Here is a 113,590-nt window from a genome sequence, read left to right as displayed (position 1 = left end):
GTAATCCGGTCATGGTCTCTACCGCTTCTCTTACGTTCTGCTGAAGCATACGGGAAACTTCATGAATCGGTGTTTCGTACAGGACGATGATGCGCAGGTCAATGGCTGCTTCCAGCTGGCCGACCTCAACGCTCACGCCTTTCTGTACGTTTTTACCGCTGAGTCGCTTCGCCCAGCCCTCTGACAAACCTCCAGACATTGCGGCAATTCCGGGCGTTTCCATTGCAGCCATTCCGGCAATTTTCGCAACCACGTCATCGGCAATCCGGATGTTTCCGCTCTCCAGTTGAAGTTGTTCTGCCATGCCACATCCTCCTTCACTTCGTTACTCGTATTTTAAATCCTTTCCACCCCAAAAAGCAAATTAAACTCAAAAAGATGCGTTTACAACCTACCACCATTTGGTTATATTGAAATATGAAAATAATCTCATAAGCGATTTACATGCAATTCAAAACAAAATAATTTATAACCGAGGTGTTTGTTGTGAGAAACCGGATTTCATCCATTTTGCTGATTGTGTTCTTTGCACTCAGTGCCATCGCCCACTTCTTGAAATGGGATTCGATTCTACAGTTCGTGATATCAGCCATTTCGGTTATTTTTGTGGCCGGTTTTTTAGGCAAAGCCACCGAAAATGTTGCCCACTACGCCGGACAGCGGCTGGGTGGATTCTTGAATGCGACCTTCGGCAATGCCGCCGAATTGATTATTGCCATTTTCCTCGTTAAAGAGGGGCTGTTCGACATGGTCAAAGCAAGTCTGACAGGATCCATCATCGGAAATCTGCTGTTAGTGCTTGGGTTAAGTATTTTTGCCGGGGGACTCAAATTCAAAATTCAGAATTATAATGTTTCACTCGCAGGTCTGAATGGATCCCTGATGATTGTTGCCATCATTGCGCTGTTTATTCCCGCAGTCTTTCTCAATACACATTCCATTACACAGAAAGACACCAATACACTTAGTCTCATCGTAGCCGGATTGCTCATTCTCGCGTATATTGCCTGGTTATTATTCTCCATGGTGACGCATAAGAACTACCTTGCAGACGTCACTGAGGATCGCGATGAAGAGCTGCCGCATGAACATGCTCCGGCATGGTCCAAGAAAAAGTCTATTCTCTACTTGGTGCTCGCAACGGTCATGGTTGCCTTTGTCAGTGAATGGCTGGTCGGCACGCTTGAAGTCTTCACTTCGGAATTTGGACTTAGCGAACTGTTTGTCGGTGCATTCCTGGTGGCCATCATTGGTAATGCGGCCGAACACAGTGCAGCCATCATGCTTGCCATGAAAAATAAAATTGGAGCCGCCGTCGAGATTGCGGTCGGCAGCAGTTTGCAGATCGCGCTCTTCGTAGCTCCTGTACTGATTTTTGTCAGCTACTTCACAGGCAGAACCATGGATATTGTATTTACAACCATTGAACTGGTCGCCATCGGCGTATCCGTATTTATTGCCAAGTCCATTACCCAAGATGGTTCAACCAATTGGTACGAAGGCCTACTCCTGCTCGTGGTATATATCATACTCGGCGTATCCTTCTTCCTGGTGTAACCAGGCCCTCACCAAGCTATATAAGTTGAACTAAAGAATATTTACACTGGACACTCCGATGACAAGAACAACCTTCCGATCGCTGTTATCCCCAGATTTTTTTGATTCCTTTTATAAAGGGTTAAATCCGGGGATAGCGTATGCTTCCGATGAAGCTTTCTTTCAGAAAGCTTTTAGGCGAACGCTCCGCTTCTTCAGGTTATTTCTGTCCTCTCCGTTTTGTGTAAATGTTTAGTTTAATTTATACAACACAAGAGGCAGCCCAATGTACATTTGGAGCTGTCTCTTTGCTTGTATACGCCTTCTGGCTGGCTTGTATCCCCATCCCGTTCAGACGCACAAAAAAAGCATGCATAGACGCCTGCATGCCTTCTATTCTGACCCGCGCATTTGCAGGCTATTGCTCATTCTTCTTGTTCAAGGCTTCATATAGAATTGCCAAATTCCGCTCAAGCGCGCTAACCAGCTGCTTACCTGCACCTTCTGGAAGGAGCCCTGCACGAACAGCAAAATCCACTTCCTTGGAGAACCCATACATCTGTGTATCCAATACTTCCTCATAGAGAGGGCAGTAGCGGGTAGCCAGATTCTCCATCTGTACTTCAATAAGCTTCTGTATTTTATCTGCATCTTCTTGAAGAAGACTGATCGCTTTCAAATTCAGCTGGTCCTGCAGATCAGATGAAGTCATGCATTTTTCCCCCCTATGTCCCAAAAATCGCGTAAAGACGTTCTACCTCTAATATTAGACGAAATGAAGAGCTAATACAAGAACCTGACCAAAATAAGAACGCAAAGTTAAGCCTGCTGTTGAAGCTTAATCCTCCTGTTCCAGTCCCGTCCAGATGAGTATTCAGATCATTCCATGCCAAAAAACACCCCTGCCAAAAAAGGCAAAGGTGCTTCTTGAGAGCTATTACTCAGATGCGATGCTTACATTCAGTCCATGCTTGGCAAATACTTCTGACATGGCTGCTTTTGCTTCAACTGCATCTGGACCATGAACATGCAGTTCATAGCTGTGCGTGCTGATCAGCGTTGTAAACAATCCGAGAATACTTTTTACATCGATATACTTGTTCTCCGAATGAAGCACGATTGAAGAAGTAAACTTGCCTGCTGTTTGGGCAATTTCCACTACAGCCGCGTTATTACTCGACATAGGAATCCCTCCGTCTTTTTACGATTGGTATCATCTATTAATTACCACTACATGATACCGTGAATCCGCTTTCCTAGCAACAGCAAAATCCTGTTCCTATTTCAAACGGTCCGGATTCAGGCATTCCAGCTCAGGAATCACAAAAATACCGTCTTTACGAATCAGCACATCGTCAAAATAAATCTCCCCGCCGCCATAATCCGGACGCTGGATCAACACCAGATCCCAGTGGATGGACGAGCGGTTGCCATTGTCTGTTTCTTCGTAAGCCTGACCTGGTGTAAAGTGCAAGCTGCCTGCAATTTTTTCATCGAACAGAATATCTTTCATCGGATGCAGAATATGCGGGTTAAATCCAATTGCGAACTCACCGATATGACGAGCACCCTCATCCGAATTCAGGATTTCATTCAAACGCTCCGTATCGTTGCTTGTCGCTTCAATGATTTTCCCATTCTCGAATGTGAACTTGATATTTTCAAATGTCACTCCGTTATACAACGTTGGTGTGTTATAACTGATCGTTCCGTTCACGGAATCACGTACAGGGGCGCTGTACACTTCACCATCCGGAATATTTTTTTGCCCGGAACATTTCTCTGCACCGATATCTTTAATGGAGAAGCTCAGATCTGTTTCCGGCCCGGTGATGCGAACTTTATCTGTACGCTTCATCAGGTTAGCGAGCGAGTCCTGCGCTTTGTCCATTTTGGCGTAATCCAGGTTACATACGTCGAAGTAGAAATCTTCAAACGCTTCTGTACTCGTATTGGCGAGTTGCGCCATACTTGCGTTAGGGTAACGAAGTACAACCCATTTCGTATGTTTGACACGTTGTTCACTATGTACCGGGTGGGAGTACAATGAATTGTACATTTTCATGTTTTCTTCCGGCACATCGGACAGATCATTCACATTTTCTCCCGCACGAATACCGATATAACAATCCATCTGTTTCATCCGGTTCAGATCAATCTCTGCCCACGTTTTCATCATTTCTTCTGTGGCATTTTTCAGCATCGCACGCTGTACAGTCTTATCGGTCAACTGTACAAAGACGTTACCACCTTTTTTGCCTACCTCTTCAATAATGGCGTTAATCAGATCACGTTCTGATCCAATCATCTCAACCAATACATTTTCACCAGGCTGCACATCTACAGAATAGCCCACCAGGCTTGCTGCAAGCTTTTGAATTCTTGGGTCTTTCATCTTGGTAAAATCCTCCTGTCTTCTGCCATGCTTGAATTGAACAACGGTAAATTACGATACTATTGTAGCACGCGAACAGTCATCCCGTCAGCAGGCAGTCCCTCACTTCGTTTATTGATATGACTTGAAGTTTACATCGGTGACAAGGGCTTCTTTGTTATTTTTACGGTTGTTGTCCGTGTAACTCACCTGACTTTCAGAGGATAAGCGAAGAGGCAGACTGCTCTTCCGATCTACGGTGAGATGATATACCGTCTGTACGTTCGCTTGTTTCATCATCTGTTGCATCGTTATTTCACCCTGTTTCCAAACTTGGTCCAGATCCTTCTCAAGCTTCTCTTTACGTGCGCCTTTCACCGTAGAAGCCTTATGCATATATTCTGCCCGAATGGCGTTCATTTCGTCGTTTAGCTGGGCTACAGCCCATGTTTTGGCGTCTTCCGGTGCAAGTTCAATACGTAATGTTCTGGTTCGACGACCGGCCCCATATTCGGATTGAATAGTTTTGTTCATCTTGTCTATCTTCTCCATCTGGGCAATTGGATTGAAGCGGGAAAGAGAACCACGAAGCGGCTCATGCTGCGCTGATAATGCCATCCACTGCCCTTGTTTCCGCTCGAAAGAGGCGCTAAACCCACTGGGCTGTCCATTATTTTTTACGGCAGTCGTATGAATGCCTGTGCCCACAGCAGTTACTTCACCAGGTAATCGGGTCTGAAGAGTCAGACGATCATGATTCTCCAGCTTTCCTTCGAATTTGAACTGATTCTCGAACAATCCACTGTTCTCCCGTCGAAGTCCTGCTTCTCCTTCAAAACTTAATGTTTCTTTTCCCGCTATCCCCGATAAAGCCAAGGAAAAAACCTCTTCGGGCGTTCGATCTCGCTGGATGAATCCACAACCCGGGACACCAATCATCAAGATGCCCACTAATAACCATAACGTACGTACCGAATGGCGGTTAAGCATGTCTATCTTCACCCTTCCATGAACTTTCTCCATAGATTGCCCCGCCCGTATATGCTTATACTTCCTTCTATACACAACTTGATCACGAATACATAAAAAAAAGAGAACGACTCCGCAAATGGAATTGTTCTCTCTTAACGCGTTATATCCTGTTCCTCTACAACAATTCTGTTCCGACCACCATTCTTCGCGCTGTACAGGGCCATATCAGCCCGGTAAAACAAAGACTCTACACTAACCTTCTCATCCATCCAATTCCACTCTGCGATGCCACTGGATACCGTAACGAGCGGTCTGGTCTCTTCTGCAACTCTCTTTCGAATCACTTCCGCATAATCCAGCGCCTGACGTACACTCACCTGCGGCATATAGATTGCGAGTTCTTCTCCCCCCCATCTGGCGCATATATCCTCCGTACGAACCGAACTTGTGACGATCTCACTCACTTGTTTCAGTACTTGATCACCAGTCTGGTGTCCAAAGGTATCATTCACCTGTTTGAACTGATCAATATCCACCACAATGAGGGAGCCACAGAATTCATGAGCCTGTCGCTCGTGAATGACACTATCCAGATAATGCCTCACGTACAGACCTGTCAACATATCCAGATTAGCCAAGCGCCGAACCTCGGCGTGTAACGTGGCATTTGACAGCGCTAGCCCGATATGGATGGACAACATCTGTAAGAGCCGATAATTGTCATATGAAAAATAATGCTCTCGACTGTGTCCCAGCAAAATGGCTCCCTTCACTTCACCATTAACTCTAATCGGTGAAGCAATCAGTGACATAGATCCCGTATCTTCCATGAAAAAGGAGGATACTTTATCATATTGCGCATAATTGGTTATAATAAGCGGTTCCTCTGTTCGATACACCAAGCCTGCAATACCGTAGTCCACAGAAAAAGATTGGTGAAATACATCCTTCACATTGGATGACATGACTTCGAAGTCGTTTGTACTATCATTGAGTTGAAGAATGCAACATGTTTCAGCCTGAAATATTTCCTTCAACTCCTGCTCGGATAATTGATAAATCTCCGAAAGGTGCAGGCTCTTGTTTAAACGCTGTGTAAGATCATTGATTAGACGAAGTTCCTGAATCAACATATTGGATTGTTCGTGCAACTTGGCGTTCTCAAAGGCCGTGCCTGCAGTGTCCACCATCATCGTAATCAATTGCAAGTCCGATTCTTCCATGATCTCTTCATTCATTTCAATATGGAACACACCGTATATGCCTTGTTTTCCTTTCAGCGGAATACCTACATCTACAATGCGGTCTTCTCCATCATCGGAACGAGCAACGATCAGTTTGCCTGCCATAAATGAACGTACACAGATATCTTCTCCCCGCTCGTGGACAAGCAACGGTTTAATCCGTGGATTATAGTTGCTCTGATCCTGAGACATATAGAGTTTGATATAGGTGGCCGGGTACAGGTAGTCCATACTGTCAAATACCTCATCCAATATGGCCTCGACATCCATTTTGTCATGCATTCGCTGAACAATCTGAAAGAGGATAGACCTCCGGTGTTCCTCACGCGCTGTTTGTTCATGAGCATGTAACAGGTCCGTCATAAATATGTATTCAAATCTTCGGTAAAAGCAGGTGCGGTAATGCAATGCCTCAGATCGAACCACAGCTTCAGACGTTTCATATCGATTGGATTCATAGATCACAGCAGTGAATACGGCAAACATATCCTTGTTCGTTCTGGAGAATAAGGGGTGTGTTATCAGGAGATATTCTCCACGGTCGCTAGTCCCTCTGAGAGACAGGGCCTGTCTCTTATCCAAACATTCCAATACAAGCCTGCGTGCATCCAACCCTGGATCAGCCTCATGATCACGATCGTACCCTACACAATCGCCTTCCGTGTTCCATACGCTGTAATAGGCGGATCCCTTGTCCAGGCCTGAATCTGCTTTGGAGTTCCAGTCACTGTATGCCTGCTCTAGCAAGCTGCCCAAATATGAAAAATCAAAAGGTGTGATATCCATTTTTTGCATCCACAACACATGCTCTTCATGAGAACGAGGAGCGGAAACAGATGCGGAATCGCCCGAACTTCGTGAATTCAAGCTGGCAGGTAAACTTCTTAGATGTTCTAACATGTCAGGCGCTCCTTTGCACCGTTTTTGCATCCACCAGGATGCATTAATCTGCAGACGTTATCGCAAACCTGCAAATTCGTCACGATAACCTTATTACATAAAGATGATTTAAAGTTAAGATACAATCTATTTTACTCTGTTTAAAGCTTTTTTGCATCCATATTTCAGAAAATTGTCCCATTATTTTAGGCCCAATGACCTATCGACAAATTTAGACGTTTTTTTGCTTTTATTCTACGCTTGACTTTGGTTCTCTTAAACTGTAATATAAATTGTTGATGAAGACTACTAATGGGTCTTTAAATTTGGGCATTACCGGTTGTGTCACCCTCATTCTTTTTGTTGCTTTCAGGACAGCGGCTGAACTTTCCTGATCGTTCTATGCGAGGCCAAGCCCGCATCAACAAATTGGAGCGCAAACAGAGCCCTAATATGAACTTTAACTAAAAAGGAGCTACTTTAAACATGGCACGTTACACTGGTCCTAAATTTAAATTGAGCCGTCGCCTCGGCATTTCCCTTAGCGGAACAGGCAAAGAATTGAAACGTCCTTTCCCTCCAGGTCAGCACGGAGCTAACCAACGCAGAAAAATGAGCAACTACGGTATGCAATTGCAAGAAAAACAAAAATTGCGCCACATGTACGGTTTGGGCGAGAAACAATTCCGCACACTGTTCTCTAAAGCTCAAAAAATGCAAGGTATTGCCGGTGAGAACTTCATGTTCTTGCTTGAGTGCCGCCTTGACAACCTCGTTTACCGCCTTGGGTTTGCTAACTCCCGCGCTGGAGCGCGTCAGTTGGTAGCACACGGTCACGTAACTGTAAACGGCAAAAAAGTCGATATCGCTTCTTACCAAGTAAGCACTGGCGATGTAATCGGCTTGCGTGAGAAGAGCCGCGCTCTTTCTTCCGTTAAAGAAGCTTTGGAAGGCCGTTCGCATCTTCCAGCTTACGTTGAATACAACGAAGCAGCTGTAGAAGGTAAATTCATCCGCTTGCCTGAGCGTGCTGAATTGTCCCAAGACATCGATGAAAAACAAATCGTCGAGTTCTACAACCGTTAATCGTTGCAATCACATTAAAGTTTCAATCCAAACAGCTGTCGAGATTTTCTCGACAGCTGTTTTTCTATGCTTTTTTCTATTTATCTTCATTAAAAGACCTTAATTAACGATATAAAATATAGACTCCCTTTAGGAGAAGCACACATCCATACAATCATCACAAGAGTTACATCAAGGGGGATTACACATGAATTTTTTTCGCAATCGCAAGCTCGCTGTTAAGCTGGGACTTTTACTCGGGATCGTATTGCTCTGCTGTATTGGAGCCCTGATTGCATTTAACACCAAATCGATTTACGACAAAAGCCTGCAATACGGGGAAACCGTTGCGGGACAAGCAGCGAATCGTGCTACGAACGAGTTCATGACAGACATGAACCAGGTCAAAAACACATTGGACACTATGAGTATCACGTTATTGGATGCCGCTAAGAACGGCTCACTCAATCGCGAGGAAGTCGTTAGGCTCCTTGAACAGTATCTGAAAAAGGATGAGAAAGTTTTTGGCTTTTATACGGGCTGGGAACCGAATGCCTTTGATGGAAACGATGCGAGTCACGTCAATAAAAATGATTATGATGATGCTACGGGTCGATTTGTTCCATACGCCATACGGGACGGCAACTCTTTGCATTTTGAGCCGCTCACGACCTATGAGGGAAACAGTGAAACCAGTACATATTATCAGCTGCCCAAGAAAACCAAATCCATCTATTGGTCAGAGCCTGTTACCTATACGGTTGGCGGGAAAGAAACACTACTCGTTTCGATTGTCCTCCCTCTCTTGGATGAAAACAACACTTTTCTCGGTATTGTTGGGGCCGACTTTACCATTGATCGTTTTCAGCAAAATATAGCATCACTCAATCCGGATCAAGGTTATGCCATGCTGATTACTAGTGAAGGACAGATCGCTGCGCACGGCTCCAAACCGGAACTGGCTAATGCAGACGCCGTCATTCCACCTGATATGAAGACGGTCATTCAGCGTATACAGTCCGGCGAGTCTCAGTTTTATGCCACTGATCCCGAAGTAGGGGAAGAGCTGTTTATTGCTGAACCTGCCAGGTTACAAGGAACAGATTCGAACTGGTATCTTGTATCAGCACTGCCAAAGAGCCACATTCTTCAACCCTTCTATGACAGCTTGAACTGGTCCATACTGATTGCCGCACTGGCTGTACTTCTGCTTGCAGGTGTGGTTACCTACACCATCATCTCCATTGTTAGACAATTAAATCAAGTTAATATCGTCGCTGGGCAGCTGGCTGGCGGAGACTTGACACAAAAGTTACCTGTCCGATCCAAAGATGAATTTGGCGTCATGGCAGGTCATATGAATCAGATGATGGATACCCTGCGACATACCATATCGGTTATATCCGAACATGCTCTATCTGTAGGCTCAACTTCTCAACAGTTGACCGCAGGTGCCGAAGAAACAGGTAAAGCCGCCGAACTGATTTCCTTAACAGGAGTCGAACTTGCAGATAAAGCAGGTAAACAGGTGCAGGAGCTGCAAGAGTCCTCCCGTTCCATGAATGAAATATCTGTCGGGATCGGAAGAATAGCAAAGGCCGCCTCCGATGTATCCGATTCATCGCGAACGGTGGCCGAACGAACAACCGTCGGAAGTGGTAAGATTCAGTCCGCCATGCGCATGGTCGATAGTGCCACTTCATCTGTGCAGACATCGATGACCGCACTGGAGAATTTCCGCCAACGTTCCGAAGAGATTGGCCATATTACAGGCATGATCACGGAAGTTAGCCGTCAAACCAACCTACTCGCACTTAATGCTTCCATTGAAGCATCACGAGCAGGGGAACACGGACGCGGGTTTGGCGTTGTTGCTTCCGAGATTCGTAATCTGGCTGAACAATCCAGAGTATCAGCAGCGCAGATTGCAGCGTTAATTCATAGCGTTCAGCAAGAGGTCCTTTCTCTCGTTGAAAATATGGAACATGGAAATTCCGAAGTTATTCATATTGCGGACGTGATTAATGAGAGTGGTGAGCTCTTCCTCTCCATCTCATCACAGATTTCAGATGTTAATGTGCAGATCGAGCATGTCTCAGCCATTGCACAGCAGATGTCAGCTGGATCACAGCAGATTGATGCCACGTTGGAACAACTCAAAACCATCGGTCATGAAACAGCAGATCATGCAACTCGTGTTGCTTCTGCCTCTGAAGAACAACTCGCATCCATGGAAGAGATTACGGCGGCATCTGCCTCTCTGGCTAATCTTACCCAGGAACTCTTAGAACTGATTCAACGTTTCAAAACCTGATGTAAAAGACCTCCAATACGACACATCATTCAGGCCACCCTATGCACCTCAGCATGGAGGTGGCCTGCTTATATTTTGGCTTACAACTCATGAAATGTGCTTCAATATCGCATGATATATAGCATAATGCATGGCAGAATGGCAAATTTCGACCATTACTTGTATTTCTCAGGCATGCAAACCCGCCTTTTTATGCTATAATAAGTGCTGTTAAAAGGAGGAAGACACTGAATGGTTGATGTTAATAAGAAAAAGCCCGATGAACAGCCTGTACGCAAGCGCAGCTTTGCCCGCAGACTGGGAAGTTTCGTCAAATGGATGGTTGTCCTTGGATTTATGGGGGTACTATTTGTAGGCGGTGCTTTGATGGGATACGTCAGTTCCATTGTGAAAGACGAGCCTGTCCGTTCAAGGGCCCTGATTGAACAAAAAGTCAGCGAAAACTCCATCACAGGCTTTGCTTACTTTGCCGACGGCAGTCCGATCGGTCAATTACGTACGGAAGAAGACAGGCGTCCGGTCACTACGGACCAGATCCCACAAAAGGTTATTGATGCAGTCATTGCGATTGAAGACAATCATTTTTACGAACATAAAGGTGTAGACATGAGCGGAACACTACGTGCCGTGAAGCAAAAAGTGCTGAAAGAATCAGTACAAACCGGCGGTAGTACACTGACTCAGCAATTGGCGCGTCGTGTATTTTTGAATCTGGATCGCACGGAAGATCGAAAAGTGAAAGAAATCTTGCTCTCACTTCGACTCGAACGTTTCCTGACCAAAGACGAGATCATGACAGCCTATCTGAACAAAGTTCCTTTTGGTAATGGTTCCAGCGGATACAACGTTTATGGAATCAAAGCGGCCGCCAAAGGATTGTTTAATATTAACGATCTAGAAAAAATCAACATTGCTCAAGCTGCTTATCTTGCTGGATTGCCACAACTCCCCTCCTCTTACTCCGCTTTTAACGGTAAAGGTGATTTTGTAGAGGAAAATTTTGACCGCGCAATCAATCGTCAGCAGCTGGTATTACGTCGTATGCTTGAACTGGGCAAGATCAATCAGTCCGAGTATGACGAAGCTCTTGCTTTTGATATCAAAAGTTCACTCGCTCCGAAGACCATCAAGGCTTACAATACTTATCCATATCTTATGATGGAAACGGAACGACAAGCTGCACAGATTTTGATGAAACAATTAAATTCCGACACAGCTGAATCTACAGACAAAGGTACGGATGCCGACACACCTCAGAAGGAAAGCAGTGCATTATTAGAGGAAGCTCAGACGCAACTGCGGACAGGTGGATATCGCATCTACACGACCATCAACAAAAGTATCTATAAAACGATGCGTACCATTGCGGAAGATGACAGCAACTTCTCTGCAGATGATCCTGTCAAAGGAAAAGAACAAACTGCTGCCATGCTGATTAATCACAAAACAGGTGCTATTCTCGGCATGATTGAAGGACGGGATTTCCAGGATGAACAGATGAACTACGCAACGCAGATGATACGTCAGCCAGGTTCAACGATGAAACCAATAGCCGCTTATCTTCCTGCGTTAGATGAAGGTCTTGTTCAGCCAGCTTCAATTATTGATGACTCACCGATCATTTTGAAAAGCGGTCCGAGCGGGTACCACATTGCAAAGAACGCTAACAACCGGTACCAAGGACTTGTTACGGCCCGCAGAGCACTGAATTACTCACTTAATATACCGGCTTTGAAATTGTTCAATGAAGAAGTCGGGATCGACAAAGCGTGGGCTTTCGCCAAGAAATTAGGAATCACCACGATTCAAAAGGAAGACTATCAGGCTCAGACTGGTGTTCTCGGAGGTCTCCAATACGGCGTAACCGTTGAAGAGCTGACCAGTGCCTATGGTGCCATCGCCAATAATGGTGTATATAATGATTCCTACATGATTAGCAAAATTGTAGATTCCAAAGGCAACATCGTCTACAAACACGATACGGAACCAGTTCAGGCCTTCTCGGAGCAGACAGCATACCTGATGACCGATATGCTGCGGACTGTTATTACAGAGGGAACGGCAGATAAAGTACGTGAAAATTACAAATACTCGAAGAGTGTACCTATTGTAGGTAAAACGGGTTCCACTCAAAACTATGCAGATGTCTGGTTTGAAGGCTATACACCTGATGTCACACTTGGCGTATGGGTTGGATACAAACAGCCGGTGAATACGCTGGAAAGCAAATCACAGCGGAAACGTGCGCAGCAACTGTGGTCGAAAATCCTGAATGAAGTGATCGATACGCAAAAAGATCTGTTCGTCACGGATTCGTTCAAAAAACCATCTGGGATCGAAACGCGTACAGTATCTGCTTACAGCGGTAAGTTGCCAACATCCATGACTGACAAATTTGTTACAGATATTTTCAACAGCAAGTTTGTTCCGAAGGATAGCGATGATGGTGTCGCCAAAGCCAAATACATTACTTACAATGGTGTAAACTATATTCCGCGTGACGGAACCCCTTCGGACATGTTGAAGGAAAAAACAGTAATTAAACGTAAAAAACCAATCTCGGATCTCATCAAAGAATTGCAAAATGCATTCTCACGTATGAGTCGACATGAGTCTCTTGCTTATTATCTTCCTGAAGATGCTGATGCAGACATGCCGACACAGATTGATCCAAGAACAGATAACGGCAAAACTCCTGATGCACCAGGTAACGTACGAATCTCAACCTCGGGTGATAGAGCTGTCATTACATTTAACGCTACACCTGAAAACGATGTGGTAGGTTATCGTTTGTACCGTTCTGTAAACGGTGGAGGATTCCAGAACCAGGGTCAGGTTGTGCTGACTGGTGAATCCAGATCATTCTCTGCGTATGCAGCGCAAGGCGGCAACTTTGCCTTCTATGTAACCGCAGTGGATGTTGCTGGCAGGGAGTCTGCTCCTAGTGCTACAGTAAATAGTGCTGGAAGTGCACCTCCTCCTGTGGAAGAAGAGATTAATGAGCCAATTGAAGTTCCAGGCACAGTCATTACGCCGGGAGAAACGCAGACCGATAATGCAACAACGACAGCCCCAGGCACACCTGGTCAAGTCAGCGTATCTGCCCTCGCTCAAGGGCTGCGCATTCAATGGGCGTCTACTCAAAACGCAGATAGTTATACTGTATTTTACAGTGAAACAGGCTCGGCCTACACCAAAATTGGTACGACAGCGGGCAATACCATGGATTATGGCGTACCCGCATCGACCAGTGGATGGTTCAAGGTATCTGCCAGCAACAGTGCGGGTGAATCAGAACCTTCCGCGGCTGTACATTTTCAGCCCTGATTTAGGCAAAGTTACCTCAAAAAAGCCTCATCCTCAGATCATATCTGAGGGTGAGGCTTTTTATTTGTACTTGCATCAACTAAAAAAGCCTGCTTTATGCCACTGGCATAAAGCAGGCTTTTACAATTACAACCCATTCTTATTGGTAGAGCCACCGGATTGGGATTCGTAGAGTATCAACGTTAGTCTTCAATGGTGGATAGATCCCCTGCCGGAAGATCTAGCTCCCAGGCTTTCAGCACACGGCGCATGATTTTGCCAGAACGTGTCTTAGGCAGTTTATCCTTGAACTCGATCTCACGCGGAGCAGCATGGGCAGACAAGCCCTCTTTGACAAAACGATAAATCTCTTCTTTCAGCTCCGGTGTCGCCTCATATCCTTCACGAAGCGCCACAAAGGCCTTGATGATCTCCCCACGTGTCACATCCGGCTTACCAATTACACCCGCCTCTGCCACCGCAGGATGCTCTACGAGCTTGCTCTCCACCTCAAAGGGGCCGATGCGCTCTCCTGACGAATTAATCACATCATCAATCCGTCCCTGGAACCAGAAGTATCCTTCTTCATCCATATAAGCAGAGTCACCGGATACATACCAGCCCGTAAGCCTGAAATACTCCTCGTATTTTGCAGGGTTATTCCAGATCTTGGCCATCATGGATGGCCAAGGTGCCCGTATGGCCAGATTCCCCATACTGTACGGCGGCAATTCCTGTCCGCGATCATCAATAATGGCTGCTTGGATGCCAGGCAACGGACGTCCCATGGAGCCAGGCTTGATCGGCATTCCGGGATAGTTACAGATCAGCTGTGCACCTGTTTCCGTCATCCACCATGTATCATGAATTCGCTGACCATAGGCTTTCCATCCCCAACGAACAACCTCCGGATTGAGCGGTTCACCGACAGACATGACATGACGCAGACTGCTCAGATCAAACTGGGCGATGGTCTCTTCTCCAGCTCCCATCAGCATACGGAAGGCCGTTGGTGCACTGTACCAGATCGTGACTTTATTCTTCTGGATGGTGTTGTACCAATCTTGAGGACTGAAACGACCGCCACGTATTACATTGGTCACTCCGTTGAGCCATGGAGCAAAGATACCGTAAGAAGTCCCTGTGACCCAACCCGGGTCTGCCGTGCACCAGTACACATCATCCTCACGCAAATCCAGAACAACCTTACCTGTATAATAGTGCTGAATCATGGCATTTTGAACATGGTACACCCCTTTGGGTTTACCTGTAGAGCCTGAGGTATAATGAATAAGCAAACCATCCTCACGATTCAACCACTCCACTTCCATCTCATCCGAAGCGACAGACATCTCTGCATCAAAATCGATGAGTCCTTCTTCAGTCTGCGCGCCACCACCCACAATAAATATATGTTTGAGTTCGGGCAACTCGGAACGTTTGATGCGTTTCAGTAATTCCGGCGTTGTGACGAGCGCTACTGCTCCGCTATCCTCCAGCCGATCCTTCACTGCCGTTTCCATAAATGCTTCGAACAACGGGCCCGCGATGGCTCCAGCTTTCAATATTCCCAGCAGACTAAAATACAGTTCAGGACTTCGAGGCATAAAAATAAATACCCGCTCTCCTTTGACTATGCCATATTTGCGGAGAACGTTCCCGAACCGACTCGACTGTTCACTCAGATCAGCAAAAGTATAGGCCTCTTCGCGTGAAGCATCGCTATACAATAAAGCGGTTTTGCCGCCCCTTCCTTCCAGTACATGACGATCAATAGCTTCATGCGCCATGTTTACTTTTCCGCTGGCGTGCCACGTAAAGTGCCTTTCCACCGATTCCCAATCGAACCGGCTTCTCGCCTCCGTGTAATCGCCCAGATTAGATTCAGACACAACCGTTTGCAGCATCTCACCATGTGCTTGACTCATGCTTGCCAGCCTCCTTCAACTCGACATTTCGATTCCCGTTAGGGGTCAATTCTCATTGCCTTTGTGTTGACTGAACTTCCAGTTAGCGCTTACATTAGTAGAGAGAACTTCTCATCATGTACTTGCTCGGCCAAACAGATGTTAACCATACTGTATTGAATTGTGAACATTTTTTGTCTACGCAATTATAGCAAATCTTTTCAATTGTCGTCTATGGCTTTTCAATTTTTTGGATTTTTGCTATAGCGTTCTTTTTGAAGAACCTCTATAAGTAGGGAGAGAGAGGAGCATGAACCATGGAACATATCAAAGAACATCATATGCGTTCCATCTTCAAGTCCGGCCATCGGATTACTGTTGAAGGCCCCGTGCAGGCCGAGGAGATAAACCGTCTTGCCTTCCATTCGGATCTGGATGCCTTCCGGCGCCCAACGGAGCAGCAGGAAGCTCTGGCCGAGATCGCTGCATTGCCTGAAGGTCGAATTATCATTGCACACGAAAATGAAACGATTATCGGTTATGTAACCTTTCACTATGCGGATGATTGTGAACGCTGGTCCGAGGGCAATATGACTGATCTGATAGAGCTTGGGGCAATCGAGGTTGCGGACGACTATCGCTCGCTTGGCATTGGACGTGAGATGTTGCTTACTGCTTTGGAAGATAAATACATGGAGAACTATATTATTTTCACCACAGAATATTATTGGCATTGGGATCTGAAGGGCAGCGGACTGAATGTATGGGATTATCGCAAGATGATGGAGAAGCTGATGCAAACGATCGACATGACTTGGTATGCAACAGACGACCCCGAAATCTGTTCACACCCTGCGAACTGTTTGATGGTGCGTATCGGAAGTCAGGTGCCCATCACATCGGAAGAACAGTTTGATCGTGTACGCTTTCGCCATCGGTTCATGTACTAATGCGATGATCTGCTCAAAAAACGATATACATAACAAAAACCGCCTCTCGCAGCGCTGCTCCATGCTTCATGGAACATCTAATCGATAAGCGGTTTTTCTTGATGCGCCTTTACATATTTTCTAACATATGCTCCACAATACGATGCGAACGCTGGGAAGATTCCACGGTAAATTCAGCAAAGTTGACATGCGCCGAGCCATCCGCTTTATCTGACATTCCACGCAGGACAACAAATGGTACACGATTCATGTAACAAACCTGAGCGACTGCTGCCCCTTCCATTTCGGCACATGCACCGTCCATTTCGGTATATAACATGTTAACGGTATCTTTATTCGCAATAAACTGGTCTCCCGACAATACTTTACCAATCAAATAATGGGCCCCCAGCGCTTTACATGCCTCTTCAGCCAGTGTAATAAGCGAAGCCTCGGCAGGGAATGCAGATGTCTCCTGGTAAGGAATAACCCCGCGTTTGAACCCCAGTGGCGTTACATCCATGTCGTGCTGAACACATACGGATGATATAACCATATCTCCAATATTCAGCTCCGGGTTAACCGCACCCGCAACACCTGTGAAGATAATGCGATTCACCTGAAAACGATCAATCAAAATCTGTGTCGTAACCGCTGCATTTACTTTACCTACGCCGGATTTGCACACGACAATTTGCTTGCCCAGCCATTCGCCTGCAACGTATGTAATCCCGGTCTGTTTGACCGTCTCAAGCTGTTTCATACCTGCAAGCAAAAGCGCTACTTCCTCATCCATCGCTCCGATAATGCCAATCGTTTCACGCATCTTCTGATACCTCCTGTTTTCACTTTCAACCTCATTCAGCACAAAAGCTCCGTCTCCGGAGCTTTCGCATATCCACTATGTAGAGAGAGAGGTTTCTCTCTTTCCTGTATATAATCCCGATTACACTACATCTGCATGACTTACAGACAGACGAAGAATCGTTTCATGCGGCAAAATAACCCGTGGATTCTCCACATTTTCCTTCTTCATCAGCTTGGTCAGCAAACGCATCGCAACTGCGCCAAGATCGTACATTGGCTGTGCCACTGTCGTCAACTGAGGACGCACCATGGAAGCCATACGGATGTTATCCACACTAATAATGGAGAAGTCATCCGGTACTTTCAGGCCGTCATCCTGAATGCTGTGAATGGCACCAATAGCCATTTCATCTGTTGCAGCAAAGATAGCTGATGGTTTTTTCTTAAGTCCAAGGAAATATTTCATCGCTTCAACACCGGATTCATACCGATAGTTACCGATTCGAACAAGATCCTCCTGGTATTCAATCCCGGCTGCTTCCAGTGCTTTTTTGTATCCTTGGAAACGGGCATATCCATTCGCAGGATCTTGCAGTGTACCACTGATCATCGCAATTTCCTTGTGTCCATGACGAATCAGGGTGTTTACCGCATCAAACGCAGCTGCTTCATGGTCAATATCCACGGATGGGAATGTACCCTTCTCATCACTCGTTGCACAAAGTACGATTGGCACAGCGGCAGACTGGAACGCCTGAATGTGTTCGTCTGTTACTGTTCCGCCCATGAAGAGCAATCCGTCCACTTGTTTTTCGAGCAACGTGTTAATAACACGAATTTCTTTTTCTTTCTTCTTATCTGCATTACACAAAATAATGTTGTAGTGATACATATTCGCAATATCTTCAATTCCGCGGGCAATCTCCGCGAAGGTTGAGTTCGAAATATCCGGAATAACGACCCCGACCGTGGTTGTCTTCTTGCTTGCCAGACCTCTGGCTACCGCATTCGGACGATATCCCAATCGTTCGATGGCTTCATATACTTTTTTCCGCGTTTGCGGTTTGACATTAGGGTTATTATTAACTACCCGTGATACCGTTGCCATAGACACTCCAGCTTCACGTGCCACATCATAAATGGTTACCGTCACAGTACTTCTCTCCATTACCAGTAAATTTTCATACCATTTTCATTAAGATTTATATTACGACAAATTTTTGCATTAATCAATTAAAATAGGCTTTAGGACTCACTCAAAACATTCGTAAGTGTAGCTCTAGTAATATCTGAATGGGAAGTATGCCATACAGGAATTCCCTTTTTAATCAGGATCGCCTGTGGAGATTCATGCTTAACACCCAGTTTCTCTGCTGCTTCATTCGATACCGGGCGATCTTCCACAACATAGATGATACCGTATTTCACATTTTCATTGGCATGGTTATGCAAATAATCGTTCATCTCCTGATAAGCGTTCGAGCTGATCGGACAGCGCGTACTGTGCTTAAACAGAAGCAAGGGTTGATCCTCGGTAGCCTCTACTGCGGAGTTTAGCTGTTCAATACTTGTCATTTTAGTCATGTCAGCCATTAGATATACATCCCCCTTTACCAGGAATACCGCTATGTTGAGCGTTTTCACTCTTCGATATCTTAACAAAAAGTGCGCGAAAAAGCCAATTTTCATGAAAACAAACATTTTGCACGTCAAAATTAGACAGCATTCGAGAAGTACTCCTGCCACACAAATCCGGATAATTGACTTAACCTGCGCTCCGTGGTCTCTATCCAAACTGTATCTCCAGACTTCGTTGCGTAACCCATGATGTCCAGCAACAGATTGATACGTTCCTCTACCGCTTGCTGCATCCGATATTGCATCTCCCGATCGGTCGCATCCGGCCAGGCCAGCAGTTGCTCATGAAACAGGTCTGCCAATTCATTACGTTCGCCAAAAGATACGTCCTGCTTCACGGGCTGTTCACCCAATGTACTAATGCATTCTGTTAAGTCCGGCTTGACCGGAGGAAGCACTTCGTATGATACACAGTCTGTACACGCAAATACGGGTACGTTTCGAATCTCCACTTTTTTGGCGTATACCACGGTTCTTAATTCCAACTCCATTACATGTCCACATCTGCACGACTTGCGCACACCCTCACCTCATTCGTTCTATACTCTATATAAGTACCATTCGACCTATTTCGGCTCAAATCCTGCTGCAAAAGAAAGGTTGCACAAATTACCACTCCCTCCAGATGAAGGTTGTCGAATGCAGGTGATTACTGACTTGTAATCGCTTCCTCCACACTGCATATGCACAACCATGAAGTCCCTTGTAGAATCTGTTACAATTAGAGACGCGACATACCTAATTACAGCAAAAGGAGAGATGAACATGAGATTAACCGGTAAAAAAGTCATCGCTCTGGTCGATGAAGAATTCGAGGATTTGGAATTATGGTACCCTGTGCATCGTGTTCGTGAAGAAGGTGCAGAAGTGCATCTTGCTGGAGAGAAAAAAGGAAAAACCTATATCGGCAAATACGGTGTGCCTGCTGAAGCTGAATATAGTTTCGATGAACTGGACAGTTCAGAGTACGATGGCATTCTTGTACCAGGCGGCTGGGCGCCAGATAAGCTGCGTCGTTATCCCAAAGTTCTGGAACTCGTGAAGGAAATGAATGCAGACCGGAAACCGATTGGACAGATCTGTCATGCAGGATGGGTACTAATCTCTGCCAAAATTCTGGACGGAGTTACGGTAACCTCTACACCAGGCATTCGGGATGACATGGAAAATGCAGGTGCGATCTGGAAAGATGAAGCGGTTGTTGTTGATGGACATATCATCTCGGCACGTCGTCCACCGGACCTTCCACCTTACGGCAAGGCATTCTGTGATGCCCTCGCTGACAAGTGAAAATAACCCCACTGTGCTCTAACACGCAGTGGGGTTATTTTATATAACAAGCATTCCAACAAATAATTATCACAAATGTAAATATATTAACTTAAAGGTATTTATATCCATTTGTCCCAATTACGATGCATTCGAACCACTTTGTTCATCCGGGCTTCCTGTGGAGTCATTAAAGACTTGCAATCGCTCCTCAATATCTCCGCTGGTCCGCAGGGCGAAGCACTTTCGAGCTTCTTCTTTGGCGTCCGATGCTGTTGTGTTCAGCACTCGGTGCTTCACACGCAACAGGGATTGCGGAGACATACTCAAGTGGCGAATACCAAGCTCCAGCCAAAGCGGAATGGCACGCTCGTCCCCTGCCATCTCTCCGCATACACTAACATCAATTCCTGCCGTATGCGCCGCATCCGCTGTGGCACGAAGCATCCGCAGAACAGCCGGATGATAAGGATGATACATATGAGCGATCTGCTCATTCATTCGATCTACTGCCAGTACATATTGAACCAGATCGTTCGTTCCTATACTGAAGAAATCCGCCTCCTCCGCCAGCAGATCAGCAATCATCACCGCTGCAGGAACTTCAATCATGATCCCCACCTGAATATGAGGGTCGTATGATAATCCCCGCTCGTCCAGATCGGACATCGCCTCACGAAGAATCTCATTGGCTTGTTGAAGCTCTTCCACCGAAGAGATCATCGGGTACATGATTTTCACATTGCCCGCAGCGCTGGCACGCAGAATGGCTGTAAGCTGTGTTTTGAACAGGTCCTTACGGTCCAGACTAATTCGTATTGCACGGTAACCCAGAAACGGATTGTCTTCTTCCGGCAATTCGAAGTAATCCAGTTGCTTGTCACCACCGATATCCAGTGTACGAATGACAACGGATTGTCCTGCCGTCTTCTCTGCCACAAGGCGGTACACCTCATACTGCTCCTGCTCACCCGGGAATGTAGCCCGATCCATATATAGAAACTCTGTCCGGAACAAGCCTACGCCCTTGGCTCCATGTTTCAAAGCCAGATCCAGTTCCTTCACCGAACTGATATTGGAAGCGAGGTGTAATATAGCCCCGTCTTTGGTTACAGCATCCACCGTAGCAAGCACCTGAAGTTGTTCTTTTTTCTTCAGCTGTTTGCTGCGAAGCATGGTATACCGTTCAATTGTCTTGCGATCCGGGTCGGTAAATACCAAGCCATTATCACCATCCACCACAAGCATATCACCAGTCTCAACCGGCATGCCAAGACTCGCTTCCAAACCGGAAACGAGAGGAATGCCAAGCGCACGAGCCATTATTGCAGAATGTGATGTCTTCCCGCCAATCAAGGTTACAATGCCCAGGACATGACTGGGATTCAGATGTGCTAATTGAGATGGCGATAGTTCTTTGGCAACAAGTACATACGGCTGTGTATCCGAAGGGAGTGTAATCTCCGGTGCACCAAGCAGATGCTTGAGCAGACGATTACCTACATCCTTGATGTCAATGGCCCGCTCCTTCATATACTCGTCTTCCAGCAAGTCAAACATCGTGACAAAATGGTCTATGGCTTCTTTGACTGCCACTTCTGCTGCCTTGTACTGACGCTCGATAATGCCGCGAATTTCGTTCATGAATACTGGATCCTCGAGGATGGCCAGATGTGCATCAAAAATACTGGACTCCTCCGGCCCCACGACTTCCTTGAACTCATTCTTGATATATTCAATCTCATCCTTAGATGTCCGTATGCCCTCATACAGCCGTTCGAACTCTTGGGCGAGATCTACCGAATCCATCTTCTGATCCGGCAGATCCCATTCCCAACTGGGCAGGACAAATGCTTTGCCGATGGCTATGCCTGCAGCTCCGTTGATGCCTTGTATCTTCATTCTACCCCTCCAACGTTCCTGTCATAGAGCACCACGGACATGACGGATGCCTGACCTTTCTTCACTTGCTTAAATGGAGCAAAACTCCATGATTTTACTCGATCGGGATTCGTAATGACCATTGGGGTTGTCAGTGACGCCGCTTGCTCGCGAAGTACCGCAAGATCAAACTTGATCAACAACTGCCCTGGCTCCACCGTATCGCCCTCCTGAACAAAAGCTTCAAAATGGCCTTTCAACTGAGAGGTATCGATGCCGATATGCAGTAACACCTCAAGCCCCTCCCGAGTGGAAATCCCCAAGGCATGCATGGTCGGATACAAGTGCATAATCGTTCCATACACCGGTGATACCAGCTCTCCGTGTTCTGGAACAAAGGCTACTCCATCCCCAACAAGCTTGGCTGCAAAAATCTGATCCGGCACCTCTTCAATGGGTAACATTTTTCCCTGAACGGGAGCACAGAACAGAACCTGTTGCAGATCTCTTTCCAATAGTTTCGCGATTTCTTCCCGAATCAATTCCGAATAGGTACCGAATACCACCTGTACGTTACCGCCACCCAGCTTGATTAATCCAGCGGACCCCATACTCTTCATGGCACCTGTGTCGATCAGGCGGTCATCATGCACGGTCAGGCGAAGACGTGTAATACATGCCTCAACCTGTACAATATTACTCTTCCCACCCAATGCTTCGAGGATTAGAGGTGCCTGATAAGGAATGTTGCCTACCCAATCTTCCAGCATGGAGCCCTCTTCACGTCCTGGTGTTGGAATCTTGAACGTACGAATCGCCCATCGGAACAAGAAGTAATAAACCAGCCCATATAGTATGCCAATCGGAATGAGCTTCCAAGCATTCTCCGATAGATGGAAATTGAGTATGTAATCAATAATACCTGCGGAGTACGAAAATCCATGCCGGATATCGAGCCAGTAACTGATCCACATCGCAACACCGGACATGACTGCATGCACGATGAACAGATAAGGTGCGGCGAACAAAAAAGCAAACTCAATCTGTTCGGAAACCCCGGTTAGAAAACAAACGAGTGCCGATGTCAGAAAAGTTTTCTTGATTTTCGGTTTCAGATCTTCCCTGGCTTCCTGAATTATAGCAAAGGCTATTGCCGGAATGGCAAACATCATGATGGGAAACAAACCCGCCATAAAGAATCCTGCGGTGGGGTCTCCTGCAAAAAATCGGGGCAAATCCCCTTGTACAATGTTACCATCAGGTGTTTCGAATGTTCCTAACTGGAACCAAAATACATTGTTAAGCAGATGATGAAGTCCAAAAGCGACCAGCACCCTGTATAACACCCCGTAGATGAACAATCCAAAACCGCCGAGACTGTATTCCCATGTGGCAATGGCGTTCAATCCATGCTGTAAAATTGGAGCGAGCCATAACATAAAGCAGGAGAACAATGCCGAACAGAGTCCGACGATGAGCAAAACAAACCTTGAACCTCCGAAAAATTGTAAAATTTCGGGCAGTTTAATGCTTTTAAACCGATTATGCATCCCACCGGCAAGCGCGCCGAGTATGATTCCGATTAAGGAAGCGGGCTGAATGGTGCCGTCACCAAAGTTCCGAGTCACCTGATCATATATCACGATACCAGCCAAAGCAGCAAGTCCCGCTTGTCCGGCCTGGTTGGAGAGTCCCAGTGCTACACCGACAGCGAACAAATACGGCAAAAAATAAAAAATGCCGTGTCCGGCCACGGTAGACACTTCACCGACAACACTTAATCCCCAGGCGTCCCAAGGCAGACTGCCAACACTGAGCAAAATTGCGGCGGCGGGCAGGACCATTGTAGGCAGCATTACCGCTCGTCCGAGCTGCTGCAAGGATCCGAGCCAATTCATGGCGACCTCTCCTTTCTATCCTAGATGGTAAGCTTTGCGCAACGTTTTGTCAAAGCAAAACAGTAACCCATTGGTCATTTTATATAGCAAAAATAGAACAGAAAAAATCCCGTCAACTTCAAAGTTAACGGGATCTATCCTGCAATCATTCAATTGGGTCGGATCAGGATATTAACCGATCCGAGATGAGCAGGCCTCTCAGCCACGTCCAGCGCCGCGCAGAACGATGGAATCCTCTACCTTGATACAACGATTCGTTACAGCTGTCATGCCGTTCTCCGCCGCAATCTGAACCGCCTCATCACTATGGATGCCAAGTTGAAGCCACAGGACATTGGCTTTGATGGCAGCAGCGTCACGAGCTACATCCGCACAGAACTCATCGCGACGAAACACATTGACGATGTCTACTGGCTCCGGAATATCCGCAAGCGTAGCATATACCGTCTCTCCAAGAATTTCACCTTGTACCTGTGGGTTAACCGGGATAATGCGATAGCCTCTGCTCTGCATGGCTTCGGCCACCATATAGGAAGTGCGATCTGATTTGTCTGACAAGCCGACGACTGCGATGTTGCCTGCTTTGCGCAAAAGTTGTCCAATTTCTTCACGAGTAGGGTTGTTAAATTCCATGTTCAAGCACCATCCTTTTCTGATTAGAGTGCGTGTTCAAAAGACTGATTCTCAGCTATTTACTCTTTTACCCATTGAACCGAGGCGCCAAGCGCCTGCAAATGATCGAAATATTGCGGATAAGACTTGGCTACATGGTGTGCATCCCGAATACGAAGCGGCTCCTTGGAACGCAGACCGACAACAGTGAGCGCCATAATTACGCGATGATCGAAGTGAGCGTTAATCTCAACGCCGCCTTCAACACCTTCCGGACGTCCGTGTACGATAATCTCAGCTTGACTCTCTTCAACGTTCGCTCCTGCCTTCCGCAGTTCGTTCAAGTAATCGGTGATTCGGTCACATTCCTTGTAACGCAGGTTCTCTACATTATAGAACCGAGAAGTGCCTTCCGCAAACACAGCTGCGGCTACCATAGCCAAAACGGCGTCCGTTGCGGCATCCCCGTCGAATTCGATTGCTTTCAGTCTGCCATTTCCTTGAACGTGTACGACATCGTTCTCATGTGTCAATGGCACTTCCATCATACGCAGCACGTCAACAATGGCACGTTCACCCTGTTTGCTCTGCTCCATCAGGCGCAGAATTTTCACATCAGACTGTGTAACCGCTGCTGCTGCAAGAACCGCTGCTGATCCAGGGTAATCCCCTTGTACGGTATAAGTCGTTGGCTGGTATGCCTGTCCACCTGGTACACGGAAGGACATGTAATCATCACTTGCATGGATAACGATGCCTGCTTGCTCCAGCACTTCCAGCGTCTGTCCGATAACGACCTTGGACTTCAGGTCATTCAGCACTTCAATGGTGCTGTCTTCTGCAAGCAAAGGCGTAACAAACAGCAATGCGCTCAGATACTGAGAGCTGACGGAGCCGGATACACGGATGTGTCCACCCTTGGCATTGCCACCTTTGATTGTAATCGGCAGGCGTCCTTGTTCATGCTGTACTTCTACACCCAGTTGGCCAAGCGCATCGATCAAGTCATCATGCGGACGTTTGCCCAGGGAATCCGGGTACGTATTTACAAATGTAACGTCTGGACAGAGCGCTGTAACTCCCATGAGGAAACGAAGTACAGCACCCGCATTCCCCACATTCAACTCACGCACATCACGGGGATGACTGCCGAAGCCCTTGATCACAATCTTGCTGTCGTCTTCTTCAAGTTCAGCCCCAAGATCACGGATACATCTGCGCATGGCGTCACTGTCTTCACTGTGTGCCGGGAAATGAATGGTACTTGTGCCTTCTGCCAGCGCAGCAGCCAGCAAATAGCGGGTAGTGTAGTTTTTGGAGGACAGAGCCCCGATTTCCCCGTTCAGAGTGGGGGTTGGTTTAACAATAACGTCCATGGATGAAATTCTCCTTCATTGATTATATTGTCGCCAAATTGACATTCCGTGTATCGCTTGGGTATCATTATAGGCGTTAAGTCCATACAGAAAAGAGGACCTGAATATGACACAAATAGCTGAAATTGAAACGTCTGAGCTGCGCCGCCGTTTACAGGCGGGAGAGAAGCTGCAGATGATAGACGTCCGCGAGGACGATGAAGTGGCGCAAGGCATGATCGAAGGAGCCAAGCATATCCCGCTTGGACAGATTCCGGACCGATTGTCTGAGATTGAGAAATCAGGCGAGATCGTAATCATCTGTCGTAGCGGTTACCGCAGTGAGCGTGCCTGCGAATATCTGCAGCAACTGGGATACGAAGGCTGTACAAACATGGTCGGCGGTATGCTTCAGTGGCAACAGGAAGACTAGAGTAATGTGAAGCGGATCGAAGTCATAGGTAACTTTAGACCTCTAACCTACTCTGCTCCTAGAAACGGACGGGCCAATATGGCCCGTTTTGTTATATCTGCCACCATCTATCAACTATCAACTTCGATGATAACAAGCTTAGACGCGGTAATGCGCTAAAATTAAACGAGTCACTTCAGCAGCGGATAACTCGGTTGTATCCACCGTATAATGTGCAAACCGGTATGCGTCTTTCCGCTCTTCCATTATCGTCTTGATGCGTTCCTCCGCATTTCCTGCAAGAAGCGGACGATTGTCGCAGCCACTAACACGCTCCACAATCACTGCCGGATCAGCAGTCAGAGCAACAACCCAACCATTTTCCAACATCACGTCACAATTATCCGAACGCAGCACCACGCCACCTCCGGTCGCTATGACCTGTGACTTTTTCTCCAGTACCGAACACAGCACGCGGCTCTCGGCATCACGGAAATACGTCTCTCCCTTGCTGGTGAACAGTTCCGGAATCGCACATCCTTCTTCTTTTTCCACCGCGGCGTCCACATCAATCAATCGGTAACCAAGCTCGCGTGCAAGCATGTCAGCGACGGTTGATTTGCCGGTTCCCATCATGCCGATGAGAATAATATTGTTAGACTTGCTCAAGGTGTACACTCCTTTAATTCAAGCAATTCGTGAGCACTTTTGTCCTATCATAACACAGCCCTGCGGACTGGGAAAGACCAAAAGAGGCCTGGCGTTAACCGGCAATCACCGGAACGCCAAACCTCTTTTAAGCCTCTTAGCAGGCCAAATCTGCCACTTTAAGACGCTCAACCCAAATCTCATCGATTCGTATAGGTGGTACTACTCCATCCAGTTGTGGTGGAAGCTGCCTTCTTTGTCCACACGTTTGAACGTGTGAGCACCGAAGTAGTCACGTTGTGCTTGCAGCAAGTTTGCTGGCAAACGCTCTGTACGGTAGCTGTCGTAGTAAGACAATGCACTGGAGAAACCAGGTACGGGAACACCTTGTTTTACAGCAGCCGCTACAACTTCACGCCATGCGCCTTGATATGACTCAACGATGTTTTGGAAGTAAGGATCCAAGAGCAAGTTTTTCAAAGCTGCATCTTTATCATAAGCTTCCTTGATGTTTTGCAGGAACTGCGAACGGATGATACATCCACCGCGGAAGATCATGGCAATGTTGCCGTATTTCAGATCCCAGCCATACTCATCGGAAGCTGCACGCATTTGTGCAAATCCTTGTGCATAGGATACGATTTTACTTGCAAACAATGCTTTACGCACGCTCTCGATGAACGCTTTTTTGTCGCCAGAGAATGCTTCAGTTGCTGGTCCACTCAGGATTTTGCTAGCTGCTACACGCTCGTCCTTCATGGCAGACAGGAAACGGGAGAATACGGATTCTGTTATCATGGACAATGGAACACCGAGATCCAGCGCACTTTGGCTTGTCCATTTACCAGTTCCTTTTTGTCCTGCCGCGTCCAGAATAACGTCAACCATTGGTTTGCCGGTTTCTGGATCATATTTGGAGAAGATATCTGCTGTGATTTCGATCAGATAACTATCCAGCTCTCCTTGATTCCATTCCGTAAAGATCGCATGAAGCTCTTCAACGGAAACGTTCAATACGGATTTGAGCAAGTGGTACGCTTCACCGATCAACTGCATATCTCCGTACTCAATACCGTTATGCACCATTTTCACATAGTGTCCGGCACCATCAGGTCCAATATATGTACAACATGGATCGTCACCGACATGGGCTGAGATCGCCGTCAGGATCGGTTCAACCAGTTTATAAGCACTTTCCTGTCCACCAGGCATGATGGAAGGGCCTTTCAGTGCGCCTTCTTCACCACCGGATACACCTGTACCGATGAAGCGGATGCCTTTGTCTTCCAACTCTTTACTGCGACGTTGCGTGTCAGGGAAGTATGCGTTCCCTCCATCAATGATGATATCACCCTCATCCAGGTGAGGAAGCAGTTGTTCAATGGTAGCGTCGGTCGCTTTGCCGGCTTGTACCATGATCAAAATTTTGCGCGGGGATTCCAGGGATGCTACGAACTCTTCAATGGAGAATGAACCTGTCAGGTTTTTACCTTCAGCTTCTTTCAGAAGATCATTGGTTTTCTCGGGGGAACGGTTATATACCGATACTGAGAAACCTTTGCTTTCAATGTTAAGGGCCAAATTTTTGCCCATGACAGCTAGGCCAATCACGCCAATTTGTTGTTTTGTCATCTGGTCCTCCATCCTTTGCTCCAATTAATTTTATTGAAATAAATTCTCAACAATACTCCCATTTTAACGGTTTTATGTATAGAAGTGAACCCCGTGACACAGGTACGCAACGAGAAAACACCCCAATCTGCTGAGGTGTTCATCGTATTTTCATAAATACAGTGGGGATCACTCTGTCTCATACCAAAGTAATCCAATATTGTACATCTGATGGTATAATCATACCTATTGAACCTGGACTCAAGAAGGAGGAACATAACACATGGCGTGGGAACAGCTTTCAAAGCAAGAACAATTTTTAATGGATATTCGCAGAACCTTTTTGCTGGGGTCTTATATCAATGAATGGGGTATGCCAGAGCTCAGAACCGTTCTTTCGAAGCCGAACCGAGGCATTTATATCGAAATTTATTATTTCCCTCCCACCGCGCATGCAGACATCGCCCGATTCGCAACAGTCGGATTGTCTCAGGCATGTCGTCCATCAGGAGAGAAGGTCGCGTCGGAATGGATGCTCGCGCTGCAATCCAATCTCGGTGGTGAGAGTGTGGAGCGTGTGAACTCCTATATGGCCGATCTAATCTCCCATCACATCGAAAATGTACCGGATTCAACGGTTCCGCGTGTGATGACACCAAGCGAATTAGCACCCTCCCGTTGGACCGTAACCGCCTTTCTCCTCGATGAATTGCGAGGCGAAAGCGAATCCCTGGAACAGATATACGTTGGCCATGAAACGATTCCGTTACTATGGGCCATCCCCATCACCTCATATGAAGCCAATCTCTTGTTATCCGCAGGATTGGATGAATTCGATGCCTTCATTGAAAGCTCGGAACACTCTATCATTGACCCTTGTCGTCCCTAATGCCCTCTACATACAAATAAAACCCTGGCTTGCGCCAGGGTTTTGATATGAGTTGATGTTTTTTTCGAGAACAGTTTTCATTCACCTTACAGCGTTAACCGTTCCTCAACCTTCCAACATTAATAGATGTCCGGACAGTTGTTTTAAGACTTCACGGCAAGCATTTGCTTTGTCTACATTATCCGTCTGTATGGCAGTGTGGAGACGCTCCAATTCATCGTCCACTTCCATGCGCAACAACATGAGCCTTTCCTCGCCCTCGCGCGAGAGGAACATTTCTTCCATCTCTTCCGCCGTCGGCGCAGGTTCTTTTTGAAAGATTACACGTTGCTTGAACCCAGAAACCTCCACGAGGCGAATCACTTCACCGAATAAAATGTTCTCCACCGTCATCTGCTGATCCTTAAACCGCTTCACAACTGCATGCCCGCGTGTATCTCCAATCAGCTTCTCCAGCCATTCTGCAAGCTTTGCGTCCTTAATGATGTAATCCCCAGTCATCTTATAGTTCCCCGTGCGTGTCTGTTGAAAGCGGAGCTTTACCAGCTTGCGGCCGGTCCGGACTGACAGTATAAAAAAGGATTCGTCCTCGCTCCAATATAGTGAATATCCCTCACGAATAAGGTCTCTGATCAAATTTTGGATATGCCGACGGTTGAACCGCAGCTCCAGATTGCAATATTCAACTTCATAACTCTTATTCACGGCACTCCCTCCATCTGTACCGGATCTGCTCCGGCCCTCGTCTTCAATCGCTTCTACTCAATCGGCTTACCCTATTTTATACTTCATTTTATGTAAGGGTACTTGGTTATTTGACTATTTTTCACCGAAAGGACGGCAGCACTACAGCTTTCCGCAAGCGCACAGGGGCAAGCCCCCGATTTTCATGTTATAACAGACATCAAAAAGGGAGCTCCACAACCATGAAGGTTGACGGAACTCCCTTTTTTTCTATTTTATTTGGCTGGAGCGGTGCGAAACGGATTGCGGGATAGTACAAAATGTACTACGGCAAGTCCTGCCATGACGACGGCACTGCCAATGAATGGTGCCGGATGGCTAACGTGGTCCCACAACAATCCGGAAACAATAGGACCTACAACCATGCCCGATCCCTGCAAAGTGAGGAAAAATCCCCAGATCGCTCCCCGCTCCCCTTTGGGAATCAGTGTGGCTACAAACGCATTCCAGGCGGGCAGAATCATGGCATAACTGACGCCCACCAACATAACAACACCAAAGACTACCGGAATGGATGTTATGGAGGAAAATGCGAACAGACTTGCTGACGCCATCAAAAAACCAACGTTCAGGAACGGTTTCGTACCAAACCTGTCTACCATTTTACCTACAGGCAGTAAGGCAATAACGGTGATTCCACCACCTGCAATCAACAACAAACTATACAGGTTCGGTGAGATATGCAGGTCTGTGCGTGTATATAGCGTGATGACTGGACTGAGCAATCCGATGACAAATGACTGCATAAACAAGGCAGGATACACCAGTGGATTGACATTAAGTGTACTGCGTACCCGTTGCAGTGTGCCCTTTACACTCTTTTGCAGTCGGATGAACGGTGTGAGCAAATTCGGTTTGGCTGGATATTTCAGATCTTTATTCTTCACCGCTTGCTCAGCATGCTCTCCTTCGACAATGACACGTCCAGGAAGAATCATGGCTACCAGAATAACGAGAATGGCACAGCCCATCAACACCAGAAATATGGTGCGATAATCATGATGCGTACGCTCCAGCAACCAGTTCATGCCCACCGGCCCAAGACCTGTACCGCCCAGAGCAGCCATCTCCAGCGCACCCATTGCTGTACCATTCTTGTTCTGTGGGCCTGACATCGCAGTCACCCCTGTCATGGCGCAAGGCCAGAGCGGTGATGTGCCGATGCCGAGAATCAGACAGGCCATGGCCAGTCCAACGGCACTTTTGAGAAAAAGGATCATAATAACAGCGATTAAGGTGCAGATTAGTGCTGTGACCATCGTTGCGCGGAACCCGATCCGTTCTGCAGCCCAGCCGGAAGGCGCCCGGAACAGATTATCTCCCAGATATTGAAGAGCAAATGCCACACCAATGACACCTGCGGACAGACCCAGAATATTGTCCATATACACGGGCAGAACAGCTACCAACAGGGCTCCTTTGATAATTTCAACCAGAAAAAGTGTCAACCACATCGCGATAAAAAATGGTGATCGCAAAATTTTGGCTGGTTTTGTATCAGTTTGCATTCTTTTTCCCCTTTCGGCGTTCATTTACCTATTCCCTATCTTTAGTGTAACCGTGGGGAATGTGCCCAAATCTCGGCAATTTAAAAATTTGTCGATTATACCTGTTGCATTCGGGTCTTAATTTGCTATACTCATCTTTGTTTACCAATTTTATTAGGAAGGGTTGTGACAGCAATAATGAATCACCACCGTACGCCGCTGTTTACCGCTTTAAAAAATCATGCGGCACTCAATCCGGTACAGTTTCATATTCCGGGCCATAAAAAAGGATTGGGAGCGGATACCGAATTCCGTGAATTTATTGGCGATAATGCCTTCTCCATAGATTTGATTAACATCGCACCGCTGGATGACCTGCATCAGCCAACCGGAGTCATTCAGGAAGCACAGATTTTGGCAGCAGATGCCTTCGGAGCCGATTATACCTATTTTAGTGTACAAGGCACAAGCAGTGCCATTATGACCATGATTCTGTCTGTATGCTCACCGGGTGACAAAATTATTGTGCCCCGTAATGTGCATAAATCGGTTCTGTCCGCCATTATTTTCTCAGGCGCCAAACCCGTATTTGTTTCTCCTTCACAAGATGCCAATCTGGGTATTGACCATGGAGTGACCACACAGTCTATCCGCCGTGCACTTGAGCGTCATCCGGATGCCAAGGCATTGCTTGTCATTAACCCGACCTATTACGGTGTGGTTACCGATCTGAAAGAGATAGTTGAGCTGGCACACAGCTACCAAGTCCCTGTGCTTGTTGATGAAGCACATGGCGTACTCATTCATTTCCATGAGGATCTGCCGTTGTCTGCGATGGCAGCAGGTGCCGATATGGCTGCAACCAGTGTTCACAAGCTTGGTGGCTCCATGACACAGAGTTCCGTACTCAACCTGAACACGAAGAATGGATTCGTGAATCCACAGCGTGTACAGACGATCCTGAGTCTGCTCACCTCAACATCAACTTCATACATTTTGCTTGCTTCGCTCGACACATCCAGACGTAACCTGGCACTCCACGGTCGTGAGATTGCACAGAAGGCGATTGAACTAGCCGAGTTTGCCAGACGTTCGATTAACGATATGGATGGACTGTATTGCTTCGGTAAAGAGCTGCTGGGTACGGAAGCGACCTTCAATTACGATCCAACCAAAGTTACGGTCCATGTTCGCCATCTGGGTATTACAGGGTATGAGACCGAGAACTGGCTGCGTGAGCATTACAACATCGAGGTCGAACTTAGTGATATGTACAATATTCTGTGTCTCATCACGCCAGGAGATACGGACGACAGCGTGGATATCTTGCTGAACGCCCTGCAGGATCTCTCCCGTACCTATTATCAAGTGAACCCGGCTCATGAACTGGTGGTCAAAGTTCCGGATATTCCACAGTTGATGTTGACGCCACGTGATGCATTCTATGGTGATACCGAAGTGATTCCGTTTAAGGAATCCGCAGGACGTATTATCTCGGAATTCATCTATGTCTATCCGCCAGGAATTCCGATCCTGTTACCGGGTGAAGTTATCACCCAAGAGAACATCGACTACATCATCGACCATGTCGAAGTTGGATTGCCTGTCAAAGGACCCGAAGATCGCAGCGTAACCAACGTTAAAGTGATCGTGGAAGCCGACGCCATTTTCTAAAACACCCCCTAGCGCTGAGCAGGGATAAACTTGAAGGGCCAAGCCTTACGCTTGGTCTTTTTTTTATTTTGTCGGACAATTCATTTTATCGGACAAGTGAGTTTGCATTTTCCCGTCTATTTAGTCGTTCAATCAAGTCATAAACAGCTCGTCCACCTCTTTAAAAGCAAACAAAAGGCCCCCCTGAAATCAAGGAGCCTTCATGTTATGTTCCAAAAGAATGACTATTCTTGTGATGCAACGAGTTCGTTGTAAGCCGCTTCAACGCGGTTCCACTCTTCTTCGTCTTCAATATTGTAGAGCACCATTTCCTCGTCTTCTTCTTCCATACGCAGGATGATGCCGTCAGCTTCAGGATTGTTACGTTCCAGCAGGAGCGCATAAACATGCTTCTCCACGTCAAACGTCTCCACCAAAACCATCTCCACGTCTTGGCCGTTCTCGTCTGTTAATGTGAGAAGGACTTCTTCATGCTCGTGGTCGTGGTCGTGGTCTTGCCCGCATCCGCAGCCATCGCCGTGTTCATGTGTGTGATCGCTCATTGAAATACCTCGCTTTATAAATAGAAATTGTGTAACCTTGCATATCGTAACATGTTCAATGACCCAGGTCAATTTAACTCACAGGGTTATTTCCGCTTCAATCGTTCAGCGCTGTAATGATTTTCTCCGCTACCAGGACGTAGCTGCTGTTTGCATTTTCTTTAATATGAAAGCCGACTTGATACTTGCCGGCACGACTGAAATCGTACGTAAAATCGTAAGTGCGGAACCAGAAATTATCCTTCTGCGTTGTAAGCTCCTGTGACTGGATATCCTTCACCTGACCGCTTGGATTGGTAATCGTTACTTTCACCGCAGCTACATCTGCGGTCAGACTGTCCACTTGGGAAAATACATTGAATTTCAGCTTCCCTACGTTAACGTTGCCAAATACAGTGTCTCCCTTGAAGAGAAAAATATGTACATTCGGTTTGATCACCGTTACTCTCTTGTTCCTGCTATCCCATTTGACGACGCCTCCGGCTTCCCTTACAGGTACATAGGTCGTTCCATCAATGAGATAACCTCCATCAGCTGCTTCCTTGCCGTTAATGAGAACACGAATCTTCTCGTTCACCGAATCTGCAAACAATAAAGACCCGCCGAGCAAGGAGAATACCGTGACACAAAGCAATACTCGTTTCCATTTCATCCCGTCAATATTCCCTCCCCTGCTGCTAGCTGTTGTACATTTATACTGTACATTCATCCACAAAGTTGCGCTGTTTTTCATCATTTTTCATTTTTTATCCAGAATTTTTTCCACCCCTTGGAATGCACAAATAGAGGCTCTCCTCATTAAAGGATGCCTCTGTTCTATTCATGTTATAACTACGGAATTAGACGAAGGGTTATGATGAAGTATGGCGGGTCAGGATACAGGGAACACCCTTGCCTATAGCCCCTTCGATTCGCATCCGCGCAGCGTAATCCATGCCTCGTGTACATGGTGTTTTACATCTCTCGCATACATCGGAAGTGACCAACTTCATGGATACACGGATTTTGTCACTCTTTAATGCGGGAGCTTTCTTTCCCTTTGCTTTTGCCATCCCGGATTCCCCATTTCCCCAAGTGCTTACTGATGTAATGCATCATATGGGGATTCGCCCGGTTGTGTGTCTATTTAAAATACGTATTTAAATAATAAAAATATGACAAGGAGGATGCCCCCCAGAATGAGCCAGTTGCTGATTTCAAACCAAATGCTCTTGCCTCCGGACAGGTATTTCTGTTCATTCTCCTGATGACGCTGACGGTGTGTATCCGTCTCGGAGCCATGGGGTGGTTTGCTAAAATCCATCATAGGTACATTCCCCTTTCAGCAGTTTTGTATAATCTTAATACCATTATAACCCATAATTGAGTATGAATTTGATTTTTTCTGTATAAAAGAGCTTTTTCATGCAATTGGTTCTATTGGATCGCAGATAATTCTTCTTCTATGACCCATTTGTGGTTTTTTATCAAATCTCCCCCTGTTGTCGGGGTGTAATCAACCATATATACCGTTGTTTGTTCAGCAGACTCAATTGTGGCCTTGGCACCCTTCATTCCTTTCATGTGATCAGCGCTTAACAGCACCTCAGAACCTACCTTATACGATTGATCGGTATGGTCCTTTATTTCCTCATGAATAACCCATTTATGATTCTGCACGGGATCTCCGCCTGTGGTTGGGGTATACGTCACTGCATATACCGTAGTCTCATAAGCTCCAATAATCTTTGCTGTTGCCCCCTTCATGCCCGACATGTGATCGGCACTCATCATTGCCTGGCTTCCTACTGGAAAGGTGGGATTGCTTTTCTCACGCAATCCTTCCGGCAGCTCTCCAGATTCAGAATGGTGCATCTCACCTGCGGTGGCTGTATGACTGTCATCGTTACTCTCTATAGTCTGCTGAGTCTCCTTGCCACATCCACCCAAAATCAAACTGCTTACGATCAAGATAGTTGATATGTTCATTAAGTACTTTTTCATGTGTCCGCACTCCTTTAATTGTATTTATACCCTTTATTATACCCCCTATAGGTATATCGCAATCATAATTATTGTTTTTTCCGGATAAGGCGCATCTTACAACGGAGCAAAATAAATCAAAAAAGCCTCCGATTTCTCGGAGGCTTCTTATCAAGAACAATTCATTTCAGTGATTACACCTTACGCCAGTTCCACGTTTACATTCACGTTCCCTTTGATTCCTTTGGAATATGGGCAGTAGTCATGAGCAAGTTTCACAAATTTCTGTGCTGTCTCCTCATCCAGACCGAGAATTTTAACTTCCAAATCGACTTGAAGTTTCACGCCGTTATCCTCAGAGTCCGTCACCAACATCACGGTTGCAGCAACAGTACTTCTTTCAATTTCAACTTTGTGTTTTTTCAATTGAAACTCCAGTGCGGAGTTAAAACAAGCGCTATACCCTGCTGCAAACAACTGCTCCGGATTGGTAGCTGTCGTCACTTGTCCTCCCAGTTCAGGTGGTGCAGCAACATCCAACATAAACACGTTATCTGGAGATTGTACGATTCCTTGACGTCCACCTGTATTGATGACTGTTGTTTCATATAATGTTTTCATTTGTAAAACTCCTTTAGTTGAATGGATTTATGTTGACTAAAATTCGACTTCTCTTGTGTCGCTAACAATTACATTGTACACAATTTAATTGTGTATGTAAATAGATGATGTAAAAAAATAATACAGTTTAATGCTGCGTTTAAATGAATAGCGATGATGAGGATTATAATTGTAGTCATCAGATAACCTAAGTTGAACTTAAGGAGGAATAACACGTTTGGAGAATAATTCATTTCTAACCCCGGACAAGCCCAAACATAAATCCAGGGCTCTCTATGAGGTGCTAGCTGTATCAACCAAACTCGGCCTGACTTCATTTGGAGGACCGATCGCTCATCTTGGTTACTTTCATGAAAAATATGTTCGCCGTAGAAAATGGATGGATGAACGTAGCTATGCAGATTTAGTTGCGCTATGTCAATTTTTGCCCGGACCTGCCAGCAGTCAAGTCGGGATTGGAATTGGCATTATCCGCGGCGGATTGCTGGGGGGACTGATGGCTTGGCTTGGTTTTACACTTCCATCTGTCATTGCGTTAGTCTTGTTCGCTTTCCTTCTGCAAGGATTTGATATCAGCAGCACTGGCTGGATTCACGGTCTGAAAATTGTTGCTGTAGCTATTGTCGCTCAGGCGGTATGGGGTATGGGGCAAAAACTAACTCCTGACCGCTATAGGGCAACCATTGCTATCTTTACTGCAGTGGCGACTCTTGTGTGGCAGACTGCATTCACTCCAATCCTTTTTATTGCGATAGCAGGCGTTATAGGTATGATCCTTTTTAGTAGAATGACCGAGTTTAAAACAGTAGACTTGTCTGTCCCTGTGAATCGTAACTTGGCAATCGTCTGTTTGGCTACGTTCTTTGGAATTCTGATCCTTCTCCCGTTACTCACTCCCTTTGATCGTTCGGGGTGGCTGTTATTCTTTGATAGCTTCTACCGTTCAGGATCACTCGTATTTGGCGGAGGGCACGTTGTGCTTCCGTTACTGGAACGTGAATTCGTTCCTGCAGGGATGATCAACAAGTCCGACTTTCTGGCGGGATATGGAGCAGCACAAGCTGTACCCGGACCATTGTTCACCTTTGCCGGTTATTTAGGAGCGATGATGCGTGGGGTTTCAGGAGCTTTGGTTGCAACGATCGCTATCTTTTTGCCAGCTTTCCTTCTGATCGTAGGCGCATTGCCCTTCTGGAGTGCTTTATGTAAAAGCTCAAAAACCCAAGGAGCATTACGCGGAATTAATGCAGCTGTTGTAGGTATTTTGCTGGCGTCGTTGTACGATCCACTCTGGACAACTGCGATCCTGACGCCTGTTGATTTTGCACTGGTATGCATGTTGTTTCTAATGCTCGTTTTTTGGAAAGCACCACCCTGGATCGTTGTCCTTGCAGGTGCAGCATGCGGTACAATGATGAACCTTCTCTAAATAAAAAAGGTACCCCAACACTGCACTTCTTTTTCAAAGCGTCCGTGTTTAGGTACCCTATTACTGCCAGTAAGTTATTGACCGATCCATGCAGATCATCTTTTTTTCTCTTTGTCATTCCAATTCAAGTTTCTCAAATCCGAGCTGGCCTAGCTTGTCTACACTCTTTCTTCAAATCAGGCTCCTTGTTCGTCTTCCGACTGCTCCCCAGTTTGATTAGTTACTCCAGATATCCACTTTCATCTGTGCACATTTGAAATACTTGGCCTCAGCCTTGCTTGTGGTGAGTTTCAACAGACATTGCAATTCTCCATGTTGGAACAAACCACCACTCAGGTCAGCAGCAACACCTCCATACTGATCATCCGCACCAAGCCATACGGAAGGTCTTTCGAACCCCGCCGAGAACTGTAACCCGGTGCAGAGCAGCACAGTGAGATTCTTACGGTTCTGCGCTTCATCTCCTGCTACGCCATGTGTGGTGAAAAAAACCATGTTTTGCTTAAAATCCGTGTACGTTCCATCTGCTTTATAGGCACGGACCATCCCATACTTCTGATTCACGTTTTGAAAAAAGGTGATACCGGCCTTGCTATCCTTCGATTTAATGCCAACCTGAACCGATATTCCAATATTGCCGTTGAATTGTAGCGCTTCCAAAGTGACTGCAATTGCTGTTACTTTGGAGCTGTCAATTAGATGTTTCATTTTCAACTCTGCCGTCGCTCCTGCTGTGGTCGGTGTTGTAACGGTTATGGTCCCTCTGTCGGGTAAAGGCTCAAACGTAGGGGTGCCCACAACCTCCACCCAATCCGGTAACGTTCCGTATAGAAAATCGGCCACAAGCTGCTTGTGGACCTTTCCAAAGGGCACAATCTGACCCGCTGCATCACGTATAATCATCTCTACACCCCCACCGAATAAGCTACACCGATATTATGATCGGTATTGTAATACACGTACACTACCCCGTCCATAACGGACACCATCAAGGATTGCATATTGGTCGTTTCCCAATTCAATGTAGGAAAATATATATCTGTAGGTTTGTCCAGCAATTGACGGAAGTCTGCGCTGATCTTGGCAATGGCAGGCCGAGCTACAGTCGTAACTCCACCGGAAGCATAGGCCGATAACATACCCAGCCACCACATGCTCCCTTTGTACATAAATACACCTGCATTGGGTCTCGAAATGTTTTCTTCCGCTGATAAAGTCGCATCATTACCACCCATTAATGGTCTTGGATCAGCTAACCAACTACGTCCGTCATGAGAATACCATATACATTTACGTCCAAAATCCCCACCGCCCATCACCGAGAAACCGATCCATTTGCCGCCATTTCTGAAACACGAGAAGTAACCGGTATGACCATCACCTGGGAAACCGGGAGGTTTGTCCAGAATCAAACCCACTCTTGTCCAGTTAATCATGTCTACAGAGGTTGCAAGTGCCGTTGATTGATTGATCCCCAGTCCGTTTTGTTGATAATACATAAAGAACAATTTTTCTTCATCGTTCCAGATCACAAATGGCGTTTCGGTCGAATTGCCAACTACGGTATCAAGATACACTTGTCCGTGTTTGGTCCATGGTCCTGTCGGGCTGTTCGAGTAGGCTAGTCCAATTCCTCCGATGTGATTATGGTTGGTAGAATACGTAGCATAATAATCTGCTTTTGCATCAGGGATAAGCCCCTTTACCTTGATCGCCCGAAACCAATAGATCGATTGAAGACCCGCCATTGCAGCGGTATATATAGGATTGTCCATTTTTTTATCAAATTGAGGCGTGTACATCCGTCTGGATTCTTCATCGCAATAATCATATGGCGCAATGGCCCTGTTGGCCTTTATCGCTGCGCCCAGTGCTGCCTGAGCAATATTTTCAGTCATAGACATGGGAGCTCAACTCCTTCGTGAACGGGATATTACCCGTTACCAGTCGCGAATATAAAACATCCGAAGCGTTCATTAATAGGATTGAAAAATCAACAACATTAGCCTCATTCGCAGCCGGCTCCTGAGTAATACGAATGATAGGACGAATTCTAGCATTATATGAATACGCTTTCATTTTGTTCATTCCTTTAGTTCCTTTACCTTTGTAATCAGCCACTGTGCCTTTCATTGGTACGCTCGGATAATGTTGATCCTTCATATTAATCCCTCCTATTGTTTTCTCCCGATAAGTATATTCATGAAGTTACTTTTATGTTAAAGCATTATGCCCATCTTGCAGCCTATTATTCTAAGTCTGATTTTTCATATAACCAATGGTTTGCTTATGTTCACAAGACGAAACAGGCTAACCCATAAGAATAGGCTAACCTGTTTGGATGAAGAAACTGCAAAACTAACTACTTATTCCTCCGCAAAAAGTGGAGATAGGGGATTCGCTAATTTTTTATCGAATTTCTCTTTGCCTTGGTTATCCAATACATAGTACTGGTAAAAGTCATTCGTGAATCCAATAGACTCCTCCATTTTCAGCATAAAAGCTTCAAATGCCGCATTGCTCAGATGATCCTCATTCCAGAAATAGTGAAGCATTAATCGATTCTGGTTATAGGGATGTTTAATAACATATGCACCAGCGGCGAGCGGTTGATTCATCGTATTTTTCCAAGGAAAACCCGTCTGTTTTGTCCGATCCATAATGTTGAGTTTTAAAGCCTGGACCAATCCGTTAGTCTTGGCGTTACCAATGACAATAAGGTTGCTGTTACCGATCTCTTTTTTCATCTTTTGCTTCAGTTCCTTGCGATCCCTTACAACGTCGTACCTTATACCGCTCATATCAAGAAATCCGGTCAACTGATCAACCATATTTTCCTGCTGTTTGGCTGCCAGCTTACTCCCCTCATCACTGAGCACAATGATTAATTTCTCGCCTTGAAGGACTTTATCCATCAATCGATTCATTACTTCATAAGGCAGATTAGGGATCATACCCATGACAGCCTGATACTGCGCTTGAAAGATATCATGCACATATGCGGCTGTCTCTTCCTGTGATAATTGGTATTCAGGCTTTAAGACAAAATCAGGCTGATATAGGGCCATTTGCATTTCGGTACGTACTTCCTTACCAAGCACATCTTCAATGGTTTGAAGAAGCCCCTCAATCGTCGCATTTTGGTACACGTATCGTTTGAAATATTCTTTCATAAAGTGATCAAACTTCTCTTCACCGACGGAACGGTAAAGCTGGTATATCGCTTGTCGCCCTTTTTGATAGTAGAGCAGATTGGCCAAGTCCCCTACTTCATCATTTGTTGATGCAATGGTCATATCTACGGGGCTAGTATCAAACTGTATGGATCTAAAACCATTTAGCTTATCTCCCTGTTTCTCGGCAAAATACACCATGGAGAAATCGGCAAAGCCTTCATCCAGGAAGGATTCTGTCTCCGAATTATTACCGATCAGTGCATGGAACCATTGATGTGCTATTTCATGAACAAATGTTGTATCTTCTTCGGGAACCGCGCTGTCATGAATCTGTCCCATCTGAATCAGCCTCGCATATTCTACGGCAACGCCTTGTACATACGTTTCGACAATTCGGAACTCAGGATAGGGATACTTGCCGTATTTCTCACTATAGAAATCAATGACCTTAAATGCCTGATTAATGTACCGGTCAACGATCTCTTTCTTGGATGGATCATCGTTGAAATAATAGTATTCCACCGTCAGACCGTTACGGGTAGCGCGCTCCACTTGAAGATTAGGACTGGCAAAGAAAACAAACTCTCTCGTATTCTCGGCTGCAGCAGACACAATCTTACGTCCATGTTCTGTACTGTCTTGAGTGGTGATAGAGCCAGGCATGGCTACCTGATACTCCTCAGGCACATTAAATTGGACTTCAAAGTCCGACGAGGTGTAATAATCGCTCTCGAATATTCGACTATACGGTGCCTTATTCCACTGCTGCTTGACCTCATCATATACAGACATTACCGGGAACCAGTGTGCACCATTAATTATATCCTTGTAATAGGAAACCCGCTGTGAGCCATAAGGTATCTTCAGATGGAATTCTAGTTGGAAAGCTACAGATTCGCCTGGTTTAACGGGTTCTTTCAACTGTACAGTCAGCGCTTGATTTTCCTTATGGAAGTCCAGTGACTGGCTATTTGCTGTTACAGCCTGAATATCAATGCCACCCAGAAAGTCCTCCGCTGTCTTCTCCGGATGATCTTCACTAATCTGTTCATTGTTCTGTTGGAACATGCTCGCCTGTGTAGACTTGGAGAGGTTCGCATCAGCATATGTATGCAGGACCAGTTGCTGGAGTGTATCCTTGCTTGTGTTGCGATACGTTACCTTCTCGCTCCCCTGGATCGTCATGTCTTTCTCATTCAGCCGAGCCTGGATCTGGTATTGAATCGGGGACTGCTCTAGGGAGTCTTTGTGTGTGTTAGGCATGTTCGTAGATACAGGTGTCGGGACTGCTTGCGCGGCTGCAACCCCCATGTTGGCAAGTGGGCTTGCTGCCAGTATGAAGGCCAGTGCACCCGCGATTCCTACTTTGGCTAACTCTGATGTAAATGGGTTTGAATAATTCATAAGTTCTCTCCTCTTTGTCGTGTCTGTTGACCTCAGAACCAAGTATAGAAGAGGAACCTTACGTTGAATTTATGTTTTATTTAAGTTTTGTTTAAAAAAGAGGAAGAGAGGATGAAAGAATCGGGAACTGATTCATATTTGTATGTAAAAAAAGAAAAGAAGCCTTACATCGTAAGGCTTCTCGTGTATGATCTGTAGTGGGCTCGAACCACTGACCCCGACCCTGTCAAATAAGTGAGCTCTTGATATCCTTACTCTCTCTGTATAGATGACCGAGTAATTCTTTTATTCCACCCTTGATTTCAACCAATATTTTATCTTTGCTAATGTAGACCACCTCTAGCAATGTGCTTAACATCATTTTCTTCTTTTCTGTAGATGCATTTGTAAATATCTCCCCCCAAACTGGGAGATCATCTTTTAGAGTCTCCATCTCTGATATCTCCATTTTTTTGGAGGATAACAATTGCTCTATTCCCTTAATATCTTCAGAAGTTTTCAGAATTTCGTTTTCTTTTTTCTCGATAAGAGCATTGAGCATTTCTGGCTTGAATGCACTCTTACCCATTATAGCTTTTGGAACCTCAGCGTTTAATACCACAAGCTCCTCATAGTGCTCTTCCAGTAAATTTTGCATTGTTTTAATTCTTTCCTCTTCTTGATTAAAAACTTTCTTTTTTATCAATTCAATTTCCGATTGAACATCTATTGTTCTGAGTTCACTTAAGTATACCTCCACGCTTTCTAAGACTTGTCTCTCTACCTTCTTTGAAGAAAATGTTGCCTGTCCGTTACAATCCGTCTTTCCTTGCAATTTTCCACTACAACGGTAACTTTTATTCTGATTGTATCTGACTATTTCTCCATTAGCTGCTTTGTATTTATTTACAAATGTAGTCGTGGTCAATCTAGAATTACAACAACCGCATCTAGCTATTCCAGTTAAAAGTAAACTTCCTTTAGTGCTCATGGGAATGGAATTATCATTTCTTTTTGGATTCTTAGGGTTCTTTTTATCCCTTATATCCTGTACACTATTCCAATCCTCTTCTGAAACTATCATTAATTCAGGGATTGGTTTTGAAAATATATCGTCTCCTTTTTCTTTTCTGTATCTCATTACTCCTTTGTAAATTGGATTCTTAAGTATAACGTTTACAGTAGGAGCACCCCATTGTTTTGCTTTTCTTGTCGGAACATTTTTTTCGTTTAGAAGTTTAGCTATTCTTAATTGTCCGTAACCTTCTTTAAGCACTAGTCGGAATATTTCTTGTACGATCTTTGACTCTTCTTCGTGCTTGCACAGTTTTTGCAGTGCTTTTCCTTTTTTATTTACATTACCGGAATCAACACTTTTATACCCGTAGGGAATACCTCCTCCCCTGAAAATACCATCTTCGACCATCTGTATATGTTTTTCATTGACTCGTTCAGAGGTCTTCCTACTTTCATCGCTTGACTGCCAAAATCTTAAGTAGTTGACCATCCGATCGGTGTATGCTTCAATTTTTTGCTGACCTTCTATTACAGACCACATTTCTACCCCTTTGTTTACAAACCACTCAAGTACAAAGGGAGTCTCATCATCTTTTCTTCCAAGCCTATCAAACATAAATACCAACAAGACATCGAATAAACCATTCTCTGCATCCTCTTTAGCCTTTTGGATAACATCACGCTTCGAGGCAGGTACTTTAAAACCTGATACCCCTTTTTCGGTATATTCCTTAACTAGCTTCCATCCCTCTTGTTTCTCTACCATCTTCCTGCATGCTCGTTGTTGCATTGGAATATCGTTCCCGTCCATCTGACCTTTTGTGGACACTCGATATAGTGCCGCAACACGCTTTATTTGTCCCATTCCATCAACCACCATATCTTTTTTCTGTATTATTTTTATCGATGACCGTAACTACTTTAACTGCTTAATTTAATCCAAATTATACCATTAAGTATATTTATTATCAACAAAAACCACCTACATATATTATCAGAGGTGGCCATAATGTTATATAAAAAAACAACTCCTCTTGAGATATAATTCTCAAAAGAAGTTGCCCTTTTTTTCATATAGGACGAGTGGGGATCGAACCCACGACCCTTACCCTGTCAAGATAATGCTCTCCCGCTGAGCTATCGCCCTGTAATAAATAGGATGTATCCATCACGATCATAATGCTATCTTTAGCTGAGCTAACAGATCATGATATATAATTATTTCCCAATCAAGTAACAGTATCATATCAAGTAACCGTGTTCATTGTCAATGATTTATTTGGTTATAATTCACCCAAAATGGTGCACAATAAAGGAAGATTACCATATCTACAACGAGGTGAATTCTCTATGAGAAACTTAACAAAACGGTCAAAATCCAATACACATACATTTACCAAATGCTTCTTTTTTTTCGTTGGGCTTATGATTGTCATGACAACCGTCACCGGTTGCGGCTTGGAACGGGATGAACATACGGTTCAATTCCAACAGTTAAAACAACCCAATGAAAATGTTGAATCTCTGCCCGTCTGGCTGGACGTATACTCCAAATCGGTAGTTCAAGATGTATATTCTCCGCGAGGAAGCAGTGAAGTTTTGCCGTGAAGATTAACAGGTTAGTTACTCCTCTTCATCCCACTTGCGTGAGTATGCTTTCTTGGTAACGTAATACAACAGAGCAATCATTCCCGCCGACATTAACAATGTAATGACCATGATGCCTGCCATGCCCATCACTACCCCCTCCTCTCCCAATATGTTCCAGACTTCACTATACAGGAAAAACATTTTTTTGTATAATTCAGTCTGATATGTCGCGCAAGAGCAGAAAGAAGGAATGGAATTGGCAGCTGAGATTAGTTATGTATCGACAGAAGAACAACTGAAGCAAGCCCTGGAAATTCGCCATCACGTTTTTGTGATCGAGCAACAGGTGCCTGCCGAGATTGAGATTGATCAATATGATGTCATCAGTCCAGATGTGCATCATGTATTGTTAAGCACGGATGGACAAGCTGTAGCCACAGGACGTCTGATCTATTACAGCAAGGATACGGCCAAAATGCAGCGGATCGCGGTGCTTGAATCTCATCGTTCATTCGGTTATGGACGCGTGCTTCTGCTCGCGATGGAGGAGCTGGCACGTGAACTTGGCTTATCCTATTCTGTACTGGATGCGCAATGTCAGGCACAGAAATTCTATGAAAAACTGGGCTATGAAGTGATTTCGGAAGAACCTTTTTATGATGCAGATATTCTGCATGTTCGTATGAAAAAGAGTCTGTAAAACTTCGGCATTGGCATGTCTGATCAGCATATGATGCATACTTCCCATGAATTCGGATAGGCTAATCAGGTAAGCAGATTCCTATCTCGTCATATAAGGAGAGTGTGACATCATGGATCAAACAACACGCGAGAGTTTCACAGCCGTACAGAAAAATGGCGACGGTGACCTGACAGCATTTCAGACTTCAGCAGGACGTGTACTGGATTATCAGCAGGCACTTGCAGAAGTAAAGGCTGGCGCTATTGCCGGTGTGAATGTATTTAAAGGCAAGGATGGCGAAATGTACATTCGCGGCGATGCCGACGGTGACCCAACCAACAACCTGGACCAACTTCCCCATTTCTAAAATAGATGCACACGTCGTATGTGCACAGTAAGCGCCGATCCGGATATCCGGGTTGGCGTTTTCTTATTAGAATTAGTAGTCCGTAAAATATTTTACGGAGTCCCCGGAAGGTTGGCTTTTGCGAATCGGCTGTTGTACCTGTTCCCATGCCTGCAAAATCTGTATCCCTTCGAGCGTAGACCGATTCTCCCACGCGATGTGCCCTGTGCGTTCAAGCTCCAGCAATGACTCATGAATGTAAGCTCTGCTTCGTCCCGTCTTGGTCTCCAGTTCATCCATACGCGGCAGCCTGCGCTGTTGTCCTGCATAGTTCACCATAATACGTAAAATCTTGCGTTCAAAGTCGTTCAGCATACTTTACCTCCCCATTCAGGTCCTTAACAGGACGCCATGCCAGAATACCTTGCTCCAGAAAGGTTCGGGGTGAGCCTTCTTTTCCCACTGATGCTCTAATCATCCCGCCACGTACACTGTTAATTCGAATCTGTCGCTGCGTAATCTGCCCTGCACGATCCATGTAGACAAGCTCCACCATCTGGCCAATATATTTCCCTAGCATAATCATCCCTCCGATAAGAACGTTTGTTTGTATTTCATATTATATGCGAACATAAGTTCTTTGTTCAATAGTAAAAAAAGGATTTTGTAAAATAAAAAAACCAGACTTCCACCTTAACGATCAAGGGAGTCTGGTTCCTCTAATAATGCTGCTCATATAACTACGTGACTTGTAATGACCCAGTTCAGTAACGGATCAGTGTCGATCCGATTCCGAAAATTGTACTTTCTTTAATTGCTGTGTAGACGGATTAAAATCGACATTCACATAAACTGCGAATTGCTTGCCGTCTTTGGCACGAACCCATAGCTTGAACTGTTCCCGTGACTGATCCGCTGTTAGAGAGGTACGACCGATATGCTTATAGTCCAAAATATCCACATTGTACTTTGTCTGTGTTTCTTTGACCGCAATAATTCCCCACTTCGCATAATCGGGGATGGCGGAGCCAGTGCCTGATGTAATTCCGGCTAAACTCAGGACTACCGACATGACGGTAACGATGAGCATTCTCATTTCACTCACTCCTTGGGACAATATGTTTCTGTTATATTGCCCGTCCGGGTTTCATTTTACACGAATAAACGAAAGATCCAGGCCAGTGGCCTTAGGGAAAAAGGAACCACATGAACAAGCCGGTCAAACGAATCAGTAGGCTCCGTCCGGAAACTCATTCCACAGTCACCCGAGAAAACGTGTTGTTGTGTCTTCGGCTCCTCAGGACGATCCAACCCGTATTTCTTTTCAAGTAACTCCCGCGTATCTGCATCCACTTGAACCTCGTTCGTAACGTCTTGTGCTGTGGCAGGCTCGCTGCTTGTGTACATCAGAATTATTAGAAACATCACGATCCCAACTATTTGTATCCAACGCTTGTTCATCTTTTACTCCTTTAATGAATTCATGACTCTCTTCTCTATATAACGCAAAGACTCGTTCGAATGTCTGATTATACATAAAAATCGCCGTATTGGAAATAACAGAAGAGAGAAGAGTTGAGGCCTACGTTATGCGTTGCTAAAGTCCCATTTGGTTGGTTTTTTGTTTAAAAAATCCAAATTACGTGTAATAGGCCATGATTGAGTAATTTCACAATTACGCAACCGCACACGATCTGCAATACCAATTTGAGGAGGTTACACCCCAATGTTCAAACGCTTGGATGAAATCCTAATTGAGATTCCAAATGTCGAGAAGCCAGATCCGAACGCAGCAGCAGCCATACAAGAGTTGCTAGGCGGCAAATTCGGAGAAATGTCAACGTTGAACAACTACCTCTATCAATCGTTTAATTTTCGATCCAAGGAAAAACTAAAGCCCTTCTACGACCTGGTCATGAGTATCACGGCCGAAGAATTGGGACATGTTGAGCTTGTGTCTCATGGCATTAACAAGTGCCTCAGAGGCTCAACCGAGTACAAAGAACCCGATGATACGCCGCTAGGTTCCGTGAAAGATGCTCGTCTGTCTTATCACTATCTGGCAGGTGCACAAGGCGCAATGCCTTTCGACTCTATGGGTAATCCATGGACGGGAGCAAATGTCTTCAACAGCGGTAACCTGGTCGAGGATCTACTGCATAACTTCTTCCTTGAATGTGGTGCTCGTACCCATAAGATGAAAGTATATGAGATGACAGATCACCCGGCAGCCCGGGAAGTGGTTGGTTTCCTGCTGGTACGTGGCGGCGTGCATGTCGTTGCATATGCAAAAGCCCTTGAGATTGCAACTGGCGTAAATGTGACCAAGCTGGTCCCTATTCCTTCACTAAACAACAAGGCCTTCAACGAGGCTCGTAAATATGAAGAAAAAGGAGTACACACCAAGCTGTACACCTATAGTGATAAAGACTTCAATGCGATCGGCCAGATCTGGAAAGGCACTCACCCCGAAGATGGACAACCTCTTGAAGTCATCCAAGGGATACCTGAAGGATTCCCGATTCCGGAAGCTCCTGCGGTGGAAGAAGAATTCGCCCCAGGCATTTCGCAAGAAGACTTTAAGGAAATTGCTCGCCGTCTGAAGATGGCGGGAAATATTGCGGATTAAGGAACCATTTGTTTAACAGGTCCTTTCCCTATATATAAATTTGTTAACTCTATAGTTAAGTGAAGCCCTCGAACCCCGCTGCTGAATGCAGAGAGGATTTGAGGGCTTTGTTATAATAAATGTATGATACATTTTTATGGTGTAAAATAAGTATGTTGTATGCACGTCATTATCTGAGAATTTAGCTGTAAAAGTAAACCTGCTCTCTGCTCACATCGTTAAACTTGGTTAAACTCCAACACCGATTCCTCACGCTGACTCATGACTTCAATTAACATGTTGGCACCCAAACGAAAACCTTGTGCAAACGCTGCTTCCGTATGCATGCCCTCACATCTGCCACACAAGTCAAATAACTGTTCAAGCTCAAGAAATTCGTCCTCGCTCAATCGATTCTTCCATTGCTCTGTCAGAGCTGCAATCTGCCGCCCTAACGCTTGGTACTCAGGATGTGTCGGCATCATCATCTCATCCGGTCGAAGTCGTCCATTATATAATGCTTCTACTATCGAATTCATGTGCATCCTCCTGTATATCAATTCGCACCTCACTTGAATGAACGTTCTGCACATGATAGGATATTTATGCAGTCGCTCATTCAACAAGTGATTGTGGGTTAGGAAGCAGCGTGTTCTTCGTGGGACTTACGCTGCTTCCTTTTTTCATTTTTGGAGTTCGTCGTAAATCTTCTCAATCCCTTTGCGAACGATGTCTGATCGATTCGTATTCAGCTTCTCAGCCGAAATATCGAGCTTATTCATAATTTCCTCGTCGACACGTATCTCAATCGTTCTGCTTTTGGGTTTGTCAGATTTAGGCCGCCCCATCTTTTTGGTTGACATTGCTTCACCTCTCTTTTTGTCACAACAGATTCATAGATAAATCTATAGTCAGTAATCCGTTTGAATGATAAAAAACAAACAACCTTGAAAGGCTAGGCACTCAAGGTTGTTAGAGTACTATTATTGAGTAACAATTTAAAATTCAGGAGATGAGCAAACAAGTGGAAAAGAAATTGCTGTTTTAGCATTTTTATCACTACATATTCAATATTTTTATCTCGAAAACCGTTTTACTTGTCCATTGGTTTTCCATATCTCACTAAGACATGCCAAAGTAATTTTAATTCTTGTAGAACTTCTTTGTAGGTTCCTCTATCGCTCCAATGACTTGGGTTTCGTTTCAAGTCCGTAGCAGCATACCCAATCATATTTGCATCAATAAAATCACTTTTTGCAATTCTTTTGGCCAGCGAAGGCATCGAAGGACCACGAAAATCCATAGGAACCTCATCAATCAAAAGGGTAAAGCCCATGTGCCAGTGGAGATCAATGGAATACTTTAAACATATCTGCTCCAAGATTCGTCCGGTATGGGTGCCTTTAAATGATGGGTCGGCAACAAGCATCTTGACATCTTTTTCAAGGGAAATATCACCATGAACCTGAGCTTCGATATAATAGTCCAGATTTCGGTTGGGCTCTTGGTTTGATGGATTTTGGAACGGTTTCTCAAGATTAACGAGCATATGGCCGATCAACTTTTGAACGGTTAGATTTCTTTCACCAATGGCAAAATTACTATAAAATACATCCCTCAAGAGAGCAGCCAAAATGAGGTCGAATTCCTCATACGTTCCCTTTTCCTCAGGTTCTTGGTGAGAATCCAAATATGTATACGTGCAACGATGAGAGACCTCAGCGGATAAAATAAAATAACATGATCCAAAACGCGGAGCAGGTCCGTCGGGATGTAACATGACATTGAGTGCCCCATACTTGGGTCGTTCGCTATTGGTTGGGCCATTTATTTGGTACGCTCCGCCAAACATTTTATTCTCCCAAACGTCACGTTCACCACCTGAAAATGCGGATACACTTCCATTCGATAAGAAAGTCTCAAACTGACTTTTATAAACTCCCTGCTCAAGTAGTGCTACAGCAACGCTTTTCATGGTCGGATCTAATCGATCTGGGTGAAAGTGTAGTGCAATACTTGCATGAGATTTAAGTTTGATGATAGCATGTTCAAATGTCTTCAGCTCGATTTTGGACATACGAAGGATTTCCCTAATGGTTTGCTCCGCCTCATTTTTGCGGCTTCTTGCATAATTGGTTACATGCTCTTGGGCTAATTGCTGAGACCTTGATAACTCCATGGGCGGAAGAGTCCTTTCTCTTTTTATAAAATCATAATGACGGTTTCCTTGTTTTTTATATCAATTGTAACCTAATTATAGTTTTGGATCTTCAATCTATTTTTCTGGGGGTTAGCTCATCCTGTTTTGCATTCCACCAATTTGATTGCTCATAATATGTTGTTTTTGCCCAATATTCAGGAGACTCATGAAAAATCAGGTCGTCTTCTGATGTAAAATCATTGCCTTCCCAAAAGGAATTAATCCGGAGAAAGGCTTCCTTCTCTGAAATATCAAATAAGCCAATTAACTCTTGTACAATCTCCAAACAGTATATTTCCGAACTCAAACAAGTCGGGAAAAGAAGTTGATATTTCAACATGTTTATCACTCCATATTCAATATTTCAGTCCTTCTTAGAAAGTTAATTACCTATTGCTATGTATCCAAATTTCCATCTCCGATTACCTCTCGTTGATGTACCTTCATCTTTTCCAAAAGCTCAAAGATAACCCCATCCAACCCCTCTAGTATTTCATCAGGTGTAGGGGACTCCAATATCCTTACTAGATCCGTCTGTAGCATACTGAGATGAAATACAGGCAATCGATCAATTAGTCCGACCAAAATGAAATATTCCCACTGTGGATCTCGGGTTCGCAATACATCCTGAATATGAGGAATTATTTCCTTCCCCAATCTCAATAATAGATCCTCTACCGGCTTAGAGATTGGCCAATTCCCGTCTTGTAACCACTCCATCAGCTCTGGGATGATAATTTTTAATTCGACATCACTGAAATCACTTAACTTACGCACCGCTTCATAATCAGACTTATCGCGGGGAAGGCACTCCCTAATATTCATTTAAACTTCCTTCCTCAATCTCAATGTTCAAAATCATAACCTCCCTCTTGTTACTCCTCTCGCTCTACATCCTCTACTTTGATATCAATCTCATCTTGATTCTCCGTCGTTGACATCGCATCTCTTATACGAATCGTCCACGTTCCTGCATCATGATCAAATTGTACATCTTCAATCACAGGAACACGTGCCTTTGCTCCATCTGGTGAGTATAGTCCACCCCGAATTGCGTCCGCCTCACTTAGATGAGCACCATCTGGCGTATTTGGACAAGATACCGCTATCTTATCTGCTCTGGCCTGCCCGGGATAAGGCTCATTTTCCGGTCTTCCATCCGTCCAGACTTCAACATAGGAGGCGATCTGCGGATCAGGCGCATTGGAAAACCATTTTGCGGGATAATATCGACTTTCTTCTCCATCCAAACCATGATCTTGATATGCAGGATCAACCACAAGAACGGAATCGTCTTTACGATCAACCACATAACCAGTGAATCCATCTTCACTTGGTGCCTTCGCTTGAGCCTGCACGGAGCTGCACTCAATATGTCCTGAACATCCCGTAAGGCATACAATTAGAATAGAGAGCAATATAAGGATTCGACGAAGATTGATCATATGTAATCCCCCTTTTAACAACACCTCTTCCTAAATTTAACGTTCCATATCAGTTTATTGTTGCATTCACTTCCTCATATCCCTTTTATACACATACCTTCCCCAGATCACCAATGATGCGCATAACAAGACAGCACAGTAGGCCCATACAAATAACATGGCGAGTCCTAACCCGATGTTGGCATCCAGGCGCTCATCAAAGATCTCTGTGAATAGCGAAAAACCAAGCGGCACAGCGCCAACTATGAAAAGTCCAATGGACCATGCACCCCAGCGTCGGAAACCGGACCCCGCACGAGTACTGGAAAGTTTGCGAATCCCTTGAATCAGAAGCCACCAAATCATGATAAATAATAGACAGGTTATAAGAATTTTCAACATATCGTTCATCTGCATCTCGTTCGCCTCCTACGCTATAAATAATGATGAGTATATCAGCCAAGTAAAGTTTGAGACTTGCTGATCATTACCCGTTTCCATGTAACCTGATCACAGCTGATCACAGGCAGACACAATTCAGCACCCCAGACCTACATCCTATTCACATCACAGAAAAAAATGCCATCGTCCTGACTCCTTCCAAGTCATGAACGATGGCATTACATCTCATATTAACATTGTTAAATCTACATCGAACAGGTTACGCGCCAAACTGCGCATAGTGAAGGCGGCTGTACACCCCACCTGCTGCGAGTAATTCTTCATGACGTCCTTGCTCCGTAATGCCTTGTTCGGCTACTACAATAATGCGGTCTGCATTTTTAATCGTTGCCAGCCTGTGAGCGATGACCAGTGTAGTCCGGCCTTCGGACAGCTCAGCCAGCGATTGCTGAATGGCTGCTTCCGTTTCTGTATCCAGGGCGGATGTGGCTTCGTCCAGAATTAGAATCGGTGGGTTTTTCAGGAACATGCGGGCAATGGACAAACGCTGTTTCTGTCCACCGGACAACTTCACGCCGCGTTCACCAATCAACGTATCCAACCCTTCCGGCATCGATTGAATCAAAGACTCCATCTGTGCTCGTCTGGCAGCCATCCAGATTTCTTCTTCGGATGCATCCAGCTTGCCGTAGGCAATGTTCTCCCGGATGGTTCCATCGAAGAGGAATACGTCCTGTTGTACAATTCCGATATGACTACGCAAGGAATCCAGCGTCATATTCTGAATCTCCTGCCCATCAATCGTGATGCGACCTTCCAGCACATCATAGAATCGCGGCAGCAGACTGCACAACGTTGTTTTACCCGCCCCGGATGGACCGACAAGAGCGACCGTTTCGCCAGCTTGCACGCTCAGATCGATACCTTTGAGCACAGGCTCCTGATCCGAATAACCAAAGGTCACTTGCTCATAACGAATATCTCCACGTAAATGGGATACTGATACAGCCCCTGGACGATCTTCCACATCCGGTTCCATATCAAGCAGCTCCGTATAACGTTTGAAGCCTGCAATCCCCTTCGGATACGTCTCAATAACCGAGTTGATCTTCTGAATGGGTGTCAGGAACACATTGGACAACATGATAAATGCAATGAACTGACCGTAAGTCATGCTGCCGTTAATGACAAACCATGTTCCGCATACCAGAACAAAGAGGGATACCAGCTTCATCAGCATATAACTGACAGAGGAGTTCCAGGCCATGATTTTGTATGCAATCAGCTTCGTTTGACGGAAACGACCGTTGTTCACAGCAAATTGTGCTTTTTCATGCTCTTCATTAGCAAAAGCCTGAACAACACGGATACCTGTAATATTGTTCTCTACACGAGCGTTGAAGTCGGCAATATCTCCGAACATTCGGCTGAATGCCTTGGACATCTTGCTGCCAAAGTAGAGCGAGAGATAAATAATCAGTGGCACGATGATAAAGGTTAACACCGCCAAATTTCCGTTAATGCTCATCATGATGCTGAATGCACCGATCAGCGTCATGACCGCAATAAATACATCCTCTGGACCATGATGGGCAATCTCACCGATATCCATCAGATCGTTAGTCATTCGGGACACGAGGTGTCCTGTTTTGGTATTATCGAAGAAACGGAACGATAACTTCTGCACATGATTAAACAGACTTTTACGCATATCCGTCTCGATGTTAATCCCCAGCTTGTGTCCCCAATAGGTAACTACGAAGTTCAGGAACGAATTCAGCAAGTAGATGCCGAGCAATGCCAGACACGCCCATAGAATCCAGTCCCAGCGTCCGCCTGGCAGCAGATCATCAACTACCCGGTTGACTGCCAGTGGAAAAGCGAGTTCCAGCAGCGCGACCAGAATCGCACAGCTGAAGTCAAGAATGAAGAGTTTTTTGTAAGGCCTGTAATAGGCAAAGAAACGGCGAAGCATGGACTCAAGTCCTCCTTATGCAATCACACAACAATGATTACGTTCTATTTCGTCTTGCTTAAGAGATACAGGAAGTATGGCGCACCAATAATGGCAACCAGGATACCCGCAGGAATCTCAGAAGGCTGCAGGATGACACGACCCAAGGTATCTGCAACCAGTACGAGCAATGAACCGATCAAGGCCGATGCAGGTAACAGGAATTGATGTTTTGGACCCACCAGACGACGCGCCAAATGCGGCCCGATCAGCCCCACAAAACCGATTCCCCCACTCACAGATACACATGAGCCGGCAAGCCCTACAGCAGCGGCAAGCAAGATAAGTCGCTCACGCTCAACCGGAGTCCCGAGTCCGCTGGCAGTCTGGTCACCCAGATTCAGCACATTCAATACACGTGCCTTATACAGAACAAGCGGTACAAGAATGATAAGAAACGGTAGCAGAGCCGTTACAAACTTCCAGTTCGAACCCCAGATGCTGCCTGCCATCCAGGTTGCTACAAATTGATACTTTTCCGGACTAAGCCGTAAGGTAAGCACGATCATGGCAGAACTGATTCCCGCCGCTACCCCGATTCCCGTAAGCAACATACGCGTAGGCAGGATGCCTTCTCCTTTTTTGTAAGAGAGAACGTAGATCAGAAATGCAGCAAAACCGGAACCGATCAGGGCCAGAATAGGCAAAAGAAATACCGGCGCTGCTGTCGTTGTCGGGAAAAAGGAAACAAATAACATAACGACCAGACCCGCACCTGCATTAATCCCGAGGATCCCCGGATCGGCCAGCGCATTCCGAGATACCCCCTGCAAAATACTACCTGATAACGCAAGTCCTGCTCCGACCAGCACCGAAATCACAATACGTGGCAAACGGAATTCAAACAGGATCAATTCCTGTTTCGCCGTGCCTCCACCAAACAGGGTACGCATCACTTCAAGCGGCGACAGCTTGGTAAAACCCGTATTCATGCTCACTATAAAAGCCGTAATAATTAATAGGGCAAGTACAATGAGAACAATCGTACTTTTGGTTCTCTTCTTGCGCTCTGCTCCAACTATTGTTGAGGATTCCATCTTTACAGAGTCCTCCTTTCTTTTCGTGCCAGATATAGGAAGAATGGTACCCCGATGAGGGCAACCAATGCGCCAATTGGTGTCTCGTACGGCGGGTTAATCATACGTGCAGCCAGATCCGCAAATACGAGCAGCAAACTACCCATCACAGCGGAACATGGAATAATCCAGCGATAATCGACCCCAACCAGCTTCCGCGTAAGATGGGGAATAATGAGTCCGACAAAACCAACCGCCCCCACCACCGACACAGCCGTACCCGCAAGAATCAGTACAACAATCAGACCTATGAGCTTGATCAGCCCCGTACGTTGCCCCAAGCCCACCGCAATATCTTCTCCGAGACTAAGCAGAGTAATCGAACGGGAGATGAGAAGACCTGCGATTAGTGCCGCGAGTACCCATGGGAACATGATTTCAAGTTGAGACCATTTCGTTCCGGCTACACCACCGGCTGTCCAAAATGCCAGATCTTGTCCAATTCTGAAATACAATGCAATTCCTTCACTGAGTGCCGACAACATCGCTGATACTGCTGCACCTGCAAGCACAAGGCGTAGTGGTGTTAGTCCCGATTTGGAAGCTGCACCAAAACCATACACCAACAGGACACCAAGCCCTGCCCCAAGGAAGGAATACATAATGATGTACATAAATGGCAAGCCTGGGAAGAAAGCAAAACAAACTGCAAGCGCAAATCCAGCTCCCGCATTTAGCCCAAGCAGACCTGAATCGGCCAGCGGATTACGAGTCATGCCCTGCATGATTGCACCAGCCACAGCGAAACATGCACCCACCATGGCTCCTCCAAGAATACGTGGTAACCTAATCTCCCATATGATCTGGTGAGGGGTCAACTCCGGATTGAAATCAAAGATGGCCTTCCAGACTACACTAAGCTTAATATCAGCAGCGCCAAAAGAAATGGACAACGCCATACCCAGAGCGAGTAGCAAAATTCCCCCTGTAAGAATAAGTGTGGCTGCCCACGGACGAGTGTGAATCTTCGCTGTGGGTGAATCCGGATTATGTTTTTCTGGTGAAGCTTGTGAACTCATACGCGCCCACCCTCGTTATGAGTGGAGCTCTTCAAACCTATGTACATAACAATCACCTCTCTATAAATACCAAACTTTAATGATATTGATTCTCATTCCCATAGACCATTGTAAGTGAATCTATAGGCTCTGGCAATGGACAAATAGGACATGTTTAATGCATATATGAAGATTTGCACACAATTTTACACGCAAAAAGGCCATGCAGGAGCCAAAAAGCTCGAACACAGCCTTGTCATTACATATGTAGAACATATAAAAAAACAAACTCGTTTAACGGGCTGGTACCTTAATTAAGGAGGCCAGGACATCCGGAGCATCGGTAATGATTCCTTGCACACCCATATCCATCATGGCCTGCATCTCGGCAGGATCATTCACTGTAAATGGATAGGTAACAATGCCATGGGCCAGTGCAGCGGCAACATCTTGTTGTGTGACTGCCAGCTTGTAGGGATGAAGGCCGGAAGCTTCGAGTTTGGCTGCATAATCATAGGGACGGTACAACTTTTCCATATATAGAAGTGCAGTACGGATCTCCGGGGCAAGACGTTTACATCTCACGAGCGAAGCATGATTGAAACTGGACAGCACGACCTGTTGCTCCAGATTCCAGTCCCGGATCGCCTGTATAACCTTCTCTTCCATCCCCTTATAACTCACAATACCATTTTTCAATTCCAGATTAAGCAGTGTTCCTTTCCCCTGTACGAGCTTGAATAACTCCTCCAGCGAAGGAATACGCTCCCCGGCAAAATCGGCATGGAACCAGGATCCGGCATCCCGGGTGCGCAATTGATCGTAAGTTGTATCCTTAACCCAGCCTTCTGCGCCGCCAGTTCGGCTTAACGTCTCATCATGAATCAGTACCAGTCTGCCATCACTCGTCATCTGCACATCGGTTTCAATCCCTGTTGCTCCAAGCTCCAGACTCCGTTCAAAAGCACTCATCGTGTTCTCCGGGCATACGGCAGATGCACCGCGGTGGGCAATAATCTCCATGTTCCTCATTCCAGCGCCTCCTGTGTTCAAGCTTCACTCTATGATCATCACTATAAACACAGTTTGTTAGACCTGTATTAACGGAGCGTATAATGGGTTGCCTGCTTCGCTAACACTAGCGGCTAAGTTGATTATCTAACGGGCTGGGGATTCACTCATTTTTGCGAACTCAATCTGAAAATCGACATAACATAGTATGAACGATGGAAGCACCGAACTCCGCTATAAGGAGGTTGACTATTGAATCCCTCAAAGAAAAAATCGATACCTACGCGTGCTCACACATCCCAGTTACAGTCGGCTTCCAGGCTTTCCAGATCATCTGTCCATATCAAAAACAAATCCGGCAAGACGGCTAATCAGCGTTCTTTTAACTCCACTTCATCAAGCACACTGGATCAGCTGGCTATTGTTGCAGCAATACTATCCTTGATTGCAGCTGCCATCGGGCTATATATCGCCTGGAAATCGTTAAGTGTTCCGGATCAAACTGCTGTGGTAGTGTAGACTGCTTGTTGCGCAGCTATTGGCTCAGGAGGCTTTCTCCTGCTTCTGAAATTATTCAGGGGCAGGTTTTTGCTTTTTCAATCATTCAATATATCTGGAAATGTCAAAAAACCGTTCCCCTGAAACGCCGGCATATACCGGCGTCTCTATGGAAAGGTCATTTTTATTCGGGCGCTGCCTCTGCAACGTCATTCCCGTCCCGGGATACTGACCGGATTACAGAATGAATGTGCGTGAGATAATAACCAACAGAATGAACAATACAAGAATTGCACCTGTCGATGTCCATGCTCCACCACCGAAGCCTCCGCAATACCCGTAACCTGTACCTTTGAGTTCGCTCATCAGTGACACTCCCCTCTTCATCAAAGTACACTATAGACTATGTCCGATAGCGCAACTTGCTTGGGCAGATCGAAAATTCTCCCGAGGAATGATTGGGTACAGGCATTCTTCTTATGCACTCATTTCCCGTTAAGTTGTGACCACTTCTGAGTCAACTCTGCAGGAATATAGGATGACATTTGCTTGATCAGTTCAGCCGGATCCGATTCCAGACTCCACAGACTGAGATGCGAGGTGTTAGAGAATCCCTCCTGTACACTATGTTCTACCATCTTCATCAGTGGTCCATAATATCCGTTGACATTCAATAAGCCAACAGGCTTACGATGAATGCCGATCTGTGCCCAGCACAGTACCTCGAATAGTTCTTCAAATGTACCCATACCTCCGGGAAGCGCAATGAAGCCATCGGATAATTCAGCCATCGTAGCCTTGCGTTCATGCATGGTTCCCACTTCAATCAGTTGTGTGAGCCCTCCATGAACAACCTCACCCCGGAATAATCCCGTAGGCATAACCCCGATTACTTCTCCCCCTTGCTCAAGAGCAGCATCGGCTACTGCACCCATCAGACCCATGCAAGAACCACCATAAACCAGCGCATACCCACTATCGGCAATCTGTTTGCCAAGTTGAACAGCCTTCTCTGTATAATCGGGGTGATTTCCCGGATTGGAGCCTGCAAAAACAGCTATACGTTTCAATGGATTTCACTCCTTATCATGATCTATCTTAATAGTATATAACATGAATGTTATGGGTATGTACAACAGGTTAACAGAACCCATGGACAAAAAAATACCCGACCGTTTGCAGCCGGCCGGGCTCCCATATCAATACACATCAATTTAGAAGGGGTTGTTACTACCTAATATACAGACCAAACATTAAATCCGTATGATTTTTGCATGAAATGAGTATTAAATCTTCGTATATCTAACGTATGCCACGGCGTGAACGTACGACAAACATATGCTTGTCTTTACGAAGAACCCGACCATCTGCAAGTTCAACCTGATCCTCGTCATGACGCAGAATCGTCGTGCATAACGCTACAATTTTGGCCCGGCGCCAGATCATAACCTGTGACTTGAAATAGATTGCATTTTCGAACTGTATTGCCTTTTTCATCACATATCCAACCTTGTGCACTTCAGAACGTGCTTTCTTTAAGGGAAGACTCTCTTCGGGAAGAGGTCTGATCATTGCGATATTGTCAAACGACACCTTAATCCGTTTCGGTCCGATCCGCACACATTCCGCTTCTTCATCCCACTCCACCAGCGTTCCCTTCAATGGCTCCCGTATGCCTGTTGCACGATATACCGCTACTTTTCGTCCTATCCAATGTCGCAATGTTCTCACCTCCATCTGTCTAGTTTTCAGGTATCTTCCAATCGATCGGTTCAATACCTTTGGAGGTCAAGAATTCATTGGCTTTGGAAAAGGGACGACTGCCGAGGAATCCGCGATGCGCGGCCAGCGGACTGGGATGTGTAGACTCCAGTACCAGGTGTTTGTCCCTGTTAATAAATGCACCTTTCTTCTGGGCATGACTTCCCCACAGCATAAAGACCATTGGCTCTGAACGTTCATTCAGCGCGCGAATGACAGCATCCGTAAACGTCTGCCAGCCCAATGTCTGATGCGAGTTCGGCTGACTTTCACGGACCGTGAGAACAGCATTTAACAACAGAACTCCCTGCTGAGCCCAGTGGACTAGAGATCCATGATTCGGAATTGGGAGGCCGAGATCCGCCTGTAGCTCCTTATATATATTTTTCAGAGAAGGAGGTACGCGTACCCCCGGTCTAACCGAAAAGCTTAATCCGTGAGCCTGACCCGCTCCGTGATAAGGGTCCTGGCCAATAATAACAGCCTTAACCTGATGATATGGCGTCAGCTTCAGTGCGGAGAACAAGTCTTCTTTCGGCGGAAAGACCGTCTGCGTCTTGTACTCGGCGGCGAGGGTATAACGAATTTTGTTAAAATATTCGGCTTCCGTCTCTTCCTGTAGCACCTTGTCCCAATCGTTTCCAAACATATGTATAGGCTCCTTTCCCCTGATGAATGCAATTACGTGCAGCCCAACTACCGGGCTCTTCCTTCTGAGAGCCGCATGTCATGCAACTCATAGACTATCCACCATTTTAACATAACCGGGGACAGCAGACCAGAATCGTGCATCAGGGTATAAGTTCACCTCAAATTAAACCTTGTTCTTGCTACGTTCAGTATAGTCATCCAAAAAAGTCACCTCGTTGTTGCATGATGACTTTTTTGGATGACTTGATGACGTTATACTTGAACGGGCACCTCTTCGACTTCTTTTACAAGCACACGACTGATTCTCCGTAATCCTTCCTGAAGGACAGAACGCGGACAAGCCAGATTCAACCGAATACAGCCCTCGCCATTCGCTACAAACATGTGACCATCTTCGAGCAATACACCCGCTTGCTCCGCGAAGAATAACGGTAAACTTACATTTTGGGGAGCATAGGCCGAGATATCAATCCAGGCCAGATATGTGGCTTCCGGGATGTGAAAGACAGCCTGTGGCAGATGCTGCTTCACATACTCTTCCACGCAGGTGAAATTGGCGTCGAGATAACTTTTTAACTGTTTCAGCCATTCATCACCCGTTTCGTAAGCCGCTTGCGTAGCAGCAATGCTCAGTGGGTTTTTGAAACCATAATGGCGTGCCTGCCAGATGTCTCGAAGTGCCTTATTCGTAATGATGACGTTGGAGAACATCAGACCAGCCATGTTAAATGTTTTGCTCGGAGACATGCATGTAATGATTCGATCCGTATCCGGGAACAGCTTCGCAAGTGGCGTATGTCTTTTGCCAGTCCGCAGCAGATCACAGTGAATTTCATCCGAAATAATCCATACATTGTTCCTCAGACAGATCTCACCCACACGTTGTAACTCTTCCGTTGTCCAGACGCGTCCAGACGGATTATGCGGGTTGCAGAAAATACACACTCTCACCTTCTCATCCTTAGCCTTGGCTTCAAAATCCTCAAAATCAATCGAGTAACGCCCCTGCTCATTAAGCATATCTGAACATACCAGTTCAAGATCATTATGCTCCGCAGCTGACTTGAAGAAACCATAAGACGGGGTAACAATCAGTACTTTCTCATCCGATTGACAGATATATTCCACCAGTTCATACAAAGCGGGGATGATTCCGTTCGAGGTCTCCAGATGCTCCTTCGGGAAGGACCAATCATAGTACCTTTTCATCCAATTCGAGACAGCTTCATAGTATGCCGGATCAAACACCTGGGAGTAACCCATAATTCTGCGGTCCAAACGTTCCTTCACTGCATCCAGAATCTTGGGAGGTGTGGCGAACTCCATATCTGCAATCCACATGCGAATGAATTCTTCGTCCTTAAATGGAAATGTCATATCTTCTGAAGCGTTAAAAATATATTGACGGAAACCATCCGTATTCATGGCATTTGTACCTGTGCGATCTATAATCTCATCAAAGTCATATTTCATAGCTTCTGCTCCTCTGTCTGCTCTACTTTTCATTGTCGGTTCGTGTCGTATGAGATCTATTATTCCATGACGTAGAAATTGCATCAAATACAATACAATCTATCCTGACGAAACAAATAAAGTTTATTGTTTCCTCAGAATAGGTTTTTCGTCGAGAAAGTGATATATTTCTCATGTAACATCATTTTTATGAATGACTTTCATCATTTTCACGTACTCTCAAGAAACATTGCATAAGGAGAACCGGTTATGAACAATATCAATCAGGAAGTTGGCAAGAAAATACGAAACTTTCGGAAGTGGCGGGGACTGACCATCCAACAGCTGGCGGATCAGATCTTTAAGAGCAAGGGCACCCTGTCCAAATATGAGAGCGGAGATATTACACTTGATCTGGTCACATTACATCATATTGCGAACGCGCTCAACATTCAGGTGGAGCAGCTCTTGTACCAAGAGCCAAGACACGCTTCTCCCTTGATGAATGCGGTCCCGTCCAGCTTTTTCAAGAACTCCACCCGTTTCTATTCCTACTTCTATGACGGGCGTAACAACAGTCTCATTCGGTGCGTCATTGACATGATGGCTCAATCGGATGCCAACCGTTATCGCACCGTGATGTATATGAATGTGAAGGATTTTGAGAACTATCAAGAATGCGAGAATATGTACTGGGGCCACACCGAGCATTATGATACACTCACCACGCTGATTTTGAAAAATCAGGCCACGCCGCTGGAGAATCTATATATTAATATTCTGGCATCTTTTCAGGAATCGGAGAAAAAGTGGGGACTGATGGCTGGTGTCTCCTTCAGACCTTTCATGCCGATCGCGCTCAAAATGTTATTCTCCAGAACCCCGCTGCCCGAGAATCAGGAGTTGTATAATGAATTGAAAATCTCAAAGGAAGATCTGCGGACTTTAAAAATATACAACATGCTTGCTGTCACTTGAACAATGCAGCGTGTCACCCATTCTCATATGGGAGGGGATAGTCGCACTTCATTGCTACCCGTTAAAAAAGCACTTCTATAAGCTGTTGGAACCAGCTCATAAAAGTGCCTTTCGCATTTGACGTTAATTGAATCGAAAATCAGCGAGACTGACGTTTAGTTTTTAATTAAATCCAGCGTTTCGTCAAACATTTGCTTCTGTTCCTCGATCTTGTTCTCATTCCCGATTACGCAGCGCTGTTGCTGTTCAAGGATGTCTGACAAGAGCCCTGCAAAACCGATAATGTCGCTTTCCTTCGTGCTTAATACTTCGTCCCGCTCCTGTTGCAGATCCGCTTCAGTCACATTCGACAGATAACACTCCAGAGAGAATGCTCCTTCGCCATAAGGGGTTCTCGGCGTATCCAGATCCTGGATCGCACCAATAATATAACGTGTCATCTCCCGCTCGTCTGCCCGGAAATCGGTTAAATATTGCGGTATCTCTTCATATACTTTGTACGTTTTAGCGAGGTTCGGATCACGATACGATGCAACGTAGCTGTCTCCGTTCCGTCTGAAGCCTGACATACAACCATAAGCTCCGCCTTTGGCCCGGATATTGGTCCATAAGTAATCCAAAGACAGGATGCCCTGCAAGACCCGTAGTGAACCGGTGTATTGATATCCTTTGTCGATGTAATTGCCCGTTTGCACCACGTACTGCACCTCTGACGGGGAACGGAATCCTTCCTTATGAGTAGCAGGTAGGAACGTAAACTCTTCCTTGCCAACCTCATGTGTGAACAGCCTCGCTTTCAGATCGGATACCTGTTGCTCCAGTCCTTCATATCCCTGCTCATCGGCAGTGTAACTAACAAGCAAGTTCTCTGGTCTGAAAATATACCCCGTCAACTCTTGCAGCTTGGAAGATAACTCTTCTTTCCTAGCCTCAAAGTTCGCCTGAAGATCCTCAAGCCATTGGTAAAAGGCGATACCACTTACAGCTTCTCTGAAATCCGCAACCGCTGAATGTTTGGACGAAGACCGTCCAATTCCCGCAGAGTGTCCACTGTTGATCAGATTACGTTGCAGATTACCTTTCATCTGAGAGATGATCTCATATAACCGCTTCGAATTATCGAATCGGGATGTGAACACAATTTCCTGGATCATGTCAAAGGCAAATCCAAGCTTGTCATATAACACTTTTGCGTTGAACTCATAGGTGGCTTTGAATTCATTGTGCTTATGGGCGTTGGCATACGATCCAATCCCGCTATGAATACCGCCCGAATGGATATGAATCTCATTGGACAATTCATTGAAGGAGTAGTTTTGAGTATCCACGTAACCCAGTACATTCTTGAGCAAACCTGCATACGGCAAGAGATGACGTGGCACTTCTTTGATATCAAACAGCAGTCTCAGATAACCAATTCCATTGGTGTAAAGGTTATGATGGAGAATAGTTGTGCCGTCGACCTGGTTCACCGTTTGATGCAACGTAGAGGCCTTCGGTTCAATATCTTCAATCGATAACGTCGGAATGACCTGCTGCTGCTCTTTGGTTGAAGGTGTATTCTGATATTCGGCGAGTGCTTCCGTTTTCTGAATCAGTGTCTGAACTTCTTCCTCGCTAAGTCCGGCCTGAATGGTTTTCAGCCGTGCTTTCAACGCCTCCTCCTTACGTGAGTTCAGCCCCTTATCCGGGGTAAGCGCCACAAAAGAAGTATGTGTGTTTTGCAATAAATACTTCTCAATCAGTTGTTCGAAGTAACCTTCGTTCATTTTTGTCCGCAGCTCAGCAAATACGTCATTAGCCTCCAGATGGGTGAAAGGTGCCTCATCATCGTACAACCAGCTTTGCAAGGAAGAGAATCCGTAGATCAGACCCTTCGGCATTCTGCCATAGTCCGCTTCCCTGTGATTGAACTCATAGGAGTTAATACCAGCAAGGAGCGCCTTAGGATCGAAGCCTTCTTTCACCACACGCTCAAGCACTTCTTGGACAGTTCCCAGGAAATCCTCTTTGCTCGACAGATTGCTCTTCTTCAGTCCCACCGTGAACACAGGCTGATACAGGCTGTCATCATACGAACCGTAGACGTCCTTCGCAATTCCTTTATCCAGCAACGCCTGTTTCAATACCGCTCCCGGAGCGTTCAGCAAGGCGTATAACAAAATCTGGAACGAAATGTTCAGTTCCTTGTCCAGACTTGTGCCAATCACCGCATTATAGGTCAAGAAGCTGTTATCCACTTCGGATTCCGTACTTCCCGCAGAGTAAGTCTTAACTGTGTCTACCCGTTCTGCAAAGGGAGGTTGAAGTTGAATGGCGGAATCAATCTCGATTCGATCATATGCACTCAGATAGTTCTCATCAAGCCATTGCAACTTCTCTTCCATATCCATATCCCCGTAGAGATAGATGTAACTGTTGGAAGGATGATAGTATCTCGTGTGGAAATCCAGCAGCCCCTGATAGGTCAGATCCAGGATCGCTTCCGGGAAACCGCCAGACTCGGAGGAATATGTAGTATCCGGGAAAAGGGAGTTCAACACTTCTCTGCGCACCATTCGTTCCGGTGAAGAAAAGGCACCCTTCATCTCGTTATATACAACTCCGTTGTAGGTTAACTCATCGTCCGCAGAGGCCAGATTATAGTTCCAGCCTTCCTGCAAAAATATCTTTTCATTCTCATAAATATTCGTATTCAATACCGCGTCCAGATATATATCCATCAGATTATGGAAGTCATGATCATTACGACTCGCGATCGGATAGATCGTCTTATCGGGATACGTCATGGCGTTTAGGAATGTATTCAAAGAACCTTTCAGCAACTCAACAAAAGAATCCTTGGCCGGAAATTTCTTGGACCCACAGAGCACGGAGTGTTCGAGGATATGGGCTACCCCTGTATCATCTTCCGGGGGTGTGCGGAAACCGATACTGAATACTTTGTTGTCGTCCTGATTGGACAAAAGTACGATTTTGGCTCCGGATTTCTGGTGCTCCAACAGATACGCATCCGATTTCAATTCTTCAATTCTGCGCTCCTGTAACACCTTGTATGGCTTAAGCTGTTTCAACATAAACTTGAGTCCTCCGTCCATAAGATTGTTTTATTGGTTTTGTGACTCTATATAAGTTCAAATATGCTTATTTACACTGGCACTCCGATGACAGCATAACCTTCCGATCGCTGTTATCGTGTAAATGTGTAGTTGAACTTATATCGTTCAGCAAGGTAAAGGTAATATATGCCTATGGATAGTATACACCATTGTTCCGTCTCTTCATAAAAGTCAGATAAATGTACCTTCTGATATGTATTATGCAGCGTTTATGTTTATGAACTGCATGGTAAAGTGGCCCGCAATGATATCACAATCATATTAAAGAACACAAAAAAAGATCGCATGCAGCTTGGTTAACAAGCGTCATGCGATCTTTCTTTTTAAGATGCCGAGGACCGGGATCGAACCGGTACGGTAGTCACCTACCGCAGGATTTTAAGCTGTTTTCGCTTGTATATCCGCATTCTTTCGCTATTTTATCGTTAAATATGCGCCCAAACACACGAGGACCCACCGTTCATTTATACGTTGTGTTATCGTTTTAGCCTCCCGCTTCTGTGCGTTTGGCTTAACGTTATTATACGGTAATATTTAGGCGGAGGCAAGCGTGGATGCTACGTTGTGTTTACGCCCCTTCCGCGCTATACTAGGAACAAACGTTCTATAACGAAGGAGCCCCGCACATGATCGATATCACGCCGCAAGACCACACGCTAATCAAATCGCACATCATACTACCGCGCGTATTGTCCGCATTCGAACGGGACATTGCGCTCATCAACGCAACGCTAAAGACGCCGGGCCCGTATGTCGACGTCATTGCGGAAGCTCAGCGCAAGATTACCGCAGACCTCTACGAAGTACGCAAAGGATTCCGTCAGCGCGGCATCAAAGTCTACGAAGAGGTAACGGATAATGACGGCGTGACGGCGCGCTATAAATGCCGCGGCTATGAATCGCAAATGCGGATACGGTGGACGATGATGGCTGCGGACGCGAGCGTGGTTATGCGGAAGTATCTCGGGTTGAGTACGGATATGTACGTCGATCCGTCGGTTCCGGAGTGGTTGCAGCGCGGCCCATAAACGAAGAAAAGCGCCCACCTCCGGAGAGATGAGCGCTATGTCTTGCGTTATGAAGTTACGAGCCGTCCGTCCGATGTGCGTGTGACGCGCGTTTTACATTTCGGGCATTTGAGGCTGCCGTCCATTAAGCGGAACTCTTTTCCACAATGCGGACAGCTTACCTTCTCTGCGCGCCAGTATTTAATATTCGTCCATACCGCTATGATCGGTGCAAGTACGACAATGCCGACGATAAACATTACTAGGAACATCGTTATCCCTCCGTGTTATGTATGCGCGGCGTCCCACGCTACTATATCTTATTATACGTCATGAGTAGCAGTTACGCCGCATTTATTTCCGTTAATTTCCGGACTTTTTGACTACCTTCGCGCCGATGTCATACAGCTTACACGCAGCCAGCCCCGCCATAATACCCGTCATAATCCCGTCCGTAACGGAATCCACCGGAATGTAAAAGAGACCCGCGCCTAATCCGAGCACCATCGATAACAGCGGAATCCACTTCGCTGCCACGTACAATTTCGCAAACTCACCGATCGCAATAATGACCGCAACCACTACGCCGATTTCGTACATATTATACGTCCTCCTTCGTAATCGTCACCGTTTTAGTCTTCGCGTCCCACGTTACCTTCGCGCCTAGAGCTTCCGCTACTGCACGCGCCGGCGTATACGTGGTACCTCCGTCAAGCACGCCGTCCGTTACTTTCTTACCATTAACAACTACGCTTACGATTACGTCTTTCTTCACGTTAGAGTCCGCCACCCTTTCGTTTAATTTCGCCTGTACCGCCGCTTTAAACAGACCCCATCCGGTCCACGCGCCACCATCGTACATTAAGCGCGGACAGATTTTACCGGACCAATCGTAGTGGCGACGTAATCGATCAACGCCCCATCCGCGCTCCTTCAACATCGACGCAACTAGAGTAGCCGCGTTATCTAGCGTCTTTGCGTAGTTTCCGCTCTCGCAGATTTCGATGCCGATTGACGTACGGTTTCCCGATGATGCGCCGCTTCCGTCCCCTGCGTGCCAAGCGTTCTCATTCAGCGGAATACATTCGATAACTTCGCGCTCATCAACTACGACATGAAACGAAGCTGTCCGCGAGTTCGTCCCGTTCGTCAGCCAGGCGCGCTCATTAGCCGCGGAACTTGACGGATTACCCGTATTGTGTATCGTAATCGTTGTCGCATTCATAGCGAGGCCGGGCCGCCTGTTATTCGCGGTACCTTTCGGAATATAATCTTTGCGATAGTTCACGTTATCGCTCCCCTTTCATAACGCTTTTAATCTCCGTTACATCCAACGATAGACCTTCGTACTGAGACGCCAGCGTTTCGAAGCGCCCCGTTAAATCCTCGGCCAATCGCATCAAACGTTCCTCTCTTCGCAGCGCGTCCGAATACATCTGATCCTCGCGTTCTTTGGCGGCGGCCATCATCCGGTCTTCACGGGCGCGACCGTCGTCTTGTATCCGCGCCATCTGACGCCAAAGTAGGAATCCGGCTACGACGAATAGGACCGCAAATAGGCCCTCCTTTAGCGCGCTATTAAATATCGCCTGCTCCATCGTCGGCCTCCGTTTCTAACGCAGCCATTGCCGTTCCAATTTCGTGGTCAAGTGCGCGGAGAATGTCCGCCTGGCTGACCGGATGATACGCAAGGACTGCGGATATGACTGCGGTTAGTTCCGACACAGGTTGCGCCAGGTCAACGGTACATTCGAGTAGTGTGCGTGATTTCATTTGCGCGTTTCCTCCGTTTCTGTATAACGCAAATAAGGCCCCGCCGATGTTGGCGAGACCTTGCGTTATTCATTCGTTTATTTTAGCGCGGCGAGTGCGGCTTCGGCTTGCGCGATGTCGGCTTTGGCTTTTGCTATTTCCGCATCGTAGGTAGCGAGTTCTTTCGTTCTCGCTGCGTAATCTTCCGGTTTCATCCCGGCCGCTTTATATCCTTCGATCTCTTTAGCTATCTTATCGCGTCCTTCTTGCGTAGGTGCGAGTATGCGCGTTTTTAGAACGTCTATAGATTCCTCAATACCTTCTTTGGACATACCTGAAAATTGTCCGGAAACGTTTGTCGGTGCGCTTTCAGTTGCCGGACTTTCTGTTGTAACTGTTATTGTTTTTCCTTCCACTTTGATATCCGCTCCTAACGCCTCAGATATTCCGCGAACAGGTACGTTGGCTTTTCCGTCAATAACTGCGCCTTTGTCAGCGAGCTTCTGCCCGTTAACAATGACGGTGTATTCTCCGGAAACTTTTTTACCGACGAGTGACTTAACGCTGTCCGCAAACGCGCCGGCCGATGTCGAAAGAACGAATCCGATCAATATACCGCCGGCAATGTATGCTACCTTTTTCATGATTAACCCCTCCGCGAATTGGTATTTGGTTCGTTTTTCCTATAATACCACTACGCGGCTGAGGTTGTGAAGGTTCCACCGTTTGGTGGCCAATTCTGGTTAGCACTGTTACCGTGATTATGTGTTCCAATGTCCACAGTATGAGTGTGACCGAGTGCCGATTTCGCGTTAACCGCATTCCACAAAGCGTTGATTTGTGACTGTAACCCCGTTACCTGGCCGATATCAATTCCGTTTGAAAAGTTAACAGAACCCTGCAGCGTAGTCACTCCGTTCAATGCGCCTAACCGCAAGTTCTGCGTACCCATTACATGTAACTCGTTTGACACCGCGTACACCAGTCCTTGCGATTGACTTGAGCCGTTGTAGTACGTATGGCCGCTGATGTTAGCGACTTGGTTTGTGCCAAGAGTAACCCGCCGCGCTCCGAATGAATCGTAGAACACAAAACCATCCGGGTCTAGCTCGATACGCTCACCGCTAGTGGCAGTACGGATACGTGCGCCGGTAATCGTACTACCTGACGTAATATCTCCGCGGAACTCCCCGCTTTGTGCAACCATGTGTCCGCTGGAGTTTACGGTAAATACCCCATTACCAACGTTAATAGACGAGCCTACGATCGCGCCATTCGTAAAGTTGGACGAAAATATATTCGCTGAGTTAGCAGTCAACCGGTTCGCTGTTACGTTGCCCTGCATATCTACGCGGAAAGGAGCGGAGTTAAAAGATGCGTGCCCCGCCGCGATCCCATTCGTATTGATCTGAGTGACGTTATTGCCCGCGCCAATTAATAGCGATACGAAGTTACCGAGCTGCCCGACGATGGCCGGCGCCGATATTCCGTTCGCATTAATCGCAGTCATCGCGGTAGCCCCGCCGTCCTTGCTGAAAATTATTCCGTTGGACGTCATGATGACTTGATTACGCGCATCCGTTTTGTCCTGCAGGACGATTCCGCGCGTGTCGTATTTGACCTCGGTCTTCGAGTTATGAACGTCATTAACCGCAGCCTTCGCGAACGCCTCGAATACGTCCGTCCGAATCGTCCCGTTACTTATCAGGTTACTGACGATATTCTTCGATTTCTCAAGGTCAGCGATAATATCCGTCATATCACGTAGCATAACGTTTGCGATCGTAACCTGCGAATGTTGCTCGTTGCTGTACGGATACTCGATGAGCTCCGTAATACGTGCGTTTATCCCGTTCATGCCAAGCGCAGGGTCTACGCAAGTCACCGTATCTCCGAGGTCGGGTGCCGGCTCCGCGCCATCAAGCTTGTGAATATCCGCAGCCGATACGGAGATTTCCAGCGCCGGCACCTCTTGTTCGCGGAGAGCCTTTCGTTGTGCTTCGAGTAGTTCCGTATATGACGTGATGTTCTGCTCGATAATCTCTCCGTCGTAGAACGCGTTAACGTCGGTCGCCCAATACTGCGCGTACGGCGAAATCAAGTAGTTGACCGCAAGGTTCCCGTTAACAATCGCGCCAGGCATAGAGTTTAACAGCACGCGCTCATCCGCAGTCAGCATCGACGCGGGCTGTCCGATAAGTGTCCGGCCGTCTTTCATCTGCGCGTACATCCGCGTAACGAGCGTGTTTGAATCGTCGTTAAACGATGTCGATACGATATTCTTGCGGATGCGATACTGCAGGCCGCGATCTTGGCCGACCTTCTTACGTAAGTGAATAACGCAATTGTCCGGCTCAATCTCCGCGCCATACATCGATACGACGGAGTTCAGCGCTTCGAGTGCGTTGCCGCGTCCGAAGTCCTTAACGTCGAATAGCGGGAATGTATCGTCGATTGAGAACGTATACTTGCCGCCAGTTGCCGCACTAATTGCCGTCGTGAGCTGCGAGATGTGTACGCCGTAAGCTTCGGAGATATACGACGCGTACGGATACTTATAGTCCGCGAGTTTAAACATAACGTGTGAGCAATCGATGCGCGCGGTTAACTTGCGGCCCTCACGGACGCGACTCCGACTATTGATAACGTAGAATTGGCCGCGCTCGTCTTGAACATGGCCCTTGAGTACGATCTTATCGAGATAGTCTGCGGATGTCATCGGCACCATAAAGGACAGCGAATAGTCCGAATTGATCCGCCTTGTCCGCTGGATGTCGGTCGCGTCTACGAGGATGCCGATTCGCTTCCGGTTCTTATCGAACGACTGTAAATACTTCGTCAAGTGTGCGCCTCCTTTCTGCGTTAGTAGAGGAATTTGTCGCGGTGAGTTACGCGTGTCCGAACGTTGCGTGCCACTTCCGAATCGGTGTACGTCAGTTTATTTGCGCCATATACGAGGTCGAAGAAGTCGCCTGTCATTAAGTGTAGCGCCGTTTCCCCGTTAATCGTAATCGTCTGCCGCTTCGTATCAATAACGATGACATCGCCCGGCTTGAAGTCGCCCGTTATTCCGATCTCGTTAATATGCGCGTAGGTTACGTTAACAACGAAGTCAGTCGCCGTAGTAATGGACGCGCCAAAAAGACGCTCGCGGACTAATTGCGCAAGCATCTCCGTAGCTGTCGTTATTTCTGCCGCCATCGCCATCTCGCGGACAAACTCCGTGGTTAAATCCGTCGCGCTTTCGAACGTAACGGCAACCGTAAAGTCCCCGCTAATTCTCGTTGAAAAATCCGTCGCTGACTCGATGGACACGGTGAATAGCGCTTCGAACGACAGTGTCCGGTTAAAGGGCGAGCTATTAAAAGGTGCGCGATTAAACATCGGAACCGCCACCTACTGTTTCCGCATATTCACCCTCCGTGATCCAACCGTTGGCAAGTGCGCGGTCAAGGTCCGCCTTGTTGTACGTAATAACCGCGTATTCTTTAACCGGAGCGATGTAGGCGGGCATGATATCCGGGAAAGTCTTCGTGCCGTGGCGATAAATTGCGGTTGAGTACGCGATTTTTAACGAGTTGATAATTGTCGTTGCCATATTACGCGGCACCTCCGTTAGCTATCGTTTCCCATAAGTCGATGATCGCGAGGTTGAGCGCGGCGGTTTCCGCTTCGGCTGCGGATAGGCGCGCTTCGAGATCGGATTCGTCTGCGGGCTTGAGTGCCGGGTCAATCGCAAAAGAGGCGCCATCCCATCGGTAATATCCTGCGTTTATGCCTGCGGGTAGGTGCGTCATGTCCAGTTCCACTTCTGTGTATCCTTCATACGGATATGTTATGGCATCACGGATGATATTGTCTGAATCCAGTTGAAAGTAAAATTTCATGGGTATCTACCTCCATATGATAATTGCATCTTTCTTTTCGCCCGTAATTCCGCTCGACAAGGCATAACCGGCTCCGTCTGCATTTGCTAAATCAGCAATGTTGTTGCTACTTTTATATGCTGCCATTGATACACTATAAAGCAACATACCACTACTACTTCCTGTCTCTAAACCTACAGCTAAAAACGTAGCGTTTCTGCTGTACTCAACACAGTACACTCTAACTGGTGGATTGCTACTAAGAGGGTTTACTTTCTTGAATGTGTCTCCAATCCGTTGGTAAGTCAGTAGATACGGGCTGTTTGTGGTACCAACACTCATTAAGTCTGTACCAGGCATGAAGCCAACTCCATTCGCTCCGCTAGTAGGCAGATCAGCAAAATCCGGGATTTTTTCAAATGTATCGCCTGTTACTTTATATACGTTCAAATAAGGGGTTGTTTGGTATGCACAAGATAGTAAATCACCGCTGGAACTAAAATCACTAGCATTCACCAGCCCCGTTGGTAAAACTGAGGGGTTTGACAATTTAGTAAATGTATCCCCTGATCTTTTATAAATTGTTATGAATGGGGATGTTCCATGTCCAACAACTAAATGAACTCCGCTAGGATCGAAATTCACAGAAGCGGCCACTCCTGTTGGTAAAACTGAAGGGTTTGACAGTTTGGTGAACACGTCGCCTGATCTTTTGTAGATACTAATATATGGCGTATCGTTGTGACCTAATGCTAGATAGGTACCATCAGGACTCCACGCTACACATCTTGTATTACTTGTTGGCAAAACTGCCGCGTCTGGTAGTTTGGTTAAAGTATCCCCGTCTCTCTTGTAAACAATAAAGTATGGTGAACTTGCCAAAACAACTGATAAATAGGTACCATCAGGACTCCAAGCATTACCAATTGATGATGATCCAGGCATTGTAGCAGGATCTGATAGTTTAGTAAAAACGGAGCCATTTCGTTTATAGACAGCGAAGTACGGTGGGAAGGCCGTACTGACTGCCAAATATGTGTCGTCCGGACTCCATGTTGCTGATCTCACAGACGACGAAGACGGTGGATAAGTTATGGTTACATCACTGCCAAACTGTGTTTTTGTATATATCGGGTCACCTGCAACAAGATTTCCGGCATAAGTCACAGTCTGTTGTACCTGACCGTTTATCGCTGTTGAGGTTTCGATCGTTTCAATCCCGTCGGCCAGTTCCTCAAAAGAATGCGGGGAAGTCCCTGCTACCGTTCCCCCTTTGACAATGACGGCGGTCTCAATCAGATTTTTCCCGTCATCGACATGCGTAAAAACCTCGTTGATCGCATCGACTAGGCTGTCTTTATCTGTAGTCTGCAATTCGCTTAGATCGCCGACCCACGTATGCACTGTGCTTATTGACGACTCAACCGTAGTGACGGCGTTATCCAAGTCCGCAATATTAGCGCGACCCGCCTCGTAGTCGTAAGCCGTGTGATTCCGCGCCGCCTGCGTTCCTGCCGCCCATCCTTTCGCAGTCCCTTCGAATCCGCGCGTACATCCCGTAAGCGTATTGCCCGTTTTCCCCGTATACAGAATTGTCTCCGCAGTCTCATCGCCGCCCACCGTCACCAAGTTCGGAGCGGCCGGAAGCTTAGACGCGTCCAGTACGGTGATCTCCGTATCTGTTGCGGTTATATCCGCGGCGAGCTCCGTTCCCGGACTGTTAACCATCGCCGCGTACATCGGTAATTGCGCCATCTAATCTACTCCTTTCTCCTTCTTAGTTCGTAAACTTGACGGATGTTCCGTCTTTGAGAAACTTCGGCTTGTCGCCTGTTTGGATCGTACGTGGGTTATCAACCGCTTTGGACCACAGTAAATTACCGCCCGTCAACGCGCTACGTAAACCAACGTGTGTTACGAGGCCCCAGTCCGCAGTCGCAACGGGGAACTCGATATCTGCCGCGTTCTTCACCGTCTGATTGCCGACCTCAAGCGCAGGAGCTGCGAATGTAATCGGAATCCTCACGTAGCTACCTCCGGTTACTTCCGAACCCGTATCAGCCGGTGTCGGATCGGACTTGTATAGCGCGAGGTAGATTGTAGTGGGCGCGGTAAAAGTGATTCCGCGTAATACGTGGTTAAGGATTGCGGCGGATAGCCAGTTCGATATATTCAAAATAACGCCTCCTAAAGTGTGTATTCGTTCGTAATCCGGAAACTACGGATCGTAGTCGTGCCGGTATTCGTTAGCGTAATAATCGGTTGCGCGTTAACATCGGCCGCGGAATCAACCGTGATTGTTTCGGGCGACTTCGTAATCTCAACTTCCGTCACCTTTTCCGCTCCGGTCGGCCACGGATCGTTCATCTTGAGCGCAACGTTAATCTCACGTGAGCCAGTCGCACCAAGCGCCAGCGTCCCGTTATAGACAGCGCGGTAATACTTGCCGGGCATATCCGAAAATTCAATCGTCAGCTCCCCGCGCTTAGCATTAAACATGCGTGCGAGTTGCGCTAATGTTGTATGGAACTGCGCCCCAGGCGACGTAATAAACAGCGTCAGATCAATCGTACGCGCTCCGTATGTGCTTCCGAAATTAAGTAGGCCGTCAGTGTCCGCAAGTTTGAGCGTGTATTCGTCGGACTCAGGCAAAACAGGAAGACGCCGATCGAGGAGATCAGCGCCTAGAGACGATAGCCATACGTTATTCACTTTTACATCCGGTTTCATCGCGTCTTCACCCCTTGCGATTGGAGTCGCGCTGCGACACGTGCACGCTCGTTGTACAGCGTCTCGGTGTCCGCGCGATCCGTAAGCGTCACATCATTAACGGACAGGTCGAACTGGTTGATAATCTGCGTAGGAGCCCCGCCGGTATCCGAAGGACCTGCCGCAATCATCCGGAAAAGGTTGCCGATCTGTGCGTCGTTCAGGATCATTTCGCCAGCGTGCGCGATTACCGGAACTGCGGAACCTGGCGTACCTTGAACGACGCCGCCAACTTTAAACTGCTGGAGCTTACCAGTATCCTTATCGATTCCGTAGAGCTTGCGTAGCTCCTCGTTGCGCGCCGTCAACCGCGCCATCTCCGCCGTGTCTCCGGAAGCCTTTGCCGCCGCCCACGCGTCTTTGTTCGCGTTATACTCCGCCAGGTCAGACGAAGCTCCTACGCCGGAAGGTCCGGCACTAAGCGTAGCCATCTTCGCGTTATATTGCGTGACAAACGTATCGAGTGACGCGAGAATGGTTGCGTTAGCCTCCGCGTTAGCATTCGTACGGAACTCCGAGATTGCCGCTTCGATAAACTTGACGTCATCCGCGTGGTTTTCGAACGCATCTTTCAGCGTTTCATACTGGCGCTGCGTCTCCGTTTTCTCAGCGTCAAAGGCGGAGTTTCGTTCGTCCTTTTCGTCTTGGAGCGCCTGCTTCTGCGATTCGAGTTCGCGTTTACGGAGTTCTCGGTCGTGTTCGAGTTCCATGCGCTCAACCTCTTTAATGAGGTCCTCGCGCTCCTGGATACCTTCCGGACCAACCGCGGAACCTAGCTCGTCAATGCGCGCCAGCTTCTCCGCCCGTTGCGTCTCGTAATCCGCGTCAGAATTGTACTCAGCTTCCTTCGCAATCAGTGCGTCAATGGCCGCAATCTTCTCGTCAACTTCCGCAAGGTACGCCTTCTTGCGTTCCTCAATCGCAGCGAGATCGGCTTTAAGCGCAGCGTCAATATTCGTCTTCTCCGTTTTCAGGAGCTGATCCGCAAGCTTCTCCGTTTCGGTAACGAGCTTCTTACGCAGGTTATAAAGCTGATCCTCCGCCTTCTCGTAGTACTCCGAATCCTTTTTGTGGCGGTCTCTTACGCGAGTCCATGCGTCAATCTTCATCTGCGTGATTTCGAGTTCCGATTTGCCTGCGGATTCCATACGGCGCTCTTCCTTGCCGATCCACTTTTCGGATGCAGAATACGCGTCGGCCACCGCTTGTTCGTTCGCTTTGACGAGTTCCTTACGCGCCTTATATAGCGCCTCGTCTGCGTCTTTATACTCGTCGGAATCCTTTTTATAGCGGTCGCGTACACGGGTGAGTGCTGCGATCTTCATTTCCGCGATGGCAACCTCGGACTTTCCGGAATCCTCCATACGGCGCTCCTCTTTGTCGATCCACGTCATCGAGAAGTCGTAGCGCGATTTAACGCTGTCTTCCTGCAGGCGCTTGAGTTGTAGATTGAGTGTCCGCGCATCCTCTACCGTTTCCTTGAGGTGCTGTGCGTGAGCCTTACGTAACTTTTCGTACGCTTTAATCTGCTGATCCGCTGACCAATCGTACATCTCCGCTTGATACCGGATAGTTGCGAGGTCGGCATTGTACGCTTTGTCGCGCATCTCCTTGGCAATTTCGGCTGCTGACTTCTCTTTCTTGGCTTTCGGAGTCTTCGCCTTTTTACCTTTTGCTTTCTTCGATTTATCTTCTCGGAGACTGATGCCGGCTCCGCCCTTTGCAGGAGCGTAAGCAGCTCCGGAAGTTAGGGACTCTTTAGCGCGAGCGATCTCTAACGCAGCCTGCTCCGCCTTCACTTGCTTTTCATACGCTTGGTTGAGTTGTTCCTCAGCGCCACCGCTCGCAAACTTCTCAAACGATTTATTAACGCTGACTCCTCCGATCGCCGTAACGTTCTTCGCAAAAGGCGCGGACTGTACGCCCGCAACGGCGCTCATTGCTTTCGCTAGGCTTTCGAGGTTACTTATCTGCGCGGCAATAGACGCCTTATTCGCGTCAGCCATCGCCTGCAAATTGCTGATGTACGCGTTAGCTGCAACCGCGGACTGGTCGATAAAAGAACGCTCAGCCGCGATATGTTCTCCGATAATGTCAACGTTCTGGATGCGGATGCGGCCAGATTCATCCATCTTCGCGTTCAAGTCCGGGTACTGTTTCCGAAGAGATTCCGTAATGTTGACGAGCTCTTGTTTCTGAGCTTCGTCAAGTTTCTGCGCGGAAGATAGCTGGTTATATCGATCCAACAACGCCTCCATCGACTCTACTTGACGGTATTTGGCTGCGATATCTTGGATCTCCGCTTCCTTCATTGCAAGTAGCGCGGGAGTTGATTCGTTAATCGCGTCGTTCATCATCTCCAACTTACGAGTCGCGTCGTCAACGCCATCGTACCCCATCGTGCGCAGCTTATCGTCCATTTCTGCTAACTCATCGTTAATCTCTAACATCTCCGTCAACAACGCGGGAGTTCCGAGCCCTTGTTCCTGCAGTGACTCGATCTCGTTCAGGCGCGATTGCAACTCCGCCCGTTCTGCGAGAGCCGTATTCAGCTCCACGGTCTGCTCCTGTAGCTCCTGGACTTCCGAAACTGTGCGATCAAAGGGAGACTGAGCCAACGTATCATTGAGCGACCTCTGCGCCTCATCGTGTTTCCTGACTGCTTCCGCGGCCTCATTATTGCTTGATACAAGCGCAGTTACGCCAGCAGCAACGAGTCCTAATACGACGGAAAGCGTGAGAAGGATCGGATTCGTTACAGTCAACAGTTTCAGCGCAAGGGATAACGCACCAATAGCCGCTGCCAATCCGAGCGCTCCAGTTGTCGCTGTCACAAACGCGATTATCGCGTTTTGAATAACGGGGTCCATGCTGTTGAATCCGAGGAGTAACGTAGAAATACCTTCCGCGACGCTACGGATAACTGGCGCAAACTTATCACCAACTGTGATTCCAACGGCTTCCAGCGCAGACTGCAGCTCCTGAATTGCGCCATTTAGCGTATCCATTTGTGTTTCTGCGATCTGCTCCGCTGTACCGCCCGCGTTGTTCAATTCTTCCGTAAACGATTCGAGATCGGACTGGCCCGCCTTGATCAGCGTGAGGAACCCGGATGCCGCCTCCTGGCCCGCTACGATTGCCGCCGCCTGTGCGCGTTGAGCTTCCGTAAGCTTGCCGAAGCCAGTTTCGAATTGTCCAATTATCTGCGCGAACGGTAAGAAGTTACCGGCCGCATCCGTGACACTTACGCCCAATTGCTTCATGACGTACGCTACTTCGTTCGTCGGACTTGCGAGTCTCAGCATGATCGCACGGAGCTGAGTTCCGGCCATCTCGCCTTGGATACCTGCGTCGGACAGTTTCGCAACGGCTGCGGATGCCTCTTCGATGGAGACTCCTAGATTGGCTGCGATCGGGGCGACGTATTTCATTCCGAGTCCGAGTTGTTCGATATTCGTATTAGAGTTCGTCATTGTTTTCGCCATTACGTCAACAACGCTGCTAGTCTGATCCGCATCAAGCTGGAACCCCGTTAAGATGTTCGACGCGATATCCGCCGTCCGAGCGAGCTCCATTTGACCGGCAGCCGCGAGGTTAAGTACGCCAGGCATTGCCGCCATGATTTCGTTTGTCTTGAAACCTGCCATTGCGAGGAATGACTGCGCGGCTGCCGCCTGGCCTGACGTAAATACCGTCGTTGCACCGAGGTCGATCGACTGTTGACGGAGTTTATCGAACTCTTCGCCAGTTGCGCCAGTTATCGCCTTAACCTTCGCCATAGACTGCTCAAATGTCGCGGCCGTCTGTACCGCCTTAGTGATTACGACAGCCATCGCCGCACCTAGCGCGCCATACGCAAGTCCTAGCTGTTTGACCTCCGCGCTCACACCGTTAGCGGCTTTCGCATTCTTTTCGAGCTCGCCTGTTATCTTCGCAATCTCCGTACTACTCGCGCCAAGTCGCTTCATTTCCGCGGATACAGCTTCGAGTTGCTTACGTAGCAAATCCGGATTAGCCTTCCGTAAACTTGCGTTAATCTTCTCAATCTGCGCGGCGGATGCGCCTACTTCCGATAGCCGTGTATTCAGCGCAGAAAAAGAAGAGGACGCCGATTTTCCGGCATCCCCGAGTTCCTTCGCTTTCGTTTTCGCTTTATCAATCGCCTGGTTGTATCCATTAATATCCGCTGTGATTACTGCGCGGATTCCTCCGACATCTACTGTACTAATCGTTATCACCTCTCTTTAGTGGCCGCGCAGTTGTCTCCGCATAGCCTCAAATCCAGACTCGTCAAACTCCGCTTTGCTTGCGATGTTCATGCCTGCGCGTTCTCGGAGGCTTCCGACCAACTTCTTCATGTCGTCGCCCGTGGAGTGTTGAACTGATAGCGACGTCAGCCAATCCTCTGCGTCAACCTTTCTCTTGGCCTCTAGCGCGGTGAAAATGTCCATGACGAAATAGCCCGATTCGAACTCGACTTGTGTTTTGCCGAGGCGAACCGCGCATTCAATGAAAAACTCATCTATCGTTACTCGGCGCTCACTGCGTCCGGAGCCGCTACTCCGCTCAGTCCCGCCAGACTCAGGACGCCTCGTCCGTTTTTTAACAGTTCACCGAAATTGTTCGCCTTAGCTACCGCGCCATAGAACGCAACCAGTTCGTCGATTGACGCGTTTTGTTCGATGTACTCCTCGTCAATGCCCGTCAGGACGGCCGTCACGCGCACGATATCGTCAAATGATTCGCGGATAGCTGCAACGAAATAAGCCGCCTTGTCTCCGGGAGCAGCGGTCATTACACTCACGATGAGTTGCGGTACTGCGTGGATGGAATCGAAAAGGTCGCGCCATTGTGCAATCGTGATCTTGCGTGGCGTTACCGTCCTGCCGCCGATCTTATATTTGTTCGCGCCAATTAATCGCAATATTATCGCCTCCGTTAAAGTAAAAGCGGCCCCGAAGGACCGCCCGTTTATTCGCGCTATTACGGTGTTGCCGTGATCGTCTCGTCGCCCAATACTGCAACCACGCCGTCTTCGTCCGGAGTAGACCGCAATGTTACGTTGGTAATCCGCTCGTTTTCGTTGTCGTACGCGTAGCTCAGGTCCGTCTCGGAGTACGCGAGTGGCAGCGTAACCCAGAAGTTGGGATCGTTAAGCTTCGCAAGCGGTTTGATTACGGCTTTCTTCGCGGTATCAATCAAGTTCATACCGACGCCCGTTTTGATTTCGATCTTCGAATCTGTACCGTCCGTTACAACAGAGGCTCCAGTCATAATCTTCGGAATAACGGTCAGCTCATACTCTGCAAACGGAATAGTAACGCTGCAGTTACGGCCTGTAATCCGCTTACCTACGACAGTCTCGCCCGTTTGGTCCGTAAGTTGATCGCGGTATGTCGTTTCAGTTGTGAACGATACGCCGCCGATTGTAGTCTCAAACGTCACCATACCAACGCCGTCACCGTACTCAACGATGGCCGGGCCGAGCTCAATCTTGGAAAAGTTTTGTGCCATTAATAGAATCCTCCTCATATTTAGACAACGCAAAAAGGCCGCCTACTAAGAGCCGCCTTAAATCGTTGTCAATGTGAAATTTATCGAGTACATCGTGCGATCGTTCGTGTCTTTGCCGAGATATATTGGAGAGGACTGATTCGCGCGACATTTAACTACGCGGACAATCCCGAAGTAAAACTCACCTTTACTCGCCAGATCCTCATATATCGCGTCAGCTATTTGCGTGGCTTTTGCTGGAGACTTAGCACGAACTAACACTTGAAACGCTGGTCTCCGCTTACTCGTCCACTCGCTCGGCTCATATCCGCCGCTCATACGCACATAGGCGCAGTCATCCGGATTGCCTGACGCGAACTCGTTAGCAACGTAGGTATACGGAACAGCCACGCGCAAATAAGCCGTAATATCCGGCACTCCTAGAATCGCCATTACTCCGCCAGCCCCTTTCGAATCGCGTCCGCAATCATGCGTTGATACTTCGACGCGTTCTGTGTGAGTGGATCTTCGAGATATTTCGGCTTTGTTCCGGGAGTCGTCGGATTTTTAAACGTATCCATCTCGTGGACGATTAGCGCATAGTTAACGCGATCACCGCTACTACCGCGCTCATTAACGGAATAGTAAACTTCGCCGGATACTCCGGTAGGGCTTACGACAACGCGCTTACCTGACGTCTCCCGAAGCGTACCTTTATCGAGCGGAGCTTCTTCGCGGGAGATACGCAATAACTCGTCGGTCGCGTCATGCATACCGAGGGCCGCCGCATCCTGTACGTTTGCCTTCGAAAAGTCTAGCGATTTGAAGAATCCGGTCATATCAAACTCGATCGACATTACACGTTCACCTCCGTTAAAGCGGGCTTACCGCCGAACCACCGTTTTACGCTAATCGAAATGGGTGTGTACGTTATCGTCCGCATGTTTTCGTCGGTGTACGTTAATCTGTCGGAGATATCAATGCGCGGCAACTTATCGAATAGAAACGTTCCAACGCTGGCTACTTCTTCTCCGCGACTATTACGTACGAGTTTGACGCCTTCGGAAAATCGACATTTAGCTTCGTAGTCATCTCCATATAGAGGTTCGTTGTAGTCCGGATCATTGCCGAGGAAAGGTGATATGATAACGGTCTGACGCAAAGGGATGATCGCCATTACATCGTCACCCACTTTGTCGTCTTACGCCCGATCTTAACGCCATTCTCCGCGCCAATAATATCGAGAGCTGCGTCCGGTATCCACGCTTCCTCTCCGTTTTTCGCCCAGTCCTTGAACGTAAAATTAGCGACGCCGGTCACGCCGAATGACGCGACTCCTTGCTGCTGCAACCGATTCGTATCGTTAAATGCCGTTGCCAGTGCGTTAGCAAATTCGTATACCGCTGCGTCAGGTATCGTATACTTCGGATACTTGTTCGTAAGCACGAAGGAAGCGCGCGTAACAATTCGTTGTTTTTTCGCGTCTTCGGCCTCCGCCCAGTCTTCTATATCGATACAATTCGCGTTGATATATTCGTCCGCGTCCGTTACTGTAACTGCCATACGCCACACCTCCGTTTATTTTGCGGAGGACGTAGCGTTAGCTTTGCGCGGTTTAGCCGGAGCTTTAACGGGTTTATCTTCCGCTTCAACTTCGTCCACTTGCGCAGGTTCCTCCGGTTTATCCACTCGCGTAATCCATAGCGGAGCCAACGAGTTTAATAGTGCGATTTTATCCGCGTCTTCCGTTTCGTAAGTTCCGAATGCCGTAAATTCGATGCCGCCGGAAATCACGTAATGCGGCGCGGCTTTATACTTCGCCACTTTGCGCTCACCTCCGTTTATTAAAGGGCGACCGAAGCCGCCCATGTGCTATTCCGATTAAGATACGGTTGTGCTGATGTTTTCGAGGATCGCGATTTTCTCGCCGGCATTTTTGACAGTTACGCCATACTCACCGCGGATTTGACGAGCCACGAAGTCAGCGCCTGCGATTGATGCGTCCTCATCGTGTACCCCACGTCCGTTAAGCGGATTGATAGACAAGATGCTGCGATCAAACATAGCGATCTTGTTTTTCGGGAAGTTAGGGTCTACGATAACCGTCGCGACAGAGCCGCCCACGATATCGGACACGAAGGTTTGAATCTTGTGGCCTGTAGCCGTATCAGTACGCTCAGTGCGGATAGTGTCGCTCGCGAATTTCGAGATCTGACGTGCGCCCGCAGTGTTCGTGAGGATCGTGTTAACGGAGCCTCCGCGTTGGTATACTTTCTCCGCCAAGTTGTTCAACAGTGTCGGTGTGATTTCTCCGCCGGCTGCGTTCTCTTTTGCTGCGCCTTTCTTCTCGGCGAAGTACAAAAGACCACCCGTCATACGCGGTGTACCTGGCGCGCCGTCAATACGACGTCCATAAATCAACCAGTCGTTAAGCTCCCGTTGCAACTCTTTCAGACGTAGTTGAACTTGATAGTTCAGCTCGTCATCAACGTTGTGTGTGCGGACAGCTTGTTGCGTCTTGGACACGGCTGCGTAACGTTCGATGATTTGCGTAACGTTGTAATCTACATAACGGTCGTGTCCTTCGTCTACGCCAGGCATAGCGCCTTCCAATTGTGGACGCGCAACGATACGGATTTCTTCACCTGCCGGAACAATAGCCGCAGTCGTTCCGTCAAAGCCACGGACAACTGTTACAACGTCACCAGCAACTGCGGTAACTTTCATATACTCTTCGCCGACTACTACGACAGCATTAACGCGGAATTTAAGACCATCGCCGGAAGCTACTGTAATAGATGTCGCAGAAGCGGAAGCCTCAGCCGCTGCAACTGCGCGGTTGGAGTTAAGCGAATCGGACATCCATTCGAACTTAGTTTGATAGAGCGGAGTAGTTCCAAGTCCGATCAAACCAAGCAACGTAGGCTCGTCATCAATGATTAGGGAGATACCTGCTTCGAGCTGGCGTACTTGGTCCTGGAATGAGTAAGTTTTCAACATATGTTTATTTCCTCCTTAAATTTGGGTAAACAAAAAGGCCCTGGATTTTATCCAAGACCTCCTATTACTTGTTCAATTTGTTTGACAGTTCAATTACCTTCGCGAAATCCTTAGACTTCTTCGCGTCACTCAGTTGTTGCTCGAGTGTCCTGCGTTCGTCATCTCCCGGATTTGGCTTCGTATCACCAATCGGTTGTGGCTTTTTCGGTACATCGACAAGGTACGGTTTATTGGTTAACAGCGCCTTAACTGCGTCCTCTACGCCAATCGGATTACCGTCTTCATCCACGCTAACTGACGTCTTGTCAGCGAGTAAGAGTACGTCATCCAGCGCTTCGGTACGCACGTTCAATTCGCGAGCTACCGCTTTGAACTCCGCTTTAATAAGGCGCTGGTTAGCGGCTGATAGTGCGGCCTCTTTCGCCTGTTCTGCTTTCTGCGCGCGGTCTAGTGCTTCGGCCTTCTCTGCTTCGAGGCGTTCGGTTGCGGACAATTCCGCTCTCATACGCTCATCTGCTGCGCTTTGCAATGCGGCAAGTTGCGCCTTGATATCGTCGTAGTCTCCGTACTTACTTTTTACGCGTCCCTTCTCACGGGTAATAAGCGCGTCGAGTTCGGCTTGCGTCATCTCTACCTTTTTAGGCGTATCCTCTTTCGGAGGTTGCGTATCATCTGGCGGAGTCTCGTCGCCTTCCGCGAACATTTGCAAGTTGAGCGGGTACTTACTTCGAATATCAGTCATAATCGTTTCCTCCCGTTTTAAGCCCGTCGGCTATAGCATCCGTATCAGTTTAGTGTCGTGTACGTTCGGACGGGTTTTACGTTAATTACTGTATAGATCGATCTTGACTTGCGAAGCGACCAACGTCTTAGCTACGGCCGCGCTTGTAGTGAGTCGCGCAATACACTGCAGATCACCGTCGGTAAACGAGTCGGTTACATCCGCAAGTGCGCCGACTTGGTCGTCGTTTTGTACGTATACATAAACGCGTCTACCGGTGGAGGCTGCGTACTGTTGTCCGGTAAACAGGCGGACGGTCAAATTCTTGCGGTTTTGGCCCTCGTCGCCCGCCATATTCACGGTAAAGAACGCCATTTTTGTAGGATAGTCCGTGTACGTTCCGTCTGCCTTGTATGCGCGGATGATACCGCTTGGTTGATTGACGTTATGGAAAAACGTGATACCCGCCTTACTATCCGCGCTTTTAATGCCGACCTGCACCGATATCTGAATGTTTCCGTTAAACTGCAGACCCTCGATCGTATACGCGATTTCCGTAAACTGCGTACTGTTAAACGTTGCGGTCGATTTTAACTCTACGCTACTTGCCGCGGTTGCTGCCGTCGTCAAACGCAGTAATCCACGTCCTGGCGGCGGTTCAAATGTCGGTGTGCCTACGGTTGTTAACCACGCTGGTAGCGCGCCGTCCAGAAAGTCAGCGCAGAGTCGTTTGTGTATCTTGCCGCTCGGTATCTCCTTACCGTCTAGTCCGCGATGTAACATTATGCCACCTCCGTATGAACAAGTCCGACGTTATTGTCCGTGTTGTAGTACACGTAAATGTTACCGTCCAATACGGATACCATCATCGACTGCATGTTCGTTGTCTCCCACGGCAATGTTGGAAACGGTACAAGATCGATCGGGCGATGGAGGAGATGTCGTAAATCCGGACTTATGCGGGCAATGGCCGGACGGGCTACGGTTGTGACTCCGCCGGAAGCGTACGCAGACATCATCCCGATCCACCACATCTGGCCGCGGTACATAAAGAGACCGGCGTTAGAGCGTGAGAAATTTTCTCCATAGGACAGCGTTGCGTCGTTACCGCCAAGCATCGCGCGAGGATCGGAGTACCAAAACTTTCCGTCGTTTGAGTACGAGATCGCTTTGCGGCCATAATCTCCGCCGCCCATAACGCTATAACCAACCCACTTTTCCGCGAATTTGAACACGGCAAAATAACCGGTGTGGCCGTCGCCGGGATAGCCGTCCGGTTTATCGAGTACGATTCCTATACGCGTCCAGTTAATCATGTTAGGCGATGTCGCAAGTAAGGTCGATTGGTTGATGCCTGCGCCTGATTGCTGGTAATACATATAAAACAACTGCTCTTTTTCGTTGTATATTACGAACGGCGTCTCGGTTGAATCGCCAACAACGGTGTCAACGTAAATCTCTCCGTAATTCTTGAACGGACCTTTCGGATCGTCTGCGTAAGCGAGTCCAATACCGCCGCGCGCGTTATGGTTCGTTGAAAATGTAGCGTAGTACTTTCCGAGTGCGTTCGGAATCAGTCCGTCAACTTTGATTACGCGGAACCAATAGATACTCGACTTTCCGGACATCGCCGCAGTGAATATCGGAGGCCCTTCGAGTTTCGTAAATTTCGGTGTATACGACTCGACTTGCGCACCGAATCCGTATGGAGCCACGCCGTCATTCGCTTTCTTAGCGGTGAGGGCCGCCTTTCTGGCGCTGTTCCTAGCGATCGTGTCACGTCCGGCCATTACCCAACACCTCTGACGCGCACATATCCGTGATACGAGCCGCTTCCGGTAATCAATAGCTCACTGAACGGGTCTAGTCGCTCGTCAAAAGCGTCTCCGCCTTTAACTATCGTCTGGAATTGCCCAGCATTGATGGTGATATCCGTTGTCCCGTCGTTAAAAAATACTAGAAAAGACGCGACGTTCGAAAATGTCACCGTCTTGTTTCCCGTTCCCGAAAACGGGTGCCTTGCGATTGGGTCCGCCATCTAAATTCCTCCTCCGATATTTTCCGGATTGCGGATCGGAGATAGTACGTGACGACAGCGTGGATGGAATATTTCGCGACGAGGTAGATCGCCTACATACGGATAATCTCCGGGAGCATCCGGTACTAACTTGACGATGCGGCCTTCCCAGTTACGACACGCATCTCGTGCGCCGTGACTTGATATCTGCGCGTAATATGTTTCGCGTCCGATCGCCTCGTTTATCGTTGCGTCTCGGTGCGCGGAGTTAAGTTTCGTACGTGTTACGGTATCGACGTAGACTTCCGGCTTCCAACGCCGTCCTGCCGCGTCAATAATACCAGTGTCTGTCGCCTGGCCGAGTGTCTTACGGATGCCGGCGAGCGTGTCCGCGTTAATCGTACGGCGACCGTTAATGCCTGACGCCATGTTAGCGCGAAATGATTCCGCTGTTGCTTGGCGGACTGCCTGCCGTACGCGGCGGTCGATGTTTTGCGTAACCGCAAGTAAATCCGCTTGAGTATCCGCAATGGCTGACGCTACAAGCTCGCGATTTATCCGGTTAAACTTAACGATCTTCTCCGCTTCGACCAACGTATTGACAACGCCGAGCTCAACGATTGCGCGCGCCACTCCGTCGATTGCCGCCTTCGGAATGTACTCCGCAACCCAGGCCGCTGACTCCACGTTTAACTCACGCAAAATAACCGCAACCTCAGCGAGGGCGGCCTTTGCGTGTACGCGTGATATATCGGAAGTATCTAAGCGGGAAAGCTCCGTTGCGATGGCGAGAACAGCGCGTTTGTAAGCATCAACGAGACGATTGATATCGCGGTCATAGTTCGGATCAGGAATCCGCGCCATTATACGACTACCTCTTCGTTAAATATCGTGCCGTCGACGGTACCGTTAATGCGCTTCTCGTCTTCGTCAATCCTACGCAACATTTCCTCCGCAAGTTTATCGTCAACTCCGTCGAGGTATTTAACCGCATCGCTAACGGACATTGTCGGCTTGGCTCCGGTTCTGATTGCGGCCACTTCCGCAGCTTCCTTCTCATCACGCGGCAGACCATCACGCCAGTTAATACGCGGGTAAACCGGTTCGTACGGTTCGAAGCCCTGAACGCCTTCATTCGCGTAATTTTCGAGTTGCATAGCTGTCCAAATTGAGTCACGGAGCGCCTTATCAACGTGCGCGCGTATCCGGTTGACTTTCGCCAGGATCGGCATAAACCGCGCTTTGATTGCGCCAGAATCCGTGTGGGACGTTCCGGTGCCGCCTTTGTCGGCTGCAAGCGTTGTACCGAACAACCATTGCGGCGTCTCGCTCATTTGGTAAACGAGTCCCAGGAGTACGTCGAGCTCTTTAAACGCGCCGTCAAGTTGCGAGTTCCACGTCATATAGCCTGGCACTACATCGTCCTTACTGACCTCGATGTACTTTCCGGCCATACGTACAGTGTTTTCATCGTTCTCGTCCACTTCCGGGCCGTACGCTGTCGGATCGCTGTGTTTCCAGAGAATATAGTCTATCTGTACGAGACGGTCGTTAATCGCGGCCAGGACGCTCTCAAGCTTCTCTATGCCGCTAATGCCTTCCCACCGATCGTCTACGCTCTTGTATGGGATGTGGTGAACGAGTAGACGGTCTGTTCCTGTAGCCACAACGTCCTGTTCGCGACCCGTAGGTACTGAGTCTCCGATCGTAAACGTCGCAATCGGCACGCCCCACTGATCATTGACGCCTTTGTCTTCGAGTTTAAAGCGCTCGTAAAGGATGTATCCGGGCACGTGACGCTCAACTACGAGGTACGGAGTATAATTCCGGTCGATTCCGGAGATAAATCGAACGATGCGTCCATTAGTTTCCTCTACCCAATCGATCCACGCGATGTTGAATGCCTTAAACTTCTTACGTGATCCGTTCGAAAGTTCTGGAAAGACGATGTTAGCCGGCACTGCCTCGATAATCGGTTCGAGCATAGTTTCTGGCGCTGGTAATCCGAGTTCTACCGTCTCACTGACGTCCGCACGCGTTCCGAAGTACGTCTTGAGGTATGAGTCGCCGCGGAAACCGCCGCCGATTACGAGTTCGTGCGTCGCCTGAACCAAATCGTTCTCTTCGACAATCGAGTCGAGACGCTCCTGCTCACGGCTGCCTGCGCCTGTTCCGCTTTCGAACGTTGGGGGCTCACCAGTTAATAGGTCCGCGGGCTTCGTAAGCAGGATATCCATCAGGTTAACAGCAATGAACAGCGTTTGAAGTTGTGGTGCGTGCGGAGTGTCTTGCAAAAGTGATGTCGCTCTGTCGTAAATCTCCGGATGGCGTCCGTCAAATATGATACGTCCGCGTTTATATCGGGCCAGACGTGGGATATCACATTCCGGGGGATACTGCGATCCTGTCGTAAAGATTCGAGTCATCAATGTCCTCCTCCCCGTTTAAAATGGCGCGAATTGCCTCTACCCGCTCTAAACGTTTGATGTCTTCCTCTCCTCGTAGATGCGCGGCAAGTTCTGACCAAAACAAAAATCCTAACGCCACCATTCGATGCTGACGAGAGCCTACGTTTAACACAGCTAAGTGCTCCCGTAAATTCCGATTCTTTTGAGCAGAGAATGCCGCCCACTTGTCGGTGTCTGGCCGGCTTACCTGTGCTAGATACTCCGCCTCTACCGACCTCCAATATCCTGTTAAATCAAACGTATCAATTACCCCCTTACATCCATTCTGGCTTATTGCGGACTTTCTTACGGCCCGTTTTCGAAATACTTACGGCCATTTCCGTAGCATCCGGCAAATCATCGTGGCTTCCGGTTCCGTAGTACTCGAATTGCTCAAGTAATAGCGCATGTCTCTTCGAAAACTGTATCGCGCCACCTTCAATGTCCGGCAACATCGCCTCAATTCGCAGCTCTTTCCGCGAACGTTGGTGTATTTCCTTAACGCGAGTCCCCGCCGGATACCCCGCAGCTCTCAGCGCCTCTTTCAGCTTCTGTACGAAGAACTCCTGCGCTGCCTGCGCCTCTGCCGCAATTCCAATCGGCTGGTACCGTATGACCTTCTCGACAATTACGCGGATAAACTCGTCAGGCTTAACGCGTTCCCCATACGCATCGATTACGTATTTCGTTCCGGTCTTCTTATGCCGCGCGATCGTAACAATGGCGGAATAGTCGCCGCGCTGTTTACCCATCGCAAAGTCAACGCCCATATAGACGTCAGACTCCCGCAGGATAGCGTCGAGTTCCATTTTTCCGTCCCAATACGTAAACGACTCCGGATTAAATATCATCGATTCTTCGTCGACCGGATTGTTCTGATACTCCGTGTTAAACGCCTTTGATCCGTTGTCCCACTTGAACTTCATGAGGCGCCATATCGGTTGCGCTTCCGGCCACAGTACGATAACGCCGCGATCCATCTCCGCGCGATTCATCTCATATAGTTCGAGCGCATCTTTTGCGCGTGCTTCTTTCGGTCTGTCGGGATCTTTGTAAACGAGCCGACACGCTTCCCATAAGTCCATACGCTCGGGCCAATCGATAACGGCGCGATAAATACGGCTTTTAAAGTCCGCGCGGTTATAAAGCACGTCAACGAGGAGCGCTTCGTGATGGACCGTCGTTCCCATGTATACGAAGGCCGTCCGCTTACCTTTCGGATCACCGAGCGGCACCACCGTTTGAGCGAACCAATCGCGGAGCTTCTTACGCAAGTCCGGCGTTGATGCGTTACCGCCTGGCCGCGCATCTTCCAAGTCGTCACATACGATCAAGTCCGGCCGCACGCCGTTCCAGTTACGTCCACGGAGCGCCTGACCGGTTGATGCCGCTTCTACTTTCGTAAGCAACTTCTTCGTACCGTCTTCGCGCGGCTCCCATGCGATAAACTCCGAACTGTTGTCCTTCGGATTCTCCTGCTGTTTCGGCGATAACAAGGGACCAAAGTCTGCGCGCAGTTTAACGTTGCTTTTAAGCTGCATCGCAATCCAATCGAGGTTGCCGGAGCTGACCGTCGGCGTGTCCGAAATGATAATCTCGTACTTGCGCTTCCTGTACGCGATCTCCCGCAATGGGAAGCCCTTGGATAAATACGTTGATTTCGCGTGAGAACGGGGCGCCGCCACCGCTACCTTATCGTTTGTCGTAACGTTGGATACATCGTCCATTATCACGGCAATTTCACGGTGAAATATAGGCGCAAAGGCCGCGTCCGTTATGTCGAAGCCGTCCCAGTTACCGTCGTTGCCTGGATTCCGCGCTTCCGAGAAGTACTCAAGCGCAAATTCGATCAAGTCCGTTTCGCAGCGGTGTATCCGTTCCAGCCGTTCATATTCCGCAAGCTGAGCGTCAATATCCGCCGCGTCTTCCGCTGAAAGGTCGGCGATATCTACGCCTTCGAGCACGTCAAGTAACGCGGTCAGCTCGTTAAGTTTCGCTGCGCGTTCGTCTCTTCCGATCCATTTTCCGTTAGTCCATGCCACTCCGTTAACCTCCTTTCGCAGTTACGTTGAAATTGCGTTAAATTAGCGTGTTTAAGCGCTGGCCCTAACGGATACACTCGGAATAGGCGAAACGCGCTATTTGCACGGTGAATTTACGCGATAATTACGTGTGCTTGCGTTGGGCTTCCGTAAAGTCCAAACGTTTATTTTTGTGCGCCGATTTTAAATGTGCCTGATGAGGCGGTCGACGAAGGGGGCCTTGGGGGGTCACGCCCCTCACCCGGACACCTTCCGTTATTCATCCGCGTTGCATAATCGTAAGCCTTCCGTTTATTCATCGTTATGCGTGGACATGTGCACAAAATCCATATACGGTGCAATAGTACGCTCCGCAAACCAGCGCCACATCAACGTTCTATTTACGCTGCATAAACGCGCCTTATACATCGTATATGCATTTCCAGTTATTAACGCGTGCAACCCGCGTCCTTATGCGGATTATGCCCGTTAGTAGCTGGAAGGTTATGCGCCTATTTCCCGTACCCTATCCGCGCTTATATGCGGCCGTTATGCCCCGTTAATTCACCGCTATGCATAAACCGTCGCACTGTAACGTAGTGAAGCGTTGAGTTGACGAAAAGTTTCGGGGAGGATGCGTGGAATGAGCGCGCTGTAGGTTATTCGGACCTGTACGAAAGCATCCGAAGTCCCACCGCGCATCTTCCTTCATATAATGCCTCACCTACTCCGCTGTTTCGGATCTCACCTTCGCGGCCTCTATCCGTGCCTTCAACGCAACCAGATCCGTTCCTTCGCCATCCTTCGTTTCCACTTCGATCTTGTCCGTCAACATACCGCTAATCTGTAGCGCTAGCTTCGCCATAGCCGCGTTGCCGTCCCGTATAGCTATCGTAGATAACGAGTCGACTAACTCCGGTAATTTAGCGCTGTTCTCACGCACAATAGCGCGCTTGAACTCCGCTTCGAACGTTGCATCCTTACGCCAGTTCTCTAGTGTGCGCGCTGTTACTCCGCATATAGTAGCGATCTCTTCGTACGTCTTACCGCCCTTACGCGGCTTAGCGAGCCATTCAATCGCGATGAACTGTTCAGACGTTAATTGCTTCGCCATAATTACGTCCCCCTTCCGTGTGATTAACGTTAATAACGTGTATAGCGACACCTTCCTACGCTCAGGCAAGGCGTAAGATAGACGCGCTAATATTACGTATTTCTACGTCTCCATTCGTTAAAATCGTCGATCCACATGACGATAATAAACAGCGCCGGTACATACGGTACAAACGCAATGTATCCGAGGCTCTTCGTTACCTCTACGAACCCAGTACGCGATTGAATAGCTACCGGAATAAACGCGATTAGATTAACGAGTAATAACGCAATATGAACGCCTAACAATACGAATAGTACGTTTAACATACGTTCTCCCTCCGCTCACTTAGCGTTCGCTAAACGTAAGTGAATCCGCGTTATTTGGTCTTTGGTGTTGCCTACATGAGGTACTTCGAGGAATAAGCTTCTTGACTACTACAAGCAAGGTTTGAGCTTAAAGAATGCTTCGTCACTGCGTTCCTAGCTCCATCGCCTGGCGGCTCTGGAACATATAATTGATTACGCGTTATTCCTTAAGCTTAATGATCCCGCGAGGTTTAGTTTGCGAAGCAAAATCAACCGAAGCGGTAGGTGCTTCTTTTAACTTTCATCCCGAACTCCGCAGTATATGGAACGAACCAATATTTTGCGTGGTTAAAAGTCTCTATAAGATAAGAGAACATTTTGCCCAAAAACGGCTGAAAGCCGCGTGGCTCTAAGGCGCAGGCGACTTTCGATTGGGTCTGTTTTGATCACATAGACCCCCTTGATTGGGTCTGTTTTGATCACATAGCTTGGCGCAGTCTGTGCTGTTTGAACAGCCTCCGCACCATTCCCGCATACTCTGCGTCTTCCGTTTCCTGCCGATACATGACGTCAGGATGTACGATGTAGTTGACGCTGTTCATCGCCTTAGTCGAAAGTATTACGCCCTTAGACTGCAGCTTCGATATGAGGCGCGATACTGTTTCCGGTTCGTGCCCGATAAGTTCCGCCAGTCTCTCACGCGTTAAGTGATCGATATTGTCCTCGCTATCCTCATCCGGATTAGCGCAAAGGTAGAACGTTTGATAATGGAAATACGGAAGTATCTTGTATAGTAGGCCGATCTCGTTTAGATCAAGATCGCGCGTAATCTCGTTCGTATGATACTGGTACAGCTTCGTAAACTTAACGCCCTCATTGACGATACCGTACGTATGGAAATCGCCGTTAAACGAGTATACGTTAGATCGTCCGGACGTCTCCTTCGTAATGACGGAGAGCTCTTCCAGGCGCTTAAGCAGCGCGGTTGTAACGACCTTACTACGTCCGATGATACGTTGGATGTCCGTCTGTTTAAGCGGTTTGCCGTTCTCGATTAGCTTGCCGTCTCCCTTGAAACGTAGAAACGGTAGCAATCGAATAAGCGCGCCAGCTTCCGTAAGAGTCATGCTTTGCGTAATGTCCCGGATAGCGTCGTGATAACACGCAACCCAACGCATGCCATTACGTGACTCAACCGCTTGTGCCCGTTTAACGTGCTTACGGCGAGCTTCACGCTGTTTAGGCGTTGTAACCTCGTATCCTTGTCCGTATGGTACAAAACGTCCAATTTCGCCTGTTTCCGGATTGATTCCGATTGGAATTACGTTACCCAACGGACTTCACCGCCTTACTTGAACGGCGTTTTCTAACCCCAATTTCACGTTTCAACTCTGATATCTTCCGGCGAATATGTCCGATATCACGAAGGGCCTCAATGAAGTCTTCAACTTCTGTTAACTCTTCATACATCACGGCAGCCTCTTGCTCATGAATGAATGAGGATAGTGTCCGTTCCTCATCTTCTGCTTCTGATAATCTTACTTCAAGATCGAAAAGCTCATCAGCGTTCTGCCGTTGGAATCCGTCAGAATAGTTGCCTGCGCGGTTATATTCAGGTTCGAGTTTACTTATCATGAACGATTCGTATATATCGACGCTTGTAGGATCGTCCTCCAAGTAAACTTTCACTGTAACCGCTCGGTTATCGAACGGGTAGGGAGACAGACCCAAATGTTCATTGATTCGTCTGTTTAAGTCTTTGGATTTACCAACATATAAAGGCTTTTCTTCAACATCGTAAAACACGTATATTCCACTTTTTCCTATAATTTGCGGTACCATAATTCTTCGCACACTCAGGATGTCTAATGAAAGAGACTCTTGAGGTACCGTTATGTTTATTGTCATTGTTCGCTCTCCTCTGCGTTATGTTTCCGACTGAGTAATATTAAGCCGTGGCGAGCAAGTGTCGGAGTATCTTGCTTTCAGGTCGCGTTCCCTAGCCACGACATATACACCCTGATTCCCAGGGGCTACATCTACGTAGGTAACTGAACGGGTAAAATGTAAGGTAGTTTGAAGGATTTTCCGCTAATTTATCGAATTTATTTCGTATGAAAACGTTAATTACAGACACCGAATTGCTGGCCGCCGCCCTCGCACAAGTCCGCGTAACTATCTACGAACCCGGCGCACACACGATCGCAGATTACGGCGGCACCGTCGAAAAGTATACGCCAGACTACGTTAAGATCGCCGGCACGTATTTCAGGCGCGACATCTTCGTATTCAAAGCGCCGGAGACACGAAAAAGACCGGATTAGCTCCGGTCCCACCTTCGTATAAAACGCAATATCCTCCGCCATTTCCGCGCCAATCCCGTCTGCCACACGATCCTCCGCACATCAACGCGCTTTTTCATCCGCTGCTCCCGCTTTAACCTCGACCCATTCTCCGCCCGCTACCTTTACGTAACTCCGCCCACCCATCCGCTTACCTACCGCAAATAACCGCTTATTCATCCGCTAATACCTCCTTACGCGCTGTATTAAGATTACGTAATTTCGCTATCTTACGCGCGGCCGTATAATCCGCGTCATTAACGATTGATTCGACCATGCCGACGAATGTTGCGTAGATTAGCGCCCGGCGATGTTCAGGCGCATCATCCTCCGTATAACTGTTGCGTAATATTGACGCGTATGTCTCCGTACTCATCTAGCGCCCACCTCCCGAAAGTATTCGTTAACCTGGCGATCAAGCAGCGTATGGCCGCGGATGATCCAGCGCGTTTCGCCGGTATACGCAGCTGGCGTTGTCATGCGCGCGATTGCGAAGGTGCCGCGATTGAATCCGAACTTAGCGAAAGGCTTGACGCAGATTACACGTTTAGTCGGCGTGTTAGCGTTGCCCGTGCCGGCACAACCGTAGCATACGTATGTTTCGTTATAGCGTCCTGAACCGTTGCAGCGTTCGCAGGTTACGTGTTTGATATCGGTCATATTGCGTGCCCCATTGTCCCGTTTAGCGTTCCGTTTATACTCACAATATACTATGTCCCGTTTAACGTGTCAACACATTTTGGCACTTTTAACGTGACGAATTTTACGCTATACTAAACGTAGGAGGTGGCAATCCAATGTCCACGTATAAAGTCCGCCTCAAACTCGATGAGCTACTTAAAGAGCGCGGCATAGGCGATCGTGAGTTCGGCCGATTAACCGGAATACGCCGCACGTCTGTCGGAGATATGCGCGCCAATAAGACGCTGCGGCTCCCGCTTGACAATCTCGCGATAATGTGCGAAGTTCTTGGCGTAGAAATAATGGATATACTCGAATTAGATAAGGGGGAAGCGCAATGATTGACGACTGGAAGAAAGAGTGGAAAGGCGCCGATGTTCATAAGCGCGTTAATATCGTATTAATGGGCGTGCTCGCCGCTGGTTTATGGGTCCACATTGTCTTAATCGCGCTTGGAGTAGAGTACTAATACGTAACCAGCGAAAGCGCCCCGGAATGAGGCGCTTCTTTTCGTTATGCGGCGGCGGACAACAGCTCGGCAGTTTCTTCCGTTTCCTCGCGTATAATCTCCGTCTCATTTACCGCGCCCATCTCGGTAGCCCAGCGCTTGCCAATGCCGACGCAGTTAACGAAAGGCTCCGTAAGCTCACCGCCATTTTCGTGTAGATTGTACGTTTTAACTTCGCCTGGGCTCGTGTCGCGCTTGTACTGCGCCTTACGTTCTCGATTCTTCTTACGCGCCAGTTTCTCAACGAAAGTATTATCGCTACTCGTACGGTGACGACGTTCAGGCTTAGCGCGATTAACTCCTGCGACGTCATAGGCAACCGCCAGTACATCCTCGTACTCATTACTGCGGCGTCTGTCCTCTTGGTGTAGGGACATGATCGGGTATTCTTCGCGCGTCATCTTATCCGGGTGCATATCCGTTAATTCTTCGCGAAGGATCAGGTTGGTCAGGCGTTCGAGCGCGTCAACATCCGGACGTTCTCCGTTAGCCTCAATGTACGAATCGGTTAGCGCTTCGACCGCGGCCATACGTTCACCGCGATCCTCGATATTCTCCTCCGACAACTCCGTGATTACCTCGTGAAACGCCCATTTATAGTTCTCCATTAAACCGCCTCCAGTTCGCTATCTTCCGTGTACTCAACGCTAACCTCTCCGTATTCCCAACGCTTGTAGACAGCGGCCATCTTCTCCGCAGCCGCTTCGATTAATTGCGTAACGGCCTCGCGGGAAACGCCCATCTGACGCGCGGCCTCCGCCTGTGTAACGTCAAATCCGTATACGAACGCAATTGCCTCCGTCTGCCTATCCGTCAAGCCGGCCGAGTTAATTGCGCTATGCAAATCGACGAGGATGTCGCAGGCGGCGTAATCTCCGCGGAACCGTGCGGAACTGATCCGGTGGCGATCGCGTAATAGCGCCTTAACTCCGGCCGCGGATGAAAGCGAGTATTTAACGGAATAGCTGCGCGAACCCTTTTCGATATCGATTTTAACGTGTCCCATACGCAAATCCGCTCCCTTTTAACGATTAGATGACGCAGGCCAAGCGAATACCCTCGCGTAATGAAGATACAGATGGCCCGCGTAACTCTATCGTGAATTATTCGAACATTTACGGTTTCATACGATTAAGCAGATTTCTTCGGCTGCTTGCGTTTAACTACGCCGACTCCGTCAAATACGCACGGCTTCCATTCGATGACGTCCTCCAAGCGGTCCAGTACCGCCTCTTCCGTCTTCTCCGTAATGATGCCGAATCCGTTTAACTCATCGAGCAATTCTGCGCGCTGATCCTCCGGCATCTCTGCGATAAGAACGCGGGCAAAACCGAGTTGAAAAAGCATCGAGCGGTATACTTTTGGAAATGTCGTCCGGAGGTAGCGGAGATATCCGCGCTTAATCGGAATCGGACACGCCATGCATCCGGTACGCGGCATGAACACGTTGAGTCCCTTCGCAACCAGGAATTCCGCAGTTACACGGTCGACAACGACGTCTTTACCCGTGTAAGAATCGTCGATCACCGCGTTCATGTCGTAGATTTCGTTGTACGGCATATCGTGTTTCCGAACGCAGTTCCAAACGTCTTCCTGGCGATTGTTTCCGTAATTGAACGAGTCGGATAGCGCGGTCCACCACAGGATCGGCCGGCAGACCCACGTTTTCCACGTATGCGACGAGTAGAAGAGGTCACCGTCACGGCGAGCGCTCATCCATCGTTGGCGAGATTCGCCGGCGCGTACTCCGTTAAACATAATGTGCCATCCGTTTTCCTTAATCGCCTTCTTCATCGGCTTGTGTTTAAGCGCGCCGCAACACTTCTCAACGACCGGCTCTTTGTTGCCTTCGCCGCCGCTTCGGTCGCCTTTACGCTTGAACAGCGTATCGACTCCGTTTTCCTCGTAAATTTTGCGTAGAGTGGTTTCCGGCCGCGCTTCAATTAAGTTAAGCGACCACTCTTCCGTCATCCTCTTCGCATATACGCGTGTTTGCGGGTACTCATTAAGCGTATTGTTCCATACTGTGTCGAACGAGATGCCCAGCTCTTGGGCGACACGTCGAACGAGATGCCCAGCTCTTGGGCGACACGTCGAACGAGATGTAGCGTCAACATAGAGTCGATTCCGAACGAACAGGATACGACGACCTTTAACTCAGCACCGTAACGCTCCTGCCCCATCGTCAATGTTTCGCGAATCAAACCTAATGCGCGCTGCTCTTTCCAGTCTAAGCTCGCGGTTTTATGCCAGTCCTCCGCCTCAACGATCCTCTCTTTCGGAATACGCGTGTTAGTTATCGTTAAATCTCCATAGTATGTCTGCATTAAACCGCTCCTCTCGTAATACCCAACTCGTTCTCTACGTACTGATCCTCGCAAAATCCGTCGTGTGTCTTCGCACCGCTTGCGTAAGATGTAACGGACTGACCGCGCTCAATAGGCTCGCCGCAATAGGCGCAATAACCAACGATATCCACGCTCTCATCTGGCGGCTGGAAACGGTCAAAGCTCGCGCTCATCATCCGCGACCACCTCCCCGTTATCCTTCCGCTTCTGCAGCGGTGTCCGATCGTCATAGCCGCGCCCTTCTAACGCGTCGATCCGTCCACTTACGTAACCGGCCTCGTAGCCTTTACGCCACTCTTCCGCGATGTTAAGCGTAGTCATTCCGGCCAATCACCGCCTAGGAACGCGATAATCTCGTCAATCTGGCGGTAGAGGTGCGCGAGGTCGCCGTCATTCGTCACCGTAAAGTCCGCGCTGTAACCATCAAGCGCCGTCTCTGTGCCGTGCGTAAGGTCGCGGAGATTAAAGCGGTCTCCGGATTTAATGGCGCGGTCAATGCGTAGGGCTTCCGGTGCCTCGACGCGGATGAGGACGTAGCCGCGCGCTCTTAACGCTTCAACTTCGTGTAACTGGCGCACGTCGCTCACCACAACGGGAGAATAGCGCGAGTATTCGTTATCCCGGATTCTGCGAAACATATCGTTAACCCAAACGTCTCGATCGTGAGTACGCGCATATTCTCCGAACTGCTGCAGGAGGGCGCGCGGCTTTGTGCCGTTTGCGAACTGGTCCGGATAGAGGCGGCGGCAGATATCGCGGATGCCATCGCCGAATGCGTAGCGTAGATATCCGTAACCTTCGTCGTCATCCGCGAGATAATCGGCCAGCGTGTCTTTCCCGCTACGAAGGCGTCCGATTAAACCGATGTTAGGTAGCGTAGTCATTCCGCAGTCACCTCCGCCCAGTTATCGTTATCGTCAACGTACCACGCGAGTTTGGCGCTTCTCTCTACGATGCCGATTCCGTAAAGATGCGTCTGACCACGAAAGTGATATCGAATAGCGCTCTTTGCGTGGCGAACGTCCGTGTACGTTTTATCCCGCACAATCTCGCCCGTTTCGCGGTTAATAATTGCGTAGAGAGGTCCGACCATATTACGCCACCTCCTTCCGCGGCTCTGCGCTGTCCGATTCGCGGGAGTCGTCGATAACGGTTCCGCGGATTAGCGCCAGCTTTATACGCGTCTCTACATATGGGTCAAATGTAGCGTTGTCTTCCACTACGATTTTCACTCCGCCAGAAGCGTACTTAACGATATCCCCAACGCGTACTTCCGTCGGCTGAGGCGCGCTAACGTACTCTTCCGGAATCTCCAAGCCGAGAGCTCGGCGGAGGCTAATCGCGCGTCCAAGTGCCGCGTTGAATACGTCGCCTGGCGCACATTTAGCGATGCCGCGTAATCTTAACTTGCCGGATTTTCTCAAACGAATCAGCGCGACTACTGTCCGCTTGTCGTGGTTAATTACGAACTCCACGTTGTGGATATTCGGGTGGTACTCGATGTACGCGCCGTCTAGCGCAACTAGCTCGTGAGTAAACGGTGACGGCTTTCCGAGCAAGTCCGCAACGTCCTCCTTCGCACGCTTAACGATGTCATCGCGGATTTCTCGCGCGGATTTCAGCGGAGTAATACGTTCTCCCTTCGTTAGGATTGCGGATAGTGAATCCGCCACCTCTCCACTAGAAGTCTTCGTAACTTCCGCAGGTTTCTCCAACGCCGCCACCCGTTTCTCAAGCGCAGCTACTCGCCCCGTCAACTTCGCGATGATTTCGGCCGCTTGGTCAGGCGCGGGCTTGGCGGAGAGAGGTTCGGATACTGGCGCAGGTTCAGCGGATGTTATCGGTTCGAGTACGCGGTAATCCTTGCGGTCGATGTACCACTTTCCGTCATCGTAATAATTCGTGTTCTCCGTAAGATCGACAAACGCGACTCGTCCGTTAGAAGATATAACCTTCGCGAGCTCGCCCGTATGGTAGCACGCACAGCTTTCGCCTGTAACAATCACACGCTCGCCCACCGCAGCTTTCCGATCGACCATGCGATATTTAACCCCGTCGATAATAACGATTCCTGCTTCAACCATTCGTCATCTCTCCTTTGTGTAGTTTTCTCGCTTCTCTTATCGCAAGTACTGCGGATTCCTCAGTCTTGTGGTACCCAATGCTGATTCTCTTTTTGTTACTGTAGAAGGAACCGGTCCACCTATTGTGGTGCTTGCTGTAGGATATCCCGCGCTCACTACTGTATTTACCAGTTCCAGGCTTTGTAATGTTTTGCATGTTCTCAAGCTGAGTACAAACTCTGAGGTTTTCCCGGCGGTTATCGAGTCCATTTCCGTTAATATGATCTACTACTAAGTCGTCAGGACAGTCCATTAATACTCGATGCATGTGTATCTTTAGGGAGCCGCGCCCGGAACCAGCTAAATATCCTCGAGCATAGCTGCCATACGGCGTCTTCCTTTCGGACCACTTACAATCAACTTCTAAGAGTTTCGGCAGATCCCTAAGCGAGATCATTGTGTGTACCGAATACTCTTCGTCAAGCGAGTTCAATCGAACAAGGACTACATCGTCTATTATTTTGTATAGATTCTTGATAACGAGGTCCTCCCTTATCGTTTAGTTTTCGATTTTAACGTGTACTTTCTGGCGGCCGAACTGGCGCGCTTCCTTTTCCGACGCGACTAATACGTCAAGCTTGCGGCCTTTAATCGCCGACCCGACATCTTCCGCAATCGCCGCGATCTCCGTTCCGTCTGCCAAACGGATTGTGAGCGGAGTGTGTAACGCAATCACGCGCTTATCAACGGCTACGACGCGGCGTCCTTCGTGTGTGATCGTGTTGCGTACGTCGAGCTCCGTATAGGTGAAGCCGGTGCAACCTTCGGAACACATCGCGATATATGCGGTCGCTTCGTACGTTTGCCATTTCGCAAGTTTGCCTGTTACCTGCGAAGAGACTGCGGATGGTTGCGGCGGCTCGTTCGGTGGGACTCCGTTAATTGCGCTGATTCCTACGGATAGAGCAACGATGATTTGCGCGATGATATTAAGCGAGATTAATCCGCCTCCTTCGTTGTTATATGTCGTAATCGTACGAACTAACCTCGCGTATCTCCTCGATCAATAACGTCCGTTCCCGTGTATTTACGTTCATATATTCCGTCATGATTTCGCCGCGCAATACGTCGTCCTTCGTCTTGGCTGCGATAATGACGCCGGTGACTTCGCCAGCTCGCGCCAGGTCTGCGTAGCGTTCAAGTAGCGTAATGACGGCGGCCTGTGCGATTGATTCCGGTGATGGACGCGGTACGAACGGGAGGACTTCGGCGAGTTGGCGTTGGTCATCCGTTTTGATCTCGCTCATTCCGCGCCCTCCTCTACGGGCTCTCCCGTTAAGATACGTACGATTTTGAACGTCATACCGCGATACTTACGCTTAACTCCGGTAATACCACGCCGCGCCTCTTGCGTACTCTGATAAACGCGATATGTCCATGGGCGCCCGGAACTTACGTAATCAGAAACGGTGCCATCCTCGTTAATGATCGCGACCATATACAAGTCAGTCGCAACAAATTCCGTTTCGTAAGGATCTAGCGTAACTATCCGCCACGTTTTACCTTGAATGCGCATCTATTCGCCCTCCTTTTTCGTATCAAAATACGGAGCCAGCCACGGATCAACCTTTACGATTTCGTCGCGCAGTCTTACCGCTAAATCAGCGATTTCATGCTGAGCGCCGCGCCCAGGCCGTCTCTTCGCGTAGAAATCGAGCAGCGTCCGTGAGTTTCCGGTCATTACCAGACTACACGCGGCGGCATTCGGAAGGACCATGCGCGCGTCTTCCGGTGGGACTCCGAGTGAGCGCAATGTATCGTAGTCTTCTTGCGCGTTTATCATCATCCCGCGGAATCTCCGTTTAGCTTCCGGATTGCCTTCGATTGACGGAGGAAATACGGAGTCAAATCCGCCAATCTTATCCGCGCTTCCCATCCGGACATAACGCTGTGACTGCACGCTGAACGATAAGTGGCGGTGGCGCGTTAGTTGTGCGAGGAGTGCGCGGCTTACGCCTTCGATCGCGAATGTATACGTGATATGTTCCAGAGTTGACGTGTGACCTGATCCGGTAATGTGACGGAATAATCGGTCAGCCTCCGTACCGCCTTCGCCATCTGACGCCGCGTTACCGAAGTACTTTTCGCCTTCTTGCGCGACAATCTCCGTAGGCTTTAGCGGTGAGTAGCACGTGCGGATTGCGGTTAATGCGACGGCTGCCGAGTCTGCCGCGTTCATCCTTTCGAATGGGTTACCGCTCCATCCCGAATGGCCTCCGTACTCATCGAATGAATCGTAGAACTCTTCGGATAGTTGTGTATGTGCGATTAGCTTAACGTTCAATTAGCGTCAACTCCTATCGTATAATCGTCCGGACTAGCAGCCCGATCCAAACCGTCGTACAGTATGCGGTGATGATTGCGTAGGTATAGCGCTTAGTCAAATTGCGTTCACACTCCGATTCAGCGGCGTGATATTTACGTTGTGCACATGCGTTCCTGTCGAGCCGAATCCGCCATCTCCGCGCTCCGTATCGTCAAGCTCCGCTACCTCTTCGAAGGATGCGAGGGATACTGCTGCGAGTACGCCTTGCGCAATGCGATCACCTTTGCGGATGAGATACGTCTTATCCGGCCTCCACCAGCCCATTTCGAGCGGGACCGTAGTTTCGTCGGGACCTTCGTAATAAACGCGTTCCAAATCGGATTCCAACGTGAGTAGATAGCCTTTACTTTCCGAAGTAACTACGTAGCCATCCGCCTCCGAGTACCACGCGGTCATTAAGGGTTGCGCAATGTTATCGATAAGCACCGCAACCTCACCGCGATAGTCTCCGTCAACTGTTCCAGGCGAGTTAGCTACGCGAAGCTTCGTCTTAAACGTAACTCCCGAACGCGGACGGATTTGGATTTCGTAGCCCGGCGGAATCTGCACCGCGAAACCTAACGGAACCTTTGCCGTCTCGCCTGGCGCGATAATTACGTCCTCTACCGCGACTAAATCGAAGCCGGCGGCCATTTCCGTTGCATACTGCGGAATCTTAGCGTCTGGATGCAGGCGCTTGAATTTTACGTTGATTGCGTTCACTTAACCGCCCTCCTCTTCGTCCATCAGGTCCCATGCATCACTATACCCGCCCCAATTGTCAACTCCGCAAGCTTCAAGCGCGCCGAGAAATTCGCTATCCTTAACCAAGCGCTCATACTCCGACTTTGCGATAGTTACCGTTTCTTCCATACGATCACTCCTTCGTTAATTTCTTCGCAAGCCAATCCGCTATTTTATCGAGCTTAAGCGAATAGGCGAACGCTAGTATAAACGTCTTCCACGCGGCGGAAAGTTCAGCAAAAGCTTCTTCGAACGTCTTCATACCAGCGTCCACAAGGCGATTAATCCCGCAACCACTATCGCAATCGCCGCCCAATCACGCGCAGCCTGTTCGCGTTCAATGCGTTCGGCTGGCGCGGTTCTGACGCTGTAACCGGTCGGCGTTCGTTCGAATTTATACGCCATGATTAGCGCCCACCTCCGCCTCTAATTCCGCGACAGTATCGAAGAACATTGCCGCAAGGGATGCGCGTTTAGCTTTATCCGAACGATCCAACCGCGCTAGGAATAACTCGGATAACATCTCGCTACTTTCTGGCGTGAGGAGATCGTTAATGTCTCCGCCTAATTCGTTCTCATAAGCTCGCGTAATCATCTGCAGAAGCATCAGTTTGCGCCTAATCAATTCGTCCATGTCGACCGTCTCCTCTCGTACTCACCACGCGAGCTCATCGGCATGTTGCGCCAGTTGACCGCGGAAGTTACGTGTTAATTCGCATACATTTGCGTAAGGCTCATTGCGGAAGTGTTCGATATACGGCGCGAATCCGGATTTGCTTGCGTCGGGGAGATCGCACTGTAACGTGTGTCCTATGACGATAACGGTGCAGTCATCGTGAATACGCGTTAGCAACTTCTTCAACTCGCCGCGCGTCATATTCTGCGCCTCATCGAGTATTACCGTTTTCCCTTTGATGTTAATACCGCGGGCGAATACGTGTGACATCGGATATACCCAGTGGTCGCCGCGCTTCATAGCCGCAAAATCCTCCGGATTGAATATCGCTTTCTCCGGACTCTCGCCGATCTCAGCCAGCGCATCGGTCAACGGAGTTATATACGCGGCTTCCTTTTCGCGCTGTGTGCCCGGCCGGAATCCCATGCGGCCTTCTTCTACCGGACTGAATACGTAGACTAGCGGCTTACCGATCAACTTCGCGGCAGCTACGGCGAGCGTCGTCTTACCTGTGCCGGACTTCGCGTTAACGAACGTGATGCGGTTATCGAAAATGCTATCGACGTACTTACGTTGCTCGGGCGTTAACTTGTCGCGGAATCCGAAGAACATCGTGTCTTTTGGTAGCGGCATGGCTTGCGGCCTCCTTAGCGTTATTTGGCGGATTCTTTCGTTAACTCATACGTCGTGTTGACCGTCTCGAACGCCAGCCTATCGTCATCTTCACGAAACCATTGAACGCGCGAGGTCATTATCGCCTTTTGCGTGTTGTCTGCGTTGAATAGGTACGCCGGTCCGTTTACGATAATTCGCGGAATCACTCGCTTGCCTGTTGCGAAGGAATCCGCCTCCGGTTTCGCGTCCTTCTTAACCGCGCCGGTTATTACGTAGACATCCGATGTTTCATAGTACTGACTCACGCGCCCACCTCCTCGATTACGATCTGACCAGCGCCGACCTCACGCAAGCTAATATCCGTTGTTAAACGCTGTCCTTCCGGTCGCCATACGAGAATTTGCGTATCGCCAGGAAGAGGCGAACGTGTGAGTGCGATGATGAGTTCGTCTTTGGTCACGCGGCCTCACCGTCCTGTTGCGTGTACTCTGCGTCAGTGTCGTCGATGATACGCGATTCACGCACACCTTGCGACTTAAGCGTTCCAGTCTTTCCGTACACGTAATCCTTACTGCTCGCGACCACTGTACGTACCCTTCCGCGATTCTCGACCCGCATGCCTACGACAGGCTCCGCAGGCTTCGGCGCATTCACGAACGCATCCGTCAGCGTCAGTCCGAGCGCACGTTCAGCCGCGACTGCCTTGCCGATGTCTGCGTTGAACACGTCGTCGGGCGCGCATTTTGCGATGCCTACTGCGTCGGGCTTGCGGCGTTTGCGTGCGTAGGTGAATCCGTTGAGGTGATATACAAGCGCTGTGACCGCGCGTTTATCACGATTAACTACGTAATCAATTTCGTACCATGTACCGCGTAATGGGCTTCCTTCGAGGCGCGCGTCATCATCGCGCCCAATCCGCTCCAACTCCGTAACCCTTGCGCGAGCCATTTCGATAACCTTGGCGCGTGTTAACGGGGCTGGCTGCGGATCACTAACGTTCTCATCTTTGGTCGACTCAGCGCATTTATCCGGATCAATCTCCGCCAAGTAGCTGCGTACGGCCGGCGCATTGTCACGGATGAATTGCGCGAAGAGGTCCGGGAGTGGTGCGGTTGACGGCGCGATGGGTTCGAGGACTACGTATTCGTTATCGTGGATACCTGCGGTTCCGGTAACGTTCCCTTTCGTGTAGTTAACGTACACTCCGTAAGTTGCAGCGCGATCAACTACGAATTCATCTCCGGCATTGTAGCGTCCTCCGGAAAGGATCACGTTAACGATCTTGATGCGCTCACCTGCGTTGGCTTTGCGGGATACTTCGCGATATTGAGTTGCGTTGGACATCGTATCATCTCCGTTTCGTTGTGGTGGGCGGTGCGTGGCGCTTGTGCGGTGATTAGCGTGTTGTTTGCGCCTTATACCGTATTAATGCCGGTCAAACCAAATCTCGGGCATTCTTTGTAAATAAAAAAACGGAGCAGCCCGAAGGCCCTCCGTTTATAGGTCGTCAAATCCGTTATCCTCGCCTACCTTACCGTAGTTACGCGATTTCCCCTCGAAGAAGTCCGTCTTCGTTGCGTTAAGCGCCTCGTCGGAAAACGGCTTAATCCACGGCATGCAATTTACGTCTACGCCTTCGTACGCGTTATCAAAGCCGAGCATGCGTAAGCGGCGGTTCGCAATAAAGCGGATGTAATCACCGAGCTCCGCCAGATCGATTCCGCGTACGTTAGCCAGCGTATAGTGCGCCCAGTTCGTTTCGAGTTCGACGGCGCGGTCGATCGTAGCGTACACGTAATCACGGTTGGCCTGCGTATCGAGCTCCGGGAAATCTGTGAGAAGCTGCTTGAATACTTCCGCGAAGAAATAGCAATGCTGGTTCTCGTCTCTTTGTATATAGGACACCATCTGCGAAGTTCCCATCATCTTTTGGTCACGCGCCAGGTTATAGAAAAACGCGAATGTGCTATAGAAGAAGATGCCTTCGAGGATGAGGTCCGCAACCATCGCTTTGAAGAACGTTTGCGGCGACGGATCATCGCGGAACTCCTGATAGATATCCGCAATAAACGTATTCCGTTCGAGTAGAACCGGATCATGCTTCCAGTATTCGAATATCTCGCGCTGTTCCTGATCGGAAACTAGCGATGACAGTACGTACGTATACGACTGGTTGTGTACGACTTCTTGCTGCGCGATGATTGCGGAAATAGCTTCGAGTGAGCTGTCCGTAAAATAGCGTTTAACATCGCCGACAAACGCTGTCTGCATCGAGTCGAGTACGGCCAGTAGCGAAATGTTTATCTTAAACGTGCGCTGTTCTTCCGGATCAAGACGCGCGAATTGGGACGCGTCCTTAGACATCGGGATTTCGTCCGCGATCCAATGGTTTAGCAGCAGCACCTTGTACAGTTTATACATATGCGGCATCCGGATATCGTTCCAGTTCAGAATGCCGGAGTTTTCGCCCTCAATAATGCGCGTTGATTTATTCGGTGCCTCTACGTCAAATATGCGTTGAATTTTCAACTAATCACGCTCCCTATTCGTATGTGTTAAGCGTAAAGCCGGCGCCCATTAGGACGCACAGCTCTCGCATTCTTCGATCGTTAACGCGCGGCTTCTGACGTAATATGTGCTCTTCATTCCGCTTCTCCACGCGTCCATATGCAGCGCAAGGAATGCGGTCGCCTTAATGTCCGGCGTAACGTACAGATTGAACGATTGCCCTTGATCGATATGACGCTGGCGTGCGGCCGCCATACGGATAGACGCGTGTTGATCGATAGTAAACGCGGTCTTGTAATACCACATCGTCTTCGCATTAAGATCCGGAGCCGGATTCGCAATCTTATACGTTGTCTTCTCCTCGTACGATAACAACTCGTATAATGGATCGATACTCGCGGTAGAGCCCGCAATAATAGACGTTGATCCATTCGGAGCGACCGCGAACATCCATGCGTTACGTACGCCGTGCTGTATCACTTGTAACATTAGCTCCGTCCACTCTTCGTCAACATAGCCGCGCTTGGTAAAGTATTCTCCGCTGTGCCAATCGGAACCCTCGAACGCAGGGTATGCGCCTTTCTCTTTCGCCAGGTCAGCGCTTGCCTTGATGACGAGATAGTTGATCCGCTCATATAGCGCGTCATTGTATGCAACGGCTTCCTCCGATTCCCAACGGATGCCCTCAAGAGCGAGCAAGTGATGCAGTCCGAATGTGCCGAGACCGACCGCGCGGTACGTTTGGTTCGTATGCTGCGCCTGTAGAATCTCGATGTTGTTGATATCGATTACGTTATCGAGCATGCGCATCTGGATCGGAATTAGGCGGTCGAGTACGTTGTGCGGAACTGCCCGCGCCAAGTGAATCGAATTCAAGTTACAGACGACGAAATCGCCCGGAATCTTCGTAATCACAATGCGCGTCTGTCCGTCTTTCGTTACGAGTTCTTCCTTTTCGACTACGGTAGGCGATTGGTTATTCATGATTTCCGTACACAAATTCGAACTGTAGATCATACCGCGGTGACTGTTCGGATTGGCGCGGTTAACTGTATCACGGTAGAACATGTACGGAGTTCCCGTTTCAAGCTGCGATTTCATAATCCGCTTCATAATGTCGATCGCCGGCACTGTAATACGCGGCAATAACGGATGCGCAACGGCCTCAGCGTATTTATCACGGAAAGAACCAGTGCCACGCTCCTCATCGTAGAAGTCTTCGAGTGCTAACGCGCGTCCATTGTCGTCTGTCCAACCGAATGTCTTACGCACCTCATGCGGGCAGAATAGCGACCAATCTCCGCGTGCCTCAACGGTTTCCATGAATAAGTCCGGAATGCAGACGCCGTGGAAGATATCGTGCGCACGCATCCGTTCATCTCCGTTATTTAACTTGAGGTCCAGGAACGCGAGAATGTCCTTGTGGAATACGTCGAGGTAAACGGCAATTGCGCCTTTCCGCGTACCGAGTTGATCTACGCTTACTGCCGTATTATTGAGCTGACGAATCCACGGAACGACTCCGCTAGACGTATTTTTATGTCCGCGAATGTCCGATCCTCTTGCGCGCACTTTTCCGAGGTAGACGCCGATTCCTCCGCCCATTTTGCTAAGTCGCGCCACGTCCGTATTAGAGTCGAAGATTCCTTCGAGCGAATCGTCAACGGTATCGATAAAACATGACGATAATTGTCCGCCAGTTGCTTTGCCCGCGTTTGATAACGTAGGTGTCGCCGCCGTCATATACAGGTTAGACATCGCCCAGTACGCTTCCTTAACGAGCTCCATTCGCCTATCCGCCGGCTCTTGGTGCATTAGGAACATCGCGATAATCATATAGCGTTCTTGCGGAAGCTCCATTACGCGTCCGTCGAAGTCTGCCGTAAGATAACGTTCAGCCAGCGTAAGCAGTCCGATGTAATCGAATAGCAAATCGCGCGTCGGATCGATCTCTGCGCCGAGCTCTTCGATTTGTTCCCGCGTATATGCATCCGTCAGTTCCGTCCGATACAGGCCACGCGCCACCATATCGGTAACTAGCGGATAGAAGCCGCCATACGGACGACCGACGTACGATTTATAACGGCGATTATGCGCGGCTTTCTTGTACAGTGACGTAAGCAATCCGCGAGCCGCTGCATATTTCCATTCCGGCTCCTCTTTCGTTACGAGTTCGAGCGCGCTCATGATGAACGCCTGGCTTACGTCTTCGCCACTTACGGACGGCTGGCGGAGCTTTGCGTTAACTCCTCGCAGCAAAACCGTTTTGTCTACGCCTGTGAGTCCGGCAAGAATGCGATCTGCATACGTGGATAGGCGCGCTGGATCAAACGTCAAGGTGCGGTTATTAGGCTTCGTTACTGTCTGCGGTATCATTATTCGAAATCATCTCCGTTTCATATAGTTGTTTCGCGTCGGCGAGTTTCCGTTCGTACTTATCCGCAAGCCCTCGGTATATCGCGACGGACCGTTCGAGGGCTGCGATTTCCTGGCGTTGGTGGGCGGCGAGACGTGCGGCTAATTCGCTCATGCCGCGGCCCCTTCCGCATCGATTAAGTTCTCGCGAATAAGGTACGCCAGAATTACCGCACATGCATCCGCGTCGTCATAACCTGAACGCCATTTGTGATCGGAAGGAAGGCGTAGGTATTTCCGCACGCCCTCCGCGACATCCTTCTTCTCCGCCTTACCGTTACCCGCTACGAGTTTCTTGACGGTGGTCGGCGCTAGGACCGGCTTGACTTCGTGGACTTCGTATCCGAACGAATGGAGAGCGCGATCAGCCGCGGCCCATGCGTTAAATATCGTCTGAGTGGCGCGTTTGTTCCGCCCTGACGTAAAGTCCTCGCGTAAGATAACGTCGAACGGCAGATGTGCGTATACTTGATGTGCGATAAACGATTCGACGACGACCGAGCGCGTTGCGTCGTTGATATCCGTATCCGTTGCGACTGACCCTGCGTATACGAGCGTTGGGATACGTTCTTTAACGTCTATTACCGCGAGGCCGGGAGACAGCGATAAGTCGAGTCCGAGGTAACGTTTAGTCTGCGCTTTTAGTTTCGCTATTGTTATCGCCTCCTGACGTATAGCCTTGAATGAATAGCGCGATGATGATTAACACAACGCCTAACTTGGTTAGCCACGTATTCTCGTTGTCCGCGAGTACCCCGATACATAAGAACAATCCGCATAGCGCGGCGGATGTAAGCCCTACGCACACAATTCCGAGGAGTATTCGGTTAAATACGCTCATATCTACGCAGCCTCCTTCGTTAGGCTCTCCGCTTCTTCCGCCCTGATACGCTCAATATCCGCAAGCGCCTCCGCAGGACTACGCTTCTGCCATTCCGGTAATCCCGACCGCTGTATCGCCGCCACTTTACGTCTTAGCGCGTCAATCTCTTCGTCAGATAAGGATAGCGCGATCGTCCGTTTGAAGTCGTTAAATCGCCACTTACCGAGATCCGTCGCAGGCGGCTCGCCTTTATCCGCGGCGTCCAAGATTCCCGCAAAGTGTCCGAGCAAGTCTTCGCGCATCTCATCCGTAATGTACAGGCCAAACGCGGCGATATCCGGATTCTTTTCGAACTCTGCCGGCGTCATATCCCACGCTTTCCGCGCACCGTTAACGTAGAGGATTACGTAGAAGTCAACGTCGTACATAACGGAGTAGCTGACGCATTGTTTAACGTGGCCTTCTTCCGGACCGTTGCGCATGCTGTATCCGGACGTTTTCGCATACGTAGTTTGTTTACTCTTAACTTCGAGACCGACGCGGACTTCACGGCCTAGCTCCGGGATCCATACGCGCATAACTCCGTCTGAGGTTCCGAAGAGTGCGAACGTTCGGCCCGCGTGTTCAACGATCTTAGACATCTTCGCGAAGTCCTCGAACATCGGCTCGCCGCGCTCATTGCGATCGAATACAAACGGAGGATTCTCGCCGGCATACCGCGCATAGTGTTTCTCCGCGAAGAGAATGTCGCGTTGGATAATATCGCCGATAGACGTTCCTATCCGAGTCTGCCGCCCCTGATTCGGTTGACGTCCGCGTGATTCCTTTTTAGCTCCGCGTACCTTTTCGTAGAGACCGCGCGGATCAGAATCGGCGGCTGACGGAGAGAAGTACGGAATGTTCCGCGGCGGCCATACTTTGCGCGATTTGTCCGTGAGGATATCGGCGTACAGTTTGTGGATATGCGCGTCGAGAGCGTCGTCGTACACTTCTGGCGCGGAATGGACTTCGTTGAGGAATACCGTAAATTGCTCCGCGATTCTATTTGCAATTAGTTGGTTATCCGTAATTTAAACCGCCTCCTCTATCCTAGTTAATGACTTTCCATCCGTAGCCGGAGCCTTTCTTCGTTTCTTCAAGCGTACGACTGGATAAACGCGTTCCTTTGAAGAAGTCAAACACATCCGCCATGTATAGAGAGTAACGTTGACCTGAGACCGTATCCTCCACGATAAGCCCCGCACTAGACCGCGATGAGAACCAATCGACAATACGGAAATCTCCGGATACTTGACATTTATCCCGTGTTACTAATTCGGTATGGCAATGACATCGGAAGCACCATTTACTTTCGGACTCCTTGCCGCATTTCGGACACGTCGGCATATTGATCTTGCCTTTCGCCATCTACGCAACCCCCTTCGTTTGTCTTCGTTCAATCGTCCGCACAATCGCGCCAGGCGGCGTATACGTCAGCGGCCTCTCCGCGCTATCCACGACGACATTGCGATATGTGATTCCGTTAACTTCCGCCTTCTCGCGCAGGATTGCGTAAAGCTGTAGCGTAGCCTCCACGTCATTCATAGCGCGGTGATGTCCGTTAAGCGCGATTCCGTAACGGGCGCAGGTTGGCGCAAGGCTTGCGTTCTCGTCCGGATCGATTAAACGGGACATGGCGCGAGTGCAGGCGAATCCGGGCTGTAAGTCAAAGGGCCACGTCCGCTCGATAAACGAAAAGTCAAACGGCGCATTTTGAGCCACCACCGTACTCCCCTCTACGAATGCATAGAGCGCACCAGACGCCCACCAACTCTCCGGAGCACCGCGCAAATCCTCCGCCTTAATTCCGGTTAGCTCCGTAATGAACTCCGGAATCTCCACGCCGTCCGGCAACGCAACGTACGTCTGGAACCGTCCAATCTCGCGGATATAACCGCCAGGTCCAACTTCCGCACGGATGGCGGCGATTTCCGTAATGTGATCAGTGAGCGGATCGAGTCCAGTTGTTTCGATGTCAATAACGGTGATGATTTCGTTCATTTACGCAGCCTCCCCGTATTTATTCGCAAACTCCAGCAACGGCCGATTATTCGCGTAGTCCCATTCGTCCGCTGAATACTCCATCATCCAGCGCTTTTGTATCGCAATGTCCGTCGTAAGCGGTACGCTCAGTTCCGACGTCTTCGTCATCACTTCGTTAATAAGCGCGATTGTCTCTGGCGTCATTTGCGCGTCCGGGATACTCACGATAACTTCATCATGTATCGATGCGTTAAACTCCCATCCGCGTTCCCGACATATCTGCGCCATACGGATACCGATTCGCTTGAGAATGTCAGCGCCTGTTCCCTGGATAACGGCGTTGAAGGCCGCGCGTTCCCAATAGCCGACATTGCCGCGATCCTCCGAGAGCTTATTGATCTCCTCTTGCAGTGCGGTGATTCTTCGTTGTTCTGCGTCGGTCGGGGTCAGGCGGCGGAGTGATTTCCGTTCAGTGTACAAGCGGATTAACCGTTGCTCATTCTTCGATGCTGACGCAGCTACGCGTTTATAATCTGGGAAGCGACGTTTGCGGCCGAAAAGAGTTTCGACGTAACCGTGCTGCCGCATAAAGTCG

Annotated in this window: 133 protein-coding genes and 1 tRNA gene (2 of these 134 running past the window's edge); 19 read left to right on the top strand and 115 right to left on the bottom strand. The window is 48.2% G+C overall.

Translation table 11 applies throughout. The features are described from left to right. A protein-coding gene (locus MKY73_RS09245) for an Asp23/Gls24 family envelope stress response protein (RefSeq protein WP_017687428.1) crosses the window boundary here: on the bottom strand, positions 1-304 show its 5' portion. 59 nt of this gene lie to the left of the window's left edge; only the first 304 of its 363 coding nucleotides appear in the window; it begins with the start codon at positions 302-304; the stop codon falls past the left edge of the window. A gap of 182 nt (positions 305-486) precedes the next feature. Between MKY73_RS09245 and cax the strand changes: the two genes are divergently transcribed. Next, positions 487-1,557: a calcium/proton exchanger gene (cax, locus tag MKY73_RS09240; RefSeq protein ID WP_339235714.1), complete on the top strand. Its 1,071-nt coding sequence runs from the start codon at positions 487-489 to the stop codon at positions 1,555-1,557. Between the two features lie 397 nt (positions 1,558-1,954). On the opposite strand, the gene MKY73_RS09235 is transcribed toward cax, so the two are convergent. From MKY73_RS09235 to MKY73_RS09215, 5 genes are all read right to left on the bottom strand, one after another. Further along, on the bottom strand, positions 1,955-2,248 hold the full coding sequence (locus MKY73_RS09235) for a YlaN family protein (RefSeq protein WP_017687426.1): 294 nt from the start codon (positions 2,246-2,248) through the stop codon (positions 1,955-1,957). A 225-nt stretch (positions 2,249-2,473) separates the two neighbouring features. Continuing rightward, entirely contained in the window at positions 2,474-2,719 is a 246-nt protein-coding gene (locus tag MKY73_RS09230) for an HPr family phosphocarrier protein (RefSeq protein WP_036614658.1), read from the bottom strand. Between the two features lie 96 nt (positions 2,720-2,815). Continuing rightward, positions 2,816-3,931 carry an aminopeptidase gene (locus MKY73_RS09225; protein WP_339307019.1) on the bottom strand — a complete coding sequence of 372 codons (1,116 nt, stop codon included), beginning with the start codon at positions 3,929-3,931 and terminating at the stop codon, positions 2,816-2,818. A 111-nt stretch (positions 3,932-4,042) separates the two neighbouring features. Further along, complete coding sequence (locus MKY73_RS09220; RefSeq protein ID WP_339307017.1) at positions 4,043-4,933, bottom strand: hypothetical protein; 891 nt, start codon at positions 4,931-4,933, stop codon at positions 4,043-4,045. A 101-nt stretch (positions 4,934-5,034) separates the two neighbouring features. Continuing rightward, positions 5,035-7,026, bottom strand: a complete 1,992-nt coding sequence (locus tag MKY73_RS09215; protein ID WP_339307014.1) for a sensor domain-containing diguanylate cyclase — start codon at positions 7,024-7,026, stop codon at positions 5,035-5,037. 465 nt (positions 7,027-7,491) lie between these two features. On the opposite strand from MKY73_RS09215, the gene rpsD reads away from it, so the two are divergent. The 3 genes from rpsD (at position 7,492) to MKY73_RS09200 (ending at position 13,711) form a co-directional block, all read left to right on the top strand. Beyond that, positions 7,492-8,091, top strand: coding sequence for a 30S ribosomal protein S4 (gene rpsD / locus MKY73_RS09210; RefSeq protein ID WP_062835377.1), 600 nt, complete (start codon positions 7,492-7,494; stop codon positions 8,089-8,091). 187 nt (positions 8,092-8,278) lie between these two features. Beyond that, positions 8,279-10,384 (top strand): methyl-accepting chemotaxis protein, encoded by a 2,106-nt coding sequence (locus tag MKY73_RS09205; RefSeq protein WP_339307012.1) that lies wholly within the window; start codon positions 8,279-8,281, stop codon positions 10,382-10,384. A gap of 231 nt (positions 10,385-10,615) precedes the next feature. After that, complete coding sequence (locus MKY73_RS09200) at positions 10,616-13,711, top strand: transglycosylase domain-containing protein (protein WP_339307010.1); 3,096 nt, start codon at positions 10,616-10,618, stop codon at positions 13,709-13,711. A gap of 182 nt (positions 13,712-13,893) precedes the next feature. Here MKY73_RS09200 and acsA read toward each other — a convergent pair whose 3' ends face one another. After that, the gene (acsA, locus tag MKY73_RS09195) at positions 13,894-15,618 is read right to left on the bottom strand and encodes an acetate--CoA ligase (protein WP_339307008.1); all 1,725 of its coding nucleotides are present in this window, start codon (positions 15,616-15,618) and stop codon (positions 13,894-13,896) included. A 296-nt stretch (positions 15,619-15,914) separates the two neighbouring features. Here acsA and MKY73_RS09190 point away from each other — a divergent pair, with 296 nt between their 5' ends. Beyond that, positions 15,915-16,547 (top strand): GNAT family N-acetyltransferase, encoded by a 633-nt coding sequence (locus tag MKY73_RS09190; protein ID WP_339307006.1) that lies wholly within the window; start codon positions 15,915-15,917, stop codon positions 16,545-16,547. Between the two features lie 109 nt (positions 16,548-16,656). Here MKY73_RS09190 and MKY73_RS09185 read toward each other — a convergent pair whose 3' ends face one another. The 4 genes from MKY73_RS09185 to MKY73_RS09170 form a co-directional block, all read right to left on the bottom strand. After that, positions 16,657-17,352 carry a 5'-methylthioadenosine/adenosylhomocysteine nucleosidase gene (locus MKY73_RS09185; protein ID WP_339235730.1) on the bottom strand — a complete coding sequence of 232 codons (696 nt, stop codon included), beginning with the start codon at positions 17,350-17,352 and terminating at the stop codon, positions 16,657-16,659. A 120-nt stretch (positions 17,353-17,472) separates the two neighbouring features. Beyond that, a complete protein-coding gene (gene ccpA, locus MKY73_RS09180; RefSeq protein ID WP_036614690.1) occupies positions 17,473-18,486 on the bottom strand; it encodes a catabolite control protein A in 1,014 nt (337 codons plus the stop codon). Between the two features lie 92 nt (positions 18,487-18,578). Then, positions 18,579-18,926, bottom strand: coding sequence for a bacillithiol system redox-active protein YtxJ (gene ytxJ, locus MKY73_RS09175; RefSeq protein ID WP_339307004.1), 348 nt, complete (start codon positions 18,924-18,926; stop codon positions 18,579-18,581). A gap of 122 nt (positions 18,927-19,048) precedes the next feature. Further along, positions 19,049-19,462: a hypothetical protein gene (locus MKY73_RS09170; RefSeq protein ID WP_339235734.1), complete on the bottom strand. Its 414-nt coding sequence runs from the start codon at positions 19,460-19,462 to the stop codon at positions 19,049-19,051. Between the two features lie 274 nt (positions 19,463-19,736). Here MKY73_RS09170 and MKY73_RS09165 point away from each other — a divergent pair, with 274 nt between their 5' ends. Further along, positions 19,737-20,261 carry a type 1 glutamine amidotransferase domain-containing protein gene (locus MKY73_RS09165; protein WP_339235737.1) on the top strand — a complete coding sequence of 175 codons (525 nt, stop codon included), beginning with the start codon at positions 19,737-19,739 and terminating at the stop codon, positions 20,259-20,261. 120 nt (positions 20,262-20,381) lie between these two features. On the opposite strand, the gene ptsP is transcribed toward MKY73_RS09165, so the two are convergent. The 4 genes from ptsP to aroA form a co-directional block, all read right to left on the bottom strand. Further along, entirely contained in the window at positions 20,382-22,142 is a 1,761-nt protein-coding gene (ptsP, locus tag MKY73_RS09160) for a phosphoenolpyruvate--protein phosphotransferase (protein WP_339235739.1), read from the bottom strand. Continuing rightward, positions 22,139-24,019, bottom strand: coding sequence for a glucose PTS transporter subunit IIA (locus tag MKY73_RS09155; RefSeq protein ID WP_339307002.1), 1,881 nt, complete (start codon positions 24,017-24,019; stop codon positions 22,139-22,141). The genes ptsP and MKY73_RS09155 overlap by 4 nt, the downstream gene beginning before the upstream one ends. Before the next feature lie 198 nt (positions 24,020-24,217). After that, positions 24,218-24,652 (bottom strand): CoA-binding protein, encoded by a 435-nt coding sequence (locus MKY73_RS09150; RefSeq protein ID WP_091014241.1) that lies wholly within the window; start codon positions 24,650-24,652, stop codon positions 24,218-24,220. A gap of 59 nt (positions 24,653-24,711) precedes the next feature. Next, positions 24,712-26,007, bottom strand: coding sequence for a 3-phosphoshikimate 1-carboxyvinyltransferase (aroA, locus tag MKY73_RS09145; RefSeq protein WP_339307000.1), 1,296 nt, complete (start codon positions 26,005-26,007; stop codon positions 24,712-24,714). Between the two features lie 106 nt (positions 26,008-26,113). Here aroA and MKY73_RS09140 point away from each other — a divergent pair, with 106 nt between their 5' ends. Continuing rightward, positions 26,114-26,419, top strand: a complete 306-nt coding sequence (locus MKY73_RS09140) for a rhodanese-like domain-containing protein (protein ID WP_017687407.1) — start codon at positions 26,114-26,116, stop codon at positions 26,417-26,419. Positions 26,420-26,557: 138 nt separating this feature from the next. Here MKY73_RS09140 and MKY73_RS09135 read toward each other — a convergent pair whose 3' ends face one another. Together MKY73_RS09135 and gndA are read right to left on the bottom strand one after the other, a co-directional pair. Then, on the bottom strand, positions 26,558-27,067 hold the full coding sequence (locus MKY73_RS09135; RefSeq protein ID WP_339306998.1) for a shikimate kinase: 510 nt from the start codon (positions 27,065-27,067) through the stop codon (positions 26,558-26,560). A 201-nt stretch (positions 27,068-27,268) separates the two neighbouring features. Further along, a complete protein-coding gene (gene gndA, locus MKY73_RS09130; protein ID WP_339306996.1) occupies positions 27,269-28,678 on the bottom strand; it encodes an NADP-dependent phosphogluconate dehydrogenase in 1,410 nt (469 codons plus the stop codon). A 262-nt stretch (positions 28,679-28,940) separates the two neighbouring features. Between gndA and MKY73_RS09125 the strand changes: the two genes are divergently transcribed. Next, positions 28,941-29,546, top strand: coding sequence for a suppressor of fused domain protein (locus MKY73_RS09125; protein WP_339306994.1), 606 nt, complete (start codon positions 28,941-28,943; stop codon positions 29,544-29,546). A gap of 105 nt (positions 29,547-29,651) precedes the next feature. Here the strand turns inward: MKY73_RS09125 and MKY73_RS09120 are convergent, their stop codons facing one another. Next, positions 29,652-30,251, bottom strand: coding sequence for a hypothetical protein (locus tag MKY73_RS09120; RefSeq protein ID WP_339235755.1), 600 nt, complete (start codon positions 30,249-30,251; stop codon positions 29,652-29,654). Between the two features lie 254 nt (positions 30,252-30,505). After that, a complete protein-coding gene (locus MKY73_RS09115) occupies positions 30,506-31,798 on the bottom strand; it encodes an MFS transporter (protein ID WP_339306992.1) in 1,293 nt (430 codons plus the stop codon). Between the two features lie 177 nt (positions 31,799-31,975). Here MKY73_RS09115 and MKY73_RS09110 point away from each other — a divergent pair, with 177 nt between their 5' ends. Continuing rightward, the gene (locus MKY73_RS09110) at positions 31,976-33,451 is read left to right on the top strand and encodes an aminotransferase class I/II-fold pyridoxal phosphate-dependent enzyme (RefSeq protein WP_278299186.1); all 1,476 of its coding nucleotides are present in this window, start codon (positions 31,976-31,978) and stop codon (positions 33,449-33,451) included. A gap of 224 nt (positions 33,452-33,675) precedes the next feature. Here the strand turns inward: MKY73_RS09110 and MKY73_RS09105 are convergent, their stop codons facing one another. From MKY73_RS09105 to MKY73_RS09080, 6 genes are all read right to left on the bottom strand, one after another. Beyond that, the gene (locus tag MKY73_RS09105; RefSeq protein WP_036614722.1) at positions 33,676-33,993 is read right to left on the bottom strand and encodes a DUF1292 domain-containing protein; all 318 of its coding nucleotides are present in this window, start codon (positions 33,991-33,993) and stop codon (positions 33,676-33,678) included. A 97-nt stretch (positions 33,994-34,090) separates the two neighbouring features. After that, a complete protein-coding gene (locus MKY73_RS09100) occupies positions 34,091-34,645 on the bottom strand; it encodes a copper amine oxidase (RefSeq protein ID WP_339306990.1) in 555 nt (184 codons plus the stop codon). A gap of 199 nt (positions 34,646-34,844) precedes the next feature. Beyond that, positions 34,845-35,045: a hypothetical protein gene (locus MKY73_RS09095; RefSeq protein ID WP_133385501.1), complete on the bottom strand. Its 201-nt coding sequence runs from the start codon at positions 35,043-35,045 to the stop codon at positions 34,845-34,847. Positions 35,046-35,119: 74 nt separating this feature from the next. Continuing rightward, positions 35,120-35,299 carry a hypothetical protein gene (locus MKY73_RS09090; RefSeq protein WP_339306988.1) on the bottom strand — a complete coding sequence of 60 codons (180 nt, stop codon included), beginning with the start codon at positions 35,297-35,299 and terminating at the stop codon, positions 35,120-35,122. A gap of 110 nt (positions 35,300-35,409) precedes the next feature. After that, positions 35,410-35,976, bottom strand: coding sequence for a YdhK family protein (locus tag MKY73_RS09085; protein WP_339306986.1), 567 nt, complete (start codon positions 35,974-35,976; stop codon positions 35,410-35,412). A gap of 180 nt (positions 35,977-36,156) precedes the next feature. Then, positions 36,157-36,576 (bottom strand): organic hydroperoxide resistance protein, encoded by a 420-nt coding sequence (locus MKY73_RS09080; RefSeq protein WP_017687397.1) that lies wholly within the window; start codon positions 36,574-36,576, stop codon positions 36,157-36,159. A gap of 217 nt (positions 36,577-36,793) precedes the next feature. Between MKY73_RS09080 and MKY73_RS09075 the strand changes: the two genes are divergently transcribed. Further along, positions 36,794-38,005, top strand: a complete 1,212-nt coding sequence (locus MKY73_RS09075) for a chromate transporter (RefSeq protein ID WP_339306985.1) — start codon at positions 36,794-36,796, stop codon at positions 38,003-38,005. Between the two features lie 216 nt (positions 38,006-38,221). Here MKY73_RS09075 and MKY73_RS09070 read toward each other — a convergent pair whose 3' ends face one another. The 6 genes from MKY73_RS09070 to MKY73_RS09045 form a co-directional block, all read right to left on the bottom strand. Further along, on the bottom strand, positions 38,222-38,908 hold the full coding sequence (locus tag MKY73_RS09070) for a hypothetical protein (RefSeq protein ID WP_339306983.1): 687 nt from the start codon (positions 38,906-38,908) through the stop codon (positions 38,222-38,224). A gap of 2 nt (positions 38,909-38,910) precedes the next feature. Beyond that, on the bottom strand, positions 38,911-39,909 hold the full coding sequence (locus MKY73_RS09065) for a hypothetical protein (protein WP_339306982.1): 999 nt from the start codon (positions 39,907-39,909) through the stop codon (positions 38,911-38,913). After that, a complete protein-coding gene (locus tag MKY73_RS09060) occupies positions 39,896-40,168 on the bottom strand; it encodes a hypothetical protein (RefSeq protein WP_339306981.1) in 273 nt (90 codons plus the stop codon). The genes MKY73_RS09065 and MKY73_RS09060 overlap by 14 nt, the downstream gene beginning before the upstream one ends. 203 nt (positions 40,169-40,371) lie before the next feature. Beyond that, the gene (locus tag MKY73_RS09055; RefSeq protein WP_339306980.1) at positions 40,372-42,585 is read right to left on the bottom strand and encodes a M1 family metallopeptidase; all 2,214 of its coding nucleotides are present in this window, start codon (positions 42,583-42,585) and stop codon (positions 40,372-40,374) included. 226 nt (positions 42,586-42,811) lie between these two features. Then, positions 42,812-44,446 carry a recombinase family protein gene (locus MKY73_RS09050; protein ID WP_339306979.1) on the bottom strand — a complete coding sequence of 545 codons (1,635 nt, stop codon included), beginning with the start codon at positions 44,444-44,446 and terminating at the stop codon, positions 42,812-42,814. A gap of 210 nt (positions 44,447-44,656) precedes the next feature. After that, positions 44,657-44,728: transfer RNA gene (locus MKY73_RS09045), tRNA-Val, on the bottom strand. Positions 44,729-44,931: 203 nt separating this feature from the next. On the opposite strand from MKY73_RS09045, the gene MKY73_RS09040 reads away from it, so the two are divergent. From MKY73_RS09040 to MKY73_RS09030, 3 genes are all read left to right on the top strand, one after another. After that, positions 44,932-45,189 (top strand): hypothetical protein, encoded by a 258-nt coding sequence (locus tag MKY73_RS09040; RefSeq protein ID WP_339306977.1) that lies wholly within the window; start codon positions 44,932-44,934, stop codon positions 45,187-45,189. Between the two features lie 238 nt (positions 45,190-45,427). Further along, on the top strand, positions 45,428-45,871 hold the full coding sequence (locus MKY73_RS09035) for a GNAT family N-acetyltransferase (protein ID WP_339308537.1): 444 nt from the start codon (positions 45,428-45,430) through the stop codon (positions 45,869-45,871). 112 nt (positions 45,872-45,983) lie between these two features. Beyond that, positions 45,984-46,220 (top strand): DUF3892 domain-containing protein, encoded by a 237-nt coding sequence (locus MKY73_RS09030; RefSeq protein ID WP_017687389.1) that lies wholly within the window; start codon positions 45,984-45,986, stop codon positions 46,218-46,220. 72 nt (positions 46,221-46,292) lie between these two features. On the opposite strand, the gene MKY73_RS09025 is transcribed toward MKY73_RS09030, so the two are convergent. The 4 genes from MKY73_RS09025 to MKY73_RS09010 form a co-directional block, all read right to left on the bottom strand. Beyond that, positions 46,293-46,574, bottom strand: a complete 282-nt coding sequence (locus MKY73_RS09025) for a hypothetical protein (protein WP_339306976.1) — start codon at positions 46,572-46,574, stop codon at positions 46,293-46,295. After that, positions 46,558-46,779: a hypothetical protein gene (locus MKY73_RS09020; RefSeq protein WP_339306974.1), complete on the bottom strand. Its 222-nt coding sequence runs from the start codon at positions 46,777-46,779 to the stop codon at positions 46,558-46,560. The genes MKY73_RS09025 and MKY73_RS09020 overlap by 17 nt, the downstream gene beginning before the upstream one ends. Positions 46,780-46,974: 195 nt before the next feature. Beyond that, the gene (locus tag MKY73_RS09015; protein WP_339306972.1) at positions 46,975-47,295 is read right to left on the bottom strand and encodes a DUF3889 domain-containing protein; all 321 of its coding nucleotides are present in this window, start codon (positions 47,293-47,295) and stop codon (positions 46,975-46,977) included. A 56-nt stretch (positions 47,296-47,351) separates the two neighbouring features. Beyond that, a complete protein-coding gene (locus tag MKY73_RS09010) occupies positions 47,352-47,660 on the bottom strand; it encodes a hypothetical protein (protein ID WP_339306970.1) in 309 nt (102 codons plus the stop codon). A gap of 265 nt (positions 47,661-47,925) precedes the next feature. Here MKY73_RS09010 and MKY73_RS09005 point away from each other — a divergent pair, with 265 nt between their 5' ends. Further along, positions 47,926-48,828 (top strand): manganese catalase family protein, encoded by a 903-nt coding sequence (locus MKY73_RS09005; protein ID WP_091014199.1) that lies wholly within the window; start codon positions 47,926-47,928, stop codon positions 48,826-48,828. A 218-nt stretch (positions 48,829-49,046) separates the two neighbouring features. Here the strand turns inward: MKY73_RS09005 and MKY73_RS09000 are convergent, their stop codons facing one another. The 11 genes from MKY73_RS09000 to MKY73_RS08950 all read right to left on the bottom strand — a co-directional run bounded on the left by MKY73_RS09000 (position 49,047) and on the right by MKY73_RS08950 (position 57,953). Further along, positions 49,047-49,346: a DUF6809 family protein gene (locus MKY73_RS09000; RefSeq protein ID WP_339306968.1), complete on the bottom strand. Its 300-nt coding sequence runs from the start codon at positions 49,344-49,346 to the stop codon at positions 49,047-49,049. A gap of 144 nt (positions 49,347-49,490) precedes the next feature. Beyond that, positions 49,491-49,670, bottom strand: a complete 180-nt coding sequence (locus tag MKY73_RS08995) for a ribbon-helix-helix domain-containing protein (RefSeq protein ID WP_339306966.1) — start codon at positions 49,668-49,670, stop codon at positions 49,491-49,493. Positions 49,671-49,900: 230 nt separating this feature from the next. Continuing rightward, on the bottom strand, positions 49,901-50,986 hold the full coding sequence (locus MKY73_RS08990) for a DUF3626 domain-containing protein (protein WP_339306964.1): 1,086 nt from the start codon (positions 50,984-50,986) through the stop codon (positions 49,901-49,903). Between the two features lie 91 nt (positions 50,987-51,077). Next, a complete protein-coding gene (locus tag MKY73_RS08985; RefSeq protein WP_339306962.1) occupies positions 51,078-51,347 on the bottom strand; it encodes a hypothetical protein in 270 nt (89 codons plus the stop codon). Between the two features lie 56 nt (positions 51,348-51,403). Further along, on the bottom strand, positions 51,404-51,832 hold the full coding sequence (locus MKY73_RS08980; RefSeq protein ID WP_339306960.1) for a DUF5071 domain-containing protein: 429 nt from the start codon (positions 51,830-51,832) through the stop codon (positions 51,404-51,406). A 50-nt stretch (positions 51,833-51,882) separates the two neighbouring features. Next, entirely contained in the window at positions 51,883-52,452 is a 570-nt protein-coding gene (locus MKY73_RS08975; RefSeq protein WP_339306958.1) for a DUF3221 domain-containing protein, read from the bottom strand. 66 nt (positions 52,453-52,518) lie between these two features. Beyond that, complete coding sequence (locus tag MKY73_RS08970) at positions 52,519-52,848, bottom strand: hypothetical protein (protein ID WP_339306956.1); 330 nt, start codon at positions 52,846-52,848, stop codon at positions 52,519-52,521. Positions 52,849-53,092: 244 nt separating this feature from the next. After that, entirely contained in the window at positions 53,093-54,808 is a 1,716-nt protein-coding gene (locus MKY73_RS08965) for an ABC transporter ATP-binding protein (protein ID WP_339306954.1), read from the bottom strand. Positions 54,809-54,852: 44 nt separating this feature from the next. Beyond that, a complete protein-coding gene (locus tag MKY73_RS08960) occupies positions 54,853-55,884 on the bottom strand; it encodes an iron ABC transporter permease (RefSeq protein WP_339306953.1) in 1,032 nt (343 codons plus the stop codon). Between the two features lie 2 nt (positions 55,885-55,886). Further along, positions 55,887-56,942: an iron ABC transporter permease gene (locus MKY73_RS08955; protein WP_339235807.1), complete on the bottom strand. Its 1,056-nt coding sequence runs from the start codon at positions 56,940-56,942 to the stop codon at positions 55,887-55,889. A 273-nt stretch (positions 56,943-57,215) separates the two neighbouring features. Continuing rightward, positions 57,216-57,953: a glycerophosphodiester phosphodiesterase gene (locus MKY73_RS08950; RefSeq protein ID WP_339306951.1), complete on the bottom strand. Its 738-nt coding sequence runs from the start codon at positions 57,951-57,953 to the stop codon at positions 57,216-57,218. A gap of 231 nt (positions 57,954-58,184) precedes the next feature. Here MKY73_RS08950 and MKY73_RS08945 point away from each other — a divergent pair, with 231 nt between their 5' ends. Next, positions 58,185-58,451, top strand: a complete 267-nt coding sequence (locus MKY73_RS08945) for a hypothetical protein (RefSeq protein WP_091014158.1) — start codon at positions 58,185-58,187, stop codon at positions 58,449-58,451. Between the two features lie 216 nt (positions 58,452-58,667). On the opposite strand, the gene MKY73_RS08940 is transcribed toward MKY73_RS08945, so the two are convergent. From MKY73_RS08940 to MKY73_RS08920, 5 genes are all read right to left on the bottom strand, one after another. Beyond that, positions 58,668-58,796 carry a hypothetical protein gene (locus tag MKY73_RS08940; protein ID WP_255319930.1) on the bottom strand — a complete coding sequence of 43 codons (129 nt, stop codon included), beginning with the start codon at positions 58,794-58,796 and terminating at the stop codon, positions 58,668-58,670. 119 nt (positions 58,797-58,915) lie between these two features. Next, positions 58,916-59,500, bottom strand: coding sequence for a TIGR00730 family Rossman fold protein (locus tag MKY73_RS08935; protein ID WP_091014155.1), 585 nt, complete (start codon positions 59,498-59,500; stop codon positions 58,916-58,918). A 232-nt stretch (positions 59,501-59,732) separates the two neighbouring features. Further along, positions 59,733-60,152 carry a hypothetical protein gene (locus MKY73_RS08930; RefSeq protein ID WP_315937091.1) on the bottom strand — a complete coding sequence of 140 codons (420 nt, stop codon included), beginning with the start codon at positions 60,150-60,152 and terminating at the stop codon, positions 59,733-59,735. Positions 60,153-60,171: 19 nt separating this feature from the next. Next, positions 60,172-60,840: a uracil-DNA glycosylase gene (gene ung / locus MKY73_RS08925; RefSeq protein WP_339306949.1), complete on the bottom strand. Its 669-nt coding sequence runs from the start codon at positions 60,838-60,840 to the stop codon at positions 60,172-60,174. A 254-nt stretch (positions 60,841-61,094) separates the two neighbouring features. Continuing rightward, positions 61,095-62,315 carry a MalY/PatB family protein gene (locus MKY73_RS08920; protein WP_339306947.1) on the bottom strand — a complete coding sequence of 407 codons (1,221 nt, stop codon included), beginning with the start codon at positions 62,313-62,315 and terminating at the stop codon, positions 61,095-61,097. A 249-nt stretch (positions 62,316-62,564) separates the two neighbouring features. Here MKY73_RS08920 and MKY73_RS08915 point away from each other — a divergent pair, with 249 nt between their 5' ends. Beyond that, positions 62,565-63,272 carry a helix-turn-helix transcriptional regulator gene (locus tag MKY73_RS08915; protein WP_017687366.1) on the top strand — a complete coding sequence of 236 codons (708 nt, stop codon included), beginning with the start codon at positions 62,565-62,567 and terminating at the stop codon, positions 63,270-63,272. Positions 63,273-63,427: 155 nt separating this feature from the next. On the opposite strand, the gene MKY73_RS08910 is transcribed toward MKY73_RS08915, so the two are convergent. Continuing rightward, positions 63,428-66,349, bottom strand: a complete 2,922-nt coding sequence (locus MKY73_RS08910) for an insulinase family protein (protein ID WP_339306945.1) — start codon at positions 66,347-66,349, stop codon at positions 63,428-63,430. A 668-nt stretch (positions 66,350-67,017) separates the two neighbouring features. On the opposite strand from MKY73_RS08910, the gene MKY73_RS08905 reads away from it, so the two are divergent. Further along, positions 67,018-67,419: a hypothetical protein gene (locus MKY73_RS08905; RefSeq protein WP_339306943.1), complete on the top strand. Its 402-nt coding sequence runs from the start codon at positions 67,018-67,020 to the stop codon at positions 67,417-67,419. A 47-nt stretch (positions 67,420-67,466) separates the two neighbouring features. On the opposite strand, the gene MKY73_RS08900 is transcribed toward MKY73_RS08905, so the two are convergent. From MKY73_RS08900 to MKY73_RS08730, 35 genes are all read right to left on the bottom strand, one after another. After that, positions 67,467-67,670 (bottom strand): DUF2614 family zinc ribbon-containing protein, encoded by a 204-nt coding sequence (locus tag MKY73_RS08900; protein WP_339306941.1) that lies wholly within the window; start codon positions 67,668-67,670, stop codon positions 67,467-67,469. A gap of 91 nt (positions 67,671-67,761) precedes the next feature. Further along, the gene (locus MKY73_RS08895; RefSeq protein WP_339306939.1) at positions 67,762-67,998 is read right to left on the bottom strand and encodes a hypothetical protein; all 237 of its coding nucleotides are present in this window, start codon (positions 67,996-67,998) and stop codon (positions 67,762-67,764) included. Between the two features lies 1 nt (position 67,999). Continuing rightward, positions 68,000-68,686, bottom strand: coding sequence for an N-acetylmuramoyl-L-alanine amidase (locus tag MKY73_RS08890; protein WP_339306937.1), 687 nt, complete (start codon positions 68,684-68,686; stop codon positions 68,000-68,002). Between the two features lies 1 nt (position 68,687). Then, on the bottom strand, positions 68,688-68,996 hold the full coding sequence (locus tag MKY73_RS08885; protein WP_047843606.1) for a BhlA/UviB family holin-like peptide: 309 nt from the start codon (positions 68,994-68,996) through the stop codon (positions 68,688-68,690). Continuing rightward, positions 68,977-69,171: a hypothetical protein gene (locus MKY73_RS08880; protein ID WP_339306935.1), complete on the bottom strand. Its 195-nt coding sequence runs from the start codon at positions 69,169-69,171 to the stop codon at positions 68,977-68,979. Before MKY73_RS08880 ends, MKY73_RS08885 begins: the two co-directional genes overlap by 20 nt. 77 nt (positions 69,172-69,248) lie before the next feature. Beyond that, positions 69,249-69,794, bottom strand: a complete 546-nt coding sequence (locus MKY73_RS08875) for a stalk domain-containing protein (protein ID WP_339306933.1) — start codon at positions 69,792-69,794, stop codon at positions 69,249-69,251. Between the two features lie 50 nt (positions 69,795-69,844). Then, positions 69,845-71,992 (bottom strand): phage tail spike protein, encoded by a 2,148-nt coding sequence (locus tag MKY73_RS08870; protein ID WP_339306931.1) that lies wholly within the window; start codon positions 71,990-71,992, stop codon positions 69,845-69,847. Between the two features lie 20 nt (positions 71,993-72,012). Next, entirely contained in the window at positions 72,013-72,465 is a 453-nt protein-coding gene (locus MKY73_RS08865; RefSeq protein WP_339306930.1) for a hypothetical protein, read from the bottom strand. Between the two features lie 61 nt (positions 72,466-72,526). Continuing rightward, a complete protein-coding gene (locus tag MKY73_RS08860) occupies positions 72,527-72,748 on the bottom strand; it encodes a hypothetical protein (RefSeq protein ID WP_339306929.1) in 222 nt (73 codons plus the stop codon). A 1-nt stretch (position 72,749) separates the two neighbouring features. Beyond that, entirely contained in the window at positions 72,750-73,037 is a 288-nt protein-coding gene (locus MKY73_RS08855) for a hypothetical protein (protein ID WP_339306927.1), read from the bottom strand. 6 nt (positions 73,038-73,043) lie between these two features. Continuing rightward, entirely contained in the window at positions 73,044-74,771 is a 1,728-nt protein-coding gene (locus MKY73_RS08850) for a WD40 repeat domain-containing protein (RefSeq protein ID WP_339306925.1), read from the bottom strand. A gap of 22 nt (positions 74,772-74,793) precedes the next feature. Further along, positions 74,794-75,192: a hypothetical protein gene (locus tag MKY73_RS08845; RefSeq protein ID WP_339306923.1), complete on the bottom strand. Its 399-nt coding sequence runs from the start codon at positions 75,190-75,192 to the stop codon at positions 74,794-74,796. Positions 75,193-75,203: 11 nt separating this feature from the next. Beyond that, complete coding sequence (locus MKY73_RS08840) at positions 75,204-75,746, bottom strand: phage tail domain-containing protein (protein WP_339306922.1); 543 nt, start codon at positions 75,744-75,746, stop codon at positions 75,204-75,206. Further along, complete coding sequence (locus MKY73_RS08835) at positions 75,743-80,023, bottom strand: phage tail tape measure protein (RefSeq protein ID WP_339306920.1); 4,281 nt, start codon at positions 80,021-80,023, stop codon at positions 75,743-75,745. Before MKY73_RS08835 ends, MKY73_RS08840 begins: the two co-directional genes overlap by 4 nt. Before the next feature lie 290 nt (positions 80,024-80,313). Next, positions 80,314-80,709: a hypothetical protein gene (locus MKY73_RS08830; RefSeq protein ID WP_339306918.1), complete on the bottom strand. Its 396-nt coding sequence runs from the start codon at positions 80,707-80,709 to the stop codon at positions 80,314-80,316. A 59-nt stretch (positions 80,710-80,768) separates the two neighbouring features. Further along, on the bottom strand, positions 80,769-81,299 hold the full coding sequence (locus MKY73_RS08825; protein WP_339306916.1) for a hypothetical protein: 531 nt from the start codon (positions 81,297-81,299) through the stop codon (positions 80,769-80,771). Positions 81,300-81,356: 57 nt separating this feature from the next. Next, on the bottom strand, positions 81,357-81,731 hold the full coding sequence (locus MKY73_RS08820; RefSeq protein ID WP_339306914.1) for a minor capsid protein: 375 nt from the start codon (positions 81,729-81,731) through the stop codon (positions 81,357-81,359). Continuing rightward, positions 81,731-82,051 carry a hypothetical protein gene (locus MKY73_RS08815; protein WP_339306913.1) on the bottom strand — a complete coding sequence of 107 codons (321 nt, stop codon included), beginning with the start codon at positions 82,049-82,051 and terminating at the stop codon, positions 81,731-81,733. The genes MKY73_RS08820 and MKY73_RS08815 overlap by 1 nt, the downstream gene beginning before the upstream one ends. 83 nt (positions 82,052-82,134) lie before the next feature. Further along, positions 82,135-82,455, bottom strand: a complete 321-nt coding sequence (locus tag MKY73_RS08810; protein WP_339306911.1) for a hypothetical protein — start codon at positions 82,453-82,455, stop codon at positions 82,135-82,137. Further along, on the bottom strand, positions 82,455-82,841 hold the full coding sequence (locus MKY73_RS08805; protein ID WP_339306910.1) for a hypothetical protein: 387 nt from the start codon (positions 82,839-82,841) through the stop codon (positions 82,455-82,457). Before MKY73_RS08805 ends, MKY73_RS08810 begins: the two co-directional genes overlap by 1 nt. Positions 82,842-82,856: 15 nt before the next feature. Beyond that, complete coding sequence (locus MKY73_RS08800; RefSeq protein ID WP_339306909.1) at positions 82,857-83,102, bottom strand: hypothetical protein; 246 nt, start codon at positions 83,100-83,102, stop codon at positions 82,857-82,859. Positions 83,103-83,159: 57 nt separating this feature from the next. Then, the gene (locus MKY73_RS08795; RefSeq protein WP_339306908.1) at positions 83,160-84,278 is read right to left on the bottom strand and encodes a DUF5309 family protein; all 1,119 of its coding nucleotides are present in this window, start codon (positions 84,276-84,278) and stop codon (positions 83,160-83,162) included. A gap of 64 nt (positions 84,279-84,342) precedes the next feature. Beyond that, positions 84,343-85,020 carry a scaffolding protein gene (locus MKY73_RS08790; RefSeq protein WP_339306906.1) on the bottom strand — a complete coding sequence of 226 codons (678 nt, stop codon included), beginning with the start codon at positions 85,018-85,020 and terminating at the stop codon, positions 84,343-84,345. An 81-nt stretch (positions 85,021-85,101) separates the two neighbouring features. Continuing rightward, the gene (locus MKY73_RS08785; protein WP_339306905.1) at positions 85,102-85,782 is read right to left on the bottom strand and encodes a hypothetical protein; all 681 of its coding nucleotides are present in this window, start codon (positions 85,780-85,782) and stop codon (positions 85,102-85,104) included. After that, positions 85,782-86,789, bottom strand: coding sequence for a hypothetical protein (locus MKY73_RS08780; RefSeq protein ID WP_339306904.1), 1,008 nt, complete (start codon positions 86,787-86,789; stop codon positions 85,782-85,784). The genes MKY73_RS08785 and MKY73_RS08780 overlap by 1 nt, the downstream gene beginning before the upstream one ends. Further along, the gene (locus tag MKY73_RS08775) at positions 86,789-87,037 is read right to left on the bottom strand and encodes a hypothetical protein (RefSeq protein WP_339306903.1); all 249 of its coding nucleotides are present in this window, start codon (positions 87,035-87,037) and stop codon (positions 86,789-86,791) included. The genes MKY73_RS08780 and MKY73_RS08775 overlap by 1 nt, the downstream gene beginning before the upstream one ends. Next, entirely contained in the window at positions 87,038-87,880 is an 843-nt protein-coding gene (locus tag MKY73_RS08770; RefSeq protein ID WP_339306902.1) for a phage minor capsid protein, read from the bottom strand. It lies immediately after the preceding gene. Further along, positions 87,880-89,442, bottom strand: coding sequence for a portal protein (locus tag MKY73_RS08765; protein WP_339306901.1), 1,563 nt, complete (start codon positions 89,440-89,442; stop codon positions 87,880-87,882). Before MKY73_RS08765 ends, MKY73_RS08770 begins: the two co-directional genes overlap by 1 nt. A gap of 296 nt (positions 89,443-89,738) precedes the next feature. Next, entirely contained in the window at positions 89,739-91,505 is a 1,767-nt protein-coding gene (gene terL / locus MKY73_RS08760; RefSeq protein ID WP_339306900.1) for a phage terminase large subunit, read from the bottom strand. 703 nt (positions 91,506-92,208) lie between these two features. Further along, a complete protein-coding gene (locus MKY73_RS08755; protein ID WP_339306899.1) occupies positions 92,209-92,598 on the bottom strand; it encodes a phBC6A51 family helix-turn-helix protein in 390 nt (129 codons plus the stop codon). A 92-nt stretch (positions 92,599-92,690) separates the two neighbouring features. Then, a complete protein-coding gene (locus tag MKY73_RS08750; RefSeq protein ID WP_339306897.1) occupies positions 92,691-92,906 on the bottom strand; it encodes a hypothetical protein in 216 nt (71 codons plus the stop codon). A gap of 458 nt (positions 92,907-93,364) precedes the next feature. Then, a complete protein-coding gene (locus MKY73_RS08745; RefSeq protein ID WP_339306895.1) occupies positions 93,365-94,219 on the bottom strand; it encodes a helix-turn-helix domain-containing protein in 855 nt (284 codons plus the stop codon). Then, positions 94,212-94,793 (bottom strand): GIY-YIG nuclease family protein, encoded by a 582-nt coding sequence (locus MKY73_RS08740; RefSeq protein WP_339306894.1) that lies wholly within the window; start codon positions 94,791-94,793, stop codon positions 94,212-94,214. The genes MKY73_RS08745 and MKY73_RS08740 overlap by 8 nt, the downstream gene beginning before the upstream one ends. 606 nt (positions 94,794-95,399) lie before the next feature. Next, the gene (locus MKY73_RS08735; protein ID WP_339306893.1) at positions 95,400-95,603 is read right to left on the bottom strand and encodes a hypothetical protein; all 204 of its coding nucleotides are present in this window, start codon (positions 95,601-95,603) and stop codon (positions 95,400-95,402) included. Next, positions 95,600-95,887 (bottom strand): hypothetical protein, encoded by a 288-nt coding sequence (locus MKY73_RS08730; RefSeq protein ID WP_339306892.1) that lies wholly within the window; start codon positions 95,885-95,887, stop codon positions 95,600-95,602. Before MKY73_RS08730 ends, MKY73_RS08735 begins: the two co-directional genes overlap by 4 nt. Positions 95,888-96,024: 137 nt before the next feature. Between MKY73_RS08730 and MKY73_RS08725 the strand changes: the two genes are divergently transcribed. Continuing rightward, positions 96,025-96,249, top strand: coding sequence for a helix-turn-helix transcriptional regulator (locus MKY73_RS08725; RefSeq protein ID WP_339306891.1), 225 nt, complete (start codon positions 96,025-96,027; stop codon positions 96,247-96,249). After that, on the top strand, positions 96,246-96,377 hold the full coding sequence (locus MKY73_RS08720) for a hypothetical protein (RefSeq protein WP_339306889.1): 132 nt from the start codon (positions 96,246-96,248) through the stop codon (positions 96,375-96,377). Before MKY73_RS08725 ends, MKY73_RS08720 begins: the two co-directional genes overlap by 4 nt. A gap of 44 nt (positions 96,378-96,421) precedes the next feature. On the opposite strand, the gene MKY73_RS08715 is transcribed toward MKY73_RS08720, so the two are convergent. The 28 genes from MKY73_RS08715 to MKY73_RS08580 form a co-directional block, all read right to left on the bottom strand. Continuing rightward, on the bottom strand, positions 96,422-97,024 hold the full coding sequence (locus MKY73_RS08715) for a hypothetical protein (RefSeq protein WP_339306887.1): 603 nt from the start codon (positions 97,022-97,024) through the stop codon (positions 96,422-96,424). Then, a complete protein-coding gene (locus MKY73_RS08710) occupies positions 97,024-97,422 on the bottom strand; it encodes a sigma factor-like helix-turn-helix DNA-binding protein (protein WP_339306885.1) in 399 nt (132 codons plus the stop codon). Before MKY73_RS08710 ends, MKY73_RS08715 begins: the two co-directional genes overlap by 1 nt. A gap of 125 nt (positions 97,423-97,547) precedes the next feature. Next, on the bottom strand, positions 97,548-98,456 hold the full coding sequence (locus MKY73_RS08705; RefSeq protein ID WP_339308535.1) for a phosphoadenosine phosphosulfate reductase family protein: 909 nt from the start codon (positions 98,454-98,456) through the stop codon (positions 97,548-97,550). Then, a complete protein-coding gene (locus MKY73_RS08700) occupies positions 98,384-98,743 on the bottom strand; it encodes a hypothetical protein (protein ID WP_339306883.1) in 360 nt (119 codons plus the stop codon). The genes MKY73_RS08705 and MKY73_RS08700 overlap by 73 nt, the downstream gene beginning before the upstream one ends. After that, positions 98,743-98,940 (bottom strand): hypothetical protein, encoded by a 198-nt coding sequence (locus MKY73_RS08695; protein WP_339306881.1) that lies wholly within the window; start codon positions 98,938-98,940, stop codon positions 98,743-98,745. The genes MKY73_RS08700 and MKY73_RS08695 overlap by 1 nt, the downstream gene beginning before the upstream one ends. Positions 98,941-99,081: 141 nt before the next feature. Continuing rightward, positions 99,082-99,648, bottom strand: a complete 567-nt coding sequence (locus tag MKY73_RS08690) for a hypothetical protein (protein ID WP_339306879.1) — start codon at positions 99,646-99,648, stop codon at positions 99,082-99,084. Beyond that, positions 99,645-99,857, bottom strand: a complete 213-nt coding sequence (locus tag MKY73_RS08685) for a hypothetical protein (protein ID WP_339306877.1) — start codon at positions 99,855-99,857, stop codon at positions 99,645-99,647. The genes MKY73_RS08690 and MKY73_RS08685 overlap by 4 nt, the downstream gene beginning before the upstream one ends. Position 99,858: 1 nt before the next feature. Then, a complete protein-coding gene (locus tag MKY73_RS08680; RefSeq protein ID WP_339306875.1) occupies positions 99,859-100,848 on the bottom strand; it encodes a hypothetical protein in 990 nt (329 codons plus the stop codon). 538 nt (positions 100,849-101,386) lie between these two features. Beyond that, entirely contained in the window at positions 101,387-101,662 is a 276-nt protein-coding gene (locus tag MKY73_RS08675) for a 3D domain-containing protein (protein WP_339306874.1), read from the bottom strand. A gap of 184 nt (positions 101,663-101,846) precedes the next feature. Further along, positions 101,847-102,134 carry a hypothetical protein gene (locus MKY73_RS08670; RefSeq protein ID WP_339306872.1) on the bottom strand — a complete coding sequence of 96 codons (288 nt, stop codon included), beginning with the start codon at positions 102,132-102,134 and terminating at the stop codon, positions 101,847-101,849. Next, positions 102,131-102,403 (bottom strand): hypothetical protein, encoded by a 273-nt coding sequence (locus MKY73_RS08665; RefSeq protein WP_339306870.1) that lies wholly within the window; start codon positions 102,401-102,403, stop codon positions 102,131-102,133. The genes MKY73_RS08670 and MKY73_RS08665 overlap by 4 nt, the downstream gene beginning before the upstream one ends. Further along, on the bottom strand, positions 102,404-103,171 hold the full coding sequence (gene thyX, locus MKY73_RS08660; RefSeq protein WP_339306869.1) for an FAD-dependent thymidylate synthase: 768 nt from the start codon (positions 103,169-103,171) through the stop codon (positions 102,404-102,406). It abuts the gene before it with no gap. 96 nt (positions 103,172-103,267) lie between these two features. After that, entirely contained in the window at positions 103,268-103,906 is a 639-nt protein-coding gene (locus MKY73_RS08655; protein ID WP_339308534.1) for a deoxyuridine 5'-triphosphate nucleotidohydrolase, read from the bottom strand. A gap of 9 nt (positions 103,907-103,915) precedes the next feature. Further along, positions 103,916-104,065: a hypothetical protein gene (locus MKY73_RS08650; RefSeq protein WP_339306867.1), complete on the bottom strand. Its 150-nt coding sequence runs from the start codon at positions 104,063-104,065 to the stop codon at positions 103,916-103,918. 129 nt (positions 104,066-104,194) lie between these two features. Then, complete coding sequence (locus tag MKY73_RS08645; protein ID WP_339306865.1) at positions 104,195-104,341, bottom strand: hypothetical protein; 147 nt, start codon at positions 104,339-104,341, stop codon at positions 104,195-104,197. Continuing rightward, positions 104,331-104,570: a hypothetical protein gene (locus MKY73_RS08640; RefSeq protein WP_339306863.1), complete on the bottom strand. Its 240-nt coding sequence runs from the start codon at positions 104,568-104,570 to the stop codon at positions 104,331-104,333. Before MKY73_RS08640 ends, MKY73_RS08645 begins: the two co-directional genes overlap by 11 nt. Positions 104,571-104,591: 21 nt before the next feature. Beyond that, entirely contained in the window at positions 104,592-105,245 is a 654-nt protein-coding gene (locus MKY73_RS08635) for a PhoH family protein (RefSeq protein WP_339306862.1), read from the bottom strand. Positions 105,246-105,265: 20 nt separating this feature from the next. Beyond that, positions 105,266-105,532 (bottom strand): hypothetical protein, encoded by a 267-nt coding sequence (locus MKY73_RS08630; protein ID WP_339306860.1) that lies wholly within the window; start codon positions 105,530-105,532, stop codon positions 105,266-105,268. A 151-nt stretch (positions 105,533-105,683) separates the two neighbouring features. Beyond that, a complete protein-coding gene (locus MKY73_RS08625; RefSeq protein ID WP_339306858.1) occupies positions 105,684-106,571 on the bottom strand; it encodes a hypothetical protein in 888 nt (295 codons plus the stop codon). Positions 106,572-106,724: 153 nt separating this feature from the next. After that, entirely contained in the window at positions 106,725-107,756 is a 1,032-nt protein-coding gene (locus MKY73_RS08620) for a ribonucleotide-diphosphate reductase subunit beta (RefSeq protein ID WP_339306856.1), read from the bottom strand. Positions 107,757-107,804: 48 nt separating this feature from the next. Continuing rightward, positions 107,805-110,108 carry a ribonucleoside-diphosphate reductase subunit alpha gene (locus MKY73_RS08615; RefSeq protein WP_339308532.1) on the bottom strand — a complete coding sequence of 768 codons (2,304 nt, stop codon included), beginning with the start codon at positions 110,106-110,108 and terminating at the stop codon, positions 107,805-107,807. After that, positions 110,083-110,265: a hypothetical protein gene (locus MKY73_RS08610; protein ID WP_339306854.1), complete on the bottom strand. Its 183-nt coding sequence runs from the start codon at positions 110,263-110,265 to the stop codon at positions 110,083-110,085. Before MKY73_RS08610 ends, MKY73_RS08615 begins: the two co-directional genes overlap by 26 nt. Next, positions 110,262-110,753, bottom strand: coding sequence for a crossover junction endodeoxyribonuclease RuvC (locus tag MKY73_RS08605; protein ID WP_339308530.1), 492 nt, complete (start codon positions 110,751-110,753; stop codon positions 110,262-110,264). The genes MKY73_RS08610 and MKY73_RS08605 overlap by 4 nt, the downstream gene beginning before the upstream one ends. A 25-nt stretch (positions 110,754-110,778) precedes the next feature. After that, a complete protein-coding gene (locus MKY73_RS08600; protein ID WP_339306852.1) occupies positions 110,779-110,991 on the bottom strand; it encodes a hypothetical protein in 213 nt (70 codons plus the stop codon). A 2-nt stretch (positions 110,992-110,993) separates the two neighbouring features. Further along, positions 110,994-111,614: a hypothetical protein gene (locus MKY73_RS08595; protein WP_339306851.1), complete on the bottom strand. Its 621-nt coding sequence runs from the start codon at positions 111,612-111,614 to the stop codon at positions 110,994-110,996. A 448-nt stretch (positions 111,615-112,062) separates the two neighbouring features. Continuing rightward, the gene (locus MKY73_RS08590) at positions 112,063-112,380 is read right to left on the bottom strand and encodes a hypothetical protein (protein ID WP_339306850.1); all 318 of its coding nucleotides are present in this window, start codon (positions 112,378-112,380) and stop codon (positions 112,063-112,065) included. Then, entirely contained in the window at positions 112,381-113,013 is a 633-nt protein-coding gene (locus MKY73_RS08585; RefSeq protein WP_339306849.1) for a 3'-5' exonuclease, read from the bottom strand. Beyond that, a protein-coding gene (locus tag MKY73_RS08580) for a DNA polymerase (RefSeq protein ID WP_339306848.1) crosses the window boundary here: on the bottom strand, positions 113,014-113,590 show its 3' portion. Its footprint extends 509 nt past the window's final position; the window shows 577 of its 1,086 coding nt (coding positions 510-1,086); its start codon lies off the right edge, out of view; its stop codon occupies positions 113,014-113,016. It abuts the gene before it with no gap.

This window comes from Paenibacillus sp. FSL R5-0519, assembly GCF_037974275.1.
GTDB lineage: Bacteria > Bacillota > Bacilli > Paenibacillales > Paenibacillaceae > Paenibacillus.
This window is presented reverse-complemented; position numbering and strand designations above follow the sequence as displayed.

Bases quoted from the DNA above. Each gene is read 5' to 3' on its own strand.
- MKY73_RS08840 (WP_339306922.1), bottom strand. From the start codon at position 75,746: ATGAAACCGGATGTAAAAGTGAATAACGTATGGCTATCGTCTCTAGGC.
- MKY73_RS08875 (WP_339306933.1), bottom strand. From the start codon at position 69,794: ATGAAAAAGGTAGCATACATTGCCGGCGGTATATTGATCGGATTCGTT.
- MKY73_RS09085 (WP_339306986.1), bottom strand. From the start codon at position 35,976: ATGAAAAAGTACTTAATGAACATATCAACTATCTTGATCGTAAGCAGT.
- MKY73_RS08680 (WP_339306875.1), bottom strand. From the start codon at position 100,848: ATGGTTGAAGCAGGAATCGTTATTATCGACGGGGTTAAATATCGCATG.
- MKY73_RS08775 (WP_339306903.1), bottom strand. From the start codon at position 87,037: ATGGCGGACCCAATCGCAAGGCACCCGTTTTCGGGAACGGGAAACAAG.
- MKY73_RS08880 (WP_339306935.1), bottom strand. From the start codon at position 69,171: ATGAAATCACGCACACTACTCGAATGTACCGTTGACCTGGCGCAACCT.
- MKY73_RS08625 (WP_339306858.1), bottom strand. From the start codon at position 106,571: ATGTCCAACGCAACTCAATATCGCGAAGTATCCCGCAAAGCCAACGCA.
- MKY73_RS08965 (WP_339306954.1), bottom strand. From the start codon at position 54,808: ATGCTTCGCCGTTTCTTTGCCTATTACAGGCCTTACAAAAAACTCTTC.
- MKY73_RS08940 (WP_255319930.1), bottom strand. From the start codon at position 58,796: ATGAGCGAACTCAAAGGTACAGGTTACGGGTATTGCGGAGGCTTCGGT.
- MKY73_RS09165 (WP_339235737.1), top strand. From the start codon at position 19,737: ATGAGATTAACCGGTAAAAAAGTCATCGCTCTGGTCGATGAAGAATTC.
- MKY73_RS08710 (WP_339306885.1), bottom strand. From the start codon at position 97,422: ATGGGACACGTTAAAATCGATATCGAAAAGGGTTCGCGCAGCTATTCC.
- MKY73_RS09055 (WP_339306980.1), bottom strand. From the start codon at position 42,585: ATGAATTATTCAAACCCATTTACATCAGAGTTAGCCAAAGTAGGAATC.
- MKY73_RS09235 (WP_017687426.1), bottom strand. From the start codon at position 2,248: ATGACTTCATCTGATCTGCAGGACCAGCTGAATTTGAAAGCGATCAGT.
- MKY73_RS09200 (WP_339307010.1), top strand. From the start codon at position 10,616: ATGGTTGATGTTAATAAGAAAAAGCCCGATGAACAGCCTGTACGCAAG.
- MKY73_RS08850 (WP_339306925.1), bottom strand. From the start codon at position 74,771: ATGGCGCAATTACCGATGTACGCGGCGATGGTTAACAGTCCGGGAACG.
- MKY73_RS08740 (WP_339306894.1), bottom strand. From the start codon at position 94,793: ATGACAATAAACATAACGGTACCTCAAGAGTCTCTTTCATTAGACATC.
- MKY73_RS09155 (WP_339307002.1), bottom strand. From the start codon at position 24,019: ATGAATTGGCTCGGATCCTTGCAGCAGCTCGGACGAGCGGTAATGCTG.
- MKY73_RS08860 (WP_339306929.1), bottom strand. From the start codon at position 72,748: ATGGCAACGACAATTATCAACTCGTTAAAAATCGCGTACTCAACCGCA.
- MKY73_RS09060 (WP_339306981.1), bottom strand. From the start codon at position 40,168: ATGAAGGATCAACATTATCCGAGCGTACCAATGAAAGGCACAGTGGCT.
- MKY73_RS09115 (WP_339306992.1), bottom strand. From the start codon at position 31,798: ATGCAAACTGATACAAAACCAGCCAAAATTTTGCGATCACCATTTTTT.
- MKY73_RS09005 (WP_091014199.1), top strand. From the start codon at position 47,926: ATGTTCAAACGCTTGGATGAAATCCTAATTGAGATTCCAAATGTCGAG.
- MKY73_RS09070 (WP_339306983.1), bottom strand. From the start codon at position 38,908: ATGATTATACGTGATGCAGCGGGTCAGATTGTGCCCTTTGGAAAGGTC.
- MKY73_RS08975 (WP_339306958.1), bottom strand. From the start codon at position 52,452: ATGATCAATCTTCGTCGAATCCTTATATTGCTCTCTATTCTAATTGTA.
- rpsD (WP_062835377.1), top strand. From the start codon at position 7,492: ATGGCACGTTACACTGGTCCTAAATTTAAATTGAGCCGTCGCCTCGGC.
- MKY73_RS09000 (WP_339306968.1), bottom strand. From the start codon at position 49,346: ATGAATTCGATAGTAGAAGCATTATATAATGGACGACTTCGACCGGAT.
- MKY73_RS08715 (WP_339306887.1), bottom strand. From the start codon at position 97,024: ATGGAGAACTATAAATGGGCGTTTCACGAGGTAATCACGGAGTTGTCG.
- MKY73_RS08670 (WP_339306872.1), bottom strand. From the start codon at position 102,134: ATGAGCGAGATCAAAACGGATGACCAACGCCAACTCGCCGAAGTCCTC.
- MKY73_RS08790 (WP_339306906.1), bottom strand. From the start codon at position 85,020: ATGACTGATATTCGAAGTAAGTACCCGCTCAACTTGCAAATGTTCGCG.
- MKY73_RS08685 (WP_339306877.1), bottom strand. From the start codon at position 99,857: ATGGTCGGACCTCTCTACGCAATTATTAACCGCGAAACGGGCGAGATT.
- MKY73_RS08985 (WP_339306962.1), bottom strand. From the start codon at position 51,347: ATGTTGAAATATCAACTTCTTTTCCCGACTTGTTTGAGTTCGGAAATA.
- MKY73_RS09080 (WP_017687397.1), bottom strand. From the start codon at position 36,576: ATGAAAACATTATATGAAACAACAGTCATCAATACAGGTGGACGTCAA.
- MKY73_RS08825 (WP_339306916.1), bottom strand. From the start codon at position 81,299: ATGGCACAAAACTTTTCCAAGATTGAGCTCGGCCCGGCCATCGTTGAG.
- MKY73_RS09100 (WP_339306990.1), bottom strand. From the start codon at position 34,645: ATGAAATGGAAACGAGTATTGCTTTGTGTCACGGTATTCTCCTTGCTC.
- MKY73_RS08780 (WP_339306904.1), bottom strand. From the start codon at position 86,789: ATGGCCGGACGTGACACGATCGCTAGGAACAGCGCCAGAAAGGCGGCC.
- MKY73_RS08955 (WP_339235807.1), bottom strand. From the start codon at position 56,942: ATGAGTTCACAAGCTTCACCAGAAAAACATAATCCGGATTCACCCACA.
- MKY73_RS09190 (WP_339307006.1), top strand. From the start codon at position 15,915: ATGGAACATATCAAAGAACATCATATGCGTTCCATCTTCAAGTCCGGC.
- MKY73_RS08915 (WP_017687366.1), top strand. From the start codon at position 62,565: ATGAACAATATCAATCAGGAAGTTGGCAAGAAAATACGAAACTTTCGG.
- MKY73_RS08805 (WP_339306910.1), bottom strand. From the start codon at position 82,841: ATGGCAGTTACAGTAACGGACGCGGACGAATATATCAACGCGAATTGT.
- MKY73_RS08820 (WP_339306914.1), bottom strand. From the start codon at position 81,731: ATGGCGATTCTAGGAGTGCCGGATATTACGGCTTATTTGCGCGTGGCT.
- MKY73_RS09185 (WP_339235730.1), bottom strand. From the start codon at position 17,352: ATGCGTGAAACGATTGGCATTATCGGAGCGATGGATGAGGAAGTAGCG.
- MKY73_RS08595 (WP_339306851.1), bottom strand. From the start codon at position 111,614: ATGTCTAAGATCGTTGAACACGCGGGCCGAACGTTCGCACTCTTCGGA.
- MKY73_RS09065 (WP_339306982.1), bottom strand. From the start codon at position 39,909: ATGTCTATGACTGAAAATATTGCTCAGGCAGCACTGGGCGCAGCGATA.
- MKY73_RS08885 (WP_047843606.1), bottom strand. From the start codon at position 68,996: ATGGAGCAGGCGATATTTAATAGCGCGCTAAAGGAGGGCCTATTTGCG.
- MKY73_RS08720 (WP_339306889.1), top strand. From the start codon at position 96,246: ATGATTGACGACTGGAAGAAAGAGTGGAAAGGCGCCGATGTTCATAAG.
- MKY73_RS08765 (WP_339306901.1), bottom strand. From the start codon at position 89,442: ATGACTCGAATCTTTACGACAGGATCGCAGTATCCCCCGGAATGTGAT.
- MKY73_RS09095 (WP_133385501.1), bottom strand. From the start codon at position 35,045: ATGGCAAAAGCAAAGGGAAAGAAAGCTCCCGCATTAAAGAGTGACAAA.
- MKY73_RS09110 (WP_278299186.1), top strand. From the start codon at position 31,976: ATGAATCACCACCGTACGCCGCTGTTTACCGCTTTAAAAAATCATGCG.
- MKY73_RS08950 (WP_339306951.1), bottom strand. From the start codon at position 57,953: ATGAGGAACATGGAGATTATTGCCCACCGCGGTGCATCTGCCGTATGC.
- MKY73_RS09140 (WP_017687407.1), top strand. From the start codon at position 26,114: ATGACACAAATAGCTGAAATTGAAACGTCTGAGCTGCGCCGCCGTTTA.
- MKY73_RS08695 (WP_339306881.1), bottom strand. From the start codon at position 98,940: ATGATGAGCGCGAGCTTTGACCGTTTCCAGCCGCCAGATGAGAGCGTG.
- MKY73_RS09015 (WP_339306972.1), bottom strand. From the start codon at position 47,295: ATGAGAATGCTCATCGTTACCGTCATGTCGGTAGTCCTGAGTTTAGCC.
- MKY73_RS09030 (WP_017687389.1), top strand. From the start codon at position 45,984: ATGGATCAAACAACACGCGAGAGTTTCACAGCCGTACAGAAAAATGGC.
- MKY73_RS08920 (WP_339306947.1), bottom strand. From the start codon at position 62,315: ATGAAATATGACTTTGATGAGATTATAGATCGCACAGGTACAAATGCC.
- MKY73_RS09125 (WP_339306994.1), top strand. From the start codon at position 28,941: ATGGCGTGGGAACAGCTTTCAAAGCAAGAACAATTTTTAATGGATATT.
- MKY73_RS09215 (WP_339307014.1), bottom strand. From the start codon at position 7,026: ATGTTAGAACATCTAAGAAGTTTACCTGCCAGCTTGAATTCACGAAGT.
- MKY73_RS08980 (WP_339306960.1), bottom strand. From the start codon at position 51,832: ATGAATATTAGGGAGTGCCTTCCCCGCGATAAGTCTGATTATGAAGCG.
- ytxJ (WP_339307004.1), bottom strand. From the start codon at position 18,926: ATGGCTGACATGACTAAAATGACAAGTATTGAACAGCTAAACTCCGCA.
- MKY73_RS09225 (WP_339307019.1), bottom strand. From the start codon at position 3,931: ATGAAAGACCCAAGAATTCAAAAGCTTGCAGCAAGCCTGGTGGGCTAT.
- MKY73_RS09050 (WP_339306979.1), bottom strand. From the start codon at position 44,446: ATGGGACAAATAAAGCGTGTTGCGGCACTATATCGAGTGTCCACAAAA.
- MKY73_RS08815 (WP_339306913.1), bottom strand. From the start codon at position 82,051: ATGCATGACGCGACCGACGAGTTATTGCGTATCTCCCGCGAAGAAGCT.
- MKY73_RS08785 (WP_339306905.1), bottom strand. From the start codon at position 85,782: ATGTTACATCGCGGACTAGACGGTAAGGAGATACCGAGCGGCAAGATA.
- acsA (WP_339307008.1), bottom strand. From the start codon at position 15,618: ATGAGTCAAGCACATGGTGAGATGCTGCAAACGGTTGTGTCTGAATCT.
- MKY73_RS09025 (WP_339306976.1), bottom strand. From the start codon at position 46,574: ATGCTGAACGACTTTGAACGCAAGATTTTACGTATTATGGTGAACTAT.
- MKY73_RS08585 (WP_339306849.1), bottom strand. From the start codon at position 113,013: ATGAACGAAATCATCACCGTTATTGACATCGAAACAACTGGACTCGAT.
- ptsP (WP_339235739.1), bottom strand. From the start codon at position 22,142: ATGAAGATACAAGGCATCAACGGAGCTGCAGGCATAGCCATCGGCAAA.
- MKY73_RS08610 (WP_339306854.1), bottom strand. From the start codon at position 110,265: ATGAGCGAATTAGCCGCACGTCTCGCCGCCCACCAACGCCAGGAAATC.
- MKY73_RS08645 (WP_339306865.1), bottom strand. From the start codon at position 104,341: ATGGCGTATAAATTCGAACGAACGCCGACCGGTTACAGCGTCAGAACC.
- MKY73_RS09230 (WP_036614658.1), bottom strand. From the start codon at position 2,719: ATGTCGAGTAATAACGCGGCTGTAGTGGAAATTGCCCAAACAGCAGGC.
- MKY73_RS08650 (WP_339306867.1), bottom strand. From the start codon at position 104,065: ATGGAAGAAACGGTAACTATCGCAAAGTCGGAGTATGAGCGCTTGGTT.
- MKY73_RS08755 (WP_339306899.1), bottom strand. From the start codon at position 92,598: ATGGCGAAGCAATTAACGTCTGAACAGTTCATCGCGATTGAATGGCTC.
- MKY73_RS08690 (WP_339306879.1), bottom strand. From the start codon at position 99,648: ATGACTACGCTACCTAACATCGGTTTAATCGGACGCCTTCGTAGCGGG.
- MKY73_RS08590 (WP_339306850.1), bottom strand. From the start codon at position 112,380: ATGGCGAAAGGCAAGATCAATATGCCGACGTGTCCGAAATGCGGCAAG.
- MKY73_RS09020 (WP_339306974.1), bottom strand. From the start codon at position 46,779: ATGCTAGGGAAATATATTGGCCAGATGGTGGAGCTTGTCTACATGGAT.
- MKY73_RS08770 (WP_339306902.1), bottom strand. From the start codon at position 87,880: ATGGCGCGGATTCCTGATCCGAACTATGACCGCGATATCAATCGTCTC.
- MKY73_RS08905 (WP_339306943.1), top strand. From the start codon at position 67,018: ATGATCGATATCACGCCGCAAGACCACACGCTAATCAAATCGCACATC.
- MKY73_RS08735 (WP_339306893.1), bottom strand. From the start codon at position 95,603: ATGAGTACGGAGACATACGCGTCAATATTACGCAACAGTTATACGGAG.
- MKY73_RS09090 (WP_339306988.1), bottom strand. From the start codon at position 35,299: ATGATGGATTTTAGCAAACCACCCCATGGCTCCGAGACGGATACACAC.
- MKY73_RS08810 (WP_339306911.1), bottom strand. From the start codon at position 82,455: ATGGCGATCATCCCTTTGCGTCAGACCGTTATCATATCACCTTTCCTC.
- MKY73_RS08725 (WP_339306891.1), top strand. From the start codon at position 96,025: ATGTCCACGTATAAAGTCCGCCTCAAACTCGATGAGCTACTTAAAGAG.
- MKY73_RS08910 (WP_339306945.1), bottom strand. From the start codon at position 66,349: ATGTTGAAACAGCTTAAGCCATACAAGGTGTTACAGGAGCGCAGAATT.
- MKY73_RS09170 (WP_339235734.1), bottom strand. From the start codon at position 19,462: ATGGAGTTGGAATTAAGAACCGTGGTATACGCCAAAAAAGTGGAGATT.
- gndA (WP_339306996.1), bottom strand. From the start codon at position 28,678: ATGACAAAACAACAAATTGGCGTGATTGGCCTAGCTGTCATGGGCAAA.
- MKY73_RS08675 (WP_339306874.1), bottom strand. From the start codon at position 101,662: ATGTGTTCCGAAGGTTGCACCGGCTTCACCTATACGGAGCTCGACGTA.
- MKY73_RS08700 (WP_339306883.1), bottom strand. From the start codon at position 98,743: ATGCAGACATACTATGGAGATTTAACGATAACTAACACGCGTATTCCG.
- MKY73_RS08635 (WP_339306862.1), bottom strand. From the start codon at position 105,245: ATGCCGCTACCAAAAGACACGATGTTCTTCGGATTCCGCGACAAGTTA.
- MKY73_RS08995 (WP_339306966.1), bottom strand. From the start codon at position 49,670: ATGTCAACCAAAAAGATGGGGCGGCCTAAATCTGACAAACCCAAAAGC.
- MKY73_RS09150 (WP_091014241.1), bottom strand. From the start codon at position 24,652: ATGGAATTTAACAACCCTACTCGTGAAGAAATTGGACAACTTTTGCGC.
- MKY73_RS08855 (WP_339306927.1), bottom strand. From the start codon at position 73,037: ATGAAATTTTACTTTCAACTGGATTCAGACAATATCATCCGTGATGCC.
- MKY73_RS09205 (WP_339307012.1), top strand. From the start codon at position 8,279: ATGAATTTTTTTCGCAATCGCAAGCTCGCTGTTAAGCTGGGACTTTTA.
- MKY73_RS08750 (WP_339306897.1), bottom strand. From the start codon at position 92,906: ATGTTAAACGTACTATTCGTATTGTTAGGCGTTCATATTGCGTTATTA.
- MKY73_RS08795 (WP_339306908.1), bottom strand. From the start codon at position 84,278: ATGTTGAAAACTTACTCATTCCAGGACCAAGTACGCCAGCTCGAAGCA.
- MKY73_RS08970 (WP_339306956.1), bottom strand. From the start codon at position 52,848: ATGCAGATGAACGATATGTTGAAAATTCTTATAACCTGTCTATTATTT.
- MKY73_RS08730 (WP_339306892.1), bottom strand. From the start codon at position 95,887: ATGACCGATATCAAACACGTAACCTGCGAACGCTGCAACGGTTCAGGA.
- MKY73_RS09220 (WP_339307017.1), bottom strand. From the start codon at position 4,933: ATGGAGAAAGTTCATGGAAGGGTGAAGATAGACATGCTTAACCGCCAT.
- MKY73_RS08900 (WP_339306941.1), bottom strand. From the start codon at position 67,670: ATGTTCCTAGTAATGTTTATCGTCGGCATTGTCGTACTTGCACCGATC.
- MKY73_RS08600 (WP_339306852.1), bottom strand. From the start codon at position 110,991: ATGAGCGTATTTAACCGAATACTCCTCGGAATTGTGTGCGTAGGGCTT.
- MKY73_RS08665 (WP_339306870.1), bottom strand. From the start codon at position 102,403: ATGCGCATTCAAGGTAAAACGTGGCGGATAGTTACGCTAGATCCTTAC.
- aroA (WP_339307000.1), bottom strand. From the start codon at position 26,007: ATGGACGTTATTGTTAAACCAACCCCCACTCTGAACGGGGAAATCGGG.
- MKY73_RS08960 (WP_339306953.1), bottom strand. From the start codon at position 55,884: ATGGAATCCTCAACAATAGTTGGAGCAGAGCGCAAGAAGAGAACCAAA.
- MKY73_RS08990 (WP_339306964.1), bottom strand. From the start codon at position 50,986: ATGGAGTTATCAAGGTCTCAGCAATTAGCCCAAGAGCATGTAACCAAT.
- ung (WP_339306949.1), bottom strand. From the start codon at position 60,840: ATGTTTGGAAACGATTGGGACAAGGTGCTACAGGAAGAGACGGAAGCC.
- MKY73_RS08895 (WP_339306939.1), bottom strand. From the start codon at position 67,998: ATGTACGAAATCGGCGTAGTGGTTGCGGTCATTATTGCGATCGGTGAG.
- MKY73_RS09010 (WP_339306970.1), bottom strand. From the start codon at position 47,660: ATGAACAAGCGTTGGATACAAATAGTTGGGATCGTGATGTTTCTAATA.
- MKY73_RS08640 (WP_339306863.1), bottom strand. From the start codon at position 104,570: ATGGACGAATTGATTAGGCGCAAACTGATGCTTCTGCAGATGATTACG.
- MKY73_RS09040 (WP_339306977.1), top strand. From the start codon at position 44,932: ATGAGAAACTTAACAAAACGGTCAAAATCCAATACACATACATTTACC.
- MKY73_RS09105 (WP_036614722.1), bottom strand. From the start codon at position 33,993: ATGAGCGATCACACACATGAACACGGCGATGGCTGCGGATGCGGGCAA.